This window comes from Mesorhizobium sp. W050, assembly GCF_054719535.1.
In genome coordinates, this window is record NZ_JBTTIH010000001.1 from 3,708,705 (window position 1) to 3,819,601 (window position 110,897).

111 protein-coding genes, 1 tRNA gene and 3 pseudogenes (2 of these 115 cut by a window edge) are annotated in these 110,897 nt (G+C 63.0%); 34 read left to right on the plus strand and 81 right to left on the minus strand.

Going from position 1 to position 110,897, the window contains the following annotated elements:
• Positions 1 to 684, plus strand: partial view of a DegT/DnrJ/EryC1/StrS family aminotransferase gene (locus tag ACYG9Y_RS18125; RefSeq protein ID WP_023738517.1) — the 3' portion only. 459 nt of this gene lie to the left of the window's left edge; 684 of the gene's 1,143 nt are visible here — the last part of the coding sequence; its start codon lies beyond the left edge, outside the window; the stop codon is at positions 682 to 684.
• A 1-nt stretch (position 685) separates the two neighbouring features.
• On the opposite strand, the gene cysQ is transcribed toward ACYG9Y_RS18125, so the two are convergent.
• From cysQ to cysD, 3 genes are read right to left on the minus strand one after another with little or no spacing between them, the layout of a single operon-like run.
• Positions 686 to 1,474, minus strand: coding sequence for a 3'(2'),5'-bisphosphate nucleotidase CysQ (cysQ, locus tag ACYG9Y_RS18130; RefSeq protein WP_031258997.1), 789 nt, complete (start codon positions 1,472 to 1,474; stop codon positions 686 to 688).
• 10 nt (positions 1,475 to 1,484) lie between these two features.
• Positions 1,485 to 3,422: a sulfate adenylyltransferase subunit CysN gene (gene cysN, locus ACYG9Y_RS18135; RefSeq protein ID WP_023684584.1), complete on the minus strand. Its 1,938-nt coding sequence runs from the start codon at positions 3,420 to 3,422 to the stop codon at positions 1,485 to 1,487.
• Positions 3,423 to 3,424: 2 nt separating this feature from the next.
• Positions 3,425 to 4,330, minus strand: coding sequence for a sulfate adenylyltransferase subunit CysD (gene cysD, locus ACYG9Y_RS18140; RefSeq protein ID WP_023670717.1), 906 nt, complete (start codon positions 4,328 to 4,330; stop codon positions 3,425 to 3,427).
• A 414-nt stretch (positions 4,331 to 4,744) separates the two neighbouring features.
• Between cysD and ACYG9Y_RS18145 the strand changes: the two genes are divergently transcribed.
• Entirely contained in the window at positions 4,745 to 6,037 is a 1,293-nt protein-coding gene (locus ACYG9Y_RS18145) for an O-antigen ligase family protein (protein ID WP_031198404.1), read from the plus strand.
• Entirely contained in the window at positions 6,034 to 6,969 is a 936-nt protein-coding gene (locus tag ACYG9Y_RS18150; protein WP_023670715.1) for an NAD-dependent epimerase/dehydratase family protein, read from the plus strand. The genes ACYG9Y_RS18145 and ACYG9Y_RS18150 overlap by 4 nt, the downstream gene beginning before the upstream one ends.
• Here the strand turns inward: ACYG9Y_RS18150 and ACYG9Y_RS18155 are convergent.
• The 15 genes and pseudogenes from ACYG9Y_RS18155 to ACYG9Y_RS18225 form a co-directional block, all read right to left on the minus strand.
• On the minus strand, positions 6,957 to 7,496 hold the full coding sequence (locus tag ACYG9Y_RS18155) for a sugar transferase (protein ID WP_023684586.1): 540 nt from the start codon (positions 7,494 to 7,496) through the stop codon (positions 6,957 to 6,959). The genes ACYG9Y_RS18150 and ACYG9Y_RS18155 overlap by 13 nt on opposite strands.
• Before the next feature lie 17 nt (positions 7,497 to 7,513).
• The gene (locus ACYG9Y_RS18160) at positions 7,514 to 8,446 is read right to left on the minus strand and encodes a glycosyltransferase family 2 protein (RefSeq protein WP_023670713.1); all 933 of its coding nucleotides are present in this window, start codon (positions 8,444 to 8,446) and stop codon (positions 7,514 to 7,516) included.
• Between the two features lie 138 nt (positions 8,447 to 8,584).
• Positions 8,585 to 10,573 carry a nucleoside-diphosphate sugar epimerase/dehydratase gene (locus ACYG9Y_RS18165; RefSeq protein WP_031253480.1) on the minus strand — a complete coding sequence of 663 codons (1,989 nt, stop codon included), beginning with the start codon at positions 10,571 to 10,573 and terminating at the stop codon, positions 8,585 to 8,587.
• 230 nt (positions 10,574 to 10,803) lie between these two features.
• Entirely contained in the window at positions 10,804 to 11,205 is a 402-nt protein-coding gene (locus tag ACYG9Y_RS18170) for a sulfatase/phosphatase domain-containing protein (protein WP_031253479.1), read from the minus strand.
• A pseudogene (locus tag ACYG9Y_RS18175) lies at positions 11,202 to 11,951 on the minus strand (sulfatase-like hydrolase/transferase); the annotation flags it as partial. The pseudogene ACYG9Y_RS18175 and the gene ACYG9Y_RS18170, both read right to left, overlap by 4 nt.
• 219 nt (positions 11,952 to 12,170) lie before the next feature.
• Positions 12,171 to 12,839 (minus strand): sulfotransferase domain-containing protein, encoded by a 669-nt coding sequence (locus tag ACYG9Y_RS18180; protein WP_156929809.1) that lies wholly within the window; start codon positions 12,837 to 12,839, stop codon positions 12,171 to 12,173.
• A gap of 87 nt (positions 12,840 to 12,926) precedes the next feature.
• Complete coding sequence (locus tag ACYG9Y_RS18185) at positions 12,927 to 13,598, minus strand: sulfotransferase family protein (protein ID WP_156929808.1); 672 nt, start codon at positions 13,596 to 13,598, stop codon at positions 12,927 to 12,929.
• A gap of 76 nt (positions 13,599 to 13,674) precedes the next feature.
• A complete protein-coding gene (locus tag ACYG9Y_RS18190; RefSeq protein WP_023738510.1) occupies positions 13,675 to 15,144 on the minus strand; it encodes a rhamnosyltransferase WsaF family glycosyltransferase in 1,470 nt (489 codons plus the stop codon).
• Positions 15,144 to 15,869 carry an ABC transporter ATP-binding protein gene (locus tag ACYG9Y_RS18195; protein WP_023687183.1) on the minus strand — a complete coding sequence of 242 codons (726 nt, stop codon included), beginning with the start codon at positions 15,867 to 15,869 and terminating at the stop codon, positions 15,144 to 15,146. The genes ACYG9Y_RS18190 and ACYG9Y_RS18195 overlap by 1 nt, the downstream gene beginning before the upstream one ends.
• 36 nt (positions 15,870 to 15,905) lie before the next feature.
• On the minus strand, positions 15,906 to 16,655 hold the full coding sequence (locus ACYG9Y_RS18200; RefSeq protein ID WP_023749361.1) for an ABC transporter permease: 750 nt from the start codon (positions 16,653 to 16,655) through the stop codon (positions 15,906 to 15,908).
• 109 nt (positions 16,656 to 16,764) lie between these two features.
• Complete coding sequence (gene rfbD / locus ACYG9Y_RS18205) at positions 16,765 to 17,694, minus strand: dTDP-4-dehydrorhamnose reductase (RefSeq protein WP_023738508.1); 930 nt, start codon at positions 17,692 to 17,694, stop codon at positions 16,765 to 16,767.
• The gene (rfbB, locus tag ACYG9Y_RS18210; protein ID WP_023738507.1) at positions 17,691 to 18,785 is read right to left on the minus strand and encodes a dTDP-glucose 4,6-dehydratase; all 1,095 of its coding nucleotides are present in this window, start codon (positions 18,783 to 18,785) and stop codon (positions 17,691 to 17,693) included. Before rfbB ends, rfbD begins: the two co-directional genes overlap by 4 nt.
• 25 nt (positions 18,786 to 18,810) lie before the next feature.
• Positions 18,811 to 19,365 (minus strand): dTDP-4-dehydrorhamnose 3,5-epimerase, encoded by a 555-nt coding sequence (rfbC, locus tag ACYG9Y_RS18215; RefSeq protein ID WP_023687179.1) that lies wholly within the window; start codon positions 19,363 to 19,365, stop codon positions 18,811 to 18,813.
• Between the two features lies 1 nt (position 19,366).
• Positions 19,367 to 20,248 carry a glucose-1-phosphate thymidylyltransferase RfbA gene (gene rfbA / locus ACYG9Y_RS18220; protein WP_023738506.1) on the minus strand — a complete coding sequence of 294 codons (882 nt, stop codon included), beginning with the start codon at positions 20,246 to 20,248 and terminating at the stop codon, positions 19,367 to 19,369.
• A 271-nt stretch (positions 20,249 to 20,519) separates the two neighbouring features.
• Positions 20,520 to 21,113, minus strand: coding sequence for a biotin transporter BioY (locus tag ACYG9Y_RS18225; RefSeq protein ID WP_023738505.1), 594 nt, complete (start codon positions 21,111 to 21,113; stop codon positions 20,520 to 20,522).
• 117 nt (positions 21,114 to 21,230) lie between these two features.
• Here ACYG9Y_RS18225 and ACYG9Y_RS18230 point away from each other — a divergent pair, with 117 nt between their 5' ends.
• Positions 21,231 to 22,139 carry an MBL fold metallo-hydrolase gene (locus tag ACYG9Y_RS18230; protein ID WP_023738504.1) on the plus strand — a complete coding sequence of 303 codons (909 nt, stop codon included), beginning with the start codon at positions 21,231 to 21,233 and terminating at the stop codon, positions 22,137 to 22,139.
• Positions 22,140 to 22,143: 4 nt separating this feature from the next.
• On the opposite strand, the gene ACYG9Y_RS18235 is transcribed toward ACYG9Y_RS18230, so the two are convergent.
• Positions 22,144 to 22,926 carry a DUF1499 domain-containing protein gene (locus tag ACYG9Y_RS18235; protein WP_023684603.1) on the minus strand — a complete coding sequence of 261 codons (783 nt, stop codon included), beginning with the start codon at positions 22,924 to 22,926 and terminating at the stop codon, positions 22,144 to 22,146.
• A 122-nt stretch (positions 22,927 to 23,048) separates the two neighbouring features.
• Entirely contained in the window at positions 23,049 to 24,677 is a 1,629-nt protein-coding gene (locus ACYG9Y_RS18240; RefSeq protein ID WP_023738503.1) for a fatty-acid--CoA ligase, read from the minus strand.
• 327 nt (positions 24,678 to 25,004) lie between these two features.
• On the opposite strand from ACYG9Y_RS18240, the gene ACYG9Y_RS18245 reads away from it, so the two are divergent.
• A complete protein-coding gene (locus tag ACYG9Y_RS18245) occupies positions 25,005 to 25,364 on the plus strand; it encodes a hypothetical protein (protein WP_023684605.1) in 360 nt (119 codons plus the stop codon).
• Between the two features lie 161 nt (positions 25,365 to 25,525).
• Positions 25,526 to 25,915 carry a DUF427 domain-containing protein gene (locus ACYG9Y_RS18250; RefSeq protein WP_023738502.1) on the plus strand — a complete coding sequence of 130 codons (390 nt, stop codon included), beginning with the start codon at positions 25,526 to 25,528 and terminating at the stop codon, positions 25,913 to 25,915.
• 165 nt (positions 25,916 to 26,080) lie between these two features.
• Here the strand turns inward: ACYG9Y_RS18250 and ACYG9Y_RS18255 are convergent, their stop codons facing one another.
• The 3 genes from ACYG9Y_RS18255 to ppdK form a co-directional block, all read right to left on the minus strand.
• A complete protein-coding gene (locus ACYG9Y_RS18255; protein ID WP_050593115.1) occupies positions 26,081 to 26,851 on the minus strand; it encodes a polysaccharide deacetylase family protein in 771 nt (256 codons plus the stop codon).
• 89 nt (positions 26,852 to 26,940) lie between these two features.
• Positions 26,941 to 28,041 (minus strand): glycosyltransferase family 9 protein, encoded by a 1,101-nt coding sequence (locus ACYG9Y_RS18260; RefSeq protein WP_023687174.1) that lies wholly within the window; start codon positions 28,039 to 28,041, stop codon positions 26,941 to 26,943.
• Positions 28,042 to 28,213: 172 nt separating this feature from the next.
• Entirely contained in the window at positions 28,214 to 30,919 is a 2,706-nt protein-coding gene (gene ppdK, locus ACYG9Y_RS18265; RefSeq protein WP_023670693.1) for a pyruvate, phosphate dikinase, read from the minus strand.
• A 215-nt stretch (positions 30,920 to 31,134) separates the two neighbouring features.
• Between ppdK and ACYG9Y_RS18270 the strand changes: the two genes are divergently transcribed.
• On the plus strand, positions 31,135 to 31,479 hold the full coding sequence (locus tag ACYG9Y_RS18270; RefSeq protein WP_023670692.1) for a VOC family protein: 345 nt from the start codon (positions 31,135 to 31,137) through the stop codon (positions 31,477 to 31,479).
• Positions 31,480 to 31,589: 110 nt separating this feature from the next.
• Positions 31,590 to 31,664 (plus strand) — tRNA-Gln (locus ACYG9Y_RS18275).
• 117 nt (positions 31,665 to 31,781) lie between these two features.
• On the opposite strand, the gene ACYG9Y_RS18280 is transcribed toward ACYG9Y_RS18275, so the two are convergent.
• From ACYG9Y_RS18280 to ACYG9Y_RS18295, 4 genes are all read right to left on the minus strand, one after another.
• Positions 31,782 to 32,090, minus strand: coding sequence for a hypothetical protein (locus ACYG9Y_RS18280; protein WP_023670691.1), 309 nt, complete (start codon positions 32,088 to 32,090; stop codon positions 31,782 to 31,784).
• Positions 32,091 to 33,320: 1,230 nt separating this feature from the next.
• Positions 33,321 to 36,779 (minus strand): chromosome segregation protein SMC, encoded by a 3,459-nt coding sequence (gene smc, locus ACYG9Y_RS18285; protein WP_352460033.1) that lies wholly within the window; start codon positions 36,777 to 36,779, stop codon positions 33,321 to 33,323.
• 69 nt (positions 36,780 to 36,848) lie between these two features.
• A complete protein-coding gene (locus ACYG9Y_RS18290) occupies positions 36,849 to 37,577 on the minus strand; it encodes a DsbA family protein (protein WP_023738499.1) in 729 nt (242 codons plus the stop codon).
• Positions 37,578 to 37,744: 167 nt separating this feature from the next.
• Positions 37,745 to 38,251: a DUF721 domain-containing protein gene (locus ACYG9Y_RS18295; RefSeq protein ID WP_023687168.1), complete on the minus strand. Its 507-nt coding sequence runs from the start codon at positions 38,249 to 38,251 to the stop codon at positions 37,745 to 37,747.
• A 50-nt stretch (positions 38,252 to 38,301) separates the two neighbouring features.
• Here ACYG9Y_RS18295 and mutY point away from each other — a divergent pair, with 50 nt between their 5' ends.
• Entirely contained in the window at positions 38,302 to 39,423 is a 1,122-nt protein-coding gene (gene mutY / locus ACYG9Y_RS18300; RefSeq protein ID WP_023738498.1) for an A/G-specific adenine glycosylase, read from the plus strand.
• A 22-nt stretch (positions 39,424 to 39,445) separates the two neighbouring features.
• Positions 39,446 to 40,057, plus strand: coding sequence for an HAD family hydrolase (locus tag ACYG9Y_RS18305; protein WP_023738497.1), 612 nt, complete (start codon positions 39,446 to 39,448; stop codon positions 40,055 to 40,057).
• A gap of 220 nt (positions 40,058 to 40,277) precedes the next feature.
• Here the strand turns inward: ACYG9Y_RS18305 and ACYG9Y_RS18310 are convergent, their stop codons facing one another.
• Positions 40,278 to 41,411: a site-specific DNA-methyltransferase gene (locus ACYG9Y_RS18310; protein ID WP_023738496.1), complete on the minus strand. Its 1,134-nt coding sequence runs from the start codon at positions 41,409 to 41,411 to the stop codon at positions 40,278 to 40,280.
• A gap of 188 nt (positions 41,412 to 41,599) precedes the next feature.
• Here ACYG9Y_RS18310 and ACYG9Y_RS18315 point away from each other — a divergent pair, with 188 nt between their 5' ends.
• Positions 41,600 to 42,286, plus strand: a complete 687-nt coding sequence (locus ACYG9Y_RS18315) for an HAD family hydrolase (RefSeq protein WP_023738495.1) — start codon at positions 41,600 to 41,602, stop codon at positions 42,284 to 42,286.
• A gap of 5 nt (positions 42,287 to 42,291) precedes the next feature.
• Here ACYG9Y_RS18315 and ACYG9Y_RS18320 read toward each other — a convergent pair whose 3' ends face one another.
• The 7 genes from ACYG9Y_RS18320 to ACYG9Y_RS18350 form a co-directional block, all read right to left on the minus strand.
• The gene (locus tag ACYG9Y_RS18320; protein ID WP_198018623.1) at positions 42,292 to 42,723 is read right to left on the minus strand and encodes a DUF1801 domain-containing protein; all 432 of its coding nucleotides are present in this window, start codon (positions 42,721 to 42,723) and stop codon (positions 42,292 to 42,294) included.
• A 13-nt stretch (positions 42,724 to 42,736) separates the two neighbouring features.
• Positions 42,737 to 43,195: a DUF1801 domain-containing protein gene (locus ACYG9Y_RS18325; RefSeq protein WP_023738494.1), complete on the minus strand. Its 459-nt coding sequence runs from the start codon at positions 43,193 to 43,195 to the stop codon at positions 42,737 to 42,739.
• Between the two features lie 2 nt (positions 43,196 to 43,197).
• A complete protein-coding gene (locus ACYG9Y_RS18330) occupies positions 43,198 to 43,419 on the minus strand; it encodes a hypothetical protein (protein WP_023668396.1) in 222 nt (73 codons plus the stop codon).
• Between the two features lie 26 nt (positions 43,420 to 43,445).
• Positions 43,446 to 43,838: a VOC family protein gene (locus ACYG9Y_RS18335; RefSeq protein ID WP_023738493.1), complete on the minus strand. Its 393-nt coding sequence runs from the start codon at positions 43,836 to 43,838 to the stop codon at positions 43,446 to 43,448.
• A gap of 58 nt (positions 43,839 to 43,896) precedes the next feature.
• The gene (locus ACYG9Y_RS18340) at positions 43,897 to 44,322 is read right to left on the minus strand and encodes an SRPBCC family protein (RefSeq protein ID WP_023701998.1); all 426 of its coding nucleotides are present in this window, start codon (positions 44,320 to 44,322) and stop codon (positions 43,897 to 43,899) included.
• The gene (locus ACYG9Y_RS18345; RefSeq protein ID WP_023738492.1) at positions 44,319 to 44,642 is read right to left on the minus strand and encodes an ArsR/SmtB family transcription factor; all 324 of its coding nucleotides are present in this window, start codon (positions 44,640 to 44,642) and stop codon (positions 44,319 to 44,321) included. The genes ACYG9Y_RS18340 and ACYG9Y_RS18345 overlap by 4 nt, the downstream gene beginning before the upstream one ends.
• A gap of 229 nt (positions 44,643 to 44,871) precedes the next feature.
• A complete protein-coding gene (locus tag ACYG9Y_RS18350) occupies positions 44,872 to 45,603 on the minus strand; it encodes a hypothetical protein (protein ID WP_023687159.1) in 732 nt (243 codons plus the stop codon).
• Between the two features lie 128 nt (positions 45,604 to 45,731).
• On the opposite strand from ACYG9Y_RS18350, the gene thrC reads away from it, so the two are divergent.
• Genes thrC through ACYG9Y_RS18370 form a run of 4 tightly spaced genes read left to right on the plus strand, consistent with a single transcriptional unit; the run spans position 45,732 to position 51,939 of the window.
• Complete coding sequence (gene thrC, locus ACYG9Y_RS18355; protein ID WP_023738491.1) at positions 45,732 to 47,129, plus strand: threonine synthase; 1,398 nt, start codon at positions 45,732 to 45,734, stop codon at positions 47,127 to 47,129.
• A 14-nt stretch (positions 47,130 to 47,143) separates the two neighbouring features.
• Entirely contained in the window at positions 47,144 to 48,436 is a 1,293-nt protein-coding gene (locus tag ACYG9Y_RS18360; protein WP_023668402.1) for a M16 family metallopeptidase, read from the plus strand.
• Between the two features lie 14 nt (positions 48,437 to 48,450).
• Positions 48,451 to 49,047 (plus strand): GNAT family N-acetyltransferase, encoded by a 597-nt coding sequence (locus tag ACYG9Y_RS18365; RefSeq protein ID WP_023668403.1) that lies wholly within the window; start codon positions 48,451 to 48,453, stop codon positions 49,045 to 49,047.
• A 3-nt stretch (positions 49,048 to 49,050) separates the two neighbouring features.
• Positions 49,051 to 51,939 carry an EAL domain-containing protein gene (locus ACYG9Y_RS18370; protein ID WP_023706671.1) on the plus strand — a complete coding sequence of 963 codons (2,889 nt, stop codon included), beginning with the start codon at positions 49,051 to 49,053 and terminating at the stop codon, positions 51,937 to 51,939.
• 186 nt (positions 51,940 to 52,125) lie between these two features.
• On the opposite strand, the gene ACYG9Y_RS18375 is transcribed toward ACYG9Y_RS18370, so the two are convergent.
• Entirely contained in the window at positions 52,126 to 52,734 is a 609-nt protein-coding gene (locus ACYG9Y_RS18375) for a YqgE/AlgH family protein (RefSeq protein WP_023668405.1), read from the minus strand.
• A gap of 215 nt (positions 52,735 to 52,949) precedes the next feature.
• Between ACYG9Y_RS18375 and ACYG9Y_RS18380 the strand changes: the two genes are divergently transcribed.
• From ACYG9Y_RS18380 to ACYG9Y_RS18390, 3 genes are all read left to right on the plus strand, one after another.
• Entirely contained in the window at positions 52,950 to 53,756 is an 807-nt protein-coding gene (locus tag ACYG9Y_RS18380; RefSeq protein WP_023706670.1) for a protein-disulfide reductase DsbD domain-containing protein, read from the plus strand.
• A gap of 109 nt (positions 53,757 to 53,865) precedes the next feature.
• The gene (locus ACYG9Y_RS18385; protein ID WP_023738490.1) at positions 53,866 to 54,348 is read left to right on the plus strand and encodes a peroxiredoxin; all 483 of its coding nucleotides are present in this window, start codon (positions 53,866 to 53,868) and stop codon (positions 54,346 to 54,348) included.
• 77 nt (positions 54,349 to 54,425) lie between these two features.
• Positions 54,426 to 54,905: a DUF2938 domain-containing protein gene (locus ACYG9Y_RS18390; RefSeq protein WP_023731307.1), complete on the plus strand. Its 480-nt coding sequence runs from the start codon at positions 54,426 to 54,428 to the stop codon at positions 54,903 to 54,905.
• Positions 54,906 to 54,968: 63 nt separating this feature from the next.
• Here ACYG9Y_RS18390 and ACYG9Y_RS18395 read toward each other — a convergent pair whose 3' ends face one another.
• The 13 genes from ACYG9Y_RS18395 to coxB all read right to left on the minus strand — a co-directional run bounded on the left by ACYG9Y_RS18395 (position 54,969) and on the right by coxB (position 64,902).
• Positions 54,969 to 55,553 (minus strand): histidine phosphatase family protein, encoded by a 585-nt coding sequence (locus tag ACYG9Y_RS18395; RefSeq protein ID WP_023738489.1) that lies wholly within the window; start codon positions 55,551 to 55,553, stop codon positions 54,969 to 54,971.
• 30 nt (positions 55,554 to 55,583) lie between these two features.
• Positions 55,584 to 56,120, minus strand: coding sequence for a ribonuclease HI (gene rnhA, locus ACYG9Y_RS18400; RefSeq protein WP_023685427.1), 537 nt, complete (start codon positions 56,118 to 56,120; stop codon positions 55,584 to 55,586).
• Positions 56,117 to 57,079 carry a homoserine kinase gene (locus ACYG9Y_RS18405; RefSeq protein WP_023738488.1) on the minus strand — a complete coding sequence of 321 codons (963 nt, stop codon included), beginning with the start codon at positions 57,077 to 57,079 and terminating at the stop codon, positions 56,117 to 56,119. Before ACYG9Y_RS18405 ends, rnhA begins: the two co-directional genes overlap by 4 nt.
• Positions 57,080 to 57,086: 7 nt before the next feature.
• The gene (gene ispH, locus ACYG9Y_RS18410; RefSeq protein ID WP_023692071.1) at positions 57,087 to 58,097 is read right to left on the minus strand and encodes a 4-hydroxy-3-methylbut-2-enyl diphosphate reductase; all 1,011 of its coding nucleotides are present in this window, start codon (positions 58,095 to 58,097) and stop codon (positions 57,087 to 57,089) included.
• A 161-nt stretch (positions 58,098 to 58,258) separates the two neighbouring features.
• On the minus strand, positions 58,259 to 59,014 hold the full coding sequence (locus tag ACYG9Y_RS18415) for an SURF1 family protein (RefSeq protein WP_023692072.1): 756 nt from the start codon (positions 59,012 to 59,014) through the stop codon (positions 58,259 to 58,261).
• Entirely contained in the window at positions 59,011 to 59,397 is a 387-nt protein-coding gene (locus tag ACYG9Y_RS18420; protein ID WP_023685423.1) for a DUF983 domain-containing protein, read from the minus strand. The genes ACYG9Y_RS18415 and ACYG9Y_RS18420 overlap by 4 nt, the downstream gene beginning before the upstream one ends.
• Before the next feature lie 13 nt (positions 59,398 to 59,410).
• A complete protein-coding gene (locus tag ACYG9Y_RS18425) occupies positions 59,411 to 59,551 on the minus strand; it encodes a L,D-transpeptidase family protein (RefSeq protein ID WP_023668415.1) in 141 nt (46 codons plus the stop codon).
• 77 nt (positions 59,552 to 59,628) lie between these two features.
• Entirely contained in the window at positions 59,629 to 60,510 is an 882-nt protein-coding gene (locus ACYG9Y_RS18430) for a cytochrome c oxidase subunit 3 (protein ID WP_023668416.1), read from the minus strand.
• 1 nt (position 60,511) lies between these two features.
• Positions 60,512 to 61,138 (minus strand): cytochrome c oxidase assembly protein, encoded by a 627-nt coding sequence (locus ACYG9Y_RS18435; protein WP_023692073.1) that lies wholly within the window; start codon positions 61,136 to 61,138, stop codon positions 60,512 to 60,514.
• 8 nt (positions 61,139 to 61,146) lie between these two features.
• On the minus strand, positions 61,147 to 61,296 hold the full coding sequence (locus tag ACYG9Y_RS18440; protein WP_023698516.1) for a hypothetical protein: 150 nt from the start codon (positions 61,294 to 61,296) through the stop codon (positions 61,147 to 61,149).
• Positions 61,297 to 61,298: 2 nt separating this feature from the next.
• On the minus strand, positions 61,299 to 62,243 hold the full coding sequence (locus ACYG9Y_RS18445; RefSeq protein ID WP_023738487.1) for a heme o synthase: 945 nt from the start codon (positions 62,241 to 62,243) through the stop codon (positions 61,299 to 61,301).
• 71 nt (positions 62,244 to 62,314) lie between these two features.
• Positions 62,315 to 63,967 carry a cytochrome c oxidase subunit I gene (gene ctaD, locus ACYG9Y_RS18450; protein WP_023668420.1) on the minus strand — a complete coding sequence of 551 codons (1,653 nt, stop codon included), beginning with the start codon at positions 63,965 to 63,967 and terminating at the stop codon, positions 62,315 to 62,317.
• Positions 63,968 to 64,005: 38 nt separating this feature from the next.
• Positions 64,006 to 64,902, minus strand: a complete 897-nt coding sequence (coxB, locus tag ACYG9Y_RS18455) for a cytochrome c oxidase subunit II (RefSeq protein ID WP_050593114.1) — start codon at positions 64,900 to 64,902, stop codon at positions 64,006 to 64,008.
• Positions 64,903 to 65,265: 363 nt separating this feature from the next.
• Between coxB and ACYG9Y_RS18460 the strand changes: the two genes are divergently transcribed.
• From ACYG9Y_RS18460 to ACYG9Y_RS18480, 5 genes are all read left to right on the plus strand, one after another.
• Positions 65,266 to 65,850 (plus strand): invasion associated locus B family protein, encoded by a 585-nt coding sequence (locus ACYG9Y_RS18460; RefSeq protein WP_023668422.1) that lies wholly within the window; start codon positions 65,266 to 65,268, stop codon positions 65,848 to 65,850.
• 69 nt (positions 65,851 to 65,919) lie between these two features.
• Positions 65,920 to 66,117 (plus strand): hypothetical protein, encoded by a 198-nt coding sequence (locus tag ACYG9Y_RS18465; protein ID WP_155923284.1) that lies wholly within the window; start codon positions 65,920 to 65,922, stop codon positions 66,115 to 66,117.
• The gene (tldD, locus tag ACYG9Y_RS18470; protein ID WP_245260395.1) at positions 66,114 to 67,817 is read left to right on the plus strand and encodes a metalloprotease TldD; all 1,704 of its coding nucleotides are present in this window, start codon (positions 66,114 to 66,116) and stop codon (positions 67,815 to 67,817) included. The genes ACYG9Y_RS18465 and tldD overlap by 4 nt, the downstream gene beginning before the upstream one ends.
• Before the next feature lie 79 nt (positions 67,818 to 67,896).
• The gene (locus ACYG9Y_RS18475) at positions 67,897 to 68,172 is read left to right on the plus strand and encodes an AbrB/MazE/SpoVT family DNA-binding domain-containing protein (protein WP_084014289.1); all 276 of its coding nucleotides are present in this window, start codon (positions 67,897 to 67,899) and stop codon (positions 68,170 to 68,172) included.
• A complete protein-coding gene (locus ACYG9Y_RS18480; RefSeq protein ID WP_023687145.1) occupies positions 68,159 to 68,548 on the plus strand; it encodes a type II toxin-antitoxin system VapC family toxin in 390 nt (129 codons plus the stop codon). Before ACYG9Y_RS18475 ends, ACYG9Y_RS18480 begins: the two co-directional genes overlap by 14 nt.
• A gap of 66 nt (positions 68,549 to 68,614) precedes the next feature.
• On the opposite strand, the gene ACYG9Y_RS18485 is transcribed toward ACYG9Y_RS18480, so the two are convergent.
• Positions 68,615 to 69,850 (minus strand): class I SAM-dependent RNA methyltransferase, encoded by a 1,236-nt coding sequence (locus ACYG9Y_RS18485; RefSeq protein WP_023738484.1) that lies wholly within the window; start codon positions 69,848 to 69,850, stop codon positions 68,615 to 68,617.
• Positions 69,847 to 70,641: a TlyA family RNA methyltransferase gene (locus ACYG9Y_RS18490; RefSeq protein WP_023668427.1), complete on the minus strand. Its 795-nt coding sequence runs from the start codon at positions 70,639 to 70,641 to the stop codon at positions 69,847 to 69,849. Before ACYG9Y_RS18490 ends, ACYG9Y_RS18485 begins: the two co-directional genes overlap by 4 nt.
• A 146-nt stretch (positions 70,642 to 70,787) precedes the next feature.
• On the opposite strand from ACYG9Y_RS18490, the gene ACYG9Y_RS18495 reads away from it, so the two are divergent.
• Entirely contained in the window at positions 70,788 to 71,189 is a 402-nt protein-coding gene (locus tag ACYG9Y_RS18495; protein ID WP_023692079.1) for a GFA family protein, read from the plus strand.
• Here the strand turns inward: ACYG9Y_RS18495 and ACYG9Y_RS18500 are convergent.
• The 8 genes from ACYG9Y_RS18500 to ACYG9Y_RS18535 all read right to left on the minus strand — a co-directional run bounded on the left by ACYG9Y_RS18500 (position 71,186) and on the right by ACYG9Y_RS18535 (position 77,806).
• On the minus strand, positions 71,186 to 71,470 hold the full coding sequence (locus ACYG9Y_RS18500; protein WP_023668429.1) for a hypothetical protein: 285 nt from the start codon (positions 71,468 to 71,470) through the stop codon (positions 71,186 to 71,188). The two genes, ACYG9Y_RS18495 and ACYG9Y_RS18500, sit on opposite strands and share 4 nt — an antisense overlap.
• A gap of 145 nt (positions 71,471 to 71,615) precedes the next feature.
• Complete coding sequence (gene dxs, locus ACYG9Y_RS18505) at positions 71,616 to 73,529, minus strand: 1-deoxy-D-xylulose-5-phosphate synthase (protein WP_023668430.1); 1,914 nt, start codon at positions 73,527 to 73,529, stop codon at positions 71,616 to 71,618.
• 101 nt (positions 73,530 to 73,630) lie between these two features.
• Positions 73,631 to 74,551, minus strand: coding sequence for a pirin family protein (locus ACYG9Y_RS18510; RefSeq protein WP_023738483.1), 921 nt, complete (start codon positions 74,549 to 74,551; stop codon positions 73,631 to 73,633).
• Between the two features lie 10 nt (positions 74,552 to 74,561).
• A complete protein-coding gene (locus ACYG9Y_RS18515) occupies positions 74,562 to 74,828 on the minus strand; it encodes a DUF2277 domain-containing protein (protein ID WP_460223138.1) in 267 nt (88 codons plus the stop codon).
• A gap of 38 nt (positions 74,829 to 74,866) precedes the next feature.
• Positions 74,867 to 75,118, minus strand: coding sequence for an exodeoxyribonuclease VII small subunit (locus ACYG9Y_RS18520; protein ID WP_023668433.1), 252 nt, complete (start codon positions 75,116 to 75,118; stop codon positions 74,867 to 74,869).
• A gap of 3 nt (positions 75,119 to 75,121) precedes the next feature.
• Complete coding sequence (locus ACYG9Y_RS18525) at positions 75,122 to 76,048, minus strand: histone deacetylase family protein (RefSeq protein WP_023685412.1); 927 nt, start codon at positions 76,046 to 76,048, stop codon at positions 75,122 to 75,124.
• A gap of 71 nt (positions 76,049 to 76,119) precedes the next feature.
• Positions 76,120 to 77,103, minus strand: coding sequence for a hypothetical protein (locus ACYG9Y_RS18530; RefSeq protein ID WP_023698510.1), 984 nt, complete (start codon positions 77,101 to 77,103; stop codon positions 76,120 to 76,122).
• A 94-nt stretch (positions 77,104 to 77,197) separates the two neighbouring features.
• A complete protein-coding gene (locus ACYG9Y_RS18535) occupies positions 77,198 to 77,806 on the minus strand; it encodes a TetR/AcrR family transcriptional regulator (RefSeq protein WP_023732099.1) in 609 nt (202 codons plus the stop codon).
• A gap of 118 nt (positions 77,807 to 77,924) precedes the next feature.
• On the opposite strand from ACYG9Y_RS18535, the gene ACYG9Y_RS18540 reads away from it, so the two are divergent.
• Positions 77,925 to 79,148, plus strand: coding sequence for an MFS transporter (locus tag ACYG9Y_RS18540; RefSeq protein WP_023732100.1), 1,224 nt, complete (start codon positions 77,925 to 77,927; stop codon positions 79,146 to 79,148).
• A gap of 321 nt (positions 79,149 to 79,469) precedes the next feature.
• On the opposite strand, the gene ribB is transcribed toward ACYG9Y_RS18540, so the two are convergent.
• Positions 79,470 to 80,570, minus strand: coding sequence for a 3,4-dihydroxy-2-butanone-4-phosphate synthase (gene ribB, locus ACYG9Y_RS18545; protein WP_023738482.1), 1,101 nt, complete (start codon positions 80,568 to 80,570; stop codon positions 79,470 to 79,472).
• A 74-nt stretch (positions 80,571 to 80,644) separates the two neighbouring features.
• Positions 80,645 to 81,760, minus strand: a complete 1,116-nt coding sequence (aroC, locus tag ACYG9Y_RS18550) for a chorismate synthase (RefSeq protein WP_023749360.1) — start codon at positions 81,758 to 81,760, stop codon at positions 80,645 to 80,647.
• Positions 81,761 to 81,943: 183 nt separating this feature from the next.
• Between aroC and ACYG9Y_RS18555 the strand changes: the two genes are divergently transcribed.
• Positions 81,944 to 82,198, plus strand: a complete 255-nt coding sequence (locus ACYG9Y_RS18555; protein WP_023685405.1) for a DUF1344 domain-containing protein — start codon at positions 81,944 to 81,946, stop codon at positions 82,196 to 82,198.
• Between the two features lie 84 nt (positions 82,199 to 82,282).
• Here the strand turns inward: ACYG9Y_RS18555 and ACYG9Y_RS18560 are convergent, their stop codons facing one another.
• From ACYG9Y_RS18560 to mddA, 3 genes are all read right to left on the minus strand, one after another.
• Entirely contained in the window at positions 82,283 to 82,870 is a 588-nt protein-coding gene (locus tag ACYG9Y_RS18560) for a histidine phosphatase family protein (protein WP_023732104.1), read from the minus strand.
• A gap of 46 nt (positions 82,871 to 82,916) precedes the next feature.
• The gene (gene fabI, locus ACYG9Y_RS18565) at positions 82,917 to 83,738 is read right to left on the minus strand and encodes an enoyl-ACP reductase FabI (protein ID WP_023727494.1); all 822 of its coding nucleotides are present in this window, start codon (positions 83,736 to 83,738) and stop codon (positions 82,917 to 82,919) included.
• A 224-nt stretch (positions 83,739 to 83,962) separates the two neighbouring features.
• A complete protein-coding gene (gene mddA / locus ACYG9Y_RS18570) occupies positions 83,963 to 84,697 on the minus strand; it encodes a methanethiol S-methyltransferase (protein WP_023698505.1) in 735 nt (244 codons plus the stop codon).
• A gap of 187 nt (positions 84,698 to 84,884) precedes the next feature.
• Between mddA and ACYG9Y_RS18575 the strand changes: the two genes are divergently transcribed.
• Positions 84,885 to 85,520, plus strand: coding sequence for a TetR/AcrR family transcriptional regulator (locus ACYG9Y_RS18575; protein WP_023738481.1), 636 nt, complete (start codon positions 84,885 to 84,887; stop codon positions 85,518 to 85,520).
• 19 nt (positions 85,521 to 85,539) lie between these two features.
• On the opposite strand, the gene ACYG9Y_RS18580 is transcribed toward ACYG9Y_RS18575, so the two are convergent.
• Both ACYG9Y_RS18580 and ACYG9Y_RS18585 read right to left on the minus strand, forming a co-directional pair.
• Positions 85,540 to 86,469, minus strand: a complete 930-nt coding sequence (locus tag ACYG9Y_RS18580; protein ID WP_023749359.1) for a DnaJ C-terminal domain-containing protein — start codon at positions 86,467 to 86,469, stop codon at positions 85,540 to 85,542.
• Positions 86,470 to 86,591: 122 nt separating this feature from the next.
• Positions 86,592 to 87,053 carry an RT0821/Lpp0805 family surface protein gene (locus tag ACYG9Y_RS18585; protein WP_023702032.1) on the minus strand — a complete coding sequence of 154 codons (462 nt, stop codon included), beginning with the start codon at positions 87,051 to 87,053 and terminating at the stop codon, positions 86,592 to 86,594.
• 28 nt (positions 87,054 to 87,081) lie between these two features.
• Between ACYG9Y_RS18585 and pdxH the strand changes: the two genes are divergently transcribed.
• Positions 87,082 to 87,711 carry a pyridoxamine 5'-phosphate oxidase gene (gene pdxH, locus ACYG9Y_RS18590; protein WP_081725434.1) on the plus strand — a complete coding sequence of 210 codons (630 nt, stop codon included), beginning with the start codon at positions 87,082 to 87,084 and terminating at the stop codon, positions 87,709 to 87,711.
• Positions 87,712 to 87,719: 8 nt separating this feature from the next.
• On the opposite strand, the gene ACYG9Y_RS18595 is transcribed toward pdxH, so the two are convergent.
• Positions 87,720 to 88,472, minus strand: coding sequence for a crotonase/enoyl-CoA hydratase family protein (locus ACYG9Y_RS18595; RefSeq protein ID WP_023738480.1), 753 nt, complete (start codon positions 88,470 to 88,472; stop codon positions 87,720 to 87,722).
• A gap of 31 nt (positions 88,473 to 88,503) precedes the next feature.
• A complete protein-coding gene (locus tag ACYG9Y_RS18600) occupies positions 88,504 to 90,273 on the minus strand; it encodes an acyl-CoA dehydrogenase family protein (protein WP_023738479.1) in 1,770 nt (589 codons plus the stop codon).
• A 448-nt stretch (positions 90,274 to 90,721) separates the two neighbouring features.
• Here ACYG9Y_RS18600 and ACYG9Y_RS18605 point away from each other — a divergent pair, with 448 nt between their 5' ends.
• Complete coding sequence (locus ACYG9Y_RS18605; RefSeq protein WP_023723281.1) at positions 90,722 to 91,834, plus strand: glycoside hydrolase family 25 protein; 1,113 nt, start codon at positions 90,722 to 90,724, stop codon at positions 91,832 to 91,834.
• 3 nt (positions 91,835 to 91,837) lie between these two features.
• Here ACYG9Y_RS18605 and purD read toward each other — a convergent pair whose 3' ends face one another.
• Together purD and ACYG9Y_RS18615 are read right to left on the minus strand one after the other, a co-directional pair.
• Complete coding sequence (purD, locus tag ACYG9Y_RS18610) at positions 91,838 to 93,124, minus strand: phosphoribosylamine--glycine ligase (RefSeq protein WP_023738478.1); 1,287 nt, start codon at positions 93,122 to 93,124, stop codon at positions 91,838 to 91,840.
• A 145-nt stretch (positions 93,125 to 93,269) separates the two neighbouring features.
• Positions 93,270 to 94,083: pseudogene (locus ACYG9Y_RS18615) on the minus strand (phytanoyl-CoA dioxygenase family protein).
• Between the two features lie 41 nt (positions 94,084 to 94,124).
• On the opposite strand from ACYG9Y_RS18615, the pseudogene ACYG9Y_RS18620 reads away from it, so the two are divergent.
• A pseudogene (locus ACYG9Y_RS18620) lies at positions 94,125 to 95,037 on the plus strand (LysR family transcriptional regulator).
• A gap of 51 nt (positions 95,038 to 95,088) precedes the next feature.
• On the plus strand, positions 95,089 to 96,072 hold the full coding sequence (gene ubiA, locus ACYG9Y_RS18625) for a 4-hydroxybenzoate octaprenyltransferase (protein ID WP_023738477.1): 984 nt from the start codon (positions 95,089 to 95,091) through the stop codon (positions 96,070 to 96,072).
• A 262-nt stretch (positions 96,073 to 96,334) separates the two neighbouring features.
• Here the strand turns inward: ubiA and ACYG9Y_RS18630 are convergent, their stop codons facing one another.
• The 3 genes from ACYG9Y_RS18630 to ACYG9Y_RS18640 form a co-directional block, all read right to left on the minus strand.
• Entirely contained in the window at positions 96,335 to 96,901 is a 567-nt protein-coding gene (locus ACYG9Y_RS18630) for a DUF6101 family protein (RefSeq protein ID WP_023668457.1), read from the minus strand.
• A 184-nt stretch (positions 96,902 to 97,085) separates the two neighbouring features.
• Complete coding sequence (locus ACYG9Y_RS18635) at positions 97,086 to 98,516, minus strand: FAD-binding oxidoreductase (RefSeq protein WP_023738476.1); 1,431 nt, start codon at positions 98,514 to 98,516, stop codon at positions 97,086 to 97,088.
• Between the two features lie 18 nt (positions 98,517 to 98,534).
• Entirely contained in the window at positions 98,535 to 99,500 is a 966-nt protein-coding gene (locus ACYG9Y_RS18640) for an L-threonylcarbamoyladenylate synthase (RefSeq protein WP_023738475.1), read from the minus strand.
• 369 nt (positions 99,501 to 99,869) lie between these two features.
• Between ACYG9Y_RS18640 and ACYG9Y_RS18645 the strand changes: the two genes are divergently transcribed.
• Positions 99,870 to 100,319 carry a hypothetical protein gene (locus tag ACYG9Y_RS18645; RefSeq protein WP_023738474.1) on the plus strand — a complete coding sequence of 150 codons (450 nt, stop codon included), beginning with the start codon at positions 99,870 to 99,872 and terminating at the stop codon, positions 100,317 to 100,319.
• A gap of 152 nt (positions 100,320 to 100,471) precedes the next feature.
• Positions 100,472 to 100,855 carry a hypothetical protein gene (locus tag ACYG9Y_RS18650; RefSeq protein ID WP_245259948.1) on the plus strand — a complete coding sequence of 128 codons (384 nt, stop codon included), beginning with the start codon at positions 100,472 to 100,474 and terminating at the stop codon, positions 100,853 to 100,855.
• 76 nt (positions 100,856 to 100,931) lie between these two features.
• On the opposite strand, the gene ACYG9Y_RS18655 is transcribed toward ACYG9Y_RS18650, so the two are convergent.
• From ACYG9Y_RS18655 to ACYG9Y_RS18665, 3 genes are all read right to left on the minus strand, one after another.
• Positions 100,932 to 103,520, minus strand: coding sequence for a glycine--tRNA ligase subunit beta (locus tag ACYG9Y_RS18655; protein ID WP_023738471.1), 2,589 nt, complete (start codon positions 103,518 to 103,520; stop codon positions 100,932 to 100,934).
• A gap of 54 nt (positions 103,521 to 103,574) precedes the next feature.
• Complete coding sequence (locus tag ACYG9Y_RS18660; protein WP_156929806.1) at positions 103,575 to 103,850, minus strand: hypothetical protein; 276 nt, start codon at positions 103,848 to 103,850, stop codon at positions 103,575 to 103,577.
• Between the two features lie 64 nt (positions 103,851 to 103,914).
• Positions 103,915 to 104,859 (minus strand): glycine--tRNA ligase subunit alpha, encoded by a 945-nt coding sequence (locus tag ACYG9Y_RS18665; RefSeq protein ID WP_023738470.1) that lies wholly within the window; start codon positions 104,857 to 104,859, stop codon positions 103,915 to 103,917.
• A gap of 176 nt (positions 104,860 to 105,035) precedes the next feature.
• Between ACYG9Y_RS18665 and ACYG9Y_RS18670 the strand changes: the two genes are divergently transcribed.
• On the plus strand, positions 105,036 to 105,497 hold the full coding sequence (locus ACYG9Y_RS18670; protein WP_023687114.1) for a GNAT family N-acetyltransferase: 462 nt from the start codon (positions 105,036 to 105,038) through the stop codon (positions 105,495 to 105,497).
• Between the two features lie 207 nt (positions 105,498 to 105,704).
• Here ACYG9Y_RS18670 and ACYG9Y_RS18675 read toward each other — a convergent pair whose 3' ends face one another.
• The 5 genes from ACYG9Y_RS18675 to ACYG9Y_RS18695 form a co-directional block, all read right to left on the minus strand.
• Positions 105,705 to 107,480, minus strand: coding sequence for a tetratricopeptide repeat protein (locus ACYG9Y_RS18675; RefSeq protein WP_023738469.1), 1,776 nt, complete (start codon positions 107,478 to 107,480; stop codon positions 105,705 to 105,707).
• A 191-nt stretch (positions 107,481 to 107,671) separates the two neighbouring features.
• Positions 107,672 to 108,088 (minus strand): DUF1284 domain-containing protein, encoded by a 417-nt coding sequence (locus tag ACYG9Y_RS18680; protein WP_023738468.1) that lies wholly within the window; start codon positions 108,086 to 108,088, stop codon positions 107,672 to 107,674.
• A gap of 109 nt (positions 108,089 to 108,197) precedes the next feature.
• The gene (locus ACYG9Y_RS18685) at positions 108,198 to 108,788 is read right to left on the minus strand and encodes a biotin transporter BioY (protein WP_023738467.1); all 591 of its coding nucleotides are present in this window, start codon (positions 108,786 to 108,788) and stop codon (positions 108,198 to 108,200) included.
• 379 nt (positions 108,789 to 109,167) lie between these two features.
• On the minus strand, positions 109,168 to 109,836 hold the full coding sequence (locus ACYG9Y_RS18690; RefSeq protein ID WP_023687112.1) for a GntR family transcriptional regulator: 669 nt from the start codon (positions 109,834 to 109,836) through the stop codon (positions 109,168 to 109,170).
• An 84-nt stretch (positions 109,837 to 109,920) separates the two neighbouring features.
• On the minus strand, positions 109,921 to 110,897 hold the 3' portion of the coding sequence (locus ACYG9Y_RS18695) for a polyprenyl synthetase family protein (RefSeq protein ID WP_023668471.1). The gene runs 40 nt beyond the window's last position; 977 of the gene's 1,017 nt are visible here — the last part of the coding sequence; the start codon falls outside the window, past its right edge; its stop codon occupies positions 109,921 to 109,923.

Below are 110,897 nucleotides of genomic sequence, written 5' to 3' on the forward strand. Positions count from 1 at the left end.
CGCGAAGGGCTGCTGGTGATCGAGGATGCGGCGCAGTCGATCGGCGGTTCGGCCGACGGCACAATGTGCGGCGCCTTCGGCCATGTCGGCTCGACCAGCTTTTATCCGGCCAAGCCGCTGGGCTGCTACGGCGATGGCGGCGCGATGTTCACCAATGACGACGCGCTGGCCGACCAGCTGCGCTCGTTTGCGTTCCACGGTAAGGGCGAGACGCAGTATGACAATGTCCGCGTCGGCATCAATTCACGCCTCGACACGATCCAGGCGGCGATCCTGATTGAGAAATTCGCCATCCTCGAAGACGAGATGGTCGCCCGCCAGGTGGTGGCCAAGCGCTACGCCGAAGGTCTCGGCGACATCGTCAAGGCGTCACGCAATCTGGGCGGTGGCCGCTCGGCCTGGGCGCAATACGCCATCGAGACGCCGAAGCGCGACGGGTTGAGGGCGCATCTCGGCGAAAAGGGCATCCCTTCGGTGATCTATTATGTGAAGCCGCTGCACGAGCAGGTCGCCTATCGCGACTATCCGCGCACGCCGACCGGGCTTGCGGTTTCGGAGGAACTGCCGAAGCGCATCCTGTGCCTGCCGATGCATCCCTATCTCAGCGAAGCCGACCAGGACCGCATCATCGAGACGATCCGCAACTACATTGGCTCGAACTCGGCGCATGTAGCGGCGGCGTAAGTTACGCCGCGTCCGCCGCCTTCCCGCTCGCAATAAAATGCGGGTTGGCGAAATCCTCGTCGTCGCTCTGTTTGCGCTTGCCATAGGTGAGCGGCTCGCCGTCCAGCGTGCGCGTCATGCCGCCGGCGGCGCGCAGTACGGCGTCGCCGGCCGCCGTGTCCCATTCCATGGTGCGGCCGAAGCGCGGATAGATGTCGGCTTCGGCTGCGGCGAGCAGGCAGAATTTCAGCGATGAGCCGACCGAGACGATCTCGGCGGCGCCGAGATCCTTGATGAAGGCTTCGGTCTCCGGGGTGTTGTGCGAGCGGCTGGCAACGACCGCCAGCGGCGTGACCGCCCTCCTAACCAAAATCCGCCGGCGGCCGACGATACGGAAGTCGCCATCGACCTCGATTGCTTCGGCCCAGCCCGGCCGTCCAGAGAAGAACCGCCCGCTGCACGGTGCGAAGACGACGCCGATCTCCGGCACGCCGTGCCGGACAAGCGCGATGTTGACGGTGAAATCGGTCCGGCGGTTGACGAATTCCTTCGTTCCATCGAGCGGATCGATCAGGAAGAAGGCGCCATCCAGATCGGGCGGCACAATGCCTTCGGCGACCTCTTCCTCGGCCACGCAGGGAATATCGGGATAGGCCGCACGCAGGCCGGCGAGGATGATCGTCTCGCTCTCGCGGTCGGCTTCCGTGACCGGCGAGGAGTCCGACTTGCTGTCGACCGCGCAGCCGGCCTTGAAGACCCGCATCACCTCGCGTCCGGCTTCGAGCGCCAGGCGCTCGAACACGTCGAGCATCACTTCGTCGTCAGATGCCGCCGCCGCTGTCATATTGGTCTTCGGCAATGTCGCGCTCATTCAGCCAGTGTTCCAGAGCCTCTACCATCTCCTCGGCTGTCTTGCCGAGTGTCTTGAGATGGATTTCGGGATTTTCGGGAGCTTCATACGGGGAATCGACGCCGGTGAAGTTCTTGATCTCGCCATTCAGCGCCCGTGCGTAAAGGCCTTTCGGGTCGCGTCGGGCGCATTCCTCGAACGGCGTATCGACGAACACTTCGACGAACTCGCCGTCGGCCATCAACTCCCTGGCCATGCGCCGCTCGGCGCTGAAGGGGGAAATGAAGGAGACGATGACGATCAGCCCGGCATCGGCCATCAGCTTTGCCACTTCGGCGACACGGCGGATGTTTTCGACCCGATCGGCGTCGGTGAAGCCGAGATCGCGGTTGAGGCCGTGGCGGACATTGTCGCCGTCGAGAATGTAGGTGTGGCGCCCGGAAGCGAACAGCTTCTTCTCAAGCAGATTGGCGATGGTCGACTTGCCCGAGCCGGAAAGACCGGTGAACCAGAATACGGCGGGGCGCTGGCTCTTGAGGTCGGAGCGGCCGCGCTTGCCGACATCGAGCGACTGCCAATGGATGTTTTCGGCGCGGCGCAAGGTATGCAGGATCATGCCGGCGCCGACCGTGGCATTGGTGATGCGGTCGATCAGGATGAAGGCGCCGGTATCGCGGTTGTCGGCGAAGGTGTCGAAGGCGATCGGCGCCCGGGTCGAGATGTTGCAGATGCCGACTTCGTTCATCTCGAGCGACTTCGCCGCCTCGCGAGCGAAGTCGTTGACGTTGACGCGGTATTTCAGGTCGGTGACGGTGGCGCTGGTCTGGTCGGTCTCGGTGCGCAGTATATAGGAGCGTCCCGGCAGCAGCGCTGCCTCGTCGAACCAGACGATGTTGGCGGCGAACTGGTCGGCGACCTGCGGCCGTGCCGCCGGCGACACCAGCATGTTGCCTCTGGAGACCTCGACCTCGTCATCGAGCACAAGGGTGATGGCCTGGCCGGCCACCGCCTGGGCAAGATCGCCGCCTTGCGCGACGATGCGCTTGACCCGCGAGGCCTTGCCGGATTTGGCGACCACCACCTCGTCGCCCTGCGCGACGGAGCCGGACGCGATGGTGCCGGCAAAGCCGCGGAAGTCGAGATTGGGCCGGTTGACATACTGCACCGGAAACCGGAACGGCAGTTCGACCGCGGCCTCGTCGACCGATATGGTTTCGAGATGCTCGATCAGCGACGGGCCGGAATACCACGCCGTCTTTCCGGAGCGGCTGGTGACATTGTCGCCATAGCGGGCCGACATCGGGATCGGCACGATCGTCTGGAAGCCGAGCTCGTGCGAGAACTGCCGGTAATCCTCGACGATACGGTCGAACACCGCCTGGTCGAAATCGACGAGGTCGATCTTGTTGACGGCAAGCACGATATGGCGGATGCCGAGCAGCGAAGCGATGATCGAGTGGCGCCGGGTCTGGCGCAGCACAGCCTGGCGCGCATCGATCAGCACGATGGCGAGATCGGCAGTCGATGCGCCGGTCGCCATGTTGCGGGTGTACTGTTCATGGCCGGGCGTGTCGGCGACGATGAACTTGCGCTTGGGCGTGGCGAAGAAGCGGTAGGCGACGTCGATGGTGATGCCTTGCTCGCGCTCGGCCTCGAGGCCGTCGACCAGAAGCGCGAAGTCGATGTCGTCGCCAGTGGTGCCGTGCTTGCGGGAATCGCGCTCGAGTGCGGCGAGCTGGTCCTCGAAGATCTGCTTTGTGTCGGACAGAAGACGGCCGATCAGCGTCGACTTGCCGTCGTCGACCGAGCCGCAGGTGAGGAAGCGCAGCAGCGACTTCTTCTCCTGCGCCGCCATGTATTCGCGCACGCCGTCGGTGGGAGCGAGGCTCTTGGCCAGGATATGGCGCATGCTCAGAAATATCCCTCGCGCTTCTTCTTTTCCATCGAGCCGGCTTCATCGCGGTCGATGAGGCGGCCCTGGCGCTCGGAGGTGCGCGCCGTCAGCATCTCGCCGACGATGGCTTCGAGCGTGTCCGCGTCGGATTCGATGGCGCCGGTCAGCGGATAACAGCCGAGCGTGCGGAAACGCACCAGACGGTTCTCCATCGTCTCACCGGGGCGCAATTGCATGCGATCGTCATCCTTCATGATCAGCATGCCGTCGCGTTCGACCACCGGCCGCTCCTTGGCGAAATAGAGCGGCACGATCGGGATGTTTTCCTGCAGAATGTACTGCCAGATATCGAGCTCGGTCCAGTTCGACAGCGGAAACACGCGGATCGATTCGCCCGGCGCGATGCGGGTGTTGAAGATCTTCCACATCTCCGGCCGCTGGTTCTTCGGGTCCCAGACATGCTGGGCGTTGCGGAAGGAAAAGATGCGCTCCTTGGCGCGCGACTTCTCCTCGTCGCGCCGAGCCCCGCCGAAGGCAGCGTCAAAGCCGTATTTGTCGAGCGCCTGGCGCAACGCCACCGTCTTCATGACATGGGTGTGGGTGTTCGAGCCATGGTCAAAGGGGTTGATACCGTCGCGCACGCCGTCTTCATTGACGTGGACCAGCAGGTCGAAGCCGAGCTTCTGCGCCATCTGGTCGCGAAAGGCGATCATCTCGCGGAACTTCCAGGTGGTGTCGACATGCAGGAAGGGGAAAGGCGGCTTGGCCGGATAGAAGGCCTTCATCGCCAGATGCATCAGCACGGAGGAATCCTTGCCGACGGAATAGAGCATCACCGGCTTGGAGAAGGAGGCGGCAACCTCACGGAAGATGTGGATGGACTCGGCCTCGAGCCGCTGCAGGTGCGTAAGCGCGATGTTCATGGACTGTGAGCGTTCTCTCGTGCAATCCAGACCTTGCATCAGATGGATCGGGCGTCCTTTTCAGCCGCCCGGTTCAAGCTTCACTGCTGGACACTATCGGTTCGTGCCGGCGTTCTAGCAGATCGCCACCTGATATAACAACGCTGGAAAGGCCGGCGGCCACACCGATCGGCAACGAATTTTCCATGAAAAGCCTAGAATCCGGAAATTCCTGCCCGACGGAGCGATAGCATTCAAAGGCCGGGAAAAATCTTGCCTGGACCGAAAGAAACGCCGGCCGGACCTCGTCGCACTTTCGAAAACCGCACCCAGCCGCTATACCGGCTCCTGAACCTGCGCCGGGCGGCATGCCGCAAATGCCGCCGCCAAACATTGTCCGTCGCCACGCGACCCAGCGCATTGTGAACCAGAGCATTGACCCCGATCTCCGCCATCAAGCAGCACGTTTCGCCGTCACGGATCAACGTCACCTTCTCCATTTTGTGCTTCTTTTTCCCGCCGGTACTGGGATCGGCGGTCAGCTTTTTGTTCAATGGCGGCGGCCTGTGGTCGGTGCTTCTGCTTGCGCTGAAAAGACGGCGTTTCAACATCGACCGGCCGATGACCGCGATGACGGTGGCCATCTATGCCTATTGCGCAGCCAGCGTGCTCGCCTCCATCGTCAACAATTCGATCGCCAGGGATGCGCCGCATCTGGCAGGGCTGATCACCTTCCTGTTTTTCCCTGTCTCATACGCGACCTGGAGCATTACCGAGAAAACCACGCTGACGCGCATCGTCGTGCTGGCGAGCGCCGCCGCCTGTTTTGGCGCCCTGCTGCTGGCGGTCGTGCAATATCACGGGCTGGGCATACGGGCCGAAGGCGGCGCCGGCAATCCGATCGTGTTCGCGACCGTCGCCTGCCTCAGCATGATGATGTGCCTGGCAGGCGCCTTATCGGGTGTCGAAAAGAACAGGGCGTTGCTGGCCTGCGCGACATTGGCCGGCGCGGTCGACATTGTCTATTCGGGGTCGCGGATCATCTGGCTGGCGATGCTGGTGGCCGGCATCGCGGTCCTGCTGATCAACCGTCGCAAGCTCAACAACAGAAACGCCATTCGGCTTTTGCTGATTGCGGGCGCGATCGGCATCGTCATCGCGGTCATTGGTCTCCCCATCATTTCCGAGCGCGCGGCCTTCCTGTTCAGCGACTGGGATGCGCTCGCCACGAAGGGCGACCACACGACCGCGCTCGGCTTGCGCGCAGCACTTTGGCAGATTGGGCTGAGCGCCTTCCACGACATGCCGATTTTCGGTCACGGCATTGCTGCAAGCCGTGAGCTGATAAAGGATGGATTCCACAATCAGTTCCACATGCCGTCCACGGGCTTCAGCCATTTTCACAATGGCTTCCTGACTGCATTGGTGGAGGCCGGGCTGCTTGGAGCCGTAACGCTCGCGGCTGTGTTCTTCGTTGCCGCGAGAAACGCGGCCATCGTGCTGCGCACCAGCACGGACGCGATCGAGCGGTTCGGCGCCACGATGATTGTCGTCACTGCGATCACCTACCTCATCGGCGGCCTGACCGGCATTCTGGTCGGCCACGACATCCTCGATGCCACACTGATGGTGTTCCTGGTGTCCGGGACATATCTTGCATCGGGCCGGCAACAAATGCTGCCGGAACAACAGGCACCGGCCCCGGCGCCCCAGGCAAGCCGGCCGTGAAAGTGCTGGTCACAGGCGCGACGGGTTTCATCGGCAGGCAGGTCGTCAACCAGCTGCGCGAAGCCGGGTTCGGGGTGCGCATGGCATCGCGCCACCCGGAACGGCTCGATCCCGTGAGCGATGCGGTTTTGTTGCCGGACTTCGACGCACCGGCTCAGGCATACCAGGCGCTGATGCGAGATATCACCCATGTCGTCCACTGTGCGGCGCTCAACAATGACCGCAAGGCGAGCGAAGCCGACTTCATGGCAGCCAACGCGACACTGACCGCGCAGCTGGCGCGCGCGGCCGCCTCGCGGACAAGCGGGCGCTTCATCTATCTGTCGTCGATCCGGGCAGTAGCCGGTCCCGGTTTCAGCGGAACGATCAGCGAGGCGACGCTCCCTGCCCCGCAATGCGCCTACGGGCGCTCGAAACGCGAAGGCGAGATCAAGACACTGGAAGCCTATGCGTCCAGGCCCTCCGATGCCACGGCGCTGCGCCTGCCGCCGGTCTATGGCGAAGGCATGAAGGGAAACCTGCGTGGAATGATGCGGGCTGCCGCCATTGCCTTACCATTGCCCTTAGGCGCTTTCACCGCAGTTCGTTCGCTGATATCGCGCGACGCGGTGGCTGGCGCCGTGGCGCATCTTTTGACTCGTCCCACGCCACCGCGCCCGACCTATGTCCTGGGCGATGCTTCCCCCGTTGCGATGTTCGAAATCTTGACTGCATTCAGGCACGGATACGACGTTCCGACCCGGCTCGTTCCTGTGCCGGCCTGGCCATTCAGGCTGTTCGCCACACTGCTTGGCAGAAAAGCAGCGTACGACGCTTCCATGGCGACACAGATTTGCGACCCGTCACTGCTGATCTCGGAAGGCTGGATGCCGGAAACCGACACGCTCGGCCGGATTGAGGAACTTGCACGACAGGCCCGTCAGGTCCGGTAGATTGTGCCAAGCAGGATTTTGACGTCGAGTCCGATCGAGGCTCCCCTGAGATATTCGGCATCGGTTTCGGCGCAGAGTTTCGGATCCGACATGTCGATGCCTCTCATCTGCGCAAGCCCGGTAATGCCTGGAAGTGCGGCAAGCACACCCAATTGCCTGCGGCGGTCGACCAACTCGGTTTGCGTGGGCAGGCATGGACGCGGCCCGACCAGGCTCATCTCGCCCTTCAGCACGTTCCAGAGCTGCGGCAGCTCGTCGATCTTGAATTTTCGCAGCACCTTACCGGCGGCGGTGACGGAGTTTGCCGGCGCCTGATGCGAGGGCAGAGATGGCGTTCCCACAACCATCGTGCGCAGCTTGTGGCAGCGAAACAGCACCCCGTGCTGGCCGACGCGAGTTTGGGAGAGGAGTGCCGGTCCGGGCGACGACAGCCTGATTGCCAGTATGGCAAGCAGGGTGACGGGCGAGGTCAGCGGCAACAGAACCGCCGCCGCGACGAGATCGAAAGCTCGCTTGGGTCCCCTCATGGCCATCTCAGCATGCTCTAGATCCGCCGCCAGATGAAGGCCAGATAGAGCCCAAGCGTCCCAGCCAGCGTCTGCCGGTAGACGCCGCTTTTCCTGAGAAGGCGCAGGCGTCGCAGGATACCGCCCTTTCGTGCCCTGATGAACAGGCCGAGACAGGCGGCGGCATCCCTCGAGAGGATGTCGCGATTGACCGCCAGGCCGCTCAGATTGTGATCGGTCCAGACGGCGAACTCGCCCCTGAACAGGCGCCCCAGCCGCGACAGCCTCGCCTTCCACGACACGTTGGCGCCGACCAAGTTTGCCTCATGCTGGCGGTAGCGCACCAGCGGTCGCGGGTCATAGCGGACAATGCCGCCGGCAGCCGTGACGATCAGATAGGTCCACCAGTCATGGCTGACGAACTCGGTCCTTGCCGATGCCTTTGCCAGCAACTTTCGCGCGGCGCGGTTGATCATCATCGTGTTGCCGCCGGCAATGCTTTGCACAAGCGCATTGCGAAATGCGGGTGGATGCTGGAACAGCGGCGAATACCCTTGCGCTGCTCCGGTTTCGGACATGGTCGCGGTTCTGGAGCAAAACAGCAGCGGCGTTCCGGCGTCGTGCCCTTGCATCCAGGCAATGGCGCTCTCCAGCCTGTCCGGCTCCCAGATGTCGTCCTGGTCGCAGAAGGCGTAGTAGTCGGCCTCGATGCGCGGATCGATGATCATCGCGCGGAAATTGGCGGCAAAGCCTTGGCGAGGACCATTCGACAGGGTCAACCGGCCCTTGGACCAGCGGCTCTGCCAGGCGCCGATAATGGCCGAAGTGCCGTCTGTCGAACCGTCGTCGGAAACCCAGAGGTCGACAACAGGATGCGATTGCGCAGCCAGCGACGCGAGCTGCTCGTCAAGGAAAGCCGCGCCATCTTTCGTGCCCAGCAGCACGGCCACGCGCTGATCTTGTCTGCTCACTGGTTCAAAATCATCTGCAAACGCCTGGGAACGGCCATCGGATCGGTTTCAATAGCCAATCCCGGTCGATCAGGACAGGCTCTTTGTTTTGACGCAATCCCGGACGGAAAACCGCTCCACACTTTTCCTGGAATTGCTCTAACCAGCTTGCCCGACTGTTTTCGCAACGGTTTCCCGGCGTGCGTCACTTGGAGGCTCTTCCGCCTGATAGAGGCCGGCCATGACGGCGAGCGCCGAGGCCTTGTCCTGATCGCGCATGGCCGCCTGCAGCAATGTCAGCGCCGCCTGGACCTTGGGCCATCCCACGACATCGGTCCTGAGGCCGAAGATCTTGGGGATATCCAGCGCGACGATCTCCTCATTGCCGCCATGCAGCACCTCGTGAAGCTTCTCGCCCGGCCTGATCCCGGTGAAACGGATCGGAATGTCGGTGTAGGGGCTTTTGCCGGCCATGCGGATCATGGTTTCAGCGACTTCGAGGATCGGCACCGGCTTGCCCATGTCGAGCATGTAGATGGCGTAGTCGTCCTTGCCCTGGCGCCGCTCGGCGTCGGCCGCCGACATGATGACGAGGTCGACGGCTTCGGCCACCGTCATGAAGTAGCGGGTCATGCGGCGATCGGTGATGGTGACCGGACCGCCGGCCTCGATCTGCGCCTGGAAGATGGTGGCGACCGAGCCATTGGAGCCGAAGACATTGCCGAACCGCACGGCGATGAACTTGGTGCCGGAGCGACGGCCGCTGGGCCCGGTGGCGTGCGTTTCGTGCAGCGAAGAGACGATCTGCTCGGCGGCGCGTTTCGTCATACCGAGCACCGAGGTCGGATCGACCGCCTTATCGCTGGAAATCAGCAGGAACTGCGGCACCCCGCATTTAGCGGCAACCTCGGCGCAGACGAGGGTGCCCAAAATGTTGGTCTGGATCGCCGATTCCCAATTTTCTTCGAGCAGCGGCACATGTTTGAGCGCGGCGGCATGGAAGATGATGTCGGGCTTGAAATCGCTGACGACGCGGGTGATCTGGCGCCGGTCTGTGACATCGACGATGCGGCTCTTGAGCCGGACATGGTCCTTTTCGTCAACCTGCTGGTCGAGCTGGAAAATACCGAACTCCGAGATATCGGCGACCAGAACCGCCTGCGCGCCAAGTTCCAGCGACCGCTTGACCAGGATGCGACCGATTGAGCCGGCGCCGCCGGTGACCAGGACGCGCTTGCCACCGATAAAGCCGCCGATCCGCTCCATATCGGAAGCAACTGTGGAGCGGCGCAGGATGGTTTCCATCTCGACAGCGTCGAGTACCAGCTTTCCGCCTTGGCCGAGCTCCGAAACGCCGGAGAATTGGACGACGGCGATACCGCTGTGACGGGCGACACGGACCAGTTCCGAATATTCCTCGATCTCGCGTTCGGTGCCATTGCCGAAAATCAGCATGTCGAGGCTTTTGGTGCCTCTTGCATATTCTTCGAGGACCTCGACCAGGCGGGGCCGCACGGCCACCACCGGAACGCCCTGTATCTGCGTGCCCAACGGCGCGCCGTTCTCGATGGCCATGATGCCGGCGATGGAATATTCGGCCGGCTCGGCCGTGCGTGTGAAGCGGATGATGACGTCTGCTTCGCCAAGCCTGCCGACGAACAGCGCTTGTTTGATCGCCGCATTGTTTGCGTTGCGGCTCAGGATTCGCCAGCTCGCCCCGTCGCGCAGGAACCGGTAATAGAGCCGAGGCGCCGATATGATGGTGAAGGAGACGAGGAAAAAGACGATGAACTGGCGCTCGTTGAGGCCGGTCACCGGCTGAAACGATCGAACCGCCAGCGAGACGACATAGAGCGTGACGGTCAGGATGGCGCAGCTCTTCAGGATGTTGAAGAAGTCCGGCGTGGAGGCGAAACGCCACACGGTGTTGTAGAGGCCGCAATAGCGAAACAGCATATGGCTGAGAAAAACAATACTTGCCCAGCACGCCAGGCCGGCCGTGGAGAGCGCGTCGAATGAAAGTCTCGACTGAGAAAGCCCCAGACTCAGCGCCACCGCGACCAGGACCATGACCAGATCCTGGATCATTATAATGGCGCGCCGCATCTTCGGCCGAAGTCCGGACACGACCTCTACATAGGATGTCATTGGGTAGTACTGAACTCCAGGCGCAAGGACTTGGACACTAACGTAGTGCGAGAGCGACGGAAACCCGTCACCGATCACCTGTTTAGAGTGCCAATCCCCAGCCCCGCCGCTTTGTATCGCATAGCGTGGAGTTGTAGTCATCGCCAGATATTTTTTTGGAAATTCCCTTGGCTGACCTTCAATCCAGACGATCGGGCGGGAGGCGCGCACCGAGATCCATGCGCATTTGCTCAAAGCGGGCGCCGCCGGCCAGATTGTTCCACCTCATAGGGGTCGGCGCTCAAATCATAGAGTTCTTCCGACAAGTCGGAGTAGCGCGTGTAGCGCCAGCGGCTTGACCGCACAGAATGATTGCCGCGCAACCATGTCATGATCGCACAATGGTCTTCCATTTTGCCACCCCGCGCCAAAGGCATGAGTGAACGGACGTCTATGTCCGCCGGTGGCTCGAACCCGCAAAGATCAAGAAGCGTAGGAAACAAGTTGACCAGACTGACTGGCTGGTCGACGCGAGCCGATGTCGCCATACCTCGTGGCGGCACCAGAATGAAGGGCAATCGCGTTGCTTCCTCCCACAGCACGAATTTCCGCCAGTGCAGCTTGTCGCCCAGGTGGAACCCGTTGTGCGTCAAGCACACGTCCAATCTGAGTGTCGCAGTAGGAGATGGCCCCGAGATAGGCCTTGGACGGCGTTGCGCCATTGCCCGTGGTTCAGGACGGTCTCGTGGTCAGGCGGCGACAGAGCCCAAGCCTTTGCGATGGCGGGAACGTCGTCAAGGTCGTCATTCTTGACAAAGGGCAGGCTGACCTTGTCGAGAGGATAAAGATCAAGGAATGGTTGCGGTACGTACCAGGGCAAATGCGGCTTGTAGAAACCCGTCGCGCAAAGGAATGGCTGCTCGTGCGGTTTTTGCAGGAAGGCGCAAACCGCGTCCGCAGTCTTGAAATCGGGCATCTCCGGCTCGCGAGCGGATTCGATGGCGCCCCAATCGAAGTGATGATTTATCGACGCTACGTTCGGGAAATCATCAAAATCAAACATGCGGTTGAGCGGCCGATGCAACGGCATCGGCTCGGCGGCGGTCGTATGGAATTCGTCCCACAAGGCTGGGCGGTTCTCGATGTCGCTCCATCTTGCCGACGGCGTCCTGTTGCGCCCTGCATCGGCGTAGTCGAAACTGCCATGGAACACTTTCCCCGCACCCATGCAGAAATACCCGGCCTCGCGCAGGCGCTCGAGCAGTGTGACCCTGCGCAGCGGCGCCTCCCAGAATGGCTCGTTCTGATAGACACCCGTTGTCGTCGGCAGGCATCCGGTAAACACGGACATCCGGCTGGCATTGCAATAGGGCGCCGTGCAGTAGGCGCGCAGAAACGTCGTTCCACGCGACGCGTGTCAGGCGTCTTGACGTCCGGATGGCGGCCCAACGGCGCAATCCAGGAATTGAGGTCGTCAGCCACGATGAAGAGGATGTTGGGTCGCTCCATCAGCCTTCTACCGCCAAGCCCGAATCAATAGTCGGCCAGTCGGAAACCGACAGCCCCGAAAGTCGGGAGAATTCGACGATGTCATCGTAAAAAATCTCGCGCAAATAGGTTACGCCTCCGGTCGAAGCTCGTTCTCACATCGTCTCCCAAGATGATCTGTTCGCGGAGCAAGGGGGAGAAACGGTTGGATGGAAAGGAACCCAGCAACGGCATCCAGCGTAGGTTGGTGATCCCTCAACAAATCCAGTGAACGCAGGAGCAGAACGTTCTCCCTCGGGAACAAGGCAAATAGCCGGCGTAGTTGGCGTGCGTAAAAGCCCCGTTCGACACAGCTATACACACGCCATGCCGGATCGGTCTGATCCAACCCCTTTAGTCGCCAGCGGCCTTGCCGGATCGCCAGGTGAAAAGGCAGATGCTCCGACCGGTTACCGGTCTCCATACGCCATTGCGACCACGCTCGCTCGATCGGATCGCGAAAAATGAAGACAAGCTTCATTGCGGGATTGTATCGCTTTATCCGTTCCAGCGATGGCGGCCAGAAGAGATAGATCGGGGTCACGTCAAATCCGATGCCTCTCCCAGCATCGTCGGAAAAAAAGCTTCCCAATTTGCGATAGTCCGGCTCCGTCCAGTTCTGCGTCTCGTCGTCAAAGAAATGCATCTCCTTAACGGACGGCGTCGCCAGCTGTGGGTGTTGCCTGAGATAGCCGAACAGGCTGGTCGTGCCGGACTTCTGCACCCCACCAACGATGAAACCCAACACAGGCTGGTCCAATGCATGCGCCCCCATGCCAAGGTTACGTCCTTGTCACCACTGTCTCTCGCCCCCCGACGAAAGTGCCCGGCAAGCCATCAAGGAAGCCTAGACAGCGGCGTTTGCCAAGTCCAGTTGCTGATAATCCCGCCCGGAAGCGAACTGCTTGATGAAATCACGCTGTCTTTCGCTGGGGGGGTCAAGTCCAATAAAATCTGCGATCTCGCACAACAGTAACTCCGGGTTCAACAGCGAACGCTCATAGCTTACAAGGAGCGTCGGCCACTGCAATCGCTGCAGCAATTCCCAATATCTGCTGTACCTGATCAGCGCCAGGTCATAGGCTTGCTCGATCGAGGACTGCATCTGCTTGACTTCGGACTGGGCGACCGCAGCCATGTCGCGGTTGACGAACACGATGAACGGGTTCCTCACGACCTCCGCTATCGCCCCGAGGTAAAGATCGGCAGACGGATCTTTCCAACCCCATAGATCATTGGCATCATTTCTCGCCTCGATGATCTCTTCCAGCTTCTTCAAGCCATTATCTGCCGAACCATCGATCAGGCGGCCATCGATGTCCCGACCCTGGGCCGCATAAACGAGCTCCATATCCTCATGGATGATGGAAGCGGGTGACGATCCCATGGGCACACCCAGGATTATGGCCGCACCGGCGACGAGGCTTGTGCCGCCCCGGCCACATCCGACCACTATCAGGGTTCGTGGCCCCCGCGGCAACGCGAGTCTGACCGCCTTGTGTGATGTAGCCATCGCCACCGTCTTACGCTCCTAGTGTCCCAATGTTCGCAGTCGCCCCGATCGCGGCGCCGGCAATCGAAAAAATTCATGACGGTTATTGTTTGCCGGTTGCTGCTTTTTCCGCGCGAACCTGCAGGCGACGCTTGAAGAAATTCAGATGTTTGGCAGTGAGCGACTGGTCCCAATCCCGCGGATACTTCATTGCCTTGGCAAATCTGTACCTCTGCTCCAGGTCGCCGCTCCTCGACTTTGCCAGCTCCAAAGCTGAAACGATTTCATTCAATTCCGAAGCAGCCGGGATGATATTTCCGCTGAGGCCCTTCAAATAATCATCAGTTTTTGTCTTGAAGGTATTTGTCACAACGACACAGCCGGATCCGGCCAGATCCATCGGGATCATGCTCGGATGCGGAGAAGCCATCAGCGTGAGACAGATATCAAAACCCGAGACCTCCTCGATGTATTTGCTGAGGTCCATCCTTGGCAACGAAACCGATCGAACCCCGGGCTGCAACTCGACAACACCTTCTCCCAAGCCCATGCCCACGCAATCCCATTCCTCGGGGTCGAAAATGCCCCGCCTGAAGGCCGTCGTAAGAGCTAACGCTGTAAGTTCGAACATATTCCGATCCACCACCGGCCGAGAATAGAAGACGATCGTCCTCTTTTTCTTTGCAAGATTGCGTTGGATGAACATGTCCTTGGGCAGGAGATTGGACGAGCAGGCGTTGTTGAAAAACGTATGCGACATGCCGCGAGACCTTATGCCGCCGACATCATTCGAAATGAAGAACTTCATAAGGCTTTCGCTTGAAAATATCGCGTCGTAGTCCATCGCGTATGTACGATCTGCAACGGCATATAGACTATTTGCTGGATAAAATACAGCCTCATAGTCCTGTATCAGGTATATAAACTTCTTGCTCTCTGTGCGCGCTGTAATCTTCTCTGCAAAATAGGCTGAATACCAAACGGTCGCCACGGCATAGTCGAAGCGCGATATAGCAAGCGGTTTCCGCCTCTCGCCGATATACTCGACTTCGAGTTCGTCGAAGACACCCTCCATACCGGGGTATTTCAAAACCTTTTCTCTGAAGTCGGCGATATTGAAATAGAAATTATCAAATAGGACGAGGCGAACATTGATACCCGTCTTGCGCAAGAACAGCGCCATCTGGAAGACGCCGAAGAACCCGGCCGAGATCGATTTGAAGTCGAAAGCAGGAACCAGGACATTGATCGTCTGCGGCCGGCGCTCATCTATCTCGACGTCCGGCATGTCGTAGATTCGATTCAGCCGCAGGTTCAAGAACTCGTGATCATAGACATGGTTTGGCGGAGCGACCGCCGGGACGAGCGGCAGCTGCGACAGGTAGGACAGTTGCAGGTCGGAGAGGAAGCCAAGGCGGTGCGCCGCCGACATGCACCAATAGGCAAGCCTGCCCCTATAGCTTTGCAGGGGAACGTCGGGGTCGAAGACCTTATGGTAGGATTGTTTCAAATCCTGGTGCCCGAAGATTCGGGCGCCGGCGCCGGCGAGCGTTGCAGTCAGCTGACGACGCATTAGCCAAAGGTCTCCTCTCTCACGACGCGACCTTTCTCGAGAAACACCGCGGAACTGCACATCGACCGGATCAGGGCATCGGAATGCGATGCCAGCACGACGATGGCGGCATTGTTGAGCCAATGCTCCATTCTCTCTCTGGCCTTCTTTTGAAATGACGCGTCGCCCGTGCCCAGCCCTTCGTCAAGAAGCACGATATCGGTCGGATATGCGGTGACAACCGAAAACGACAGCCGTGTCTGCATGCCGGACGAGTAGGTGCGTACCGGCAAATTTATGAAATCGCCCAGTTCCGAGAACTCGATAATCGATTCGGTCTGGCGCTCGATTTCACGGGGGGCGATACCGGTCATGAGGCTCTGAAGCCGGATGAACTCTCGGCCCGTGAGTTCGGGAGATAAACCCATGGAGGGCGTTATCAGAACGGCCGAGTCCCCGTTGATGACAGCTGTCCCGCTGGTGGGTTTGAGAATGCCTGCCAAGACGCGCAACAGTGTCGTCTTGCCAGCACCGTTGTGCCCGCTCAGCCCCAGCCGGGTGCCGGGTTTAAGATCGAGCGACACGCCATCGAGAGCCGCGACTTCGAAACGGCCGGAGTCACCGGCCAGCAAACGCCCGCCCGTGGTGAAACGGAGCGCGGCTTGCTTGAGAGAACGATTTGCCGGAGCGGACCAGACCGGAATTCGGACGGTGACGTCGCTCAGATGAATGGATGGCGGTGACATGGGGCTTCCAATACAATTGTGTGACGGCGTCAGAATTCAAAGCCAGTACGGAATTCGGTGCTCCGTCCTTCGATAGAGAAGATAGGCGGCGATGCTCCCCACGCCGGCAATAATGGCGGACACGAGCACGCTCATGTAGTCGGTGCCGTCGCTCATCAGTGGAGTTCGCGCTGCATCGATGATGTAGGCGACAGGATTGTAGACCAGGAACGGAGAGCTGGTAGGGAGAACCTTTGCCGTCCAGATAATCGGCGAAAGCATGAACAGAAGCTGCATAACGGCAGCGGTGATCAGCGGAACGTCTCTGTATCGCACAGAAACAATCGCTACGATGGTCGATATCCAGGCGGCATGGGCAGCCAACAGCGCGGTTCCGACGATGAACATTGGTATGTTCAAGCCGGAGTTCGGATAGGCAATAATTAGAGTTATGAGTATAATTAGCACATTGTGCATCAATATTATTATGTTCTTAGAGACACAACGAAATATGCATGAGGCCGGCGAGATCTTCGTATTTAGAAGAAGATCGTGAGATCCAATTAAAGTTTCCGAACCTTCAATTATTGCTCCAGATAGGAATTGCCACAAGACTACACTCGTAGCCAAGTGATGTATGAACTCCCTGATAGGCTGCTTAAACAAGACAGCATATAGAAGCCCAACTGAAAGGGCAAATATTGCCGTGTTCAGCGTAATCCAGAAAGGCCCGAAAGTCGAATTTCGGTAACGAAGCCGTATGTCAAACTGCGCGAGCCGAAGCCAAACCATTGATACACCCGACATTATGATACTTCCTTCAGTGTAACTTGCTCAGGCTTGGTAATTTCCGCGACAGGCATGAAGGCGCCGCGATATGGCGACTCGGCCGACATAAAGATAGCGACAAGCTGTTTCATCGCTTAACAGACACAATCGCTACGTCTTTCCATGCTGCCGGCTGGGCTTGCAAGATGCGGCGCACCACAAGCCCCGTCGATTGCTGCCACCCCTGTGCCTCCGATCCGAATGCGGCTGTGAATTTTTGCGTCGAAAGACGCGAATTAGCCGGGCGACGCGCTTTGGTCGGGTAGTCGCGCGCCGTAATATCCCGTACCGCAGCATACGGCCCGCCATGTGACAGGCTTGCCTCCAGAATGTGGCGTGCAAAGCCGCTCCAGTTGACGTCTCCGGCTCCGGCGAGATGGTAGATCCCATAGCCGTCGAAGCTGTCGTCGCCGCGCAACACCGCCGCCGCATGCAGGATCGCGTCGGCAATATCAAGTGCGGATGTCGGATTTCCCCATTGGTCGGCGACCACGGCGATCTCGCCGCGGTCGCCGGCCAGCCGCAGCATGGTTTTCACGAAATTCTTGCCGAACGGGCTGTAGACCCAGGCGGTGCGCAGGATCAGATGGCGCGGATTGACGGCGGCCACGGCCAGCTCGCCGGCAAGCTTGGAGGCGCCGTAGACGCCGAGCGGTGCGGTGGCGTCGGTCTCGACATAGGCGCCGTCCTTGGTGCCATCGAAGACGTAGTCGGTCGACAGATGGATTACGGGCACGCCGAGCTTCGCGGCCGCCTCGGCGACCTTGCCGGCGCCGACGGCGTTCACAGCGAAGGCAAGATCGGGCTCGTCCTCGGCCTGGTCGACGGCGGTGTAGGCGGCAGCCGACACCACGATATCCGGCCGCGCTGCCGCGAGTGCGTCGAAGACCGTATCGGGCCGCGCCAGATCGAGCACTGGGCGGCCGAGGGTGACGACCTCGATGCCATCGCGCCTCTGCCCGGCCTCCAGCAGGCTGCTGGCGACCTGACCGTCGCGTCCGGTGACAACTAGTCTCACGCCGCGCCCTTCCTGCCTTCGACATGGCCCCGGGGCTGGACTTGCCCCAGCCGTTCGCCGGCATAGCGCTGCTCGCGGATCGGCCCCCACCACCATTTGTTGTCGAGGAACCAGTCGACGGTTCTTGCAAGGCCGCTGTCGAAACTCTCCGCCGGCGCCCAGCCGAGATCCCGGCTGATCTTGGAGGCGTCGATGGCATAGCGGCGGTCATGGCCGGGCCGATCGGTGACGAAGCTGATAAGATCGCGGTAGCTCCGGCCCCCGCTGCGCGGACGCCTGATATCGAGCAGGCCGCAGATCGTCTCGACGACGCCAAGGTTGGTACGCTCGGAATTGCCGCCGACATTGTAACTTTCGCCGGGCTGGCCCTTTGTGGCGACCAGTTCCAGAGCGCGCGCATGATCCTCGACGAACAGCCAGTCGCGCACGTTGGCGCCGACGCCGTAGACCGGCAGCGACTTTTCATCGAGCGCGTTGAGGATCACCAGAGGGATCAGCTTTTCGGGAAAGTGATACGGGCCGTAATTGTTCGAGCAGTTGGAGAGCACCACCGGCAGGCCGTACGTCTCGTGCCAGGCCCGCACCAGATGGTCCGACGCCGCCTTGGTGGCAGAATAGGGCGAGGACGGCGCGTAAGGCGTTTCCTCGACGAACATGCCGCCATCGAAAGGCAGATCGCCGAACACCTCATCGGTCGACACATGGTGGAAGCGGAAGCGGGCTTTCCTGTCGTCGCCAAGGCCACGCCAATATTCGAGCGCCGAATTCAGCACCCGGTAGGTGCCGACGATGTTGGTCTCGATGAAGGCGCCCGGTCCGTCGATCGAGCGGTCGACATGGCTTTCGGCGGCGAGGTTCATGACGACGTCGATCTCGTCGCGGTGGAGGATGTCGAGAACCGCCCGCTCGTCACAGATGTCGGCCTGCGCAAATTTGTAGTTGTGCGCATTCTCGATGGTGCGCAGCGAGGCGAGATTGCCGGCATAGGTAAGCTTGTCGAGATTGGTCACATGGTAGGCCGGATTGGCGCACAAATGCCGGCACACCGCCGAGCCGATGAAGCCGGCACCGCCTGTCACCAGAAAATTCATGGCGCTCTCCTCACATCGTCGCGCGTCATGCGAACACCTCGGCCTCAGCAAGCGCCGACGCCTTGAGGTCCTTGGCCGAGAGCTCGAAGGCGCCGGCCGGCGACGGCCAATCGATGCCGATATCAGGATCGTCGAAACGGATCGATCGATCATGCGCCGGCGAATAGGTGTCGGTGACCTTATACAGAACCTCGGTGTCCGGCACGAGCGTGACGAAACCGTGCGCGAAACCCTTCGGCACCAGGATCTGGTTGCCTCTCTCGGCCGATATTTCGAGCGCGACCCATTTGCCGAAGGTTTTCGAGCTGCGGCGGATGTCGACCGCCACGTCGAGAATCTTGCCTCGGATCACACGCAGCAACTTGTCCTGCGCGCGTGGAGGCAATTGATAGTGAAGCCCCCGCACGACACCTGCGGCAGCCGAATAGGAATGATTGTCCTGGACGAAACGCAGATCGATGCCGGCCTCGGCAAAGGCCTCGGCATTCCAGGTTTCGATGAAATAACCGCGCGCATCGCCGTGCCGCTTCGGCACGATTTCCAGCACGCCGTCCAAACCGAGTTGCCTGACTTCCAGCACTCTATGTCTCCGTCAGCCCGGCGACACGCCGGCGCAGATAGGCGGCGTATTCGTTCTTGCCCAGGCGCGTGGCGCGCTCAAGCACCTTGTCGGCGGTCAGCCAGCCCTGCTCGAAGGCGATTTCTTCAGGACAGGCGACCTTGATCCCCTGGCGGTGCTCGATCGTGCGCACGAAGGAAGAGGCTTCATGCAGGCTGTCATGCGTGCCGGTGTCGAGCCAGGCATAGCCGCGGCCGAGCTGATGCACGTGCAATTTCCCGCGCTCGAGATAGACGTTGTTGACCGCCGTGATCTCGAGTTCGCCACGCGCCGAGGGCTTGATCGTCGACGCGATGTCGACGACCTCATTGTCGTAGAAATAGAGGCCGGTGACCGCCCAGTTGGACTTCGGCTCCCGCGGCTTCTCCTCGATCGTCAAAGCCGTGCCGCTGAGCTTGTCGAACGACACCACGCCGTAGCGCTGCGGGTCCTCGACATGGTAGGCGAACACCGACGCGCCGCTTTGGCGCTGCGCAGCAGTGCGGCAGAGCTGCGACAGGCCCTCGCCGAAATAGATGTTGTCGCCGAGAATCATCGACACATTATCCTTGCCGATGAAGTCGCGGCCGATGATGAAGGCCTCGGCAAGCCCGTTGGGCTGCGCCTGCTCGGCATAGGAGAATTCGACCCCGAATTCCGAACCGTCGCCCAGCAACTCCCGAAACACCGGCAAGTCGCGAGGTGTCGAAATGATCAAAATCTGGCGGATACCGGCGAGCATCAAGACGCTCAGCGGATAAAAAATCATCGGCTTGTCGTATATCGGCAGAATCTGCTTAGAGATCGCTAATGTAAGGGGATACAGACGCGTCCCGCTGCCTCCTGCAAGGATTATTCCCTTCAACAAGCTCTCCTTGAATTACCGGCCCCCGCCTCGAAATCAAGTTGCCCGTGCTTAGGTTTCGCGCAATGGCTTGTCAATTCAATCTCGGCCGTGGATCGGCGCCAGAATTGCTCTGCATCTGCCGCCTCGCGGCAATTGACCGACCAGCACAGGCTGACGCTGCAATAGATGCGGCGATTTGGCAAACCGGCGTCCCGCCATCCTTTTGGATGCACAACAATAAAAAAGCCGGCGGGCCTTTGGCCCGCCGGCTCATTGTGTCGTCCGGTTTTCAGGGCTGCTTGGGCAGCAGCGACCATATCGCCGGCACCAGGCTGGCGGCGAGCGCAACCTTGATCAAATCCCCGAGGACGAACGGCAAAACGCCGAACTGCCACGCCTTTTCCACGCCGATGAGGGTGGCCAGCCAGGCAAAGCCCATGGCCATCATGACGATTTCGGCGACCAGCATGGCGTTGAACAGCTTGATCGGGTGGCGGTCCCAGCCGCGGTCGGCGGCCCAGCCGACAATGGCTGCCATGACGATGAAGCCGGCGAGATAACCGCCGGTGCCGCCGATCATGTAGGCGATGCCGATGCCCTTTTCAGGCGTGCTCTGGAAGACCGGGAAGCCCATGGCGCCTTCGGCCATGTAGAGAAGCAGGGTAGCGACGCCAAGCCGCAGGCCAAATGCGGTGGCGATCAGCAGGACGGCCAGCGTCTGCATCGAGATGTCGACCGGCCCGAGCACGACTTTCGTCTTGGCCGACAGGGTCAAAAGCAGCGTTCCGGCGATCGCCAGCAAAAGCTGGGTTGCCAGGCGCTGCGCGCCCTCCTGGGGCAAAGCGAGAGAAACAAGCGGGCGCATCGTCGTTGCAAGTGCCATGGTCTTCCCCAATCCGGATTGCCGCAGATCGCGGCCTTGCGTTTTTCTATATTGGCTTCCGTGTTATGCGGCAATCAGTTTTGCCGTCTTCCTGAACAGAGATTCAACGACACCGCCATGGCGCTCAAATTCGACACCAGCTTCGATCCGGCCTATGGCGAGGGCGTCACCGTTGCGCCGGACGTCTTGCGCGTCACCGCCAAAAACCCCAGCCCGTTCACCTTTCACGGCACCAACAGCTACATCGTCGGGCGCGATACGCTGGCGGTGATCGATCCGGGCCCCGATGACGAGGCGCATTTCCAGACGTTGCTGAAGGTGATCGCAAACCGGCCGGTCAGCCATATCTTCGTCAGCCACACGCATCGCGACCATTCTCCGCTGGCCGCCCGGCTGAAAGCGCACACCGGCGCTATTGTACTGGCCGAAGGCCCGCACCGCCCGGCAAGGCCGCTGCGGATCGGCGAGATCAACCCGCTCGACGCCAGCGCCGACACGGTTTTCGTCCCGGAGATCGCGTTGCCCGACAATGCGCTGGTCGAGGGCGATGACTGGACGATCCGGACGGTGCTGACGCCGGGCCACACCGCCAATCACGCGGCATTTGCGCTCGAAGGCACCGGCATCCTGTTTTCAGCCGACCATGTGATGGCGTGGGCGACATCGATCGTGGCGCCGCCGGACGGAGCGATGGCCGACTACATGGCCTCGCTCGACAGGCTGATCGCGCGCGGCGATCGCCTGCTGCTGCCCGGCCATGGCGGCCCGGTGACCGCGCCGCGCAGCTTCATGCGCGGGCTCAAGACCCATCGCAAGATGCGCGAACGGGCGATCCTCGAGCGGATCCGCGACGGCGACCGGACGATCCCGGACATGGTCAAGGCGATCTACCGGGATACCGACCCACGCCTGCATGGCGCTGCCGGTCTGTCGGTGCTTGCCCATCTCGAAGACCTGGTGGCGCGCGGCCTGATTGCCACCCAGGGTGACCCGGCCATCGACGGCGTCTTTGTGCCGGTGGGGTAGAGAACTACTCGGCCGGAGCCGCACCCACCTGGCCCGCAACCTCCTGGTCGAGTTCGGCGAGGAACCCGACGATGCGCGCCGCATTGTCGCCGAGGTCATAGCGGCCGTAGCGGGAGGCCGAGCGCATGTCGACGACGATGGTGTCGCCATCATTGCTGACCCGGATGGCGACGTCGGCGGGCAGGCCGACGACGAAGCTCCGGGCCACGGCCGATATCGTCACCTCGTCTTGACCGTCGGTCACTGGGTATGGCGCGGTAAGTTGCCAATCGCGGCGGTCGAGCACGGTTTCAACGGCGTCGACGACGGTTTCGAAAGGCAGATTGTAGCTATGCCCGGTGACCAGCGGATAGGCGTCGGCCTGCAGGCGCGCTTCGCCCGGCGTTGGCAGCGCGAGCACGTTCATGTCCTTGGTGCGGTCGCTGGTGTCGAGCACTGGCGGATTGTCGAGGTCCGTCGTGATGTCCCTCAGGGGCGGCGTGGTCGCCGCCAAATAGGTGGCAAAGCCGTAGGGCGTCAGCACCAGCAGCGCCAGCAGGGCGCCGACCGAGAGGTCGCGGCCGCCACGGTCACCGAAATGCCACAGCCGGGACAAAGCGAGGCCGGCAAACAGCAAAGCGAATGCGGCAAGCAAGGCGACGATCGCCAGCACCCACAGGAAGGCCGGCGTTTCGACCAGTTCGAAATGATGGCCGGCCAGCACGGTGAGCAGCAGGACCAGGGCAAAAGCGCCCGTGCGCCGCGACCAGCCGGCCGCCTTCGATGTCTGCCGCTCGTCAATTTCCATTGTCTTCAGCACCGCCCCAACCCGCACAGACGCTTAGAGCAAAGGATGCTCAAATTGAACATCCCCTGCCCTAACGTTTTTGCCGCCGGTAGCTTGAAGGTCAAGGAAACGCACGGTCCCGGTCAATCCGTCGGCAGGCGGTAGTCGCTGAACTGCTTGCGCAAGGTGATCTTCTGGATCTTGCCGGTGGCGGTGTGCGGGATTTCGCTGATGAAAGCGACGTCGTCGGGCATCCACCATTTCGCCACCTTGCCGTCCATGAACGCCAGTATGTCCGCCTTGCTCGGCTCCTTGCCGGGTTTGGCGACCACGACCAGCAAGGGCCGTTCGCCCCATTTCGAATGATGGACGCCGATCGCCGCGGCCTCGGCGACATCGGGATGGCCGACGGCGAGGTTCTCCAGGTCGATGGTCGATATCCACTCGCCGCCCGACTTGATGACGTCCTTGGCGCGATCGGTGATCTGCATGTAGCCGCCGGAATCGATATGGGCGACATCGCCAGTGTCGAACCAGCCGTCCTTGTCGAACTGCTCGGCTCCGACGCCGCCATAATAGGCGCTGGCGACGGCTGGACCGCGCACCTTCAGCCGGCCGAAGGTCTTGCCGTCCCAAGGCAGTTCCTTGTCGTCGTCATCCGTCACCTTCATCTCGACGCCGAAGGGCGGGTAGCCCTGCTTGCCCTGGATATCGAGCCGGTCCTCGCCCTCGAGCGCTTGATACTGCGGCTTCATGGTGCACAGCGTGCCGAGCGGCGACATTTCGGTCATGCCCCAGGCATGGATGACTTCGACACCGTAATTGTCCTGGAATTTCCTGATGATGGCGCGCGGGCAGGACGAGCCGCCGATGACGACTTTGCTGAGATAGGGAAGCTTCTTGCCGGTCTCTTCCAGATGCTGCAGCAGCATCATCCAGACGGTCGGCACGGCGGCGCTGAAGGTCACCTTCTCGGTGTCGAGCAGCTCGTAGATCGAGGCGCCGTCCATCTTGCAACCGGGCATGACCAGCTTGGCGCCGATCATCGGCGCGCTCTGGCCAAGGCCCCAGGCATTGGCATGAAACATCGGCACGACGGGGAGGATCGTGTCCCGCGCGGAGAGGCCCATGGCGTCGGGCATGGCGGCGATCATGGCATGCAGCACATTCGAGCGGTGGCTGTAGAGCACGCCTTTGGGATCGCCCGTCGTGCCGGAGGTGTAGCACATGCCGGCTGCGGTGTTTTCGCCGAAAACCTTCCAGGCGAAGTCGCCATCGGCCTCGTTCAACCAGTCCTCATAGGCAACCACATTCGGCAGCGTCGTTTCAGGCAGATGCGCCTTGTCGGTCAGGACGATCACCTTTTTCAGCGATTTGACCGCGCCGGCGATCTTTTCCAGCAGCGGCATGAAGGTCAGGTCGACGAAGATCCCTCTATCCTGCGCATTGTTCATGATCCAGACGATCTGCTCGGGGAACAAACGCGGGTTAAGCGTATGGTAGACGGCGCCGATGCCCATGATGCCGTACCAGGCCTCTATGTGGCGCGCCGTGTTCCAGGCCAGGGTCGCGATGCGGTCGCCGAGCACAAAGCCATCGCGCTCCAACCGTTGAGCGACCTTGAGGGCGCGGCGATGAACTTCAGCATAGGTGGTGCGAACGACAGGACCTTCGATCGAGCGCGAGACGATCTCGCGCGTCCCGTGCTGCCGCTCGGCATTGTCGATCAGCTTGTGGCAGAGCAGCGGCCATTCCTGCATCAGTCCGAGCATCTGGTTCCTCCCATTGCTTCCTCGTTTTTCCCGTCTTTTGTTCCATTGTGGGACGAACGGAAGGATTGTCCAGTCGTGACGTCTCCAACCGTTAACGGCTGAAGTAAGCAGTGATCGAAAGGCGGAGAAAACCGCCACAATCCGGCCATCGTCGACGTTAAGGTTCGTTAACGGGGTAGGGGTGCGGATTGGCGACTGAAAGAGGTTCGCATGGACACGCAGCTCGACGACAAGCAGATCGACGGCAAGCAGATCGACGACAGGCAGATCGACGACAGGCAGATCGACGACAGGCAGCTGGATGACAGCGGGGCCCAAGACGTGCAGTTGGACGATATTCAACTCGACGACAAAGAGCTTGAAGACACGCTTGCCGCAAGTCTGGCCGATCTCGTGCCGGAGGCCAAAAAGGTCACCGAAGACGAATTTGTCGAGGTGGTCGGCGGCGCCCTGGAAGCGGTCGGCGGCACGCTGCTGTTCAAAATGTGCGTCCAGAACGAAGGCGAAGGCCAGCATGTCGCCGCCGCATCGATCGGCGACGGCGGCAATCGCCAGTTCCTGCTGCTCACCTTGCCGACCGGCGGCGGCCCGCTAAAGGTCGAGACGACGTCAAGAAGCACCAACCCGGTAGCCGGTATTGCCGCGGCCTATGCCGGCCTCATGGACGTGTTCAAGACCGCAGCCTGAGCATTCCACGCGGGATCGTTTTTAGTGATCGGAAGGCCAGCTCTGGCCTACTGGCGAAGGCTTGCGCAACGAGTTCTCCAGACACATTTTAGGGACATGGGAAGCAACCCCGCACGCTCCCAATCGAACTGTGCTCCCAATCGAACAAGGAGAACCCCCGCATGGACCAGATCGCCAACCCCGCCCCCGGCTTTCAGAGCAATCCCGGCAAGGTCATCACCGTCGAACCCTATCGCGGTACCGTGGTCGTGCGTGCCGGCGATACGGTGATCGCCTCATCGACGCGAGCGAAGCTTCTGTCCGAACCGCCCTACCCCCAGGCATTCTACATCCCCTTCGAAGACATCGACTTCACCCAGCTCGGCAAAACCACCCTGTCGACCCACTGCCCCTACAAGGGCGACGCCAGCTACTGGAGCGTGCTGCCGGCCGGCGAGACCGGCAAGGACGCAATGTGGGGCTATGAGCAGCCCTTCGACGAAATGGCTGAGATACGCTACCACGGCGCCTTCTATCCCAACAGGGTGACGATCGAAGCAGCACCGGCCTGAGCAAGCGACTCAAGCCGCCGTTGCTCGCTTCGTCATCCCAGGGTCTTCGCGACGGAGCTTCGCTCCTGTTTCATCCTGGGATGACGAAGCTCAGAGGCCTCGGTTAATCTCAAACGTCGGCGACGTCAGTCCAAAGGCGATGAAACTGCCTGCCGCCGCCTGATCCTAATCAGTCGTCCCGTCGTTGCCGACACCGTCGGCGTCATCCAGCCGCACGAACATCAGCCCCTTGGCCTTCAGCGCGAGCAGACCTTGCACGACGCCCTCGCCGGCAGCGTGGGTCGGCTGGTTGATGTGGGCGATGATGACATCGCCATCCTTGGCGGCGGCGATGCGCCGGGCAGTTTCTTTTGCGCCGAGCAACGAGCCGCCATCGCCGTTGATCGAAAAGCCGGCGACCTTGAAGCCGAGCCTGCGGATCATGGCGATAGCCGACGGGCTGTATTCGGCGGTCGCGCCGCGAAACCATTTCGGCGCCGGCTCGCCGGTGCCAGCGAGAGCGGCAGCGCCCGATTCGACTTCGGCCTGCACCGCTTCCGGGCTGCCGGCGCTGCGGATGCCGTAGATCTTGCGCGGCGTGTCAACGGCCGGGATGTGATGGCCGCCATGGTTTTCCAGTTCGAACAGGTCCGGATGCGCGCGCATGATCTCGACGGCGGCGGCGTTGCGCTTCAGCCAGATACCGGTGACGAAGATCGTCGCCGGAATCCGGTTCTCCACCAGCGCCGACAGGATCCTCGTATCGGTCTGGCCGCCGCAGGCGTCGAGCGTAAGCGCGACGCGGCCGACACTGCTACCGTCCTCAGCCTTCAGATGCAGCGCCGGCTCGACAAGCGGCGCGGCCTGGGCCGAGGACACGGCCACGATAGATAGCGCCAAGGCGCAAAACAGCTTTTGCAAGGGATGCCTGTCTTGTCTGAGAATCGGCGCTGTCATAGCCGCATCCCAGGACCCGCAACAAGGCGGAAATCGGGATAGTGGCCGTGAGAAAGCTGATATCCCGACAATGTGACCGCCGCGCACCGTCAGACGGCGTGTTCCAGTTCCACATGCGTGCGTGACAGGACTTCGCGCACGGCCGCGACGACCGGTTCGACCTCGAGGCGCCAGACGCAGCAGGCCTTGCTGGGATCGAGCGGATTGCACAGGCTGCCCGCCACGCAATTGCACGGCATGGATGGCTGCAAGGCGAGGCTGGGCACGCCGACCGGTCCCCAGACGGCCGGGCTGGTCAGGCCGAAAAGGCCGACAACCGGCGTTCCGGCCGCTGCTGCCATGTGCATGGGGCCGCTCTCATTGCCGACAAACAGCCGCGCCTGCTGCAACACCGCCAGCAGCGTTTCCAGCGACAGCGCGCCGACGAGGTTGATGATCGACGCGGCACTGGCGAGGATCTGCTCGGCCGGCTTGCGCTCGTCAGGGCCGCCGACGAGTACGAAATCCAGTCCGGTTTCGCGCGAAATCGTGTCGATCACGGCGGCAAAGCGTTCATGCTGCCAGCGCCGGCCGTGAAAACTTGCGCCGGCATGCACCGCGATAAAGCCGTTTGGCCGCAAATGGTGTTTGTCCAGCAATGCCTGGGCCCTCGCCGTCTCCATCGGCAATGGCCGAATCGACGGCACCCGCACGCGCAGGCCGACGCCGAGCGGCTCGAGCGGCGAAAGGTAGCGGTAGAGATAGTGACGTTCGCCAAAACCGAACGGCTCGGCAAAGACATTGGCGGGCTGGCGCTCATGCCAGCGCAGCGGCCTTTCCGGAGGATTGTAGCCGATGCGGGTGCTGGCGTTGAGGAACCTGACGATGAGCCGCGATGTCTTTGAATCGGTGAGGTCGATGGTCAGGTCGAAACGGAATTGGCGCAGCTTGCTGATCATAGAATAGAGCTCGCGCCCACGCTCCAGCGGGGTGCCGCGCATGGCGGCGCGGCGGAAGCTGACGACCTCGGCGGCGATGCCGTGCGCGGTGACGAAACTGGCGAGGCGCGCCTCGCAGAGAAAGACGATCCTGACACCGGGATATTCGAGCTGCAGGTTCTTGGCGAGCGTGGAGGACAGAACAATATCGCCGATGAACTTGGTCTGGATAATCAGGATCGAGCGGAAGGGTCTGGGCGAAATCTGTAACATCTTTTCTCGGCACCGGCGGGTTGGGGGGCCGTGAAATTGGGAAGAAACGATGTCGGGATTGCGTGTTGGGGCGCGCACATCAGCGTGAATTTGCTTACAAAATCGTAAGCTTAGCGCCAAACGGCCACCCAGGGGTGGCCGTTTCATCGATACCGAAAGGACTGTGTCGAAATCAGGATGCCGCGGCGCTCTTTTTGGGGCGCGGCACTGCTGTTTTGGCAATCTGCACCGCGGCTTGGGCTGCGGCCAATCTTGCGATCGGCACGCGGTAGGGAGAGCACGAGACATAGTCGAGGCCGACCTCTTCGCAGAAGCGGATCGAGGCCGGATCGCCGCCATGTTCACCGCATATGCCGAGCTTGATGTCGGGCCGTGTCGCCCTGCCCTTTTGCGCAGCCATGCGCACCAGTTCGCCGACGCCCTCGATGTCGAGCGAGACGAACGGGTCCTGCTCGATGATGCCCTTCTGCCGATAGGTCTCAAGGAACGAGGCAGCATCGTCGCGCGAGATGCCGAAGGTGGTCTGGGTGAGATCGTTGGTGCCGAAGGAGAAGAACTCGGCCGTAGCGGCGATGACGTGGGCGCGGATCGCCGCGCGCGGAAGCTCGATCATCGTGCCGGTGAGATAGTCGATCTTGACGCCGGTCTCGTCCATGACAGCCTTGGCGACCGCATCGATGCGCGCCTTGACGTAGTCGAGCTCCTTCACCAGGCCGACCAGCGGCACCATGATCTCGGGAACGACCAGCGCGCCGGCTTTCTTGCCGGCCTCGACGGCTGCCTCGAAAATGGCGCGCGCCTGCATCTCGGCAATCTCGGGATAGGAGACGGCGAGGCGGCAGCCGCGATGGCCGAGCATCGGGTTGAACTCGTGCAAGGCTTCGGTGCGCTGCCTGAGCTTGTCGAGCGAGACGTTCATGGCGGCGGCGACCTCCGCCACCTCCGCTTCCGTCTTGGGCAGGAATTCGTGCAGCGGCGGATCGAGCAGCCGGATCGTCACCGGCAGGCCGGCCATGATCTCGAACAGTTCGAGGAAATCCGAGCGCTGCATCGGCAACAGCTTGGCGAGCGCGGTGCGGCGGTCCTTCTCGGTATCGGCCAGGATCATCTCGCGCATGGCGACGATACGCTCGCCGTCGAAGAACATGTGCTCGGTGCGGCAGAGGCCGATGCCTTCGGCGCCGAAGGAGCGCGCCATGCGCGCATCGAGCGGCGTCTCGGCATTGGTGCGCACCTTCATGCGGCGCACCGCATCGGCCCATTCCATGATGGCGGCGAAATCGCCCGACAGTTCCGGCTGCAGCATCGACACGGCGCCCTTCAGCACCTGGCCGTTGCTACCATCGATGGTGATGATGTCGCCCTTGCGGAAGGTCTGGCCCATCGACATCAGCGTGCCGGCCTTGTAGTCGACACGCAGCGAGCCGGCGCCCGAAACGCAAGGCTTGCCCATGCCGCGCGCGACCACGGCGGCGTGGCTGGTCATGCCGCCGCGCGTGGTCAGGATGCCTTCTGAAGCATGCATGCCGTGAATGTCTTCGGGGCTGGTTTCGATGCGCACCAGGATTGCCTTGCGACCTTGCGTCTTCAGATCCTCGGCATCGGCGGACGAGAAGACGATCTCGCCGGTCGCGGCGCCCGGAGAAGCCGGCAGGCCGACGCCGATGACATCGCGCGCGGCCTTGGGGTCGATGGTAGGATGCAACAGCTGATCGAGCGAGGCGGGATCGATGCGGGCGACCGCCTCCTCCGTCGTGATCAGCTTGTCGCGCGCCATTTCGACGGCAATCTTCAGCGCCGCCTTGGCGGTGCGCTTGCCGGAACGCGTCTGCAGCATCCACAATTTGCCGCGCTCGATGGTGAATTCGAGATCCTGCATGTCGCGGTAGTGCTGTTCCAGGCGGTCGGAGATGTCGACGAAGGACCGGAACGCGTCCGGCATCAGTTTCTGCAGCGACGGCTTGTCGGAGCCGGCGGCGATGCGCGCCGCCTCGGTGATGTTTTGCGGCGTGCGGATGCCGGCTACGACATCCTCGCCCTGCGCGTTCACCAGGAATTCGCCATAGAGCATCTTTTCGCCGGTCGAGGGGTTGCGCGTGAAGGCGACGCCGGTGGCCGACGTCTCGCCCATGTTGCCGAATACCATGGCCTGGACATTGACCGCCGTGCCCCAGCTTTCCGGGATGTCGTGTAGGCGCCGGTAGGTGATGGCGCGGTTGTTCATCCAGCTGGAAAATACCGCGCCGATCGCCCCCCACAGCTGCTCGTGCGGGTCCTGCGGAAACGGCTTGTCGAGTTCCTCCTCGACCTTGGCCTTGTAAAGGGCGATGACGCTCTGCCATTCCTGCGCTGTCAGTTCGGTGTCGAGCTCGTGGCCGAGGCTCGCCTTCTGGTCCTCCAGGATTTCCTCGAACACTTCGTGGTCGAGACCCATGACGACATCGGAATACATCTGAATGAAGCGGCGGTAGCTGTCATAGGCAAAGCGGGCATCGCCGGAATCGGCTGCCAACGCCTCGACCGTCTCGTCATTGAGGCCGAGATTGAGCACGGTGTCCATCATGCCCGGCATCGAGGCCCTGGCCCCGGAGCGGACCGAGACCAGAAGCAGCTTCGACGGATCGCCGAAACGGCGCCCCGTCAGCTGCCCGATATGGTCCAGCGCCTTGACGACATCGGCCTGCAACGCGGCCGGATAGCTGTTGCCGTTGGCGTAATAGGCGTTGCAGACTTCGGTGGTGAGGGTGAAGCCCGGCGGCACGGGCAGGCCAAGACTGCACATCTCGGCCAGATTGGCGCCTTTGCCGCCGAGAAGGTTGCGGTCGCCCGCACGTCCCTCCGCGGCGCCATCGCCGAAGGTGTAGACCCATTTGGTCATGCTCGCCCTCCAAGTCCTCGGAAGATAGAACACCGGGGCCAAGACCCGGTTCCCCCGCGTTCCGACCCGAGCGTTATTATGCTGCAGTGCGAAAGGCAAGGTGTGGCAGCGAAGCCCGGCGACTACAATCGATTAAGCAAAAGCTGCGTCGAAAAGACTTGCCGGATCGCTGCCCAGGATATAGAACATATAGGGAACAAGTTGGGAGCAGCGTGATGAAACTCAACGGAAAACTCGACTATCTCGAACTGCCCGCGACCGGCGCGACGCTGGACAGCGTCAAGGCTTTCTACAGCGCCGCCTTCTCGTGGTCGTTCACCGATTACGGGCCGACCTATTCGGCCTTCGGCGAAGGGCTCGATGGCGGCTTCCAGGCCGATGCAGCGGAGGCGCCGGCGAAACCATTGCCGGTGCTCTATTCGCAGGATCTGGAAGCAACGCTCGACGTTGTCGAAAGCGCCGGCGGCACGATCGTCAAGCCGATATTCTCGTTCCCGGGCGGCAGGCGGTTCCATTTCACCGATCCCGCTGGCAACGAGTTGGCGGTCTGGGGCGAATAGCGCGTCCCCGCGCCAAGCGGTGGATCAGTTTTGCACAGTGGCCAACTCGGCATTGAGCTTTCGTGCCGCTCGTCCTATAAGGCCGCGCGCAACGGGCAAAGCTCGCTTGCTGGGGCGTCGCCAAGTGGTAAGGCATCGGTTTTTGGTACCGACATTCCCAGGTTCGAATCCTGGCGCCCCAGCCAAATCACATGCCTTTGGAATCAATGATTTACCGACCTTATCGATGGCTGCCGTCAGGAGCTATCTGACTCCCACGCGACCCCGACTCCGTTGACAGAGCCGGGGCCGTGCGGAGAGGATCAGTAATCGTTGTCGTCCTGGATGACGACGGGATGATGCCGATGATGTCGATAATAGCGATGATGGCTGCGCTCGATCGAGCCGGTCACGATGACCGTATCCCGGCGATGATGTCTGCGGCCGTGGTCGTAGAAGGCAACCGTGCCGTGTCTGCGGTGATGAAGGCGTTGACCCTGGTCATTGATGACCTTTACGCTCCTGTGATGATGTCGATGGTGGGTCGTGATGACCACGTCAGCTTCGGCTGCCGGAGCTATCGTCGGCATGGCAATGAACAGCGCCAAGGCGCTCACGATCATTGTTTTCATTGTAATATCTCCACCTGCTAATTATCCCTTCGCGGGGATAACCGCGTCCCATCCCTTTGGTTCCGAGTAGCGTCGTCGGTCCACGGGCGCGATCAGTGACGGCTGCTCCCGTGCAACACGGCGTATCGAAAGAAGAAGTTGCGACAGCAGCTCCTGTTGGCAACTTCTGGTAAAGGCGCTCTTTCAAGCCGACCACCAGGGTTACGCCACTCGACAAAGGAGCGCTGCACAGGACCCTTCTATGTCGTCGCGTTCGATCTCCTGATCTGTGACGGGAAACACCCGTCTTGCGAGGAAGACCGTCGGCACAATTTGTGAGATTTACGAGACCAATCAGGCCATTTCAGATCCCATAGGTCGGGCCGTCTCAGATCCCGTAAGAAAGTGCAAGGTAAACCACCGGCGCCAAGATCAGCAGAACCGCGATTCCGATAACCACTGCGATTGCCAGGCGCTCTGTTCGCCTGACAAGCTCAGCGACCTTGTCGTCGTCAGCCGATGGTATGAGGTCAAGAACGGAAGAAACTTCCGCAGGACTGTCGTTGTCGTTTGCGGGTCGGGTTGCGCCGTCACGCACTGATCTCTGGACAAAGGTCACTGTCAGCCTCTCTATTGAACGAACACCGCTTGGCGGTGTCACGACGATCGGGTGCCCGCTAACCTCTCAGGAATGGCGGGCACCCGATTGACCACCGATGAAGGGACTCATGCTCGGCAGCCGGGTTCCAATGTATCGGGAGGGCATAGGTTGCCCGCCTTCGGGCCTATGGCTCCGACGTCAGGACTTCAGTCATACCCTGTTCGGACCTTGGTCTGGCAATCGACGAAGCGATGGCCGCCATTTTGTTTCGACGCAGAAAATGCGGGAACATTAGTAGGCTCTTACGAGTTCACTCCCAGCAACTAGTTCGGGAGAGATACGGTGAACAACATAATCTGGCTCATCGGAGCAGTCGTTATCGTGATTGCGATACTGAGCTTCCTGGGCTTCCGATAAAGGTGGCAGCTGAATTGCTGTCGGAGCCTATTGCCATCTGCGCCTTGTAGGCATCGCTTTCGCGTTGGCCGGCGCTTTGCATGTGGGCTTTGGCGTTCGCTCTCAGGTGGCGCTTAAATTCCTTCTCTTCGAACCTTACAGAATGCGCGTCGCAAGCAGGTCGCAAGGGCGACGGTCCTGTTGCAACAGTCGGATCGAGGCCATCGCCGACGAAATCAACAAAGCATGCTGCGTCAGCTCGCCTCGCGCATCGCCTCGGCGGCCTGCAGATCGACCGAGACCAGTTGGCTGACGCCCTGCTCGGCCATGGTCACGCCGAACAGGCGGTTCATGCGCGCCATCGTGATCGGGTTGTGGGTGATGATGACGAAGCGCGTCTCGGTGGTCGCGGCCATTTCGTCCATAAGGTTGCAGAAGCGCTCGACATTGTGATCGTCGAGCGGCGCGTCGACTTCGTCGAGCACGCAGATCGGCGCCGGATTGGTCAGGAACACGGCAAATATCAGCGACATCGCCGTCAGTGCCTGCTCGCCGCCGGACAGCAGCGTCATGGTCTGCGGCTTCTTGCCGGGCGGACGTGCCAGGATTTCGAGCCCGGCTTCGAGCGGGTCGTCGGATTCGATCAGCTGCAGTTCGGCCGTGCCGCCACCGAACAGATGCGAGAACAGCCGCTGGAAATGGCCGTTGACCACCTCGAAAGCGGCAAGCAGCCGTTCGCGGCCTTCGCGGTTCAGGCTCTGGATCGCTTGCCTGAGCTTGCGGATCGCCTCGATGATGTCCTCGCGCTCGGAGACGATGGTCTCCAGCCGGTCCGACAATTCCTTCTGCTCTTCCTCGGCGCGCAGATTGACGGCGCCGAGCCGCTCGCGCTCAACCTTCAGCCGGTCGAGCTGGCGCTCGATCTCGGCCATTTCCGGCATCGGGCTGTCGGCTTCCAGGCCAGTATGGCGAATGACCAGATGCGGCGGCGTGTTCAGCGTTTCCTGGATGCGCGCCTCGACCTCGAGCCGGCGCTCATCGGCGGCGGTCAATCGCTCTTCGGCGCGGACGCGGGTTTCGCGGGAATCGGCCAGCGACTGGATGGCCGCGGTGGCGGCCTTGTCCAGCTCGGCCTGCTTGTTCTCGGCCTCCTGCAAACGGTCGGCGGCCGCCTTGCGCAAGGTCTCGGCCTCGGTCAGCTGCGACAGCAGCGCGCGCCGCCTGGCGTCGATCTCGTCGGGGGCGTCGGCCAGCGTTTCGCGCTCGGCCTCGGCCTCGGCCCTGCGCTCGCCCAGCGAGGCAATCTGCGTCGAGGCGTTTTCGGCCCGCTGCAACCAGTTGCTGCGCTCGGCGCCGATGGCGTCGAGCCGGCGCGTGCGCGCCTCGGCTTCGCGGCGCAGGCCTTCATGGACGGCGCGCGCGTCGGCCAAGGTTGCGCGGTCCCTGCCGACATTGGCGGCGGATTGTTCAAGCTGCAATTGCAGGTCGCCGAGATCGGGGGCGTCCTGCAGCAGCATTTCGGCCTCGGCGAAGGCGGCGGCCGTTTCTTCATGGCTGTCGACGATTCGTGCGCGCGCCTCGTCCAGGGCGGCGCGGCGGCTTGCCAGCTCGCCACCGGCCTTTTCGGCCTCGGCCAGCGCGCTGCGGGCGGCGTCCAGGCCGTGCTGGGCATCGCGCCCGGCCTGGCGGGCATTGCGTTCGGCCTCACTCGCCTGGCGGAGTGCCTGTTCGGCCTGGGCAAGGGCGGCTTCGGCCTCGCGCACGATCTGCGTCGCCTGTACCGCCTCGGCATCGAGCTCGGCCAGCCGGTTCTTCTGCGCCAGCCTTTGCGCGGCCGCGGTCGGTGCATCGGCGCTGGCGGTCAGCCCGTCCCAGCGCCACAGCGCGCCGTCGCGGCTGACCAGCCGCTGGCCGGGAGCGAGCAGAGCCTGCAGCCGGCGGCCGTCAGAGGTGTCGACAATGCCGATCTGCGCCAACCGTCGGGCAAGCTGCGAAGGCGCGCGCACCACGCTGGCGAGGCTCTTGAGGCCTTCCGGCAAGGCCGCATCGCCTGATTGAACCTGGCTTTCGCCCCAGTGCACCGGCGCGCTGCGGTCGAGCGGCACGTCGAGATCCTCGCCAAGCGCAGCACCAAGGGCCGTCTCATAGCCGCGTTCGACGCTGAGTTGCTCCAGCACCGACGGGAAAAGATCGCCGCTGGCGGCATTGAGGATCTTGGCCAGCGTGCGGGCTTCGGTCTCGATGCCGGCGAGTTCGGCCCTGGCATCCTGCAGCGGCGGACGGGCGGCACTCTCGGTGGCGCGCGCCTCGGCGACCGCCTGTTCGGCAGCAATGGCGCCGGCCTCGGCCTCCTCCAACCGGGCGAGCGCGTCCTCGACCAGAGCGCGCTTCTCGGCGGGATCGGGCAAGCCCGCAACCTTCGACACAATCTCGGACAATTCGCGGTCGACATCGGCCAGCTGGCGGGCAAAGCGATCGCGGCGTTCGGCGTTTTCGCGCAGCGTTCGTTCGATCTGATTGCGCGCGGCGGCGGCCTCGGCGCGTTCGGCGGTCAGCGCAGCGAGCTTGGCTTCGCTCTGCGACAGCGTTGCGCCGGCCTGCTCGAAAGCGGCCCGCGTCGTGGCCTCGCGCTCGGCGGCGCCGGCATTTTCGGAGTTGAGCGTGGCTTCTTCCTCGCGCAGGCGCTCAAGAATATCCGCATTGTCGCGGACCATGCGCTCCTCGCGGGCGATGTCGCCGTCGAGCTGCTGCAGCCGGCGCTCCAGTTCGGCCTGGCGGGCGCGGATGCGGCCAGCCTCCTCCTCGATCTGAGCCTTGGCGATCGACAGGCGCTGGAAGGCGGCAGCCGCGGCGGCCTCGGCATCGCGCAGATCGGGCAGCCGGTGGGCGCCGATGCCTTGCTCACGGGCGGCAGCCATCTGGGCGGCGGCGCGGTCGCCGACCAGAGCTGTGGCAACCGCCAATGCCGAACGCGCATCGCCCTCCTGGGTTTTGGCCAAAGTCCAGCGCAGATGCAAGAGCGTGGCTTCCGCCTTGCGGATATCGGCCGACAGGTTCTTGAAGCGCGATGCCTGGCGCGCCTGGCGCTTAAGGCTTTCGATCTGGCTCTCCAGTTCGCCGACGACATCGTCCAGCCGTTCCAGATTTTGTTCGGCCGCCTTCAGCCGAAGCTCGGCCTCGTGACGGCGCGTGTGCAGGCCGGAAATGCCGGCGGCCTCTTCGAGCAGCGCGCGGCGCGCCTGCGGCTTGGCCTGGATCAGTTCGCCGATGCGGCCCTGTCCGACCATGGAAGGCGAGCGCGCGCCGGTCGACTGGTCGGCGAACAGAAGCTGCACGTCCTTGGCGCGGGCTTCCTTGCCGTTGATGCGGTAGAGCGAGCCGGCTTCGCGCTCGATGCGGCGCGACACTTGCAATTCATCGGCGTCGTTGAAGGCGGCGGGCGCGGTCCGGTCGCTATTGTCGAGGAACAGCGTGACTTCGGCGGTGTTGCGGGCCGGGCGCGTTCCCGAGCCGGAAAAGATCACGTCGTCCATGCCGGACGCGCGCATGTTCTTGTATGAGCTTTCGCCCATCACCCAGCGCATCGCCTCGACAAGGTTCGACTTGCCGCAGCCATTCGGCCCGACAATGCCGGTCAGGCCACGTTCGATGACGAACTCGCCGGGTTCGACGAAGGACTTGAAGCCGAGGAGGCGAAGGCGCGAAAACTTCATTCGCGCCTGCCTGGAAGGCACAAAGGTGCGCTGACGCCGAAGCGCAGTCGCTCCGGCGCCGCCTGGACGTCAGAGCAGAGGGTCGATGATGGCCGATATTTCCTCAATCGACATCGCACCTTTGTAGGTTTTCCCGTTGATGAAGAAGGTCGGCGTCGAGTCGACCTTGAATTCATCGGCGCCGCGCTTCTGGACCGATCTCACATCGTCCAGAAGTTTCTGGTCCGTCAAGCAGGCCTCGAAGGACTCCTGTGTAAAACCGGCGAGCTTGGAGATCTGCAGCAGCGCATCCTTGGTATTGTTGACGCCGACCCAGTTGGCCTGCTGCTTGAACAGCACGTCGACCATCGGGAAATAATTGTCCTTCGAACAGCGCGCCAGCATGAAACCGGCCTCGGCGCTCGGATCGAATGGGAATTCGCGCAGGATGTAACGCGCCTTGCCGGTGTCGATGTATTTGGTCTTCAACTCAGGGAAGGTGGTCGCGGCGAAATGCGCACAATGCGGGCAGGTCATCGAGGCATATTCGACGATGGTGACCTTGGCGTCATCCTTGCCGAGCTGCTTGTCGGGCAAAGCGCCGGGCTTCAGCAGTTCGGCCATCTCGACATTGCCGGAAGACTCCGGGACCTTGACGGCGGCCGGAGTGGCAGGCGTCGAAGCAGGCGCGGGAGCCGCAGGCTTCACATCCGCTGCTTTGGCATCCTCGCCTGAATCGCTGCATGCGGCGAGCATAGCCACTGCCGGAATGACGGCCAGCGAAGACAGGAGGTTTCTGCGGGACAAGCTACGGTTCATGCGAATCACCTGACTGTGGTTTGATTTTGCAACGCAAAGGCTAGAAAAGGCGAGAGTTGGCGGGAATTAAGGCATCGCCGTCCCCATTCCAATCGCCAAACTCTACATGCAGGATCACGAATGCGCGAGATAGATGACGCGTTCATGACCGACTGATTGCCGGTTGATTACCTTGGCCGCTTCCTTTGGCCAAGAATTGTGGCGCCAAGACGCTCCAGCGAGGCGCGCAAGCCTTCATCCTCGATCTTGCCGACGGTATCCGACAATTTGGCCTTTTCGACAGAAGTCAGTGCTCTCGGCGTCGGTTTCGGCCGGGCTTTGTCCCTCAGCACCGGCTTTTGCACGATCCGGATCCTGCCGATCGCGTTGAAGCCGAGAAAGGCATTGACGCGGTTGATGATCTCGCCGGTCTCGTGCTGTAGGTGCAGCGCGGCCATGCCCTCGCAGGCGATGACCAGCACCGCCGGCTCGAACGGATCGTCCTCATGCATGCGGCGCGGCCACTGGATTTTTTCGGGGCGCGAATGGCCGGCGAGCCTGGGGCCGGCGATCTCTTCCCATGACTGCACCAGCCCGATCGAAATGCCGGCCCGCTTGCGCAGCACGGGGTCGAGGATCGCGGTCGCGAGATCGCTCACCGGAACGGGATTGCCGTAAGGCGTTCTCCCTGCCATGTACGTTCTCCAGCCACGCTCCTCACCAGCCTAGAGCCAGCCCGCGATCAATGGCACTGCACGAACAGACCCGCAAGGCCGCATCCGGACCAACTCTATCGGGAGAGATCGCCGCGCGTCTGCTTGCCTGGTACGACGCGCACCATCGCGAACTGCCGTGGCGGATCACGCCGCACGCCGCGGCCGGCGGTGCACCGCCGGACCCCTATCGCATCTGGCTTTCGGAAGTGATGCTGCAGCAGACCACGGTCGAAGCGGTAAAATCCTATTTTCGCGCCTTTGTCGAGAAATGGCCTGATGTGAAGGCGCTGGCGGCTGCGCCGGCCGAGGATGTGATGAAGGCCTGGGCCGGGCTCGGCTATTATTCACGAGCGCGCAACCTCAAGGCCTGCGCCGATCTGGTTGCGAGCCAGGGCGGCCGTTTTCCCGACAACGAAACGGGATTGAGGGAATTGCCGGGGATCGGCGCCTATACGGCGGCGGCGATCGCGGCGATCGCCTTCGACCGTCCGGCGGCGGTCGTCGACGGCAATGTCGAACGTGTCATCTCGCGGCTCTATTCGATCGCAACGCCGCTCAGCGAGGCAAAGCCTGAAATCCGCGCGCTCGTCGAAAGACTGGTTCCGCAGACAAGGCCGGGCGACTTCGCCCAGGCGATGATGGACCTCGGCGCTACGATCTGCACGCCAAGACGGCCGCGCTGCATGCTGTGCCCGGTGCGCGAGGATTGCAGCGCCATCCTGTCCGGCGACCCCGAGCGCTTCCCGGTCCGCCTGCCCAAGGTCGACAAACCACTCAGGCGGGGTGCCGCCTTCGTCGCCGAGCGCGGCGACGGCGCCATCCTGTTGCGCAAGCGGCCTGACAAGGGCCTGCTCGGCGGCATGACCGAGGTGCCGACCACAGATTGGACAGCCCGGATAGACGGCGCGACGACTGCCCAAGCAGCGCCCTTCCCTGCGGACTGGCGGCGCGCCGGAGAGATCGCGCATGTCTTCACCCATTTCGCGCTCGAGCTCGAAGTTTTTCACGCTCAAGTGAAAAGTGATGCGCCGGAAGGGCATTTCTGGTCGCTGGCCCATGACATTTCCGGAGAAGCGCTGCCGACCGTCATGAAAAAGGTCATCGAAGCAGCGATACCGGGCGCAACCAAAAAACACCGCCCGATTGACTAGCATTCGCTTTGAAAGGCCAGAAATGACTGAAATCCGCCATATCGTGTTCGACATCGGCCGCGTCTTGCTCCACTACGATCCGAACATTCCGTTCAGCCGCCTCATTCCCGATGCCGAAGAGCGCAAGTGGTTCTTCGACAATGTCTGCACGCATGACTGGAACATCGAGCAGGATCGTGGCCGGACGTGGGAAGAGGCGGAAGCGCTGCTGATCGCGGATTACCCGGATCATGCTGAAAACATTCGCAATTTCCGACGCTATTGGAACGACATGGTGCCGCATGCATATGAGGACAGCGTCGCCATCATGCTCGGCCTGATCGAGAGCGGCCACGACGTGACCATGCTGACGAACTTCGCCGCCGACACGCTTGCCGAGGCAAGACTGCGCTTCGATTTCCTTAGCCGCCCGCGCGGCGTGACCGTGTCGGCCGATATCCGTGAGATCAAGCCCGACCGCGCCATCTACGACCATCACGTTGCCGCGTTCGAGCTCGAACCGTCAGCCACGCTGTTCATCGACGACAGCCCCAGGAATGTCGATGGCGCCAGGGCCGCCGGCTGGAATGCTGTGCTGTTCACAGATGCAAAAACGCTCAAGGCGGACCTTGAGCGGTATGGCATCGCGACCTGAGCTACGCAGAGGGGTCGAAGGTAGCGCTTTATGGCGCCCCCCTCTGCCCTGCCGGGCATCTCCCCCACGAGGGGGGAGATTGGCAGCTCGCCCACGGCTCTTTCTTACAACGTTGAAAGTTGGCGAAAACAATGAAACGCGCAATCTCCCCCCTCGTGGGGGAGATGCCCGGCAGGGCAGAGGGGGGCCGTCGTAGAGCGCCGAATTTAAACCTTGAATCTCAAGCCCCTGCCCGTTCCATGCCGAGCCTGGCGATGCGGCGCAGTTCGTCGATCGGGGTCAGGCCGCCCGAGCGCTCATAGTGCCAGAAGGTCCAGCCGTTGCAGGCGTCCAGGCCCTGCACTTCGGCGCCGATCTTGTGGATCGAGCCGGCGCTGTCGCCGATCGCCACCGTGCCGTCGGCGCGTACCTTGGCCGACCAGCGCTTCTTGGCGTCATAGAGCGTGGCGCCGGGCTGCATCAGACCGGTATCGATCAGGCTGACGAAGGCGACGCGCGGCTCGGCGCGCTTGCCGGTGAGCACGGTGAGATCGGCGCTTTCCAGCGGCCGCACGGCATCGATGCGCTCGTTGGCGGCGTCGATATAGACCTGTTCGCGCTCGATGCCGACGAAGTGACGGCCGAGCCGCTTGGCCACGGCGCCGGTGGTGCCGGAGCCGAAGAATGGGTCGAGCACGATGTCGCCCGGCTTGGTCGAAGCCATCATGATGCGGGCGAGCAGCGCTTCCGGCTTCTGCGTCGGATGCAGCTTGTCGCCATTGTCGTTCTTCAGCCGCTCGCCGCCAGTGCAGATCGGGAACAGCCAGTCGGAGCGCATCTGGATGTCGTCGTTCGACGCCTTCATGGCTTCGTAATTGAAGGTATAGCCCTTGCCCTTCTGGTCGCGCGAGGCCCAGATCATGGTCTCATGCGCGTTCTGGAAGCGGCGGCCGCGGAAGTTCGGCATTGGGTTGGTCTTGCGCCAGACGACATCGTTGAGGATCCAGAAGCCGAGATCCTGCATTTTGGCGCCGACGCGGAAGATGTTGTGGTAGGAGCCGATGACCCAGATGGTGCCATTGGGCTTCAGCACGCGGCGTGCCGCCAGGAGCCAGGCGCGGGTGAAGGCGTCATAGGCCTCGAAACTCTCGAACTGGTCCCAGTCATCGTCGACGGCGTCAACCTTGGACTGGTCGGGCCGGTGCAAATCGCCGTCGAGTTGCAGATTGTAAGGCGGATCGGCGAAAATGACGTCGATGGATTTTTCCGGCAGCCGGTCGAGCGCGGCGACACAATCGCCCTTGAGGATCGTGTCCAGCCACTCGGATTGCGGGGGGGCGTGGGAGAGGTCGGCGACAAGACGCACGGCAGACATTTTTACACCCAAGGCACGCGTTACTGTTTACTCCACGTTATGGTTACCGATCAGCGTAAATATTCGGTGAAGGACGCAACGGTCCAGGCAGCCCTGACGTCGTCAATTTGCGCAGCCCGGCCCGTTGGTGTATGTCGCGCCGCTTGAGCCTTGCCGGGCCTCCATCACCCTCCCTCGTTCGGATTGCCATGCCCCAGCCAGATCTTGTCATCTTCGATTGCGACGGCGTGCTCGTCGATTCCGAAATCATCGCAGCCCGCGTCGAGGCCGAATTGCTGACCTTGGCCGGATATGAAATCTCGGCCGAGGAATACGCCGAAACCTATGCCGGACTGACCTTCAAGGACATAATGATGCGGGTCGAGGCGAAGTCCGCGATCCCGTTCCAGGCCTCGATGATCGACCGGGCCGAAGAGCTGGTTGACCGCAAACTGCGCAGCGACGTGCGCGCCATCGACGGCGTGCGCGAGGCTGTGGCCGCAGTGACAGCGCCGCGCTGCGTCTGCTCGAACTCACGCTTGGAGCGGATCGAGTTCATGCTGGAGAAAGTGGGCCTGCTGCCGTTCTTCGCCGGCCGGATTTTTTCGGCGCTGGAAATACCAAGCAAGAAAACCAAGCCCGCGCCGGATGTGTTCCTGATCGCGGCGGAGCAACTCAACGCCAATCCGGCAAACACCTTCGTCATCGAGGATTCGGTGCACGGCGTCACCGGCGCCAGGGCCGCCGGCATGCGCGTGATCGGCTTCACCGGCGCCGCGCACAGCTATCCCGGCCATGCCGATGTGCTGACCGAAGCCGGCGCCGAAACCGTCATCCGCCGCTGGGCCGAACTGAAAAGTGTGATTGCCGCTCTGTCGGACTGGTCGGACGCCTGAACCGATCAGTCCTTGGCTTTGGCCGACTTGGCCGGTTTCTTCTTTGCCCTGTTGTAGGCAATCGCGGCACGGACGAGCGCTTTCAGCGCATCCGCATCGATCTCGTCGCCCTCCGACACATCCATGGCACGCCACACCTTGCCGTTGAGCCCGTTGTTGAACAGCCTGTCGGGATCCGGCAGGCTGGCGCCATGGGAAAAGGTCAGCTTCACCTTGTCCTTGTGAGCGTTGCCGACGGCGATCATGCCGTCGCGCGACCATACCGGGCTGCCCATCCACTTCCACTCCTCGATGATTTCCGGATCGGCGTCGAGGATGGTCTTGCGCAGGCTGGCCAACGTCTTGCCCCGCCAATCGTCCAGCTCCCGGATTCGGGCATCTATCCGCTCGGAGGCAGAGGCGCCTCCCTCGTCTTTGCTCGACATACTGGTCTTCATGGTCTGCCTCCGTTCACATCTTCTCGCCGGGCAATCGGCTGGCCTGCTTCACCCAGGAGGCGAAGCGGGCTTCGTCGATCTCTTCGCCTTCATGGATGTCGAGATAGCGCACTTCCTTTTGCCTGGAACCGCCGGGAGGCACAGGATCGAGCGACGTGCCGCGAAAGAAGGCGACTTTGACGTATCTGGTGAAGCAATGCAGGCTGAGGAACCAACCCTCGCCCTCGATGCCATAGAACGGTGAGTTCCACTTCATCGCCTTGTAGACGCCGGGGACGGCGCTGACGATAAGTGCGTCGATCCGGCGCCCGACATCGCTTTTCCAGCCCGGCATGGCCGCGATATAGGCCTGCACCGGAGCGTCCCCATAGGCCTTCGGGATCTGCGGGTTGCCGCCCGAAAGCAGGACCGGCTTTTCCGGCTTGTCTGGGGCCGGTTTTGCGACCTTCGATTTTCCCAGCGCCTTGGCCATTCCTACCCTTGCGCGCCCTGCTCGCCACGCGATCTCGCGACGTAAGGCAGCACGAACATGTAGAGGCCACTGAACAGCAGCAGGAAGAGCGGCAGCAGCGGCGAATAGACCACCCAGGCCGGAGGTTGGCCGAACGCCATGGTGATGAAATTGGCTGCCACGGTCAGCGTGAAGATGATCGACAGCCAACGATGGGTTTGACGTATCCATTTGCTCAAGTTCATTGCAACCCTCCTCTTGAAACCAGCGCCTACCAACGCGCCAGTTGGGTGATCTGGATGAGATTGCCGCAGCTGTCGTTGAGCTGGGCGATGGTCGAGCCGGTCACTTCTGTCGGCGCCGTGGCGAACGCACCGCCGCGTCCCTTGATGCGCTCGTAATCACCCTTGACGTCGTCGGTGAACAGCATGAGCGCGGGCTGCCCCTGCTTGAAGATGGCCTGCTGGTAAGCCTTGGCGGCCGGATTGTCGTTGAGCGCGAGTTGCAGTTCGGTTCCCTCGGGCTCATCGGGTGAGGTGACGGTCAGCCAACGAAAAGGCCCATTGCTGAAGTCGGCCTTCACAGCAAAGCCCAGCACGTCGGTGTAGAAGCGCAGTGCGTTATCCTGGTTGTCCACATAGACGCTGGTCAGCTTGATCTTCATCGATTTCCTCCTTTTTGCATTCGGTTGCCCCCGCGGCCAGGGCGTGGTCCGGCAGGCTTCAATCCGGCTTCGCCAGAAGCTGTTCCAGCTTGGTGAGGAATTGCTGCCACCCGGCCCTGGCTCCGCCATAGGCCTGCTTCTGGCTCGGATGGAAACCCGACTGCTCGACGCGCAGATGGGTCCCCTTGCTGGTGGGCGTGAGCGTGAACGTCACCACGCTCTTCAGATTGTAGGCGGCATCCTCATGCGCAAAATCCCAGCTGTAGGACAGCGTCCTGCCTTGCTCGACGGCGAGGACCTCGCAATCGAGCACGCCGCCCCAGTCGCCGCGAAGATTGAAGCTGTGACCGACGACAGGCTTGAAATCGTTCTTCATGAGCCATTCCTCCATCAGATGCGGCTGCGTCAACGCGCGCCAGATCTTCTCCGCCGGCCAGGATATTTCACGTTCGACGACGACGGTGCGCAGTTCGGGATTGCTCACTGGTCCATCCTTTTCAGCAGGTTTTCGAGGTCATCGAAGCGGCCCTCCCAGAATCCTGTCATTTGAACTGTCCAGTCGGTCAGCGGACCAAGTGCCGCGGGCTGGGCGCTGTAGTGGGTCTGGCGTCCGGCGTGGCGGTCACGCACCAGCCCGGCCAGCTTCAGGACGCCGAGATGCTTCGACACCGCCGGTTGCGAAACCCCGGACTCCGCCGTCAGCGCCCCCACAGTCTGCTCACCCTGGCGGCAAAGGCGCTCGAAGATGGCCCGCCGGGTCGGGTCGGCAAGCGTTCTGAACAAAGTATCGTGGGCGTCCGGCATCAGGATCAATAACCTGCGAGCTATTGATTGACGTATAACCGCCGGGCTATGGATGAGTCAAGTGCGCTGGCGGAATGGATCGAGATTAAAGCGCAGACGCGACCTGCCGCAGGCGCACGCCTGCAGGATTACGATCGGATCGTTTGGATCTTTCAAAGATACGATCGGATCGTTTGGATCTTTCAAAGAGTTGACCGGCACCGTCGCAGCAGCGACGGCGCCCAGGCGCTTAGTTCGTCGCCGGAGCGCGCTTCTTTTTCTTGCCGGACTTCTTGTCCACCGCCGCCGGCGCGGTGTCGTCATAGCCGGCATAGACAGTGTAATCCCGGGCGGAGGGTTCGGGCACGACGACGTTGGGATCGGTGAACACGAACTGGGTGGCGGTCGAGGGATCGCTGACCTGGATCTGATAGGGGTGGATCTGCGAATAAAGTACGTCGGGGCCGTGCATGACGGCAATGCGGATCGGCATGGTGATGGTGCCGGGGGCGAACAGCGGTCCCGGCACGATCTTGCCGGCAACGCCAACCTTCATCGTCAACTGGCCGTTGGCACGGCTGCAATCGCGGCTCACATCGCTGATCGAGGCCTGGTAGATGATCTTGGCCGGATCCTTGTTCGGATCGACGATGGAGCCGTCAGGCGCCGTCTGCGCGGCGGCAGCAGCCTCGGCATCCTGTGTTGCATCAGCCTTTTTCTTTTTCGGCTGCGGCGCGCCCTTGGCGTAGGTATTGAAGTATGCGGTGCCGTCACGCACCGTCACTTTCGGGCAGTAGGCCTGCAACTGGCTGGCGAGAACCTTGGGATCCTGAGGCGGTATTGGCGCATTCGGGTCGGTCTTCTTGCCGAAACCGAGATTGAGGATGCCATTGTCGCTCGATTGGCAACCGGCGGCGGCAAGCATAAAGCCGGTTAGCGCCAGACCCGCGACAAAGCGACGGTTGAATTTATGAAACGCCATGAAACTGCACTTCCCTCTCGCAAAGTTGGTGACGTATAGCAACGCCACGGCAAAAATGCGACTGAGGCGGCTCGGAAAATTAACCAATTGCCGTGGATGAAACCGGCGGCAGCAATGGACCTTTGACGATGCGCTATGTGAGTACCCGCGGGGATGTGCCCGTGCTTGGATTTGCCGATGCGGTGCTGGCGGGGCTGGCCCGCGACGGCGGGCTTTATGTGCCGCAGACATGGCCGCAGTTTTCGGCAGCCGAGATCCGCGCCATGCGCGGCCTGCCCTATGCGGACCTCGCCATCCGCGTGCTGACGCCCTTCCTCGGCGGCGAGATCGCCGCACCCGTCTTCGAGCGCCTGGTGCGAGAAGCCTATGCCACCTTCCGCCACCGGGCCGTCTGCCCGCTGGTGCAGACCGGCGCCAACACGTTCATCCTCGAGCTCTTCCACGGTCCGACGCTGGCCTTCAAGGACGTTGCCATGCAGCTGCTTGCCCGGCTGATGGACCATGTACTGACTGAGCGTGGCCAGCGCGCCACCATCGTCGGCGCGACCTCGGGTGACACTGGCGGCGCCGCCATCGATGCCTTCGCCGGCCGCGACCGAACTGACATTTTCGTGATGTTCCCGCATGGCCGCGTCTCGCCGGTACAGCAGCGGCAGATGACGACATCGACGGCCGCCAACGTCCAGGCGCTGGCGATCGAAGGCAATTTCGACGATTGCCAGGGCCTGCTGAAGGATATGTTCAACGATCATCGTTTTCGTGATCGCGTGTCGCTGTCGGGCGTCAATTCGATCAACTGGGCCCGCATCATGGCCCAGATCGTCTATTATTTTTCCTCGGCGCTTTCGCTCGGCGCGCCGGACAGGCCGGTCTCCTTTACCGTGCCGACCGGCAATTTCGGCGATATTTTCGCCGGTTACGCCGCCAAGAAGATGGGCCTGCCGGTCGAGCGGCTGATCGTCGCCACCAACGACAACGACATATTGGCGCGCACTTTCGCGACCGGTGAATACCGCACCAAGGGTGTGTTTGCGACGACGTCGCCATCGATGGACATCCAGGTATCGTCGAACTTCGAGCGACTGCTGTTCGAGGCCTGCGACCGTAACGCAGAGACGGTGCGGCGTTACATGGCCGGCCTCAAGCAATCCGGCGCCTTCACCATCGAAACCGCAGAAATCGACCGGATGCGGTCCGAATTCGACGCCGGACGCGCTGATATGGACGAGGTTGCCGCCACCATCCGTTCAACGCTCGAATCCAGCAATTATCTGCTCGATCCGCACACGGCCGCGGCCGTGCATGTCGCCGCCGGCAAGGCTGACGGTGCAGTGCCGATGGTGGTGCTGGGCACGGCGCACCCGGCCAAGTTCCCGGCCGCGGTCGAAGCCGCCTGCGGCGTGTCGCCGGCCCTGCCCGCATGGCTGGGGTCCTTGATGTCAGCCGACGAAAAGTACACGGTACTTCCATCCGACCTGAAAATGGTGGAAGATTACGTGAGCCGCCACTCAAGGGCAGCGCGTTAGGGAGTACTTGCCATATGGGTGTTGAGGTAAGCCGTCTGTCGAACGGCCTGACAGTCGCCACCGAAACCCTTCCAAGCCTCGAATCCGTTGCCCTTGGCGCCTGGGTCAAGTCCGGCGCCCGCAATGAGCGTGACGACGAGCACGGAATGGCCCATCTGCTCGAGCATATGGCCTTCAAGGGTACGAAAAGGCGGACGGCCTTCGAGATCGCCTCGGAAATCGAGGATGTCGGCGGCGAGATCAATGCCGCAACATCAGTCGAGACGACGTCCTATTACGCCAGGGTGCTGTCCGACGATGTGCCGCTGGCGGTGGATATCCTTGCCGATATCCTGCAGGAGTCCGAATTCGACCCAGAGGAACTGGAGCGCGAGCAGCATGTGATCCTGCAGGAGATCGGCGCCGCGCACGACACGCCCGACGACATCGTCTTCGACCGTTTCACCGAGACCGCCTTCCGCCACCAGACGATCGGCCGCTCGATCCTCGGCACGCCGGAAACCGTCAAATCCTTCACCTCCAAACAGCTGCATGATTTCATAGAGCGCCAGTATGGCGCCGAGAAGATGGTGATCGTGGCGGCAGGCGACATCAAGCACGACAATTTCGTGCGCGAGGTCGAAAAGCAGCTTGGCGGTTTCCGCAGCAAGTCCGACAGCACGATGCCGCAATATGCGCAGTATGTCGGCGGCGATTTCCGCGAGGATCGCGACCTGATGGACGCGCAGATCGTGCTCGGCTTCGAAGGCCGAGCCTATCATGTGCGCGATTTCTACGCTTCGCAGGTGCTGTCGATGATCCTCGGCGGCGGCATGTCGTCCCGGCTGTTCCAGGAGGTCCGCGAAAAGCGTGGCCTGTGCTATTCGGTCTATGCCTTCCACTGGGGTTTTTCCGATACCGGCATCTTCGGCGTTCATGCCGCGACCGGGCAGAGCGACATTGCCGAACTGGTGCCGGTCATTATCGACGAGCTGCAGAAGGCCGGCGAGAATATCCTTCAGGAAGAGCTCGACCGCGCCCGCGCGCAATATCGCGCCGGCCTGATCATGTCGGCTGAAAGCCCGGCCAGCCGCGCCTCGCAGATCGCCAGGCAGCTGCTTCTGTTCGGTCGGCCGATCGCCAAGGAGGAATTGATGGAACGGCTGTCGGCGCTGACCGTCGAGCGGCTGACCGACCTTTCGTCCCGGCTGTTTTCGACCAAGCCGACGCTGACCGCGGTTGGACCGGTGGGTACGCTCGCGCCCTATGAGGCGATTCTCGATTCGCTTGCGGGCACGCACACCACGGCCCGCAAGCTCGCCGTCTAAGCCTTCAAGCGCCGGTGTTCGCGCTCCCTTTCTTTCGCCGTGACCTGCCGGCACTGAAAGGCGACCGGGTCATGCTGCGCGTGCCCTACACCAACGACTATCGCGAATGGTCAGCGGTGCGCGGCGAAAGCCGTGCCTTCCTCGAACCGTGGGAGCCGCGCTGGACGCCCGATGAACTCGACCGCACCGCCTGGCGGCTGCGCATCGGCCGCTACCGCGAAGACTATGCGCAGGGGACAGCCATCGCCTTCTTCATCTTCGAGAAGGCGAGCGGCAAGCTTGCCGGCGGCATTACGCTCGGCAATATCCGCCACGGCGTCTCGCAAAGCGGCCATGTCGGGTACTGGATCGGGGAGCGGTTTGGCGGCCGCGGCCTGATGACCGACGCGGTCAAGGTGGTCTGCCGCTTCGCCTTCGATACGCTGAGGTTGCACCGGATCGAAGCTGCCTGTATTCCCGACAATGTCCGGTCGATCCGCGTGCTTGAAAAAGCCGGATTCCGGCGCGAAGGACTTCTGCGATCCTACCTCAGGATCAACGGCATCTGGCAGGACCACTACCTCTACGCCCGGATCGCGGACGATCCGCCGGGCGCTGGAACGAAGGACTGATTTTTGACGAATTTCCTGCGAAACGGGTCGCTGTTGGCCTTTGTTCTGGCGGTTGTCGTCACGCTTTGCGCGGCGCTCCCGGCCTTCGCCGTCGAACCGATCAAGATTGCCCGCGACGATGTCGCGCTCGACCTGTCGCGCGCCGTCCAGATCTACGTCAATCAGGGCGAAAACTTCCAGGTGTCGACCGCGCCCGGTCCCGACGGCATCGTCCGGCGCATCGAGGTCGAGGCCAATGACGCGCGCTCGAGCGGCGACTGGGCGGTGTTCGCGCTCGCCAACACCACCGACCAGCAGCTCGACCGGCTGATCGTGGCGCCGCATTTCCGGCTGGTGAATTCCGGCATCTTCTGGCCCGATCTCGGCGCCACCCGCATCGCCGCGATCACCCCCAGCGAGGGCTTCGCGCTCGACCGCCAGTCAAGCTCCGACGCCGACGTGTTCCGGGTGACGCTGAACCCGGGAACGGTGATCACCTTCATCGCCGAACTCGCCTCGCCGAAGCTGCCGCAGGTCTATCTATGGGAGCCGGAAGCCTACAAGGACTCGGTCAATTCCTATACGCTGTTCCGCGGCATCGTCATCGGCATCGCCGGGCTGCTGGCGCTCTTCCTGACCATCCTTTTCGTCGTCAAGGGAACCTCGATGTTTCCGGCGACAGCCGCACTTGCGTGGGCGGTACTTGCCTATATCTGCGTCGATTTCGGCTTTCTAAACAAGATCATAGAGATATCGCCCGGGAACGAGCAGATGTGGCGGGCGGGAACGGAGGTGGCGCTTGCGGCGACCTTCGTGGTGTTCCTGTTCGCCTATCTCAACCTCAACCGGTGGCACGGCCATTTCAGCTATGGCGCGCTGGTCTGGATCCTCGGCCTGGTGCTGATTGCCGGTGTGGCCATCATCGATCCGGCAGTCGCCGCCGGTATTGCCCGGCTGTCCTTTGCCGCCACCGCGCTGACCGGGCTCGGCCTCATCATCCTGCTCGGTCTTCGTGGTTACGACCGTGCGATCATGCTGGTGCCCAGTTGGGTGATGGTGCTGCTATGGCTGTGCGGGTCGTGGATGGCGATCACTGGCATGCTCGACAACGACATCGCCCAGCCGGCATTGGGCGGCGGGCTGATCCTGATCATCCTTTTGATCGGCTTCACCGTCATGCAGCATGCCTTTGCCGGCGGCGCGCTGCATCAGGGCCTGTTCTCCGATCTCGAGCGCCAGGCGCTGGCCGTCGCCGGCTCCGGCGACACGGTGTGGGACTGGGACGTGCTGCGCGACCGCGTCGTCACCAAGCCCGACGTCAGCATCCAGCTTGGCCTGGCGCCCAACAGCCTGGGGGGTGCGGCCCGCAACTGGCTGCCGGTGCTGCATGCCGACGACCGCGACACGTTCCGCACCACGCTCGACGTGGTGCTCGAACATCGGCGCGGCCGGGTCTCGCAGAATTTCCGCCTGCGCGGCGCCGACGGGCACTACCACTGGTTCTTGCTTCGGGCGCGGCCGGTGATCGGCTCGGACGGCGAAGTGATTCGCTGCGTCGGCACCATGGTCGACGTCACCGAGCAGAAAAAGTCCGAGGAAAGGCTGCTGCACGATGCCGTTCACGACAATCTGACCGGCCTGCCCAACCGCGAACTTCTGATGAACCGGCTGGAAGCCATCATCTCGATCGCGCGCACCGAAGAGAAGGTGCGCCCGACCGTCTTCGTCATCGACATCGACCGTTTCAAGCAGGTCAATGACGGGCTTGGCATCTCGGCCGGCGACACCATCCTGCTCACCATTGCGCGCCGCTTGCACCGGCTGTTGAAACCGAAGGATTCGCTGTCGCGCTTTGCCGGTGACCAGTTCGCCCTGATGCTGCTCTCCGAACAGGAACCCTCCCGCATCGCGGCGGTGGCAGACGCCATCAAGCACGCCATCAACAACCCGATCACCTTCGCCAAGCGCGAGATCGTGCTGACTGCCTCGATCGGCCTGATCACCTGGACCTCGGCGCAGACTTCGGCAGAAGACATGGTCAAGGACGCCGAGCTTGCCATGCACCAGGCCAAGCGCTTCGGCGGCGACAGGATCGAGCCGTTCCGGCCGGCCTTCCGCACCGTCGGCACCGACCGGCTGCAATTCGAATCCGATCTGCGCCGCGCCATCGAGCGGCGCGAGTTCACCCTTGCCTACCAGCCGATCGTGCGGCTGGAGGACGGCAGCATTGCCGGCTTCGAGGCGCTGCTGAGGTGGGACCATCCGCGCCGCGGCATGATCCCGCCCGGCGATTTCATCCCGGTCGCCGAAAGCTGTGGTCTGATCGTGCAGCTTGGCCTGTTTGCCATGCAGCAGGCGGCCGAGGACCTCGCCGGTTGGCAAAAGCAGATCGGCGACACGCCGCTGTCGGTGTCGGTCAATCTGTCCAGTCGCCAGCTGATCCGCCGCGACCTGGTCAGCGATGTCCGCTCGGTCATCGCGCGCGCCAATCTGAAGCCGCGCTGCTTCCGGCTCGAACTTACCGAATCGCTGGTCATGGACAATCCAGAGCAGACCTCGCATGTGCTGACCAAGCTGAAGCAGCTCGGCATCGGCCTGTCGCTGGACGATTTCGGCACCGGCTATTCCTCGCTCGCCTATCTGACCCGCTTCCCCTTCGACACCATCAAGATCGACAAGAGTTTTGTGGACGACGCGACGCCGAAGCGCGCGGTGCTGCTCAAATCCATGGTCAACATGGCGCATGAGCTCGGCCTGTCGGTGGTGGCCGAGGGCATTTCCGACGAAAGCGATGCGCTGGAACTGCGCCAGATGGGCTGCGAATATGTGCAAAGCTTCATGTTCGGCGCGCCGATGCCAGGCGACCAGGTGCTGAAGGCGTTGAAAGAGCAGTACCCGATGACGCAGGCGTGACGGGTGAGGCATGCGTCGTGCAGGCGCGTGGTTACATTGGAATGAACCCCTGAAGCGACCGCGCCTTCGTCATCCTAGGGCGAAGCAAGGAGCGCAGAGACGCGGCGCAGACCCTAGGATGGCGAAAGTGGCGGGCGGCTTCGGCTAGTCGCGAAGGTTCGGCGGAACGTCGGCGAAGGCGAGGCCTCAGGCGTGCCCCGCGGCCAGGCTCAAATGCGCCAGATCAATCCCGATCGATGCCAGGATGCGGTCGTACTTCCGCTCGATGTCGGCGTCGAACAGCAGCTCCGGCGTGGCCGGACAGGTCAGCCAGCCATTCTCGGCGATCTCGGTTTCCAGCTGGCCGGCGCCCCAGCCGGAATAGCCGAGCGCCATCAACGCGCGCCGCGGGCCGCGGCCGGACGAGATGGCGCGCAATATGTCGACCGTCGCGGTCAGGCAGATATCGTCGGAGACGGTGAGCGAGGATTCCACCCGGTAGTCGCCCGAGTGCAGGACGAAGCCGCGGCTGCGGTCCACCGGGCCGCCATTGCGCACGACGAAGTCGCGGGCCTGCGCCGGCAGCCTGATCGCCTCCTGCTCGTTCATGATGCCGAGCTGCACCAGAAGATCGGGAAACAGCATCTGTTGCGTCTGGTTGATGATCAGGCCCATGGCGCCTTCATCGCTGTGCGCACAGATGTAGATGACCGAGCGCGTGAAGCGATCGTCCTTCATGCCGGGCATGGCAATCAGAAACTGGTCGTCAAGAAAGCCGCGTCCACCGGCCGTCTTTTTGTGGCGCAACAAGTCCATGGACGGGAGCGTAACGCGTTTCCGGGACGCCGAAAAGATGCGCCGCGTGCGATTCGGCCAAAGCCCAACGGTTGGAACAACGGAATCTTGACTGCGAACTTCACTCGGCCGATTGCTTGAAGCCAACTGTTCCTTGCCCGAAGGTCACGCAAATATGATACGCAGAGCGCCATGAAAACATTGCGCGGCCATGAACTGACGATCAAATCAACGCCATGCAAAGCTTGAAAATCCTGCTGCTCGGTATTGCTATCGGATGCGGAGCAGTCCTGCCCGCCGCCGCCTCCTCGTCGGAATGGTACAACAGCGAAGGCGGCAAGGTGCGGCTGGTGACAACAGGCAAGGCCGACGAGGCCGGTCGCATACAGGGCGTGCTCGACATCGCGCTCAAGCCCGGCTGGAAAACTTATTGGCGCGATCCGGGCGACGCCGGCGTGCCGCCGCAGATCGACGTTTCGGCCAGCACCAACATCACCGATGCGGCGTTTTCCTTCCCGCCGCCGCAGCGCCATGACGACGGCTACGGCAAATGGGCCGGCTACAACCATCCGGTCTCGCTGCCGGTGACATTCACTTTGTCGTCGCCTGGGGATGCGGCCGTCATCGATGCCGACATCTTTCTTGGCATCTGCGAGACGATCTGTATTCCGGTGCAGACGCGGCTGAGCGTCGATCCCGCCGCCGATCCCGACAATGCCGAGGATGCGGCGCTGGTGAAGGCTGCACTCGCCACCTTGCCCGCGCCTGCCAAGCCCGATTTCGGGATCAAGGTGCTGCCGGGCGACCATGAGACGCTGATGGTCGAGGCGACTTTTCCCGGAGATCCGGAGGCGGCGGATTTATTCGTCGCCGGGGGACGCGATTATATGTTCGGGGCGCCTGCACGCAGCGAAAAGGACGGCCGGCTGGTATTTACCATTCCGATCCTCGACCGGCCGTCGACGACACCGACCGATGGCGGGTTGTATTACACCCTGACAAGTGCCGAAGGCGCGGTCGAGGGCGTTCTGCCGTTTCCCTGATACCGAACCCGATCCAGGCTTTCCCTTGATCCAGGCCCTGTCGGCGGTTGCGGGAGATGCCTGATTTCGCTATCGCAAGAAACCTTCCCTGCTTCACACGAGGACCATCATGACGATTGCCGTTGGCGACAAACTGCCCGATGCGACCTTCAAGGAAATGACCGCCGACGGCGCCAAGGTGATCACCTCGGCCGAGATTTTTGCGGGCAAGAAAGTGGTGCTGTTCGGCGTTCCCGGCGCGTTCACGCCGACCTGCAGCAACAACCACCTGCCGGGCTATCTCGAAAACCACGACGCCATCCTTGCGCGCGGCGTCGACACCGTCGCCGTCGTGTCTGTCAACGACGTTCACGTCATGGGCGCCTGGGCGAATTTCACCGGCGGTCAGGGTAAGATTCTCTATCTCGCCGACGGCAATGGCGACTTCGCCAGGTCGATCGGCCTCGACTCCGATTATTCCAGCGGCGGCATGGGATTGCGCTCGAAGCGCTTCTCGATGATCGTCGACAATGGCAAGGTCACCGCGCTCAATGTCGAGACCAAGCCAGGAGTCGACACATCGGGCGCCGCTCACATTCTGAGCCAGCTCTAAACCGCGTCGGCTCATGAGCGCCATGGCCTGACCACCACGCGCTTCCGGCCGGATTGCCTGTTTGGAGGACATCGACGATGTTTGACATCATCTGGCGCAGCGTTGCGATCGGCATCGGCGCCACGGTGCTGATGGATCTTTGGGCGCTGTTCCTGCATCTGGCGCTCAGCCAGCCGCGGCCGAACTGGGGGCCGCCCGGCCGCTGGGTCTGGCACCTTAGGGAAGGCAAGGTTTTCCACGACGATATCGCCCAAGCCGCATCCTATGCGCATGAGCAGGCGCTGGGCTGGGCTTTCCACTATGTCACCGGCATCGTCTACGGCTTCATCCTGGTGGCGCTGGTGGGCACGGCATGGCTGGACGCGCCGACCTTCCTGCCAGCCTTCATCCTCGGCATGGTCACCATCGGCGCCGGCTGGTTCCTGCTGGCGCCCGGCATGGGCGCCGGCTGGGCCGCCTCAAAGCGCCCCAACGCGATGCAGATCCGCGCCTTCAACGTGATCTCGCACACGGTGTTCGCGCTCGGCCTCTACGGCACGGCCCTGCTGATCCGCTGAGGACAGGTTCTATTCGCGCGGCTTCATCGCGGCAACGGTATCGATGATCTCCTGACATCCGCTTTAGCGCGGCGCCAGACTAGCTATCGGCCGCCATCCGTGGACGACGCGGCGCGTCCCGACATCATAGGCGAAGTAATTGCCGCCACCGGCCGGCTGGTCCGCCGCGCGGCTGATTGCGCGGCCGCTGAGCGCGAGCAGCAGCAATGTTCCGACGCCGCCATGGCCGACGAAGGCAATGTCGCCGCCATCGGCAGCACCCAGCACCGTTTCGACCTCGCTGACAATGCGTTGCTGGGCATCGATGGCCCGCTCCCAGCCGCGGATGCTTTTGTGCGGGTTGGCGAAGAACTGGTCGGCGACCGCCTCGAACTCCGGCGGCGGCAGGAAGCCGGTTGCCGACCGATCGTTCTCATGCATGCGCTCCTTCACCTCGACCGCGAGGCCGAGGTGTTTGCCAAGGATCTCGGCGGTTTCGATCGCCTTGCGCTCGGCCGACGAGACGACACGGCGGATCGATCCGACCCATGGCTGATCGAGCATGGCTGATGCTCGCGCTCGTCCGATCTCGGACAGCCCCCAGTGCGGCACGGGAACGTTGGCATCGATCTGAACCTGGGGATGGGTGATGTAGTATACGATCGGCATGAGTGAGATCCCCTTGCCGATAGCTTGAGCTCAATAGCTTTGGGTCGAGCGCCGTGCCCGTGGCGCCGGCTGCTTCTCGGATGCCGCCGGCTTCAGCGCCACTTTCGGCGCCGCAGGTTTGGCTGAGCCCCTCTTGAACGGCGCCATACCTTCCCTTGCGAGTTCGTCGGCGCGTTCGTTCTCGGTGTGGCCGGCATGGCCCTTGACCCAGTTCCAGGTCACCTTGTGGCGCCGATTGGCCTCATCCAGCGCCTGCCACAGTTCACCGTTCTTGACCGGCTTCTTGTCGGCGGTCTTCCAGCCGTTTTTCTTCCAGCCGTGGATCCATTTGGAGATACCGTCCATGACATATTTGCTGTCGGTGTGAAGCTCGACGGCGCACGGCTCCTTCAGCGCATTCAGCGCCGAGATGGCGGCCAGCAGCTCCATACGGTTATTGGTCGTCTCGGCCTCGCCGCCCGACAATTCCTTGGTCTTGCCGTTGAAGCGCAGGATGGCGCCCCAGCCGCCGGGACCGGGATTGCCCGAGCAGGCACCGTCGGTGAAGATTTCGACCTGCTTGGTCATGTCAGTCCGTATTCCGAAGGCGACTTGATCGCGCGGTGGAAGCGCATGCGGCGGATATATTCGGTCGGATCGCGCTTCATGACCAGCCCGCCGTCGGGAACGGTCAGCCAGTCATAGAGCCGGGTCAGCATAAAGCGCAGCGCCGAGCCGCGCGAAAGCATCGGCAGCGCTGCTTTCTCGCCCTCGCTCAAAGGCCGCACGCTCTGATAGCCGGCCAGCAGCGCCGTGCCTTTGGTCAGGTTGAAGGAGAAATCCTTCTCGAAACACCAGGCATTGAGGCAGGTGGCGACGTCATAGGCGTAGAGGTCGTTGCAGGCGAAATAGAAGTCGATGAGGCCGGACAGTTTCTCGCCGAGGAAGAAGACATTGTCGGGAAACAGATCGGCATGGATGATGCCTGCCGGCAGGCCTTGCGGCCAATGGCGTCCGAAGTCGGCGAAATCCGCATCGACCTCGGCCGCCAGTCCCGGCTCGACCTCGTCGGCTCGGTCGCGCGAGGCATTCCAGAGTTTGCGCCAGCCCTCGATGGCCAGTGCGTTGTTACGCGTCATCGCAAAATCCTGCCCGGCCAAATGCAGTGCGGCGAGGGACTTGCCGACCTCCGCGCAATGCGCCGCTGTCGGCCGCCGCAGCGACAGGCCTTCGAGGAAGGTGATGATGACCGCGGGACGGCCGGCCAGCGTGCCGATGACGGTGCCGTCATGCGCGGTCACCGGCAGCGGACAGGAAATGCCTTTACGGGCGAGATGGCCCATCAGGCCGAGGAAGAACGGCAGGTCGGCCTTGTCGACGCGCTTCTCGTAGAGCGTCAGTATGTAAGAGCCGCTTGAGGTGTGCAGCAGGAAATTCGAATTCTCCGTGCCTTCGGCGATACCCTTGTAGGACAAGAGTTCGCCGACTGGATATGCCCTCAGGAACGCGCCGAGTTCGCCCTCATTGACGTCGGTGTAGACCGCCATGGGCTGTTCACGCGGCTCCGTTGACGAAGGCCATGTCGGCCCGCGTCAGTTCGACATCGCGCAGAACCCGCATGACTGGAAAATCCTCCGTTTCGGTGGCCGTGATCGCCAGGTCGATGTTCACCTCGAAGCGCTGGCGGAAGGCGTCGATGATCTCGTCGACGATGATCTCCGGCGCCGACGCGCCGGCAGACAGGCCGAGCGTCGAGATATTTGTGATGTCATTCCACGGAATTTCGGCGGCGCGCTGTACGAGAAGCGACATGGTGGCGCCGGCGCGCTCCGCCACTTCGACAAGACGGCGCGAATTGGAGGAATTGGGCGCACCGACGATCAGATAGAGATCGGCGCCGGCGGCGGTTTCCTTGACCGCTTCCTGGCGGTTGGTGGTGGCGTAGCAGATCGATTCGGCGGCCGGTGCATGCAGTTGCGGGAAGCGCTCCTGCAGCACCCGCAATATGCCGGCAGTGTCTTCGACCGACAACGTTGTCTGGCTTACGAAGCCGAGCGCTTCCGGGTCGGCGGGGGCAAAGGTCCCAGCGTCGGCTTCGGTCTCGATCAGCGTGACGGCGCCTTCAGCCAGTTGGCCCATGGTGCCGATCACTTCGGGATGGCCGGCATGGCCGATCAGAAGCACATGGCGGCCGAGCCGCTGATGGCGCATCGCCTGCTTGTGCACCTTGGACACCAGCGGGCAGGTGGCGTCGAGATAGAAGAGCTCGCGTGCCTTGGCGTCGGCCGGCACCGATTTCGGCACGCCGTGGGCTGAGAAGACAACCGGCGACTTGCGGTGCTCGGCCGGGATTTCCGAGAGTTCCTCGATGAAAACCGCGCCAAGGCTTTGCAGGCCCTCGACGACATAGCGGTTGTGCACGATCTCGTGGCGGACATAGACCGGCGCGCCGTATTTCTTCAACGCCAGCACGACGATCTGGATCGCGCGGTCGACACCGGCGCAAAAGCCGCGCGGCTGGCAGAGCCGGATCGTCAGCGGTGGTTTTGTGGCGGTCTGCAGCATGATTCCAGATCGGTTGATCGTATCGTTTGGCGAAATGAGGTGTGCACCCCTGCCCTGTCAAGGGCAGTTGGATCAGGTTGAATGGTCAACCTGATCTAACTCTTTGTTGGAGCATGATCTTGTCCGAAACCGGTTCCCACTTTTCGGGATCATGCTCTGGATCATTCAGTCTTTGCCGGACGGCGCAGCCTGATGATCAGAACCGCGGCAAGAGCCGCCGCCAGGCCATACCAGGTGAAGGCATATTGCAGATGAGAATTCGGCAGGTCGATGATGGTGACGCCGCCGACCGGCAGCCCGCCCGGGTTCGGCGTCTTGTCGGCGTCGATGAAGATCGGCACCAGCACGGCACCGGCCGGCAGGCCGGCACTCGCCGCCATGACGTCACGATCCTTCCAATAGAAGATGTTCTTGGCCACGTCATTGTCGGGCAGCATCATCGACGGCTTGGCCGGCAGCGGGTTGCGCGCCAGGCCGGTGACCGTGACCTTGCCGGTCACCTGCCCTTGCGGGCGCTTGGCGGCATCCTTGACATCATAGGGAACGAAGCCGCGGTTGATCAGGACATAGCGGCCATCGTCGAGGGCCAGCGGGGTATAGACGTTGAAGCCGGCGTCGCCGTCCCATGTGGCGTAGAAATGCCGCTCGCCGGAGTGCAGGAACGTCCCGCTGACGGTGACCGGCGTGTAGTCGACATCACCGGTGGCGGCGAATTCCTTCTCGACGTCCGCCAGCGGCTGCGGCGCTGAATGGGTGCGCTGGTCGATGGTCTGCAGAAGGGCTTCCTTCCAGTACAGGCGCTGCACCTGCCATGTGCCAAGCCCGAGCAGGATGACGAACACCACCAGGCCGAGGCCGAGCAGCAATGCCGTCTTCGGCCGCGACCGGCCGGCGGGCTTGGTCAGCGCCTCGCTCATTGCCCCTGGTCCAGGCGGCCTTCGGCCGCCTTGTTGGCGTATTGAAGCGTCAGCAGCACCCCCTTGATCAACCTCAGCGCCGTCAGGCACAGTCCCACGGCCAGCGGTATCCAGATGATGAAATGCAGCCAGAGCGGCGGGCTCAGCGTGACCTCCACCCACAGCGCCAGCCCCACGACGATGAAGCCGATGATCAGGATGACGAACACCGCCGGGCCGTCGCCGGCATCGGCGTAGGAATAGTCGAGGCCGCAATTGTTGCAGCGCTTGCCGACGGTGAGGAAGCCGGAAAACAGCCGTCCTTCGCCGCAGCGCGGGCAGCGTCCGTGCAGGCCGGCCGAGATCGGCTCAATGGGTGGCCAGATCGCCCTATCTTCACTCATGGATAGTCATGCTTTACGGCTCGATTTCGATCAGCGTTCCATCCGGCACCATAGTCCAGATTTCGTCCATGTCGCAGTCGGTAACCCCAATGCAGCCATCGGTCCAGTCGACCAATTGAAGCAGCCAGCCCGACCAGCCGAATCCGTTGGCCATTGATGGGGCGCCGAAAAGAAGAAAGGCGACCGCGTTGCCGCGACCGCCCTTCTGATTTGTCGGTTCGGTGAAAGCCGTCAGTGGCCTTCGATCACCGCGCCGACCGATCCCCAGACGTAGATCGATGCGAACAGGAACAGCCAGACCACGTCGACGAAGTGCCAGTACCAGGCAGCCGCCTCGAAGCCGAAATGCTGCTTGGGCGTGAAGTCGCCTTTCCAGGCGCGGATCAGGCAGACCAGCAGGAAGATGGTGCCGATGATGACGTGGAAGCCATGGAAGCCGGTCGCCATGAAGAAGGTGGCGCCGTAGATGGAATCCTTGAAGCCGAACGGAGCGTGCATGTACTCGTAGGCCTGCACCATGGTGAACAGCATGCCGAGGCCGACGGTCAGCACCAGGCCGTTGATCAGGCCCTTGCGGTCGCCATGGATAAGCGAATGGTGCGCCCATGTCACCGTGGTGCCCGACAGAAGCAGGATGATGGTGTTGTAGAGCGGCAGATGGAACGGATCGAGGACTTCGAGACCCTTCGGCGGCCAGACGCCGCCAGTGAAAGCGGTGCGGGCGTAATTCTGCACTTCGCTCGGAAACAGGCTGGCATCGAAATAGGCCCAGAACCAGGCAACGAAGAACATCACTTCCGAAGCGATGAACATGATCATGCCGTAGCGCAGATGCAGCGACACGACGCGCGTGTGGTGGCCCTCATGCGCTTCCTTGATGGTGTCCGACCACCAGGCAAACATCGTGTAGAGGACGATGACGAGGCCGATGAAGAACAGCCATGGATTGGCGATGTTGTGGCCGAAAATCGGGAAATCGCCGTTCTTGAGATACTGCATCAGGGCGACGCCGCCGACTGCAGTCACCAGTGCGCCGATCGACCCCAGGAAGGGCCACGGGCTCGGGTTGACGAGATGGTAGTCGTGTTGTGGTTTTGCGTGCGCGTCTGCCATATCAACCCCCGAGATTTGCTTCGGTATCTGAAACTTTGCTGCTGCTGTCCGGCGTCGATGACGCCACCGGCTTGTTCTTTTGGACCGGGAACATCGTGTAGGACAGGGTGATGGTCTTCAAGTCCTTCAGTTCCGGCACGTTGACGATATCGGGATCCACATAGAACACGACCGGCATGTCCAGCGTCTCGCCGGGCTTCAGCGTCGTGTCGGTGAAGCAGAAACACTCGACCTTGTTGAAGTAGGGGCCCGCCAGTTCCGGCTGCACGTTGAAGGTGGCGCGGCCGGTAACGGCGCGGTCGAACTTGTTGGTGGCGCTGTAATGCGCCTGCGTGGTCTCGCCGATCTTGATGGTGACCGAGCGGGCGACCGGCTGGAACTGCCAGGGAATGCCGTTGGTGTTGGCGTCGAAGCGCACGGTGATGTCGCGGTCGAGGATGCGGCCGGCATATTGCTTTTCGGCGCGCTGCGTCGTGCCGCCATAGCCGGTGGCCTGGCAGAACATCTTGTAGAGCGGCACCGCGGCGTAGGCCATCCCGATCATGCCGCCGAAAAAGGCGACGCAGACGGCGGCGACGACGCGGTTGGTGTTCTTCTTCCTGGGATCGGTCACGGTCTGGCGGGTCATCATCGGCCTCATCCGGTATGGCCGAATTTCACGATGGTCGCGACGTAGAAGATGACGACCAGAATCGCCAGCGCGACGCCGATCGCCGCCGAACGGTTGCGCCGCGCCTTCTTCTGGCTTTCGGTCAGCGTGACCAGTTCAAGCTTCTTGTCGATCATGGTCATGCTCCACCGATGGCCAAAGCGCGACCGACGACACAGTCGGCAAGATAGATGGCGAAGATGGCGAAGAGGTAGAGCAGCGAATAGGCGAACAGAGCCTTGGCCGGCTTCATGACGCGGTCGCTATCGGTCATGCACAGCACTTTCCAGGCATACCAGACGAAGCCGGCGCCGAGAGCCACTGATGCGACGCCATAGAAGGCGGTAGTGAAACCGAGCACCCAGGGCAGCACACCGATCGGCGCCAGGATCAGGGCGTAGGCAAAGATCTGGCGGCGGGTCGAGGCCTGGCCGGCAACGTTCGGCATCATCGGGATGCCGGCCTTGGCGTAGTCGTCGGACTTGAACAGCGCCAGCGCCCAGAAGTGCGGCGGCGTCCACAGGAAGATGATCAGGAACAGGACGAGGCTTTCCAGGCTCACCGTTCCGGTCACCGCGGCCCAGCCGATGACCGGCGGGATGGCGCCGGCGGCGCCGCCGATGACGATGTTCTGCGGCGTCGAGCGCTTCAGCCACATCGTGTAGACGACGGCGTAGAAGAAGATGGTGAAGGCAAGCAGCGCCGCCGACAGCCAGTTGACCAGCACGCCCAGCGTCATCACCGACAGCACCGAAAGCACAAGGCCGAAGCTCAGGGCTTCGCCGGGCAGGATACGGCCGGACGGTACCGGGCGGCCGGCGGTCCGGCTCATCACCGCGTCGATGTCGGCGTCGTACCACATGTTGAGCGCACCAGAGGCGCCGGAGCCGATGGCAATGGCCAGGATGGCGATCACCGCCAGCAGCGGGTTGATGGTCACGGGCGCAGCGACCATGCCGACAAAGGCCGTGAACACCACCAGCGACATGACGCGCGGCTTCAGCAGGGCGAAGAAATCGCCCGACGTGGCTTCCGACATGCGAAAGCCCGCTTCGTCAATCATTGGGTCGTCGACAAGGGCCATGCGTACATAAGTCCAATCATTCCGTTGGCCGAAAACCGCCGGCGGGCCGGCGGCTTCGTATTCGGGCTGCCTTACTTGATTTTCGGCAGCTGTTCCCACTGGTGGAAGGGCGGCGGCGAAGGCAGCTGCCATTCGAGCGTCGTTGCACCCTCGCCCCACGGATTGGCGCCGGCGACGCGCTTCTTCTGGAAGGCCTCGAACACGCCATAGAGGAAGATCACCACGCCGACGGCCGATATATAGGAGCCGTAGGACGACACCATGTTCCAGCCGGCGAACGCGTCGGGATAATCGATGGTGCGGCGCGGCATGCCGGCGAGGCCGAGGAAATGCTGCGGGAAGAAGATCAAATTGACGCCGACGAACGTGACCCAGAAGTGGGTGTTGGCGATCACCGGCGAGTACATGTAGCCGGTCATCTTGGGGAACCAGTAGTACCAGCCGGCGAAGATGGCGAAGACCGCACCCAGCGACAGCACATAGTGGAAGTGGGCAATGACGAAATAGGTGTCATGCAGCGAGCGGTCGAGGCCGGCATTGGCGAGCTGGACGCCGGTGACGCCGCCGACCGTGAACAGGAAGATGAAGCCCAGCGCCCACAGCATCGGCGTCTTGAACGAGATCGAGCCGCCCCACATCGTCGCGATCCAGGAGAAGATCTTCACGCCTGTCGGCACGGCGATGACCATGGTGGCAAAGACGAAGTAGCGCTGCGTGTCGAGCGACAGGCCGGTCGTGTACATGTGGTGCGCCCAGACGATGAAGCCGACGGCGCCGATCGCGACCATGGCGTAGGCCATGCCGAGATAGCCGAACACCGGCTTCTTCGAGAAGGTCGAGACGATGTGGCTGATGATGCCGAAGCCCGGCAGGATCAGGATGTACACTTCGGGGTGACCGAAGAACCAGAACAGATGCTGGAACAGGATCGGATCGCCGCCGCCATCCGGGGCGAAGAAGGTGGTGCCGAAATTGCGGTCGGTAAGCAGCATGGTGATGCCACCGGCCAGAACCGGAAGCGACAAGAGCAGCAGGAAGGCGGTGATCAGAACCGACCAGGCAAATAGCGGCATCTTGTGCAGCGTCATGCCCGGCGCGCGCATGTTGAAAATGGTGGTGATGAAGTTGATGGCGCCGAGGATCGAGGACGCGCCGGCAATGTGGATCGACAGGATCGCCAGATCCATGGCTGGCCCGGGCTGGCCGGAGGTCGACAGCGGCGGATAGAGCGTCCAGCCGCCGCCAACGCCATAGGCGCCGGGCGCGCTCGGCATGAAAGCCGAAGCGATGAGCAGCAGGAAGGCCGGCGGCAGCAGCCAGAACGAGATGTTGTTCATGCGCGGGAAGGCCATGTCAGGCGCGCCGATCATGATCGGCACCATCCAGTTGGCGAAGCCGCCGATCAGCGCCGGCATGACCATGAAGAAGATCATGATCAGCGCGTGCGCGGTGCCGAAGGCGTTGTACATGCTCTTGCCGCCGTCGATGGCGGCATCGCCGTTCATGCCGTAGACCATCTGCGCCAGACCGGTGAATATCTGGATGCCCGGCTCCTGCAGCTCCATGCGGATGACGACCGAAAGCGCGCCGCCGACGATGCCCGCGAAGATCGCAAAGATCAGGTAGAGCGTGCCGATGTCCTTGTGGTTGGTGGAGTACACCCACCGGACCCAGCCATGATAGGGCTTGTGGTCGTGGTCGTCGTGAGCTGCAGCTTCTGCCATGGTCGGCTCCGTTCCCTAATTCTTGCTAACCCGCGGCATCAATTGCCGGCGGCCGCTACCTTGTTGGTACCGTCGACCTCGGCCATCAGCGCCTTGTTGGCGCCGGGGAGGTCGGTCTTGGCTGCTGCCAGCCAGGTCTTGTACTGCGCATCGGATACGACGCGGACGGCGATCGGCATGAAGGCATGGTCCTTGCCGCAGAGCTGCGAGCACTGGCCGTAATAGATGCCTTCCTTTTCCGCCTTGAACCACGTCTCATTGGTGCGGCCGGGAACCGCGTCCATCTTGATGCCGAAGGCCGGAACGGCAAAGGAATGGATCACGTCGGCTGCGGTAACCAGGACGCGCGTCATGGTGTTGACCGGCACGACCAGCTCGTTGTCGACCGCCAGCAGGCGCGGATAGACCTTGCGGTCTTCCTTGCCGATCGCGGCGCGGTCGGCGTCCTGCAGGATGGCCGAGTTGAAGGAGAGCGTGTTCTCGGTCTGGTACTCATAGTCCCAGTTCCACTGATTGCCCGTTACCTTGACGGTCAGCTTGGCCTCTTCCGGCGGCGTGTACTGCGCCGTCAGCAGCTGGAACGAGGGAATGGCGATGAACAGCAGGACGACGACCGGCCCGACTGTCCAGATGATCTCGATCAGCGTGTTGTGGCTGGTCTTGGACGGAACCGGGTTTTTGCTGGCGCGGAACCTGAAGATGCACCAGGCGAGAAGCGCCAGAACCAAAGCAGTGATCGGGACGACGAACCACATCGTGTAGTTCCCGAACCACTCGATCTGCCGCATCATGTCTGTCGCCGGCGGCTGAAAAGTCATCTCCCACGGCTGCGGCTGGGCCGCATCGGCGGAGGCACCGGCGAAAAATGCGGCGGCGGCGCCTGCCGTTGCCATCAATTTGGCGCTTGCTGGGAATTTTCTCATCGCCCTCTTCATCTCCCGGTTCCTCGCGATCGCGACGCAAGAATATCGAACAATGCCGGGATGGGAATCCCGGACAGTCCCAAGGGTGGTTCAAACCATACTCTATTTCCCTCCGCAAGAAAGGAGCGGGCGAAACCGTGCGGCATTTTTGCGCGCAAGTGCTGCCGCGCTGTTTCGACGGCCTCGTGGCCCGCGCGGGTCGTCGACAGACAGGCTATGCGGGCTTGTGTCCGGAATGCGCCCGACGGTCGCAATTCGGGCGAATTTGCTAGGGAAAAGCGCATTATTGCGCCTGCCGGGGCTGACCGGCGGTCGCCCTATCCTTTACTTGGCCTTGGCGCGGCTTAAAGTGCCGTGATTCGCAATGGAGCCGTCATGACCTCTTGGCTTTCGAGAAACGCCTGGCATTCGAAGAGCGCCTGGCATTCGAAAAGCGCTTGGCTTTCGAGAAGCGGGGCGAAGGTCGTTTTTCTCGCCGCCCTGATCGGTATCGGCTCGTCCGCAACCGGCGTCGCCAATGCAGCGCAGCCCAGCGGCACGGTCAAGTCAACGCATGGCGCGTGGTCGATCATCTGCGACACGCCGGCCGGCGCCACCTCGGAACAATGCGTGATGATGCAGAACGTCGTTGCCGAGGATCGCCCGGAAATGGGACTGTCCGTCGTCGTCCTGCGCACCGCCGACAACAAGGCCGAGATCCTGCGCGTGCTGGCCCCGCTCGGCGTTCTGCTGCCCAATGGCCTGGGCCTCAATGTCGACGGCAAGGATATTGGCCGCGCCTATTTCGTGCGCTGCTTCCAAGACGGCTGCTATGCCGAGGTCATTCTCGAAAAGCCGCTGCTCGATACGCTGAAGACCGGGACGTCGGCCACCTTCATCGTCTTCCAGACGCCGGAAGAAGGCATCGGCATCCCCGTCGACCTCAAGGGCTTCGCCGACGGTTTTGCCGCCCTGCCCTGAGCTTGATGCTTGCGAAACCGTCTTTCCTCACAATTCCCACGGGTTTGATCTTTGGCTGTGGGGGTCATCATGCGTGCTTGTTCTTTGCTTTTGTCGACCGGTCTAATCCTGACCGGCGCCGTTTCCGTCGCCTTTGCCGAGGATTCCGAAATCATCACGGCGCCCGATCCGGCCGTCATTTTCGAGCTTGCGAAAGGCTATGGCTCGGCCAAGATGGACAAGGACGACGGGGCGATCCGATGGTCTCGGGCCGGCTTCAGGGCATGAAATATGTCATCTACTTCTATGGCTGCGAAAACCATGAGAAGTGCAAGTCGATCCAGTTCTCCTCGGGCTATACCGACCCCTTCACGGCCGACCAGGCCAATGAATGGAACAAGAAATATCGCTGGGTGAAGGCCTTTTCGGGTGACGGGTCGAACTTCAAGATGGACGTCATGTTCAGGGGCGGGGCTACCCGCTCCTACCGGCTGCGGATCGTCATTGCGGATTGTGCAGGCGCGTCTTCGCGCCTACATCGTGGCAACACCATTCCTCCTGTGAGCGGACCTGCCATGAACAGCCTGACCGGCCAATTCGACATTTCAGATGATCGCATCAAGCGGATCGTCGCCGACACACTGAACGGCGCCGATGACGGCGAACTGTTCCTCGAATACAGCGAGAGCGAAGCGCTGATGTTCGACAATGGCAGGCTGAAGACCGCCAATTTCAACACCGACCAGGGTTTTGGCCTGCGCGCCGTGGCCGGCGAGGCCAGCGGCTACGCCCATTCCAGCGATCTTTCGGAGGCGTCGCTGCTGCGCGCCGCCGACGCGGTCTCGACCGTCAAGGGCGGCTATTCCGGCACGCTTGCCGCGGCACCCGCGCGCACCAACCGCCATCTCTATGGCGAGGAGAACCCGATCCCCTCGCCTTCCTTCGAGGTCAAGGCCAAGCTGTTGCAGGAGATCGACGCATGGCTGCGTGCCGAGGACCCGCGCGTGCGCCAGGTGACGGCCTCGCTCGCGGCGTCCTGGCAGCATGTCGAGATCGTGCGCGCCGACGGCCAGATCGTGCGCGACATCCGCCCGCTGGTCCGCATCAACGTTTCCGTCGTCGTCGGCGACGGCGACCGCCAGGAAAGCGGCTCCTATGGCATGGGCGGGCGCAAGGCGTTCGGCGAGTTCCTGGTCGAGGACGCCTGGAAGCATGCTGCCAGGGAGGCGCTCAGGCAGGCGCTGGTCAATCTCGAAGCCATTCCCGCGCCGGCCGGAACGTTCGACATCGTTTTGTCCAGTGGCTGGCCGGGCGTCATGCTGCACGAGGCCGTCGGCCACGGGCTGGAGGGCGACTTCAACCGCAAGAAGACCTCCGCCTTTGCCGGCCTGCTCGGCCAGCAGGTCGCCGCCAAGGGCGTTACCGTGGTCGATGACGGCACCATGCCGGAGCGGCGCGGCTCGCTGACCGTCGACGATGAAGGCACGCCTTCGGCCCGCAATGTGCTGATCGAGGACGGCAAGCTTGTCGGCTACATGCAGGACCGCCAGAACGCCCGGCTGATGGGCATGAAAGCCACCGGAAACGGCCGGCGCGAAGGCTATGCGCACCAGCCGATGCCGCGCATGACCAACACTTATATGACCGCAGGCGACATGGAGCCGGACGAGATCATCGCCTCGGTCAAGAACGGCATCTATGCCGTATCCTTCGGCGGCGGCCAGGTCGACATCACCTCGGGCAAGTTCGTGTTCGGCTGCACCGAGGCCTACATGATCGAAAATGGCAAGGTGACGCAGCCGATCAAGGGCGCCATGCTGATCGGCAACGGACCGGACGCCATGCACCGCGTTTCGATGATCGGCAACGACATGAAACTCGACACCGGCATCGGCATGTGCGGCAAGGCCGGACAAGGCGTGCCGGTCGGCGTCGGCCAGCCGCATCTCAGGATGAACCAGATGACCGTCGGCGGCACCAGGGTTTGAGCGAGGAGACGTCGGCGGGCTTGAATAGTTCCCCTCACAGGGATATCTTACCTTTGTCTTACACAAGGGTAATACCGTAATGGGTGCAATAGAAAAGCTTATAACGACCGTCTCGACCAAGGGACAAGTCATCCTGCCCAGCGCTATCCGCAAACGGAGGGACTGGGGCGCGGGCACGCGCCTGCAGGTCGAAGACACACCGGACGGTGTACTTTTGAGACCGGCGCCTGCCTTTGCCCCGACACGACCAGCAGATGTCTTTGGTGTCCTGCCGCACAGTGGCAGACCGAAGACCTTGGAGGAGATGGACGCAGCCGTCCTTGCTGAAGCACGGCGGCGCCATGCTCGCGATTGATACCAACGTTGTCGTCAGGTATCTGACGAACGACGATCCCGAGCAGTCCCCGCGAGCCCGGCGGCTGATCGACGGTCAGCCCGTTTTCGTCGCCGTCACGGTGATCCTGGAGGCTGAGTGGGTGCTGCGCAGCGGCTATGGTTATGATCAGGCCTCGATCGTCAATGCACTGCGGGTGTTCGGCGGGCTTCCCACTGTCGAGATAGAGGATGCTGCGATGGTCTCTTCCGCGGTCGATCTAGCCGAGACGGGAATGGATTTCGCCGATGCGCTCCATCTGGGCAAGTCCTCGCACTGCTCAGCATTTGTGTCCTTCGACCGTAAGTTCATCAAGGCCGCACAAGCGGCCGGGTACGAAAGCGTTCGCGAAGGCTAGTTTGCCAGCCGGCTACGTCTTGCGGGGGGCGGCAAACTCAAGCACGGCCTTGTGAAAATCGGCGGATTAACGTCGCCGTTTCGGCTTCTCCAGCAGCGCCACGGCCTCGACATGCGGCGACCACAGGAACTGGTCGATGGGCGTGACGCTCTTCAAGGTGTAGCCGCCGTCAATCAGGATGCGCAGGTCTCGTGCCAGCGTCACCGGATTGCAGGAGACGGCGGCGACGAACGGCACATCCGAGCGGGCGATCTGCTTCGACTGGTCCTCGGCGCCGGCGCGCGGCGGGTCGAAGACGACGCCATCGAAAGCATTCAGCTCCTTGAACGTCAGCGGCCGCCGGAACAGGTCGCGGCGTTCGCCGGTTACCCGCTTCAGGCCGGTGGCGAAGCGCGATCCGCGGTCGAGCGCCGAAAGGGCTGCCGCGTCGCCTTCGACCGCGTGGACTTCGGATTTGGCCGCCAGCCGAAGCGCAAAGCTGCCGCAGCCGGCGAAAAGATCCGCGACTTTCCTGGCACGCTTCAGATGTCCGCCAACGAGATCGGCCATCGTCTGTTCGGCGGCTTGCGTTGCCTGCAGGAAGGCGCCAGGCGGTATGGCGACAGCGACGGTGCCGAACATGACCACCGGCTTTTTCGGCTCGATGACAATCTCGTCGTCGATCGAAAGCCGGGCAAAGCCATTGGCCATGATGAAGTTGGAGGCGACCCGGCGCTGGTTCTCGCCCAGCTTGCCCGACTCATAGACAGCGACGTCAAGCCCCGAGCCCGTCACAGTGACCGCCATCCGGAACGATTTGGTGGTGGCGCAAACCAGGTCGGCGACCGACCTCAAGCGATCGAGCGCGGCAACGATCTCCGGCAGCGAGATCGGACATTCCTCGATGGGGATGATTTCCGGCGACAGATGGCGATGGAAGCCAAGCAGCATGCCTGTGTCGGCGCGCCTGGCGGCAAGCACGACGCGGCGGCGTGTGTGTGGCGCACACGGCACCAGGGCGCCGATGTCGCCGGCAATGCCTTTCAAGGCATGCACGACCTTGTCGCGTTTCCATTGCTGGTAAGCGTCGGCTTGCAGATGCTGGACGGCGCAGCCGCCACATTCGGTGAAATGCCGGCAGGCCGGATCGATACGCAGCGGCGACGTCTCCAATACCGCCATCAGCATGGCGCGATCCCTCTCGCGCGCGGCGGTGACGGTCTCGCCGGGCAGGGTGAAGGGAATGAACAGCTCGCCGGTTTCCGTCTCGGCGACGCCGTCGCCCTGCGAACCCAGTCTCTTGATGGTGAAGCCCGTGCTCATCGGTCCTTGGTCCCGGCATCCTTGGTCCCGGCATCCTTGATCCCGGCAAGCAGGAATTCGCGGTTGCCGTCCCCGCCTTCGATCGGCGACATGTGCAAGCCCAATGTACGCCAGCCAGGGACGCCTTCGAGCCATTCCTGCAGCAAGCCGGCCACACGGGCGGCGTCATAAGGGTCTTTCAAAAGACCGCCCTTGCCGATCGCCTCGCGGCCGGCCTCGAATTGCGGCTTGACCAGAAACACCGCACGAGCGCCGTCCCGTGCCAATGCCAACGCCGGTGGCATCGCCAGTTTCAACGAGATGAAGCTTACATCGGAGACGATGAAATCGGGGATACGGCCGCCGAGATCGGCAGCCGCGAGCTCGCGAGCGTTGAGGCCCTCGATCACGGTGACGCGCGGGTCGGACGAGACACCGGGATGCATCTGGCCGTGGCCGACATCGATGGCAGTGACATGGGCCGCGCCGCGTTCGAGCAGCACCTGGGTGAAGCCGCCTGTCGAGGCGCCGATATCGAGGGCTTCACTGCCCGCGGGATCGAGACTGAAATGGTCGAGCCCGGCGATCAGCTTCAGCGCCGCGCGTGAGACATAACCCTGCGCCGGGTCGTCGATGACGATGAGACAGTGCGGCAGAACCGTCCGGCCGGGCTTGCGGGCGACCACGCCGTCGACCGTCACGGTGCCGCGCTCGACCGCGTCGCGGGCGCGCGAGCGGCTCGCAAACAGGCCGCGCTGGACGAGCAATTCGTCGAGCCGCTGGCGTGTGCTGGCTGGCAGAGGGGAGTTCATCGGCCTTCATGGCGAAAGCCGGCCGCGAAGGCAAGGACATTGGCATGGGAGGACGTCGAGACCCGGGCCGCAAGCCAGTCCGCCCGGTTGAATAGCGCAGCCAGTCCGGCAAGATGTAGAGGCTCAGGCAATGCGGAGGAAGACGAATGCTGACGGGAACCTGCCATTGCGGCGCCGCCCACTGGACCCTGGAAGGCGATCCCGGCCCGATCACGGCCTGCAATTGCACGCTTTGCCGCCGCTATGGCACACTCTGGGCCTATGACTTTGTCGACGAGCGTATCCGGCTTGTGGGGCCTGTGCAGTCCTACACCCGCGCTGGCAAGGAGACGCCGTCGCTGGAAATACTGTTTTGCCCGACATGTGCCTGTGTGCTTGCCTGGCGCGGTTTGCGCCGCAGCGACAGCGGCCGCACGCGGATCGCCGTCAATGTCAGGCTGGCACCGCCGGAGGCGGTCGCCGACCTGCCGATCGACCATTTCGACGGGCTGGACACTTATGACGACCTGCCGCGCGATGGGCGCTGCGTGCGCGATATGTGGTTTTAGAAGATCGTGCGTGAGACCTGCCGTTCAACGGCCGGCATCAGGCCGTCGCTTCCGTCATCTGAAGCCTGCTTGCGCGGGCGCTCGACAGCAACGACTGGTGCGTCCGGCACGACGACAAGCTGCGGAACCTGCTTGTAGGAAAAAGCGCCCCTGATATCGCCCATCTTGCGGGCGACGATGCCTGCCACCGCCTGTTCGAGCTTGCGGTCATAGCGCGTCTCGGCCATGGCCGGCGCGGCGATGACGGCCAAAAGGGCCGCGCCGCACAGAAGCGTTCGCATTGTTTTTAACTCCCTGCCTGGAGGCAGTTCTAGCAGGGCGGCGTTGAAAAACGGCCAAAAGAGACGGTAAGCGAAACGCCAAAGAGAAGCGTTAACAAAGTGTCAGGCTTGCACAGGCAACTGCTTCAGCTGCGTGAGGTTTGATTCAGGCGCGCTGCGCGCGCGCGGAATGGCCGAGCGCGACGAACACGGTGCGCACGATGCCGGCCGCGTCGAGCCCGGCATCGGCATACATTTTTTCCGGCTTGGCGTGGTCGGCGAACTCGTCCGGCAGCACCAGCGGCCGAACTTTCAGACCGCTTTCCAGCAAGCCTTCATGGGCGAGGAACTGCAGCACGTGGCTGGCGAAACCGCCGACAGCCCCCTCTTCCACCGTCACCAGCACTTCGTGCGAGCGGGCGAGACGGCGGATCAAATCCTCGTCCAGCGGCTTGGCGAAACGGGCGTCCGCAACCGTCGTCGAAAGCCCTGCCGCGCCGAGTTCCTCGGCCGCCAGCAGACAGTCCTGCAGTCTTGTGCCAAAGGACAGAAGCGCCACCTTGGTGCCTTCCCTGACGATGCGGCCCTTGCCAATTTCGAGCACCGAGCCGCGCTCCGGCATGTCGACGCCGACGCCATTGCCGCGCGGATAGCGGAAGGCGATCGGGCCTTCGTCATAATAGGCGGCGGTGCGCACCATGTGGCGAAGCTCCGCCTCGTCGGCGGCCGCCATCACCACGAAGCCCGGCAGCGTCGCCAGGAAGGTGGTGTCGAAGGCGCCGCAATGAGTGGCGCCGTCGGCGCCGACGAAACCGGCGCGGTCGATCGGGAAACGCACCGGCAGTTTCTGGATCGCCACATCATGGACGACCTGATCGTAGGCGCGCTGCAGGAAGGTCGAATAGATGGCGGCGAAGGGCTTGTAGCCCTCGCTGGCGAGGCCGGCGGCGAAGGTCACGGCATGTTGCTCGGCAATGCCGACATCGAAGGTCCGGGTCGGAAACGCTTCGCCGAACAAATCGAGGCCGGTGCCGTTCGGCATGGCGGCGGTGACGGCGACGATGCGGTCGTCCAGGCGGGCCTCCTGGACCAGGCTCTCGGCGAACACCTTGGTGTAGGCCGGCGCATTGGCCGGGGCCTTGGTCTGCGCGCCGGTGATGACGTCGAACTTGTTGACGCCGTGATATTTGTCGGCCGCGGCCTCGGCCGGCGCGTAGCCCTTGCCCTTCTGGGTCACGACATGGATCAGCACCGGGCCGTCGGCATGGTCGCGGACGTTCTTCAGCACCGGGATCAGATGCTCGAGATTGTGGCCGTCGATCGGGCCGATATGGTAGAAGCCAAGCTCCTCGAACAGCGTGCCGCCGGTGACGTAGCCGCGCGCATGCTCGACCGCCCGCTTGATGGCGCGGTCGGCGCGCTTGCCGAGATAGGAGGTCAGCTTCTTGCCGAAATCGCGCAGGCCAAGATAGGTCTTGCCAGAGGCAAGCCGCGCCAGATAGGCGCTCATGGCGCCGGTCGGCGGCGCGATAGACATGTCGTTGTCGTTGAGGATGACGATCAGCCGGGCATCAAGCGCGCCGGCATTGTTCATGGCTTCATAGGCCATGCCGGCGGACATGGCGCCGTCGCCGATGACGGCAATGACATTGTTGTGGCCGCCCGAGAGGTCGCGCGCCATGGCCATGCCGAGGCCGGCGGAAATGGAGGTCGAAGAGTGCGCGGCGCCGAACGGGTCGTATTCGCTCTCGGCGCGACGGGTGAAGCCGGACAGGCCGCCTTCTTGCCTGAGCGTTCGGATGCGGTCGCGGCGGCCGGTCAGGATCTTGTGTGGATAGGCCTGGTGGCCGACATCCCAGATCACGCGGTCTTCCGGCGTGTTGAAGACATAGTGCAGCGCCACCGTCAGTTCGACGACACCGAGGCCGGCGCCGAGATGCCCGCCCGTATGCGAGACGGCATCGATCAGCTCGGCGCGCAGCTCCGAGGCCAGCTGCGGCAGCTCGCTTTCGTCAAGCTTCTTCAGGTCGGCTGGAATGCGGACCTTGTCGAGAAGCGGCGTATGCAGCGTTGCGTTCACTGTTAAAGGGCCTGCTCAGCTATAATGCGCGTCGATCATGGCGAAATATGCCTGCGTCGCCGGAATGTAAATGCGTGTCAGTGACGCGGGTGATGCTGACGTTAATTGTCCGGTAACGGAATGAACTCTTCCTCATCTCCAGGAACGATATCGAAGCGGCCCGTCTTCCATTCCTGCTTGGCCTGTTCGATGCGTTCCTTCGACGACGAGACGAAGTTCCACCAGATGTGGCGCGGAGAGCCGAGCGAAGCGCCCCCGAAGAGCATGAAATGGGCGCCGCGCTCGGACGACACGACGATCTCGTCACCAGGCCGGAACACCAGCAGCCGTTCGGCCGGAAAACGGTCGCCCGAAACCGAGACATCGCCGTCCAGCGTGTAGATGGCGCGTTCCTCGGCGTCGGCGGGAATTTTGACGCTGGCGCCGGGCGCCAGCCTCAGATTGGCGTAGAGCGTCTCGGTGTCGGCTCTTACCGGCGAGCGCAGTCCCTGGAAATCGCCGATCACCACGCGGCCGGAAACACCTTCGGCGTCGATCTCGGGCAGAAGGAGCGCGGCCGTGTTCTCGAACACCGGCGCCACTTCCTCCTTGCCGTCGGGCAAAGCCAGCCATGTCTGCAGGCCGGAGACCGACATCGGCGCGCCGCGCAGTTCTTCGGGCGTGCGCTCGGAATGGACAATGCCGCGGCCGGCGGTCATCAAATTCACGTCGCCGGGCTGGATGACCATCTCGGTGCCGAGCGAATCGCGGTGCCTGATATTGCCGTCGAACAGATAGGTGACGGTGGAAAGCCCGATATGCGGGTGCGGGCGCACATCCATCGCCTGGCCGGCGCGCAAGATCGCCGGCCCCATGCGGTCGAAGAAGATGAAGGGACCGACCAGCCGCCGCTTTGCCGTCGGCAGAGCGCGACGAACCTGGAAGCCGCCAATGTCCTTGGCGTTTGGAATGACCATGAGCTCGATCTGGTCGCTGGCGAAGGCATCGCCAGGCTCAGGGTCCTTGCCGGGGAAGAAACTCATCTGGATGTCCTCAGGCGAAGCGGAGCGCCGATTTGGCTTTTGCCTTGGCCGCCACCTCTTCACGATTGCGCGGATGATGCGTGGTTTCCAGCGAATGCAGCAATTCATGCGCCAATTCGGCGATCGCCTCGACGGCACGGTCGAAGGCTGCCTGGTTGCGCTGCGAGGGGCGCGTCGTTCCGCTCAGTTTGCGCACGAATTGAAGGGCGGCGTCGCGGATCTCGTCATGGGTCGCCGGCGGCTCGAAATTGAACAGGGTCTTGATGTTTCTGCACATGCTTGAACTCCTATCTGCTTTATGCCCGCCCCATTCCACTACTCCGCGTCGAGCGGCTCCGTTCCCACCGGTTTGCCATCACGCGACAGCCTGATCTTCTCGACCTTGTCTTCGGCGGCCTTCAGCAGCCGGTCGCAATGGGCCTTCAGCGCCTCGCCGCGCTCATAGATCTTGATCGACTGGTCGAGCGGCACGTCGCCGCGTTCGAGATCATCGACAATCTTTTCCAGCGCGTCGAGTGCCTGCTCGAAGCTCATCGCCTTGACGTCTTCGTTTGCTTCGCCAGCCATACTTTATCCCTTCATCAGCCGCCCGACATGGGCAGCGACCGAAAATGCCAATCCCTGCAGATCGTAGCCGCCCTCGAGCAGGCTGACGAGCCGGTTGCCGCTGTGGCGCCCGGCGCGTTCCAGCAACTGGCCGGTCGCCCAGTCGAAATCGTCCTCGCTGAGGTTGATCTCGGCCAACGGATCGCGATGGTGAGCGTCGAAGCCTGCGGAAATGATGATCAGATCGGGCGCGAAATTGTCGAGTGCCGGCAGGACGCGCGACAGCAAGGCATCGCGAAACATGTCCGAGCCGGTCTGCGGCGCCAGCGGCGCGTTGACGATGTTGCCGGCGCCGGTTTCGTTTTTAGCCCCGGTGCCGGGATAGAGCGGCATCTGGTGCGTCGAACAATAGAGCACCGAGGGATCGTCCCAGAAAATGTCCTGCGTGCCATTGCCGTGATGCACGTCCCAGTCGACGATGGCGACACGCTCGGCGCCGTGTTTCTTCTGCGCGTAGCGGGCCGCGATCGCCGCGGTGTTGAACAGGCAAAAGCCCATGGCCGTGGTCTTTTCGGCATGATGGCCGGGCGGACGCGCGGCGACGAAGGCGTTGGCGACGCTGCCCTCGAAAACATCGTCGACGGCAGCGTTGGCCGCACCGATGGCAGTGACCACCGCCTGCCAGCTTTTCGGGCTGGCGCTGGTGTCGGCGTCGATCGAGGCAATGCCGCTTTCAGGGATCGCGGCGCGGACGCGGGCGACGAAATCCTCGGGGTGGGCGTAGAGGATTGTGGCCTCGTCGCCTTGCGGCGCCGTTACCCGATCGAGTGCGGTGAAGGCCTCGTCGTCGAGCACGCGCTCGATAGCGCGCAAGCGGTCCGGCCGCTCCGGATGACCGGGGGGCGTCAGATGTTCGAGGAAGATCGGATGGGTGTAGAGCCTGGTGACCATGACCCGATATAGGCGCGCCCGGCCGCTTTGACCATGGTTTGACGCCTCACCGCCCCGACGTTCAACAGGGATTACACCCCGGGCGCGGGCTGCGTCCAGCGCGAGCCGCCGAAGGAAGCCACCGCCTTGTCCCTGAGTTCCCTGAACTTGGACGACGCCTCGGCCAGCCGCTGGTCCCATTCGGCGTTCGGCACCTGGCCTTCGATAGTCCTAAAATAGACCTGCATCAGGCAGGCGATGGCGAAGGGTTCGATGAAGGCCGCCTTGAAGGCCCAGGCAAGGAGGATGGCGAGCACGAAGGCCCAGCCGCCGAGCTGCCCCGGTATGAACCACATGATGGCGGCGGCCGGCGCCAGCATCAAAAGGAAGATGACGAAGGACACGGCCCACATGATGACAGCCAGCCAGACCGCGTTCTTGACCATGGTCTTGCCGTTCTGGGCATAGAGCACGACGCCTTGCCGGGCGGTTTCGAAGGGCGACGACGAGTTGATGCGGATGTTGTAGCCGAGGATGATCTCGTCAACATAGGTCAGCGACAGGCGGATCACCGTATTGATGAAAGCGACCGGACCGCCGAGGCCCGGAATGGGCAGGAAGGCGGCGATGCCGCCGATCAGGCCGGTGATGGCGCGGATGGCGCCCTTGACCAGCTGGTCGACCACGAAAAGGATGTTGGCCTCGGCGAAACGCTCCTTCACCACGTCCTTGGCGTAGGCGATCTGGTCCTGCCCACTGGGAACGTCCCGGCCATCGATCAGATGCACCATGACGGCGATATGGCCGGCCTTGACGACGTAGAGGATGTATTCGCGGATCCAGTAGAGCGCGATCGAAACGATGCCGATGCCGACGATGCCGCCCCACAGTGCAAAGGAAAGCGGCCCGTCGGGATCGGTGGAGATATGGCCGACGCCATAGCCGACCGAGGCGCCGCTGCCGGTCGCCACGATATAGGCGAGCGTGATGCCGAAATAGACGATCATGCGAAAGACGATGAATGGCCATGTCCTGATCATGATGGACACCGACCTGCCGATTTCGAAATCCCACATGCGCCCGAATCTCCCCTCAGAGATGGACGGCGAGGATGAACCCGGGCCGGGAATTGTCAATCTCGGCAAATGCCGGGTCTCGGCCGACCAGATTTCAGGCCGGCTGCGAACCCTGTTTTTTGAGAAGGCCTTCAAGCAGTTGCTGGAAGGCTGCCACCACGGTCTTCGACGTCGCTTCGGGGTCGTTCGAATTGGCGATGCGCTGCGCCGCCTGGCTGCTGGCGCCGTTGATCAGCCGGGCGGCGGTTTCGGGGTCGACGCCGGGGACGACCACCCCCTCCTGCTGCAGAGCCGTCAGATGATCGGTCATCGAGCCGACGCAGGCATTGGCGTTCGGCCATTGCGCCGGATCGCCGAGCACAGCCGGACCGTCGCGAAACATGATGCGCTGGATTTCCGGCTCCAGCGCCATCTCGATATAGGTCGTGCATTCGTCGACGAAACGCTGCCAGCGGCTTGGCGCCCGCGACGCAATCTCATGGATGCGGACGGCCATCTCGCCATCGATTTCGGCGATGACGGCCTGCAGCAGGCCCTTCTTGTCGCCGAAATGATGATAGAGCGCACCGCGCGTCAGCCCGGCCGAGGCGGTGAAATCATCCATCGAGGCCTCGGCATAGCCGATCGTGCCGAAAGCGTGGCGGGCCGCCGTGATCAGCTTGGCGCGCGTTTCGGCAATCATCTCCTTGCGGGGTCTGTGCATGGTTCTGGCCTTATTCATATACGCTTCGTATGCCAATTGACATACGCGGCGTATGGATTACATACATTCATACGCATCGTATGTAATTGTCGAATTGGCCTTTGTCGAGGAGCCAGCCATGCAAAACCCATACTCGGAAATCTTTCGTGCCCCTGGAGCCAAGGGGTTTGCCGCCGCGGGCTTCCTCGCGCGGCTGCCGATCGCCATGGCGCCGATCGGCATCGTGGCCATGCTCTCGCAGACACGTGGCGAATACTGGCTGGCGGGAGCTGTCTCGGCGACTTTCGCGCTGAGCAACGCTTTCGTGGCGCCGCAGATATCACGGCTGGTCGATCGCCTTGGCCAGACGCGGATCGTGGTTCCGACCACCATCCTCACCGTGCTCGCCTTCGCGGTGCTGATTGCCGCAGCCAATCGGGACTGGCCGGTGTGGACGCTGTTCGTGTCGGCGCTGGCGGCCGCCGCCATGCCCAGCATGCCGGCCATGGTGCGCGCGCGCTGGACAGAGATTTTCCGCGGCCGGCCGCAGATGAACACCGCATTCGCCTTCGAGTCGGCTGCGGACGAACTGGTCTATATCGCCGGCGCGTCGCTGTCGGTAGGCTTGAGCGCCGCGCTCTTCCCCGAAGCCGGCGTCCTGGTGAGCACGGTGTTCCTCGCCCTTGGCTCGACCGCCTTCATCCTGCAACGCTCGACCGAACCGCAAGTGCGGCCGGTGGACCATGTCTCCAGCGGCTCGGCAATCCGCTTGCGGCCGGTGCAGATCATCACCTTCGCCCTGATCTTCGTCGGCGCCACCTTCGCGACGACGGAAGTGAGCACGGTGGCGATCACCAAGGAACTCGGCCAGCCCGGCGCCGCCAGCCTCGTCATCGGCGTCTATGCCCTGGGATCGTTCGCGCTTGGCCTCGTCGTCGGTGCGCTCAACCTGAAAGCGCCGCTGCAGCGCCAGTTGGCCCTCGCGGTCGCCCTCGTTGCGCTCGGCACGCTGCTGCCGCTCACCGCCGACACGGTGCCGCTGCTGGCGCTGACCGTTTTCATCAGCGGCGTGGCGATCTCGCCAACCTTCATCACCGCCTTCGGCCTGATCGAACGCCACGTGCCGGAAGCGATGCTGACCGAAGGCATCACCTGGGTGATGACAGGCATCGGCATCGGCATGGCGCTCGGTTCGTTTGCCGCCGGTGCGGTGGTGGATGAATTCGGCGCCCGCAACGGGTTCTGGGTCTCGGTGGCGGCCGGCGTCATCGCATTGGTCACGGTGTTGCTGGGCCAGCGCAGCCTGGCCACCCACACATGCGAGCTGGACGGATGCGACGCGGCCGCCGTTCCCGCGGAGTAAGGACGCGGCCTGACGTTCGCTTTGGAGACCACCGCAAACGTTCGGAATTAGGTGAGGCCTCTGGCGTCGTCATCGGGCGAAGCGGGAGCGAAGCGGACGCGCAGACCCGAGGAGCCATTCCGTTACCGTAGGGTGCAGCGGAGCAGAATTCTGCACCGTTGCAACGCGTCGAAGTCGCGGCATGGATCCTATGGTCTGCGCCGCGTCGCTTCGCTCCTTGCTTCGCCATAGGATGACGAACGCGTGGAGCCTTCAGCAAATCGCAGAAGCAGGCGACCTGCCCGCGCAATTTTTTCGGCAGCGTCGCTCTTGCGCGACGAACTAGATAATCTCGGTCTTGGCGATATGTATGCCAAAGCCTTCAAGCCCGACATAGTGGCGCTCGCGCGAGGCGATCAGGTTGATCGAGGAAATGCCGAGGTCCTTCAGGATCTGGGCGCCGAGGCCGATTTCTCGCCACTCGTTCTCACGGCGGCGGGCCTCTTCGTGGTCCTCACGGTCGGCACTCATCGGCCGGTTGCGCTCCTGATGGGCGACGCCGACCGAACCCTCTCGGAGGTAAACGATGACGCCGCGCTTGCGTTCGCCCATCGCCTTCATAATGGCGTCGAGCCGGTGGCTGGTGCCGAACACGTCGGTCACCACATCCTCGGAATGCAGCCGCACCGGGACGTCCTCGCCGTCACGGATGTCGCCGAAAACGACCGCGACATGGTGCATGGAATCCCAAGGCAGCGTGTAGGTGAAGACCTGCGCCTTGCCGCCGAGTGTGTCGATTTCGGAGCAGGCGACGCGTTCGACCAGCGTTTCCTTGCGCTGCCGGTAGGCGATGAGGTCGGCGACCGAGACCTGCTTGAGGCCGTGTTCCTCGGCAAAGTTCGCCACCTGCGGGCCGCGCTTGACGGTGCCGTCGTCATTGACCAACTCCGAGATCACGCCAACCGGCGGCAGGCCGGCAAGTTTGCACAAGTCAACCGCGGCTTCGGTATGGCCCGAGCGCATCAGCACGCCGCCTTCCCTAGCGATCAGCGGGAAGATGTGGCCGGGCCGGACGAAATCCGAACCGCCGACATTGCCGTTGGCCAGGTTGCGCACGGTCAGCGTGCGGTCCTCGGCCGAAATGCCGGTGGTGGTGCCATGCTTGAAATCGACGCTGACGGTAAAGGCCGTGGTGTGGGCGGAATCATTGTCGGCGACCATCGGCTGCAGATTGAGCCGCTTGGCCTCCTCGCGCGGCATCGGCGTGCAGACGATGCCGGAGGTGTGACGGATGATGAAGGCCATTTTCTCCGGGCTGCAATGCACGGCGGCAACGATCAGGTCGCCCTCGTTCTCACGCCCGTCATCGTCCATGACGACGACGATCTCGCCGCGCTCGAAGGCGCGGATGGCTTCGACGATTTTCTTCTGATCGTATGGCATTGGCTCGCTTCGCTCGCAGGGAATAGGGGTTGGGCAGTAGGAGTTAGGGAAGGAAGGATGGGCTGGCCTATTGCCTAATCCCTACTGCCTAATCCCCGGCCTGTCTGTCCCCGGTGCCGCAGATAATGGTCGGCGATGACGCAGGCAACCATGGCTTCGCCGATCGGCACGGCGCGGATGCCGACGCAGGGGTCGTGGCGGCCCTTGGTCATGACGTCGACGTCGTTGCCGTCCTTGTCGATGGATTTTCGCGGCGTCAGGATCGACGAGGTCGGCTTGACGGCGAAGCGGGCGACGATCGCCTGGCCGGTCGAGATGCCGCCCAGAATGCCGCCGGCATTGTTGGACAGGAAGACCGGCTTGCCGTCATTGCCGATGCGCATCTCGTCGGCATTCTGTTCGCCGGTGATGCGGGCGGCTTCGAAACCGTTGCCGATCTCGACGCCCTTGACGGCGTTGATCGACATCAGGCCGGACGCGATGTCCTGGTCGAGCTTGGCGTAGATCGGCGCGCCAAGTCCGGCGGGCACGCCGTCGGCGACGATCTCGATCACCGCGCCGACCGAGGAGCCGGATTTGCGGATGCCGTCGAGGTATTGCATGAAGACGGGAACGGACGCCGGATCGGGGGTGAAGAACGGGTTTTCGGCGTCACCGATAAAATTCCAGTTCCAGTTGGCGCGGTCGATGGATTTCTCGCCCATCGAGACCAGCGCGCCGCGCACCACCATGCCGGGCACCACCTTGCGCGCCAAGGCGCCGGCCGCCACGCGAGCGGCGGTCTCACGGGCCGAAGAACGGCCGCCGCCGCGATGGTCGCGCAGGCCGTATTTGACGTCATAGGTGTAGTCCGCATGGCCGGGGCGGTACTGGCGGGCGATCTCGCCATAGTCCTTGGAGCGCTGGTCGATATTCTCGATCAGCATCGAGACGGGCGTGCCGGTGGTGATCATCGACTCGCCGTCCTCGTCGAGGATGAAGCCGGACAGCACCTTCACCTCGTCCGGTTCGCGGCGCTGCGTCACAAAACGTGACTGGCCGGGGCGGCGCTTGTCGAGTTCGGCCTGGATTTCGGCCCGTGTGAAGCGGATGCCGGGCGGGCAGCCATCGACGACACAGCCGAGCGACGGGCCATGGCTTTCGCCCCAGGTGGTGACGCGGAAGAGATGGCCGAACGTGTTGTGAGACATGAATTTTAGCCCTGCCCGGCAGCGGACCGGATCAAAGGTGCGTTCTATTGGCGTTTTCCACAGCGGTCAAACTGTGATCCGGCGGTTTTAGTTTTGACACATTCGGTTGGTTTCTGCTCTCTTCCATCCGCCCGTTGAAAGCTCGCCGCCATCCGTGCAGGCGCAATGACAAAGAGGACGACGATGCGTACCCTGATTGGCGCTGCTGCCGCCATGTTGCTGATTTCCACCGCCGCCTATGCCGGCCAGACCGAAGGCCTGATCAAGAAGGTCGACAAGGACGCGCTGACGCTGACGCTGGAGGACGGCAAGTCCTTCAAGCTCAACGCCGAGACCGATCTCGATTCGCTGAAACCGGGCATGGATATCGTCATTGCCTATGACGTGACGAATGGCGAGAACGTCGTCACCGACATGGAACTGCCCGACACCGAGTAACACCGACATCGCACAGGCCCTTGCCGCTCGGCGGAGCCCTGCCCGGATAAACAGGACGGTCGTCCTGTTTTTATCTGCTCGAACCTAAAGCCAATCCAGACGCCCGTCCTGCAGCCTGAGCACCCGGTCCTGCCGCACTTCCAGGTTTGCCGCTTCGTGTTCGGAAACACCCTTGACCATCCGAAACAGGGTCCGCACGACGCCACCATGCGTGACGCAGACCGTCTGGCGGTCGAGCGCGTCGAACCACGGCTTCACCCGTTCGAGCAGCATCTGGTAGCTTTCGGCGCCCTCGCCCGGCGGCTGGAAATTCCATTTGTTGCGCCGTCGCGCCTTCGCCGAGCCCGGCATTCGCGCATCGAGTTCGGCATAGGTAAAGCCCTGCCAGTCGCCAAAGTGCACCTCGACCAGACGCGGGTCGGTGCGGTAGGCATCGGGATCGAGTTGCATCGCCAAGCGTAGCCGCTGCATCGTCTCGCGCGTCCGCTTCATCGGGCTGGCGACAAAGTCGAAATCCTCAGGATTCTGGATCAGTTCGGCCAGCCGCCGTCCATTGCGGGTCGCCTGCTCGCGGCCGAGCGCGTTGAGATCGGTGTCGGCCTGGCCCTGCAGCCGCGACTCGGCATTCCACTGCGTCTGGCCATGGCGCACGATGTAGACGAGCGGAACCATCGGGTCTTCCGGAAATCAGGACAGGCAGGCGGAAACCGCGGCAGAACTATTCCTTGACGGTCGAAATATCCGGCGCGTCGACCGCCTTCATGCCGACGACGTGATAGCCGGAATCGACATGGTGCACCTCGCCGGTGACGCCACGCGACAGGTCCGACAGGAAATACACGGCGGAATCGCCGACTTCTTCCTGGGTGACGGTCTGCTTCAGCGGCGAATTGTATTCGTTCCACTTGAGGATGTAGCGGAAGTCGCCGATGCCCGAAGCAGCCAAGGTCTTGATCGGCCCGGCCGAGATGGCGTTGACGCGGATCTTCTTGCCGCCGAGGTCGACGGCGAGATAGCGCACGCTGGCTTCGAGCGCGGCCTTGGCGACACCCATGACGTTGTAATGCGGCATGACCTTTTCGGCGCCGTAATAGGTCAGCGTCAGCAGCGAGCCGCCATCGGTCATCAACGCTTCGGCGCGCTTGGCGATGGTGGTGAAGGAATAGACCGAAATGTCCATGGTGCGCAGGAAATTGTCGCGCGTCGTCTCGACATAGCGTCCGGTCAGCTCGTCCTTGTCGGAAAAAGCGATGGCATGGACGAGGAAATCGAGCTTGCCGCCCCAATGCTTGGCGACATTGGCAAACACCTCGTCGAGGCTCGCCGGATCGGTGACATCGCAATGACCGGCGACAAAGGCGCCCAATTCCGCAGCCAGCGGCTCGACGCGCTTCTTGAACGCCTCGCCCTGATAGGTCAGCGCGATCTCGGCGCCATGGTCGACGCAGGCCTTGGCGATGCCGTAGGCAATCGATCTGTTGTTGGCGACGCCCAGTATAAGGCCGCGCTTGCCGGCCATAAGGCCCTGTCCACCCGCCATGTCAGCGCTCTCCGAAAGATTTTCTGCTTTGGAGTGCCTATCGCACAGGCAGAAAGGCGCATCAAGCGCAGACGGGGCGCGCGTTCAATTCAGACACTCGGCGTGACAACGAATGGGGGATAATAACGTTGTTGTGAGATTTGAACGCCTCACTGCGGCCAGCGCGCCTTGATGGCCCAGGCCCGGCCGACCAGCCGAATCGGCTGGTCGGCAACGCATCGGCCCTATCCAGCCATTTTGCGCCAGGGAATGAGCATTCCCACCTGCTTGCGGTAGAGGCGGTACTGGTCACCGAACATCGCGACGAGATCGCGTTCCTCGAGGAAGATGCCGAGCAGGATGTAGCCGGTGCTGCCCGCCGCGAACAGAAGATGGCCCCATGTCATGGACGGCGTCGCCCAGAAGGCCAGGAGAAAGCCGACATAGAGCGGGTGCCGGACCCATTTGTAGAACAGCGGCGTCCTGAACACGGGCGGCGCCGGTTCGCTCTTGCGCAAAGCGGCGAGAACCTGGCGCAGGCCGAACAGTTCGAAATGGTTGATCAGAAAGGTGCTGGTCAACAATACCGCCCAGCCGAGCCAGAACACGCCATGGATGACGGCGACCCAGACCGGGTTCTCGACCGTCCAGACGAGACCGGGAATCGGCCGCCATTGCCAGTAGAGGAGCAGCAGGATGAGGCTGGCCAGAAGCACATAGGTGCTGCGTTCGGCCGCGTGCGGGACAATCCGTGTCCACCAGCGCTTGAAAACCGGCCGCGCCATGATGCTGTGCTGGGCGGCGAAAAGACCGAGCAGCAGTGCATTGACGATGACGGCTTCGGCCGGACTTCCAGCGACTCCGGAATCGATCGATTTCGGCACGACCATGTTGCCGACGAAACCGACCGCATAGAGAAACGAACCGAGAAAAATCAGGTATGCGGCAACGCCGTAGATAAGGGTGATTACGCCCGCCATGACTGCCCCTCCATGCAAGCATCAGGATTCGGTCGGTCGACCGAATTCAGTGTCAAAAACCATAAATTCTCTGACGAGTCAACTTGATCGGTCGCTCGACCGAGATAGAGTGGAGGGACGTCCAGCCCCGGACAGGAGAAGCTATGATCCGCCCAGATTGCACCGCTAACAGCGGCAGCCACGCCGCATGACGGACGCTGCCGAAGCCGTTACCCCGCCGCAGAACAAGCAAAAGCGCGACACGCGCGCCGAACTGATTTCGGCCGCCGAGTTATGCCTCCATCAAGGCGGTTATGCCGATCTGTCGACGCGCCGCGTTGCCGAGATCGCCGGGGTTCCGCTCAGCCAGATCCATTACCATTTCGGCTCCAAGGAACGGCTGTTCCTGGCCCTGCTGGACCATCTGAACGAGGGCCTGCTGAAGCGCCAGGCGGAGACCTTTGCGGCACCGATGCCGCTGTGGCAACGCTGGGAGCGCGCTTGCGATTTCCTCGACGATGATCTGGCGTCCGGCTATGTCCGGATCCTGCACGAGATGATCGCGGCAAGCCTGTCGAGCCCCGAAATCGCCAAGGCGGTGCGCCGCGACCTGCGCGGCTGGTTCGAACTGCTGGACGGACTGGCGGAAGAGGCGGAGCAGCGGTTCGGCGGCCTCGGGCCATTCTCCGCCGCCGAAGTAACCAGTCTGGTCAGCGCCGCCTTCCTCGGCAGCGAGACGATGATCCTGCTGGAGATCGAGGGCCCGCATGTCCCGGTGCGGCAGGCGCTGCGCCGCTTCGGCGAAACCATCCGGCGGATGGAGGAAGCGGCGCCCGGCAGCTAGCCAGCCAAGTCGAGCCGCATCAGCCTTTGCGGCTGCGCATCAGCGCTTCGAGTTCGCTGTCGCCGCCTTCCGGCAGCATGATGCGAACATGGGCGTAGAGATCGCCATGGCCGCCGGCCTTTTCCGGCAAGCCCCTGCCCTTCAGGCGCAGCACCTTATCGGAACTCGACCAGGCCGGAATGTTGACCGCCAGCCTGCCGGTCGGCGTGTCGACCGGCACCTTGGCGCCCAGCACCGCGTCGGCCAACGCTACCTCCAGATCGGCATGCAGGTCACGGCCTTCGATGCGGTAGCGCGGGTGCCTGCGGATACGGATCTTGACCAGCGCATCGCCCGGCTGTCCCGGCCCCTGCTCGCCCTGGCCCTTCAGCCGGATGGTCTGGCCATCCTCGACATAGACCGGCAGCTTGACCGCGATCTTGCGGCCGTCGGGGAACATCGCCGTCACCTTTTCGGCGGTCGCTATCTCCTCGATGGTGACGTCGAGCGTGACGTTGAGATCGGCGGCTGTCGCCTGCTGGCGGCGGTCGCCGGCGCCAGCGCCGCGCGCACCGGAAAAAGCGTCGCCAAAGATCTGGCTGAAGATGTCGCTGTTGCCGTCGAAAGGATCGCCGCCCGGGCGGCCCGAACGGAATTCGAAGCGCGAGCCGCCGGCGCCCTGCTGGCGGCGGAAGCCACCGAACGGATCGCCGCCACCGGCCGCGCCCTCGAAGCCCTGGAATTTCGGCTTGCCGTCGGCGTCGATCTCGCCGCGGTCGAAGGCCGCACGGTTCTTCTCGTCGCCGACGACCTCATAGGCCTGATTGGCGGCGGCAAAACGGTCCTTGGCCTTGGGATCATTCGGATTCTGGTCCGGATGATACTTTTTGGCGAGCTTGCGGTAGGCCGATTTTATGTCATTGGCCGATGCGTTCTTGGCAACGCCCAGCACCTCATAGGGGTCGCGCATGCGTCCTGCCCTGGAAAATGAGTTAAATCCGTTGGCCCTTATATGCGCTCCCATAGGAAGAAATTCCAGTGGCGCGCAGGCTTATCGAGGCTGAAATTGCGGCGCCCGCAAACCCTGGAAAATCAGAGCGGTTTGAAGTCCTGCATGTGCCAGCCGCCGGCCGCGGCGATGCACAATTGGCCCTTGAACAAAGTGACGCCGTCGAAGCTTTCGCGCGAGGCGGTAAAGCTGCGGCAGTCTTGGCCGTTGTCCTGCACTTCGGCGAGTTCGGTGATGGAGCCGCGCGAGCCGGTGTCGGCATTCGCCCACGGCACGGCCTGGCCGCGAAGCTCCTCGATGTCGGCCGAAGACACCGCATTGCCGATCGTGGTCTGGTCGGAAGCGCTGTCGGCGTCCGTCGATGTCACCCTGGCCGGCGCGCTTGAGGTGACGATGGAACGATCGACCTCGGCCTTTTCCAGGCTGAAGCCGCCGGCGCCGCAGGCGGCAAGCGGCAGTGCGATAATCACGATCACGGCTTTCGAACTGGCCGAAGCGATAACGCTCCATTGCCCGCTGTCAAAAGCTTGCGCGATACGCGACAATCGGCAACCTCCTGAAGCTCGAGACAATTTGAGAAAAACTATGAGTGACACTGAGTTAACAAGTAGTGACTTTACCGAAGCCGCCGAGCCGTTCCGGCTCTTTGCTGAGTGGCTGGAGGACGCCAAGAAAAGCGAAATCAACGACGCCAACGGCGTAGCACTTGCAACCGTCGATGCCGACGGCATGCCGGATGTGCGGATGGTGCTGCTCAAGGGTTTCGATGAAAGCGGCTTTGTCTTCTACACGAATTTCGAGAGCGCCAAGGGCCGCGAGATTCTTGGCAGCATGAAGGCGGCGATGTGCTTCCACTGGAAATCGCTGCGCCGCCAGGTGCGCATACGCGGTCCGGTGGAGATCGTCAGCGACGCTGAAGCCGACGCCTATTACGCGACGCGGCCGCGCGGCAGCCGGATCGGCGCATGGGCTTCGAAACAGTCGCGGCCGCTGGAAAGCCGCTTTGCCCTGGAGAAGGCGGTGGCCGAATACACGGCGCGCTACCCTATCGGCGAAATCCCGCGGCCAAAGCACTGGTCGGGCTTCCGCATCGTGCCGCAGGCGATCGAGTTCTGGCACGACCGGCCATTCCGGCTGCACGATCGGCTGGTCTTTTCGCGCAACGCCGAAGGCGGCTGGGACAAGACACGGCTTTATCCCTGAGGATAAGTTCAGGCCTTCTTGCGCGTCATGAAGGCCGTCAACGCGGCGCGCGCTTCGTCGGACTTCAGCCGCTCGGAGAAACGCTCGCTCTCCACCTTGATGCGGGCGACAAGCTCGTCGCGCGGGGCGCGCATCAGGTCACGAGCGATCTTCAGCGCCTGCGGCGGCTTGGCGGCGATCGCGCCGGCCGCGGCGAGTGCCGCGGCTTCTAGCCCGTCCTCCTCGACCACCTCATAGATCAGGCCGGCGGCCTTGGCGCGTTCGGCGGAAAAACCTTCGCCGAGTCCAAGCAGCGCAAAGGCGCCCTGCCTGCCGAGGATGAGCGGCGCCAGCAGGCTGGAGCCCGCCTCCGGCACCAGGCCGAGGTCGACGAAGGGTGTGCGGAACACCGTGCGCGGCGTGGCGAAAGTCAGGTCGCAATGCAAATTGAGCGTGGTGCCGATGCCGACCGCAATGCCGTCGACGCCGGAGACCATCGGCTTCTCCGTTTTGGCCAGCGCCATCAGGAAGTCCCAGACCTCGTTGCCGCCCTCACCGCCGGTGGCGATGACCAGGAAATCGGCGAGATCGTTGCCGGAAGAGAAGGCGCCAGGCACACCGAGGAAGACATGGACGCGAACCGCCGGGTCGGCATCGCCATCGGCCAGCGCCTTGGACATTGTCGCGTACATGGCGCGCGTCAGTGCGTTCTTCTTGTCGGGACGGTTCATGCGGATGATCTGGATGGCGCCCTGGCGCTCGACGAGAATATGGTCTGTCACGGTCATTCTTCCCTGGTGAGCGCTCTGGTATTCAGGCCGTTATCAGCGCCTTGCCGGCGGTAGCGAGGCTCTCGGCGCCATCGATGACGCGTTCCTTCAAGGCGCTGACTTCGCCGAGCAGGTTTTCGGCGAAAAAGCGGCAAAGGGCGATGCGGCTCTGCTGGGCAAGTCCGCCACGCGCCAGATAAGCGCCGCCGGCAGCAAGCGAGATCAGCCTGAGATAGGGGGTCGCACCGGCTTGCGCTTCGTCCAGACGGCCGTCGGCCAGCAGCTTCTGCAGGAAGCGCGTCGCCTCGGTGAGATCGTCGAACGCCTGGTCAAGCGCTTCGGCGGTGCGGCCGAAGCCCTGCAGGTTCGAGGTCCGCACCTCGTCGGCGATGGCCTTCAGTTCGGCGATATAGCCATGCACATGCTCGCCGCCGCCAAGCGGCAATTTGCGGGCTACAAGGTCGATCGCCTGGATGCCGTTGGTGCCTTCATAGATCGGCGCAATGCGGGAGTCGCGATAGAGCGCGGCCGCGCCCGTCTCCTCGATGAAGCCCATACCGCCGTGGACCTGGACGCCGAGCGATGCGACATCGACGCCGATATCGGTGGAAAAGGCCTTGGCCAGCGGCGTCAGCAGATTGGCGCGATCGCGCCAATGCGCGGCCTCCTCGCCTGTCGACACACGCGCAAAGTCGATGGCATAGGCGCAGGAATACGAGATGGCGCGGGCGATCTGGGTCAAAGCCTTCATGGTCAAGAGATTGCGCTGCACGTCGGGGTGATGGACGATCGGCGCCATCCCGGCGCCTGAAAAGTCCGATGCCTTGCCCTGGCGGCGCTCATTGGCATAGGCGATCGCCTTCTGCGTCGCGGCTTCGGCCACTGCCACGCCCTGCATGCCGACGCAAAGCCTCGCGTTGTTCATCATGGTGAACATGCAGGCGAGCCCCTTGTTCTCCTCGCCGATCAGCCAACCGACGGCGCCGGGCGCAGCACCCTGGAACCCGTCGCCATAGATCATGGTGCAAGTCGGCGAGGCATGGATGCCGAGCTTGTGCTCGAGGCCGGAACAGAAGACGTCGTTGCGGGCACCGAGCGAGCCGTCATCATTGACCAGGAATTTCGGCACCAAAAACAGCGAGATGCCGCGCGTGCCGGCCGGTGCGTCGGGCAGCCGCGCCAGCACCAGATGGATGATGTTGTCGGTGAAATCATGCTCGCCATAGGTGATGAAGATCTTCTGGCCGAAGATGCGGTAGGTGCCGTCGCCGGCAGGCTCGGCGCGACTGCGCAAGGCGGCGAGATCGGAACCGGCCTGCGGCTCGGTCAGGTTCATCGTCCCCATCCACTCGCCGGAGACGAGCTTTGCCAGATACTTTGCCTTCAGCGCTTCGGAGGCATGCTTGTCCAGCGCCTCGACGGCGCCCATGGTCAGCGTCGGGCCGATGCCGAAGGCCATGGCGGCAGAGTTCCACATTTCGAGCGCGGCAACGCCGAGCATGGTCGGCAGGCCCTGGCCACCGAATTCTTCCGGTCCCGACAGCGCGTTCCAGCCGCCGTCGATCCAGCTGCGGTAAAGCGCCTTCCAGCCGGGCGGCGTGGTCACGGTCGCATCCTTCAGCACCGCGCCATGCTCGTCGCCGATCTTGTAGAGCGGCGCCACTTCCTCGCTGGCGAAGCGGCCGGCCTCGGACAGGATGGCGTCGACAAGGTCTTCGCCGAGGTCCCCGAACGCGCCGCGGTCGAGCGCCGGCTTGAGCCCGGCGACATGCTTGAGCGTGAACGAAATGTCGTCGACCGGGGCCTTGTACATGCCGCTTTCTCCTCCGCTGCTCCGACCGCTCGATCCTAGGACCCGGGCCGATGCAAAACCATCCGCCTCTGGGCGGCCTCCGACCTTCTTTTTACGTAAACGTCAAACTTTGTCACGCGGATTTTCATCGAACTTCGTCGTCCACAGGTGGAGCGGGAGCGTAGCGGACGCCGAGTACCATGTCGCGACCTCGCGCTAGGGGCGCAACGGTGCAGAATTCCGCGCCGTGGCAACGCTTCGAAGTCGCGGAATGCATACTATGGTCCGCGCCGCGTCGCTTCGCTCCTTGCTTCGCCATAGAATGACGAAATCGCGAGAGCGACAGGACTCCTGCCCGAAAGCACTTCCTTAACCATACCGGTCCACCATCGGTGTTTGGTCAGCGGGGATCCCCTGTTTGAAAACGCCGGCGCATCTTCTTCGCCGCTCAGCGATCGCTCTCGCGGCGATGATGGCGCTGACGTCAGCGGCTACAGCCTCGGACTTTTCCGAGCCTTGGCGGGATGGCGACCGCGCGCTGGTGGTCGACGCCTATGAATACAATTCCATCGACTGGGCGCAGCTTGCCACCGACAAGCGCATTGTCGGCTTCATCAACAAGGCCTCCGACGGGCTGCCGCCGCCCTATTTCTGCTACGGCGACGAGCCTACGGTCAAACTCTGCAAGACATTGTGGAAACGCTTTGCGGTGACGCGCGAGCTGTTTCAGACGCGCAAGGTGGTGGCCAAGGCGCTCGGCCTGAAATGGGGCGCGTATCATCTTGCCCGCCCCGGCAATCCGCTCGAGCAGGCCAACAGTTTCATCGATTTCGCCGAGCCAGCCCCTGACGATCTGCTCGCCCTCGATCTCGAAGGCAACGACCCCTCGCAATGGATGTCGCTCGAGGATGCCGAGGAATTCGTGCGCCAGGTGCACCGGCGGCTCGGCCGTTTCCCGATCCTCTACACCAACGGCAAGACCGCCCAGTACATCGCCGACAACCGCTACCAATACCGTCTGCTGTCGCGGCTGCCGCTCTGGTATGCGCGCTACAAGCCCGACATCGACGTGCATTTTCCGATGGGCAACTGGCAGGGCTATGCGCTGTGGCAGTTCTCGGCGCAGGCCAATTGCGGGCGCCTGCGCTGCCCCTACCGCGTCGCCGGCACGCCCAACGACATCGACGTTAACGTCGCGCCGATGGACGCGGCGGCACTGCGCCAGCAATGGCCCTTCGGCGGCCTGATCGACGTGCCGCCCGACTACCTCGCCTCGATACCGGTGCCGGTGTCGCGCGCGGCCGGGCTCGCCGGCAAAGTCACCATCACATACGCCGATGTGGCGACGCCACCGACGGTCGAGGAAATGGTGGCGGTGCTCGGCGCGCGCTGGCAGACATTCCGCGCCGCCTTCCGCATGCCGGTGGTCAAGACGGTGCCGCGCCGCGCGCGCTTCGGCATTGCCGAGTATGTCGCCTGGAAGCGGACCACGTATCGTTCGGAGGCTCTGCTCGAGGCCGCCTTCTCGCAGGCCGCCGACCCGGTCAGCACCGCTTCGACGGAACTGGTTCGCGAGCGCTGAGGCTTATGTGGCGGCGCTGGCCTTTTCCCGCGCCACCGCCTGCCAGCCTATGTCGCGGCGGAAGAAGCCTTGCGGCCAGTCGATACGGTCGAGCGCGGCGTAAGCGCGGCTTTGCGCTTCGCCCACCGTCTTGCCTGATGCCGTGACGTTGAGCACGCGGCCGCCATTGGCGACCAGCGCGCCGCCATTGATGGCAGTGCCGGCATGGAAAATCTCAACGCCTTCGCCGGCGGCTTCGTCGAGACCCCGAATGACCGAGCCTTTTTCCGGCGTCCCGGGATAGCCCTGTGCCGCCATCACCACGGTCAGCGCGGCATCGTCGCGCCAGCGGATCGAACTGTGCGCCAACTGGCCGTCGACGGCGGCGTTGAGCAGCACCAGCAGATCGTCCTTCAGCCGCATCATCAGCACCTGACACTCGGGATCGCCGAAGCGGGTGTTGTATTCGATCAGCTTCGGCCCCTTGTCGGTGATCATCAGCCCGGCAAACAGAATACCGGCGAACGGCGCGCCAAGCTCGGCCATGCCGCGCATGGTCGGCTCGACGATCTCGCGCATGGTGCGCTCTACCATTTCGGGGCTCATCACCGGCGCCGGCGAATAGGCGCCCATGCCGCCGGTGTTGGGGCCGGTATCGCCATCGCCGACGCGCTTGTGGTCCTGCGCGGTGCCGAAGGGAAGTGCGGTCGTGCCGTCGCACAGGCAGAAGAAACTCGCCTCCTCGCCGGTCATGAATTCCTCGACCACGACCTCAGCGCCGGCGTCACCGAATGCGCCGTCGAAACAAGCATCGAGGGCGGCGCGCGCCTCGTCCAGCGTCATGGCGATGGTGACGCCCTTGCCGGCAGCGAGCCCGTCGGCCTTGATGACGATCGGCGCTCCCACCTTTTCGACGTAAGCCTTGGCCGCAGCCAGTTCGGTGAAGCGGCCATAGGCGGCGGTCGGGATGCCGTATTTGGCGCAAAGGTCCTTGGTAAAACCTTTCGAGCCTTCGAGCCGCGCTGCCCGCTTCGACGGGCCGAAGACGCGGATGCCCTCGCCGCGCAGATCGTCGGCAATGCCGGCGACCAGCGGCCCTTCCGGCCCGACGACGACGAGGTCGATCGCATTGTCCTTGCAGAAGGTTGCGACAGCGGCATGGTCGCTAATGTTGAGCTTGACCAGTTCGGCCTCGCGGGCGACGCCCGGATTGCCGGGCGCGGCATAGAGCTTGGTCAAAAGCGGCGAGGCCGCGATCTTCCAGGCCAAGGCATGTTCGCGGCCGCCGGAGCCGATCAACAAAACGCGCATGCCGATGTCCCTTGTCATTTCACGACAGGGACTGCGCTATTGCGCTGCGCAGCGCGGGTCAAGACTTTTGGTCCGCTGCTTGCCGGTTGCGCACGGCAACGTCGCACGCATCGGCAAGCCGAAGCAGAAGCGCGGCTCTCGCGGCTCAGCTCTGGAAGACCACTGGAAACCAGTCCTCGCGCAGTTTCTGGCCGGGCTTCATGTCATGGCCGGCATAGGGCGGCGAGGTACGGCCGGGGCGCTCGACATAGCGCGCATCGTCGCCGACCCAGCGCAGCGACAGCGCCCGGCGCCGCGCCGCGGTCGGATTGCCGCGCGCACCATGCGCGGTGCGGAAGTCGAACAGGATGGCGTCCCCCGGTTCCATCTCCCATTCGAGCACCTTCAGCGACGGGTCCTTGTCTGGATCCGGCACGGGGAGGTAGTCGCCCTCGCCGGCATAGAAATTGCTGTCATCTAGCCAGCGCACCGGCAGGATCATCTTGTCCCATTTGTGCGAGCCGGCGATCAGCCGCAGCGTCGCTTCCTTGACCGGATCGATCGGAATCCAGAAGCTGACGGTCTGGGTGCCGCCAAGGCGTCGGCTTTTGCGTGCCCGGTTCCTTGACCAGCACATGGTCGTGGAAGAACTGGGCGCTGCGCGACTGCATCGCCGCTGCCGCGAGTTCCGCGGCCGGGGAATTGCGCACCACGTCGACGAATTCGGGAATGCGCTCCCAATTGCAGTAATCGTCGAAGAAGCTGCCCTTGCCGTTGGCGATGTCCGAAGCCATGGCGCTGCGGTTTTGCATGTTGCGCTCGATGCCGGCGGCGATGGTGCCGACCCAGTCCTTGAAGGCGCCGCGTATGCAGACCGCGCCGTCGCGCTGGTAGTCGGCAGTCGCTGCGGCATCAATATGTCTGGCGGCCATCTCATGTCTTCCCTGTTTCGATGACCGACTATCGCAGCCGCCGCACATCGCGTAAAATAATAACTTCTCATCTCCCTTATAGCTTTACTATGAACCTGACCCTCACCCAGTTGCGCTACCTCGTCACTGTTGCCCGTCACGGCAGCGTCACGGTGGCCGCCCGGATGCTGAACGTCTCGCAGCCCTCGATCTCGGTGGCGATCGACAATGTCGAAGCGACGCTCGGCCAGAAACTGTTCGTGCGCCAGCGCGGCAGCGGCATCGCGCTGACCTCGTTCGGCCGCAGCGCGGTGGCGAAGGCAAAGCAGGTGCTGGCCGAAGCGGACGAACTGGTTGGGCTCGGGACGCGCGACGCCGATGTCGGCGGCGAACTTGTGCTCGGCTGTTTCGAGGATCTGGCGCCTTATTTCGCGCCGGCGCTGATCCGCGCTTTTTCGCAACGCTGCCCGGCGGTCACCGTGGTGGTCCGCGACGAGACCTTCGAGACGCTCGGCCGGCGGCTCGGCGATGCGGCAATCGATCTCGGCCTGACCTACGATCTCGGCCTGCCCTCGCACTTCGCCCGCACCCTGCTGCATGAGCTGCGGCCACACGCGCTTCTGCCGCAAGGCCACGCGCTGGCCAGCCAGGCCAGCGTCAGCCTGGCGGAGCTGGCGACCCATGCCTTGATCACCACCGACCAGCCGCATAACTGGCAGCATATGGCTGGACCTGTTCCTCAGCCGCGGCCTGTCGCCGGTCTCGCAATCGACGGCGAGTTCGTTCGAACTGCAGCGCAGCATGGTCGCCAACGGCTTCGGCGTCGCAGTGAGCTACACCAGGCCTTATGGCGACAGGAGTTATGACGGGCTGCCGCTGGTCTGCAAGCCGCTGTCCGATCCGCTGCCGATGCAGCGCATCATCCTCACCCATGACACAAGGCAAAGGCTGTCGAAGGCGGCGCTGGCCTTCACGGAGGTGGCGAAGGAATGGTTTGCCAGCCACGATATTTTCACCGCCTGAGCGACAATGCGGCCGCTTGACGGCGCACGCCGCTGCTGCCACTCCAGCACGATGGAAACCATCCAGTCGAAAGCCGCACAGGGCCGCGTCGCCGACGCGCCGAGCGGCCATTGGGTCTACAAGATATTGCCGCGCTCGCTGTGGCCTTACGCGCAGCTTGCGCGCTGGGACCGGCCGATCGGCTGGCAATTGCTGCTGTGGCCCTGCTGGTGGTCGGCAGCGCTTGCGGCCAGCGCCTATCCCCGCCCGGCAGACCCGTTGCTCACATTGCTGCCGTCGCCGTGGTTCCTGTTCCTGTTCTTTGTCGGCGCCGTCGCCATGCGTGGCGCCGGCTGCACCTATAACGACATTGTCGACCAGGACATCGACAACAAGGTCGAGCGCACGCGCTCACGGCCATTGCCGGCCGGCAAGGTGACGCGCCGCCAGGCCTGGATATTCCTGGTCATCCAGGCGCTGCTGGGGCTGGTCGTGCTGTTGCAGTTCAACGACTTCGCCATTCCGCTCGGCATCGTCTCGCTGGTCATCGTTGCCGTCTATCCCTTCATGAAGCGCTTCACCAACTGGCCGCAATTGGTGCTCGGGCTCGCCTTCTCCTGGGGTGCACTGATGGGCTGGGCGGTCGAGTTCGGCGATCTCGATGGCCCGGGCATCATGCTCTATATCGGCTCGATCCTGTGGGTGATCGGCTACGACACCATCTATGCACATCAGGACAAGGAAGACGACGCAATCGTCGGCGTGCGCTCGACGGCGCGGCTGTTCGGCGACAACACCAAGACCTGGCTGGTCGGGCTTTATGGCGGCACGCTGGTCTGCTTCGCCATCGCCTTCGCCTCGGCGCAGGTGCCGGTGGTGGCGCTGGCCGGGCTGATCGCCGCCGGCGCCCATATGGCGCGGCAGATAGCGGTTCTGGATATCGACGATCCCGATCAATGCCTGCGGCTGTTCAAATCGAACAACCAGGTCGGCTGGCTGATCTTCATCGGCCTGATCGGCGGTGCGCTGTGGGTGGCGCTGAAGCCGCTGGTGTAGTCTCCCTTCTCCCGTCACTATACGGGGAGAAGGTGGCGGCAGCCGGATGAGGGGCAGCGCCAATCTTGGAGATGAAATGCACAGCGGCGATATTGCGAGAAATGCCTCGGTCAGCGCCGCCCCTCATCGCCCTGCCGGGCGTTCGTCACTCGAAAAGCCAAGCAATTGGCTTTTCGTCCGCTACGCGGACCGCTCCTCAACCCCCGTATAGTGCCGGGGAGAAGAAGGCTGTCATCGGCGGTTTCGCCAATCGCCGGCCAAGCTACTCCCGCGAAATAATCTCCTGGCCATCGATCACCAGCCTCAGCCCGAGATTGCCGGCCCTGCGGCGGGCGAGGAAGCGCGGGCGGCGCGTGGTCGAGACCCGGCCCTTGCGGCGATCCTTGGCCGGCAGCGCCTTGATGGCGGCGCCGAGCGATTCCTCCAGCGTGCGGGCAATGCCGTCGGATTCGATCAGCAGCATCTGCAGCCGGTAAGCATCGGCCCAGGCGCGCCAGTCGGCGGCGACGTCGTCGAGATCGTCGGCCACCAGCAGCGGCACCGACAGCATCGGGTCGTTGTGCAGGAGTTCGAGGGTTACCGTGACATTGCCTTGCGCATCCTCCATCGCGCGGGCGGCGACGCCGCGAAACGCGTTGGCGGGCAGCGCGATGATCGCCGGCACGCCGCTCATCTCGAGCGTGCGGCGGATGACGGCGCCGCGCTGGTCGATGGTGAAGGTAACGTCGCCATAGTCGTCGCGCGTGGCATAGCTCACCACTTGCGGCAGGCGGAATGGGTCGAGGCGCATGTTGCGCCCGGCCCAGACGGGCTTCAATACACTGTTCATCTGCTGCCTTCCTGTGTTTCTCCTGAGAGCCGCTTTCACGGATCCCACCGGGCCAGTTTTCCCGGCCTCGTTGTGTGAAACATTAGCGCGAGCTTCTGCCGCCCGGCTTAAGAAAGTCAGTTAAATTTTGCTGATCTCAGGCGATGGTTATCGGAATGAGACCAGCCACAAAATGTTGAAAGGATCAGATAACCTTACCGGGATTCATGATGCCGGCCGGGTCGAAGGCCGCCTTCACTCGGCGCATCAGCTCGATCGCCATGGGCGGCGCGGTGGCGATCAGCTCGTCGCGCTTCAACTGGCCGATGCCATGCTCGGCCGAGATCGAACCCTGGAAGGAGCGCACAACATCGTGCACGGCATGGTTCATGGCGTGGTAGAGGCCGAGAAACGCTTCATCGTCACCGCCCTCCGGCCGGGAGATGTTGTAGTGGAGATTGCCGTCGCCCATATGGCCGAAGCAGACCACGCGCGCACCAGCACTGACCGAAGCCACTGCACCGGCCGCCTTTTCGATAAACGCCGGGATGGATGCCACCGGCACCGAAATATCATGCTTGATCGACGCGCCTTCGGGCTTTTGCGAATCCGGCAGCACCTCGCGGAAATTCCAGAAGGCGTCGCCCTGCGCCAGGCTTGCCGCGATCACCGCGTCGCCGACGATGCCTTGCTGGAGGCCTTCCGACAGCACCTCCTCGATCAGCCCCCTGGCGTCCTCGGCCGAACGGCCGGATGATATCTGCATCAGCACATACCAGGGCCAGTCCTCGGCGAGCGGCCGGATGACGCCCTGCGCGTGGCGCAGCGTGAAATCATAAGGACGCTGGCCGATCAGCTCGAAGGCGGTGAGTGCCGCCCCGGCCCGGTCCATCGCCAGGCTGAACAGCGAAAGCGCTGCTTCCGGCGACGACAGGCCGGCAAAGGCGACTTCGCGCCCCTTGGGCTTGGGAAACAGTTTCAGCACCGCGGCGGTGATGATGCCGAGCGTGCCTTCGGCGCCGACGAACAGGTTCTTCAGATCGTAGCCGGTGTTGTCCTTCTTCAGTTTGCGCAGATCGTCGAACACCTCGCCGGTCGGCAGCACGACTTCGACACCAAGGCAGAGTTCGCGCGCATTGCCATAGGCAAGCACGCCGGTGCCGCCGGCATTGGACGAGAGATTGCCGCCGATCTGGCAGGACCCTTGCGCGGCAAGCGACAACGGAAACAGCCGGTCGGCGGCGTCGGCGGCTTCCTGCAGCGTCTGCAGGATGACGCCGGCTTCGACGGTCACCGTGTTCGAGAAGACGTCGATCTCGCGAATGCGGTTCAGCCGCGACAAAGAAAGCACGATCTCGCGGCCGGAGGCATCCGGCACCTGGGCGCCGACCAGCCCGGTGTTGCCGCTTTGCGGCACGACCGGCGTTCCCGTCTCGCTCGCCAGCCGCATGATCCGGCTCACCTCGTCGACGCTGCCGGGACGCAGCACCAAGGCCGTCCTACCGTGCCACAGCCCGCGCCGCTCGGTAAGATACGGCGCAATATCGGCTTGGTCGCGCAGTGCATATTTTTCGCCGACAATGGCAGTGAAGCGGTCGATGAGAGCGGGATCGAGGTCGAAGGGGGAGTCGTTCATCGGCGCAAACTATGGCGCTCAATCGAGCTTGTCACGGGGGGCAGCGGCACGAAACAGCCGGTCGTTGATCGCCTCGCCGAGCCCTTCGACCGGGATCGGCTCGACGGCGATCGTGGCCGCACCGCTGCGGTCGAGTTCCTGCAGATACGCGAACAGATTGCTTGCGGCTTCGCGCAAATCGCCTGACGCGGACAGGTTGCGCAAGGCGGCCGCCGCTTGCCAGCCTTCGGCGCGGTCGCCACCAAAGGCCAGCAAGGCCTCGCCTTCAGCCACACTCTGTGCATCGAGCCGCACCGATGCGCTCGGCGCATAATGCGACGCCAGCATGCCGGGCGCCTCGATGCCGGCTGTCGCGCCGCGCTGCAGCTTGATGCCGGTGACGGCCTCGATATCGGCGGCAGCGATGCCGCCTGGCCTCAGCAGCCGCACGCTGTTGCCTTCGACCTTGACGATGGTCGATTCCAGCCCGACCGGGGTGGCGCCGCCATCGACCACCAGCCGGATTTTGGCGCCGAGATCGGCCGCCACGGCTTGCGCCGTCGTGGCGCTTATCTTGCCCGAAGAGTTCGCGCTGGGCGCGGCCAGCGGCCGGCCGAGCCTGGCGATCAGCTCGCCGCCGAAGCCCCTCGGCATGCGCAGCGCGATCGTATCGAGCCCGGCGGTGACCAGCGGATGGATGCCGTTGCCGGGTCGGAGCGGCAGCACCAGCGTCAGCGGCCCCGGCCAGAACGCCTCGGCCAGCCGCTTCGACAGCGGGTCGAAGATCGCAATGCGCTCGGCCATCGCGAGATCGGCGACATGGGCGATCAGCGGGTTGAAGCGCGGCCGGCCCTTGGCTTCGAAGATGCGGGCGACGCCGACGCCATTGGTCGCGTCGCTGGCCAGTCCATAGACGGTCTCCGTCGGGATACCGACGACGTCGCCGCCCTCGAGCAGCGCCAACGCCTGCTCCATCGCTTCGCCGACGGATAGTATCTCAGCCACTCGCTTCACCTCACAGCGCCGGACCTAAAGCGCGTCGCGCTGAACCGGATTCATGCGACGCGCTTTAGGTCTTTGTTTTGATGCATGTCGTTCTCTCAAAACCGGGGCCACTTTTGAGCGACATGCATTAGAGCGGTTCAGCTGTTCGCTTAAACGCTCTAAGTATTTGTTTTTGCGCAATTCAGGACGGAAAACCGCTACTCACTTTTCCTGGAATTGCTCTAATACGGCAGTGGTTTTCGGGCAAGCCGGCGTTGGCGAATTATCAATGCCTAAAATGCTATGTTTCCCTGCAAGCCGGCATCAATCCACTGGGGTTAGGCTACTTGGGTTAGGGCTGGCAGCTTGTTGGGCAAGGGGACGGTTTCGATGTCGATGCGTGTGCTTGGAGCGCTTGGTTTCACCCTGGCGGCGATGACCGGTGGGGCGCACGCCTCGTCGATCGTCTTTCTCGGCGTCTCGACCTCGACGCCATCGGTCATCAAGGTTGGCGGATCCGAACCGGTCAGGATCGCCTCGTCGCCATCGATCGTCGCGCTCGGCGATGCCCAGCCCGATGTGACTTATGAAAAGGTCGCGGCGATCCCCGAAAAGCCTAGGCAGGACCCGATGATCATTCGCGGCGGCATCGTCGGCGGCGCCTTCGCCGCGCCGGCTCCGGCCAGGGCGAGCGCCGCGGCGCCGGCAACTGAGCCGGCAGAGACCGCACCAGCCGGAACTGCAACGGCATCGAACGGCAAGCCCGAGTCGCAACCGGCAGCGCCGCAGCCGGCAGCAACACCGCAGCAGCCGATCGAGGGCGTCGGCAAAGCCGAGTAGGCCATTCAGCCAAGACAGTCGGCCGATCCATGCCGCTTGACGCCGATCGACGCCCCGGCGCACGATCGGCTTGGCGGCGGCGGCCCCAATTTCGCCAATCGGGTTTGGCATGAGCGCGCCGGGTTCTAGGAGAGCGAGGGGTTATCATGAACATGACGAAATCTTTGACTGTTGCCGGCCTGTTGCTGGCGTCACCTATAGCTGTCGGCGGCGCGCAGGCCGGTGACGAGCTAGGGTCCTACGTCGCGCGCATTTCCGATCGCGACCACCATGCCAGCGACGGCTATGAGCTGAGCAGCGCAGCACAGATGGTGCGGCAGGACCGTGCCAACTGGCACAAGTTCCACCGGCGCGATGCCGACGACCAGGGCGATGACTGGTTCCGCAGCAACGATGATCGCGCGTATCTGGAACGCATGCTGAAGCGCGGTGGCGCGATGAGCTCCTCGACACGGAACGCCATCGTCAATGGCGAGCCGCTGATCCAGGTCGACGTCTATTCAGACAGCGTGCATGTCAGCATTTTGGAGGACTGACGGAGTCAGCCTCGGGAGGACTGAAAACAAGACGGGCGGCGTATGAACGCCGCCCGTCTTCGGGCTTGTCCGTCGCTTAGCCAGCTATTCTGGAGAAATCAGCCACCTGGTCGGTGGCCGTGCGGATGCGGGCGAGCAATGCCAGGCGGTTGGCGCGCACGGCCTGGTCCTCATCATTCACGAGAACACGTTCAAAGAATGAATCAACCGGTTCGCGCAGCACGCTAAGCGCCAGCATGGCGGCGGAAAAGTCTTCGTTTTGAATCGCTTCGCCGGCTTCTCTCTCCGCCTGATTCACCGCCGCAAACAGCGATTTCTCGGCCTCCTCGCGAAACAGCGCCGGCTCAACAGTCTCGGCGACGCGCGTTTTCTTCTTCTCCTCGGCGGCCAGAATGTTGGCCGCTCGCTTGGCGCCCGCGAGCAGGTTCTTGCCGTCCTCGGTGTCGAGGAAGGACCCCAGAGCTTCGACGCGACGCACGATCTGCAGGAGGTCGTCCGACTGCGATTGTCCGATCTCCCCTCTTGTCGGGGAGATGCCCGGCAGGGCAGAGGGGAGCGCGCCAGAATGAGAGGTCGGCGGGACAGCGCCCCCCTTTGTCGGCTTCGCCGCCAGCACAAGGGGGGAGATTGGCGCGCTTCCACCACCTGCCAGCACGGCGTCAATGAGATCATGCCGAGCACCCTGGTCGCGGAGATAGACTTTCAGGCGGTCGTGGAAGAAGGCGAGGAGGTCGGGGCCAAAGGCCCGTCCAGCCTTAGACGCGAGATAACTCGCCGTTTGATAGGCACTATCGAAGAGCGATGTCAGCGGCAGTGAGATCCCATTCTCGATCAGGATCCTCACCACGCCCAGTGCGGCCCTTCTCAGCGCGTAAGGGTCCTTAGACCCTGTTGGCTTTTCGTCGATGGCCCAGAAGCCGACCAGCGTGTCGAGCTTGTCGGCCAGCGCGACGGCAATCGACACCGGATCGGTCGGCACGCGGTCGGACGGACCTTGCGGCTTGTAGTGCTCCTCGATCGCCGCGGCCACGGACGGATGCTCGCCTTGCAGCAGCGCGTATTTGCGGCCCATGGCGCCTTGCAGTTCCGGAAACTCGCCCACTGCTTCTGTCGTGAGATCGGCCTTGGCCAGCACAGCGGCGCGAGCGGCGAGCGCGGTAATCTCCCCCCTTGAGAGGGAGATGTCGCCGAAGGCGACGGAGGGGGTCGTCTCGCGTGGAGCGCCAACTCCCTCTTTCTTCGAGAGACCGGACGGCGTCGCGGCAGCCGAAGCGACCCCCTCTGGCCTGCCGGCCATCTCCCCCTCAAGGGGGGAGATCGACTGCGCCACTGTTGGCGCCAGCTCTTCCGCCAGCCGCTTGATCCGCTCCACCCGCTCGCCTTGCGTGCCGAGCTTGGCGTGGAAAGTCACCCCGAGATGGTCGAGGCGGGCCATGCGTTGGTCGAGCGGCTTTTTCAGATCGAGCCCGAATTTCTTCGCCGACGCCTCGAGCTGCTCCAGATCCGGCAGATCGCCCTGGTCGGTCTTCCAGAAATACAGCGCGTCCGACAGGCGGGCACGCACCACCTTGCCGTTGCCGTGCGCGATCTCCTTGCCGCCGTCCTTGGCCTCGATGTTGGCGGTGAGGATGAAGCGGTTGGAGAGAGGCGATTGGCCAATCTCCCCCCTTGAGGGGGAGATGCCCGGCAGGGCAGAGGGGGGGGCTTCGCGCGGAGAGGTCGGCGGGACAGCGCCCCCCTCTGTCGGCTTCGCCGACATCTCCCCCTCTAGGGGGGAGATTGGGCGCGATGTCACAAAGCATTTCTGGTTGGCGCGGATGGTCAGCCGGACCACCTCGGGCGGAATGGCAAGAAAGGCCTGTTCGAATTCGCCCATCAGCACCACCGGCCATTCGACCAGGCCCGACACTTCTTCCAGCAGCCCTTCGTCCTCGACCAGATCGAGCCCGTTGGCGAAGGCGAGGTTGCGGGCGTCGGCAAGGATGATCTCCTTGCGCCGGTCGCCGTCGAGCACGACCTTGGCCGCTTCCAGCTTGGTCACGTAATCGTCGAAGCGGCGCACGGTGATTTCACCCGGCGCCATGAAACGATGGCCATAGGTGATATTGCCCGAGCGGATGCCATCGATCTCGAAATCGACCACCACCGGCTCCTCGGTCTCCGGGCCGAAGGTGCACAGAATCGTCTGCAGCGGCCGCACCCAGCGCAGCGAACCGGGCTTGGCCGAAGCCGGCCCCCAGCGCATCGATGTCGGCCAGGGGAAGCCGCGAATGATGGCCGGCACCAGTTCGGCGATGATTTCTTCCGCCGCCCTGCCCGGCTTCGAAATATGGGCGACGTAGAAATCGCCCTTCTTCGGATCGGAATGAACATGCGCCTCGGCAACCGAGGCAAGGCCTGCCTTGCGCAGAAAACCCTGCACCGCCTGTTCCGGCGCCGTCGTCGACGGCCCCTTGATCTCCTCGTGGATGTCCTTCGAGCGCGCGGTCAGGCCCCTCACATCGAGCGCCAGGCGCCGCGGCGTCCAGTATTCGCGCGCGGCGTCATAGGTCAGACCCGCCTCGACCAGACCGTCGGTCAGCATCTTCCTGAGATCGCCCGCCGCCTTGCGCTGCATGCGGGCGGGGATTTCCTCGGAGCGAAGTTCTAGCAAAAGATCAGGCATGGTTAGGCTCGCGCGACAATGGTCGGCGGGGCATAGCAACTCGGCTGGCCGCTGTCACCCTTTGCGCTTGCCGATCGTCGGCCCGGGCCGATTTTCTAAAATTTTCAAGGCGCTGTCGGGCCGCAACCAGCCCGCCCGTCCTTGGATCAAAGATTTCCATGAACCAAACGCAGCGCTGAAGCGACCAACGCTCAGGCAGGGACCTATTGGCTGAACGACCATGAAAACGGCATCGAGACTTCTCCAGATCATCGCGCTCAGCGCCTGTTTCGCCGCGCAGGTGCATGGCGCCTTCTCGATGCCGGGCGTACGGCAGGCTATGCGGACCATGGCGGGGTCGACTGGCCCGATATTGGCCCCAATCAACATTTCTCTCGAAATGATGAAGTGAGCCTCAGGCGGCGAGCCCGCCGGCCTGGGTCTGCAAAAATGCCTCGCCGCAAGCTTTCGCCAGATTGCGCACCCGCAGGATGTAGCTCTGCCGCTCGGTCACCGAAATCACGCCGCGCGCGTCGAGCAGGTTGAAGATGTGGCTGGCCTTGATGCACTGGTCATAGGCCGGGAAGACCATGCGGTGCATCGGCAGATCGTCGTTCGAAGCCGGGGCGCCGGCCGCGAGCAGCGCCTTGCATTCGGCTTCGGCGTCCTCGAAATGCCTGAGCAGCATGGCGGTGTTGGCATATTCGAAATTGTGCCTGGAATATTCCTGCTCGGCCTGCAGGAAGACATCGCCATAGGTGACTTTTTCGGCGCCTTCTCGGCCATTGAAGTTGAGGTCGTAGACATTGTCGACGCCCTGCACATACATGGCCAGCCGCTCCAGGCCGTAGGTCAGTTCTCCCGCCACCGGCGCGCATTCGATGCCGCAGACCTGCTGGAAATAGGTGAACTGCGACACTTCCATGCCGTCGCACCAGCACTCCCAGCCGAGCCCCCAGGCGCCCAGCGTCGGACTTGCCCAGTCGTCCTCGACGAAGCGGATGTCGTGCAGCAGCGGATCGACGCCGATCGCCTTGAGCGAGCCGAGATAAAGCTCCTGCAGGTTCGGCGGATTGGGCTTCAGGATCACCTGGTATTGGTAATAATGCTGCAGCCGGTTGGGGTTTTCGCCATAGCGGCCGTCTTTCGGCCGGCGCGAGGGCTGGACGTAGGCGGCGTTCCAGCCCTTGGGCCCGAGCGCGCGCAGCGTGGTGGCCGGATGGAAGGTGCCGGCGCCGACTTCCATGTCGTAAGGCTGCAGGATGACGCAGCCATAGGCGGCCCAGTAATTGTGCAGGGTCAGGATCAGCCCCTGGAACGAGCGGCTGGGATGCATATGGGCTGGACTGTCTGACGTCACGGCGGCCTCGGAAAGCGCTGAAATGATGCCATTCCCTAGTTGCCGGGCCGGTAGGCGTCAAGGCAGCGCCTATCGCCGCCTTGATGAGAGGTTGAACGCTTTGCTTCGGACTGGCCCATTGCCGGACGGTGCCGGTGGCCGTTTGCTCGCCCAGCTTCAACGACAAAGGTTCAGCCATGCAAGGCCAGTTCACCGTACGCCCCGTCACCCGAGAGGATTACGAGCAATGGCTGCCGCTGTGGGACGGCTACAATGCGTTTTACGGCCGCTCGGGCGAGACCGCCCTGCCCGGTGACATCACTGCAATGACATGGTCGCGCTTCTTCGATGCCTATGAGCCTATGCATGCGCTGGTCGCCGAGAGCGAAGGCAAGCTTCTCGGCCTTGTCCACTATCTCTACCACCGCACCACGACGGCGATTTCGCCGAACTGCTATCTGCAGGATCTCTTCACCAATGAGGCGTCGCGCGGCAAGGGCGTCGGCCGGGCACTGATCGAAGACGTCTATACCAGGGCGCAAACCGCAGGCTCCAGCCGCGTCTACTGGCTGACACACGAAACCAACCACACGGCGATGAAGCTCTACGACAAGATCGGCGATCTCTCGGGGTTCGTCGTCTACCGAAAGCTGTTCTAGAATGAGCGCCAACGCTGGGTCTGCGCCGCGTCGCTTCGCTCCTTGCTCCGCCATAGAATGACGATCGCGATAGGGCGTCTCTATCTCGTTGTTTCTGTCGCAATTCCGAACGGAAAACCGCGCACACTTTCCTGGAATTGCTCTAAGACGCCAAACCGAAAAAACGGGGCTCAGCGAGAGCCCCGTTTCATCAGAAGTATGGCCCGATCACCCTTTCGGCGCTGGCGGGGTGGCCGGCTTGACCTTCGGGGTTTCCTGCGCCGTGTTGGATTCGATCGGCGGCAGGCCCTTCATCAGCTTCTGCTGCAAAATGGCAAGCACATCGGGATCCGGCTTCAGGTCGCGCGCCTGGTTCCACTGGAATGTGGCTTCGAGCTTGCGGCCGACGCGCCAATAGGCATCGCCGAGATGGTCGTTGAGCACCGGATCTTCCGGCTTGAGCGACACGGCGCGCTCCATTTCGCGCACGGCGTCGTCGAACCGGCCCATGCGGAAATAGGCCCAGCCCAGCGAATCGACGATGTAGCCGTCGCTCGGCCTGAGGTCGACGGCCTTTTGGATCATCGCCAGGCCTTCCTTGAGGTTCATGTTCATGTCGACCCAGGAATAGCCGAGATAGTTCAGCACCTGCGGCTGGTCGGGGAACAGTTCCAGCGCCTTGAGGAAGTTCGGTTCGGCCTTGGGCCATTCCTTCAGCCGCTCATAGGCGATGCCGCGCTGATAGTAGATGTTCCAGTTGGCATTGGTCGGCGTCTTCAGCACCGCGACCGCCTTGTCGTAGAGAGTGGCGGCGGAGCGGAAATCCTCCTTCGAGGCATAGACCCCGCCCAGCGCCAGATAGGCGCGCATGTCATCGGGGTGAGCTTCGACGAATGCCTTCAGATGGGCGATCGCCTCGTCGTGACGGTTGAGATCGGCAAGGTTGAGGCCGAGCTGCAGGTCGGAAAGCTCCTTCAGCGGCGAAGAGGCTGGAATGCGGCTATAGAGAGCAATGGCGCCTTCACCGTCCTTCAACTGCTCCGCGACGGCGGCAAGCTGCACCAAAGCGGCGTCGCTGTCGGGCTTGAGCGCGAGCGCATATTGCAGATAGAGGCGCACGAACGGCTCGCCGCCGCCGCGATTGAGCGCGATGGCGAGGTCGAGCAGGATTTCAGCGGCGCCGTCGGAGGGATTGGCGACGAAGGGCTCGATCTTGTCGCCCTTGCTGATGCTGTCGCGAAGCGCCTGGATGTCCAGCTTGCCGGGCGCGAACGCCTCGGCCTTGTCGAGCACGTAGAGCGCCTTGTTCCTGTTGCCCTTGCGCGCCAGAAAAGACGCGTAGGCCTGGGCGTTGCGCATCCATGTCTCGGGCGCGGCACCGCCGGCCGTGACGTCGGTCAGGGTCGCGTCATAAAGCGCGTCGGCCTTGTCCGACAGGCCTGCGGCATCGGCGATCAGCGCGCGGTGGAAGGACTTGAACAGGCCGAACCAGTCCGGCCCCTGCAGTTTGTCGATCGAGACCATCGCCCCGGTGGGGTCGCCGGCGCCCTCTTGTGCCCAGCCGGACATGACGCCGGAAATCAGCCGGTCGAGATCGGATTCGAGCGACAGCTTGAGCCAGTACTGCGCCTTGGTGAAATCCTTCTTGTGGAAGGAATCGACCGCCAGAGCCAGACGCGAGAAGCGCTCGACGTCGGGAACTGCCTTGAGCTTGTCGGCATAGACGAGCGATTCCTCGAAGCGGCCTTGCGCGATCAGCGACAGCATCAGGCTTTGCTGCAGCGAGGTGTCGCCGGGATTGAAGGCGAGCGCCTGCTTGTAATAAGCGATGGCATTGTCGAGGTCGTTGTCGCCTTCGGCGATGCGGGCGGCGAGATAGGCGCCCGAGAAGGAGGTGATCTTGACCGGGTCGGTCGATTCCTTCGCGTAGGCAGGCAGCGGAGAAATCGCCATCCCTGCCACAATTGCCAGCCCTGCGAGCCAGCGCGCACGTCCTTGCCGCATCGTATCCCTTTCAGCCAAGCGCCATCCCGCGTCGGCGCGGAGAAGCCATAGACTCGATGTTTCCTGACAAAGCATGGCCTTTTTGGGGTCAGGCTTCAATCCGGGCCGAATTCACAATCGGGTCACCCGATTAACAAACCATGGCGACGCAGACACTGTCGGTTCCGACAATAGCAGATCGGGGTTGGGAGCTACAGCCTGACATCGCGATATCCGCCTGCCGCTATCGTGCTGCACAGGCCGGCCCACTCGCAACCCTGGCAGGCCTCACGCGTCACGCCGGCTGAAAAGGCCGCGCGCAAGGCGGCAAGCGTTGCCGCGTCGAGGCTGAGACGGACGCCCGCCTCGATGGGCCGGGCCAGCAGCTTGCCGACATCGCGTGCTGCCAGCTCGTCCCGGCCTGCGGCGCTTTCGCGCAAGCAGTGGGGCTCGGCCTCGCCGAGCAGCGGCCGACAGATGTCGTCGGGGCCGGAGACGATCAGAATATCCTCGCCCCGGCCCAGACGTTTCGCGATCACGTCAAAATTGGCGACGAAGGCTCCGCTGTAGCCTTTGCCGACATAGGTCAGCAGGCAAAGCAGATGGTGGGAGCGCAACCTGACGGTCATCGGTCAGGACGCGATGGCGGAGCCTGTTCCATCCCGATGGTATCGGGATGGGGCTCCATCTTTTTGTTTGAGCATGATCTCTTCCGAAAACCGGACTCATTTTTCGGGATCATGCTCCTGCCGGGTCCGCCTTGCCGGAAAACAGCTTGAGCGTCGCGGCGCCGAGCGCCGATTTCAACAGGCCGCCGACGAGGAACGGCAGGAAACCGAAGGCGATGGCCTGTTCGAGGCCGATCATGACGGCGAGCCAGGCCGTTCCGAGAACCAGGCAGGTGAGGTTGCCGAGGACCATGCCGGCGAAGGCGAGCAGCACGCGGTTGCCGTTCCAGCCGCGTTCGGCCAGCCAGCCGACAAGCGCGCCGACGAGCGGGAAGGCGAAGAGATAACCGCCCGTTGCCCCGACGAAATACGACGCGCCCGCTGCCCCTCCGGACAGGACAGGAAAGCCCATGGCGCCCTCGGCGAGCCAGGCGATGATGGTCATGGCGCCAAGCCGCCAGCCATAAAGTGCGCCGACCAGCGTCACGGCGAAGGTCTGCATGGTGACCGGCACCGGCACCATCGGCACCTCGATCTGGGACGACAGCGCCAGAAACAGCGTACCGAGGACGACGGCCGCGGCCTGCCAGCTATGCGAGCGGGTTTGCAGGCGCAACGGGCTGAAGGACGGCTTGGACGGCGAAAAGGCGATGTCGGTCATGGCTGCTTCCCTGGCTGGTTGAATTATAGATAATTTTTAAGTTCGATCTATTATCGAATCCAGATTTACGCGCGGATGGCAACCCCCTCGCTCTGAAACAGGCGGGGGTTGAGTGCAGAGATGAACGAAATCAGAAGGTCGGCGGGACAGCACCCCCCTCTGGCCTGCCGGCCATCTCCCCCGCAAGGAGGGAGATCGGCAGTTCGTTCGACGGCGCTTTTCCTGCAACGTTTGCGATTGGCGAAAGCATTCGCGACATCTGATCTCCCCCCTTGCGGGGGAGATGTCCGGCAGGACAGAGGGGGGTGTGAAGGATCGCGACGCTCGCGCTTGTCAAAGAGGCTGACGATTTGTCCGCAGCCGCTAGCTCCGCCGAGCCCTACCCGACGATGGCAAACGCTTCGCGCATCTTGCCCGACGCGGTCTTGACTGGTTTCTGGCCGATCCACTGCACGTGCCGGCCAAGCGTGGCGGCGGCCGATTCAGTATTGCCCTGCCGCAGCGCGCTGAGGATCGCGCGATGATCCTGGTCGGTGCGGATTTCCCATTCCGAGCGCCAGGCGGCGAACAGGAAGCGGGCGCTTGCGGCGTGCAAATCGTCGATGGTGGCGATGAGCCGCGGCATGCCGCAGGGCGCCAGGATCAGCCGGTGGAAGGTGCGGTTGGCCTCCTCCCAAGAGCGGACATCGCGGGATTTGTCGCCGGCCTTTGTGGCTTCTTCGGCAAGATTGAGAATGGAAGCTGTCAGATGCGGCGCGGCATGGCGCAGCGCCAGCACTTCGAGGGCTGCCCGCATTTCGGCGACTTCCCTTACCTCGCCGAGATCGAAAGCGGCGACGCGCACGCCCCGCCTGGGCTCACTGACCGCCAGCCCTTGCGCCTCCAGGCGCCGGAAGGCTTCGCGCACCGGGACATGGCTGGTCTGGAATTCCTCGGCGATGTGATCCTGCCGCAACCGGGCTCCCGGCTCGATCGCGCCCGATATGATGCGATCCGCCAGCACCTTGCTGATGCGCACGGCGATGGTGTCGTCTGCGGTCTTTGCCATGTTTTATAGATAATTTGCGCCGCAACCGATTGTCGAGCGGTGATTGCCCGATATTGCATGCAAACTTTTGGCGCCAGGCGCGGGTCAGTTCACCCGGCTGATGCAGAAGTCGATGACGTCGATCAGCGCCGATTTCTGCGGCGTCGCCTCCAGCGGCGCCAGCGCGTCGCGGGCGATCTCGCCGAAATGGCGGGCGCGGCCGATGGTGTCGGCAATGGCGCCATGGCGGGTCATCAGGCCGATCGCCTTTTCCAGGCCGGCATCGTCGGTGACATTGTCCTCGATGGCGCGCTTCCAGAAGGTGCGCTCGGCCTTGGTGCCGCGCCGGTAGGCGAGGATAACCGGCAGCGTCACCTTGCCCTCGCGGAAATCGTCACCGACATTCTTGCCCAGCTCCTGGCTGGAGCCGCCATAATCCAGCGCATCGTCGATGAGCTGGAAGGCAAGGCCGAGATTCATGCCGTAGGAGCGCAATGCGGCGCGATCGTTGCGCGTCGCCGATGCGATGACCGGACCGACCTCGGCGGCAGCCGAAAACAGCGCCGCGGTCTTGGCCTTGATGACGGCGAAATGCTCGTCCTCGGTGGTATCGAGGTTCTTGGCTGCGGCAAGTTGCATCACCTCGCCCTCGGCGATGATCGAGGCGGCGCTGGACAGGATGTCGAGCGCTTCCAGCGAACCGACATCGACCATCATGCGAAAAGCCTGGCCGAGCAGGAAATCGCCGACCAGCACGCTCGCCTGGTTGCCCCAGATCATGCGGGCAGTCTTTTTGCCGCGCCGCATGCCGCTCTCGTCGACGACGTCGTCATGGAGCAGCGTGGCGGTGTGCATGAACTCGACCGCGGTGGCGAGCTTGACGTGGCCCTCGCCGGAATAGCCGAACATCTGGGCCGCCGCGAGCGTCAGCATGGGACGCAGCCTTTTGCCGCCCGACGAGATCAGATGATTGGCGACCTCCGGGATCATCTCGACGTCGGAGCCGGCCTTGGACAGGATCAGTTTGTTGACGCGCCCCATATCGGCTGCTGTCAGGTCGATGAGATCCTTGATGGAGGCGG

What these genes read in the sequence shown, in the direction of transcription:
- ACYG9Y_RS18480 (WP_023687145.1), top strand. Translation starts at nt 68,159, where the DNA reads ATGCTCGCGATTGATACCAACGTTGTCGTCAGGTATCTGACGAACGAC.
- ACYG9Y_RS18420 (WP_023685423.1), bottom strand. Translation starts at nt 59,397, where the DNA reads ATGAGTGAAGATAGGGCGATCTGGCCACCCATTGAGCCGATCTCGGCC.
- ctaD (WP_023668420.1), bottom strand. Translation starts at nt 63,967, where the DNA reads ATGGCAGAAGCTGCAGCTCACGACGACCACGACCACAAGCCCTATCAT.
- ACYG9Y_RS18380 (WP_023706670.1), top strand. Translation starts at nt 52,950, where the DNA reads ATGCAAAGCTTGAAAATCCTGCTGCTCGGTATTGCTATCGGATGCGGA.
- ACYG9Y_RS18295 (WP_023687168.1), bottom strand. Translation starts at nt 38,251, where the DNA reads ATGGCAGGGAGAACGCCTTACGGCAATCCCGTTCCGGTGAGCGATCTC.
- ACYG9Y_RS18580 (WP_023749359.1), bottom strand. Translation starts at nt 86,469, where the DNA reads ATGCGCGACCCCTATGAGGTGCTGGGCGTTGCCAAGAACGCATCGGCC.
- ACYG9Y_RS18415 (WP_023692072.1), bottom strand. Translation starts at nt 59,014, where the DNA reads ATGAGCGAGGCGCTGACCAAGCCCGCCGGCCGGTCGCGGCCGAAGACG.
- ACYG9Y_RS18200 (WP_023749361.1), bottom strand. Translation starts at nt 16,655, where the DNA reads ATGTCGGGTGTATCAATGGTTTGGCTTCGGCTCGCGCAGTTTGACATA.
- ACYG9Y_RS18320 (WP_198018623.1), bottom strand. Translation starts at nt 42,723, where the DNA reads ATGAAGACCAGTATGTCGAGCAAAGACGAGGGAGGCGCCTCTGCCTCC.
- purD (WP_023738478.1), bottom strand. Translation starts at nt 93,124, where the DNA reads ATGCGCGTTTTGTTGATCGGCTCCGGCGGCCGCGAACATGCCTTGGCC.
- ACYG9Y_RS18195 (WP_023687183.1), bottom strand. Translation starts at nt 15,869, where the DNA reads ATGTCACCGCCATCCATTCATCTGAGCGACGTCACCGTCCGAATTCCG.
- ACYG9Y_RS18650 (WP_245259948.1), top strand. Translation starts at nt 100,472, where the DNA reads ATGACGAAATCTTTGACTGTTGCCGGCCTGTTGCTGGCGTCACCTATA.
- ACYG9Y_RS18405 (WP_023738488.1), bottom strand. Translation starts at nt 57,079, where the DNA reads ATGGCGGTCTACACCGACGTCAATGAGGGCGAACTCGGCGCGTTCCTG.
- ACYG9Y_RS18240 (WP_023738503.1), bottom strand. Translation starts at nt 24,677, where the DNA reads ATGCTCGGACTGATGCAGGAATGGCCGCTGCTCTGCCACAAGCTGATC.
- ACYG9Y_RS18440 (WP_023698516.1), bottom strand. Translation starts at nt 61,296, where the DNA reads ATGATCGACAAGAAGCTTGAACTGGTCACGCTGACCGAAAGCCAGAAG.
- ACYG9Y_RS18250 (WP_023738502.1), top strand. Translation starts at nt 25,526, where the DNA reads ATGGACCAGATCGCCAACCCCGCCCCCGGCTTTCAGAGCAATCCCGGC.
- ACYG9Y_RS18495 (WP_023692079.1), top strand. Translation starts at nt 70,788, where the DNA reads ATGCTGACGGGAACCTGCCATTGCGGCGCCGCCCACTGGACCCTGGAA.
- ACYG9Y_RS18680 (WP_023738468.1), bottom strand. Translation starts at nt 108,088, where the DNA reads ATGACCGTCAGGTTGCGCTCCCACCATCTGCTTTGCCTGCTGACCTAT.
- ACYG9Y_RS18460 (WP_023668422.1), top strand. Translation starts at nt 65,266, where the DNA reads ATGACCTCTTGGCTTTCGAGAAACGCCTGGCATTCGAAGAGCGCCTGG.
- ACYG9Y_RS18165 (WP_031253480.1), bottom strand. Translation starts at nt 10,573, where the DNA reads ATGACATCCTATGTAGAGGTCGTGTCCGGACTTCGGCCGAAGATGCGG.
- ACYG9Y_RS18600 (WP_023738479.1), bottom strand. Translation starts at nt 90,273, where the DNA reads ATGTACAAGGCCCCGGTCGACGACATTTCGTTCACGCTCAAGCATGTC.
- ACYG9Y_RS18425 (WP_023668415.1), bottom strand. Translation starts at nt 59,551, where the DNA reads ATGGCCAACGGATTCGGCTGGTCGGGCTGGCTGCTTCAATTGGTCGAC.
- ACYG9Y_RS18530 (WP_023698510.1), bottom strand. Translation starts at nt 77,103, where the DNA reads ATGTGGGATTTCGAAATCGGCAGGTCGGTGTCCATCATGATCAGGACA.
- ACYG9Y_RS18510 (WP_023738483.1), bottom strand. Translation starts at nt 74,551, where the DNA reads ATGAGTTTCTTCCCCGGCAAGGACCCTGAGCCTGGCGATGCCTTCGCC.
- ACYG9Y_RS18525 (WP_023685412.1), bottom strand. Translation starts at nt 76,048, where the DNA reads ATGGTCACCAGGCTCTACACCCATCCGATCTTCCTCGAACATCTGACG.
- ACYG9Y_RS18560 (WP_023732104.1), bottom strand. Translation starts at nt 82,870, where the DNA reads ATGGTTCCGCTCGTCTACATCGTGCGCCATGGCCAGACGCAGTGGAAT.
- cysQ (WP_031258997.1), bottom strand. Translation starts at nt 1,474, where the DNA reads ATGCTCGACGTGTTCGAGCGCCTGGCGCTCGAAGCCGGACGCGAGGTG.
- ACYG9Y_RS18445 (WP_023738487.1), bottom strand. Translation starts at nt 62,243, where the DNA reads ATGGCCCTTGTCGACGACCCAATGATTGACGAAGCGGGCTTTCGCATG.
- cysD (WP_023670717.1), bottom strand. Translation starts at nt 4,330, where the DNA reads ATGAACATCGCGCTTACGCACCTGCAGCGGCTCGAGGCCGAGTCCATC.
- fabI (WP_023727494.1), bottom strand. Translation starts at nt 83,738, where the DNA reads ATGGCGGGTGGACAGGGCCTTATGGCCGGCAAGCGCGGCCTTATACTG.
- ACYG9Y_RS18290 (WP_023738499.1), bottom strand. Translation starts at nt 37,577, where the DNA reads ATGAACCGTAGCTTGTCCCGCAGAAACCTCCTGTCTTCGCTGGCCGTC.
- ubiA (WP_023738477.1), top strand. Translation starts at nt 95,089, where the DNA reads ATGGAAACCATCCAGTCGAAAGCCGCACAGGGCCGCGTCGCCGACGCG.
- coxB (WP_050593114.1), bottom strand. Translation starts at nt 64,902, where the DNA reads ATGAAGAGGGCGATGAGAAAATTCCCAGCAAGCGCCAAATTGATGGCA.
- rnhA (WP_023685427.1), bottom strand. Translation starts at nt 56,120, where the DNA reads ATGACCAAGCAGGTCGAAATCTTCACCGACGGTGCCTGCTCGGGCAAT.
- ACYG9Y_RS18230 (WP_023738504.1), top strand. Translation starts at nt 21,231, where the DNA reads ATGGCGCTCAAATTCGACACCAGCTTCGATCCGGCCTATGGCGAGGGC.
- ACYG9Y_RS18360 (WP_023668402.1), top strand. Translation starts at nt 47,144, where the DNA reads ATGGGTGTTGAGGTAAGCCGTCTGTCGAACGGCCTGACAGTCGCCACC.
- ACYG9Y_RS18325 (WP_023738494.1), bottom strand. Translation starts at nt 43,195, where the DNA reads ATGGCCAAGGCGCTGGGAAAATCGAAGGTCGCAAAACCGGCCCCAGAC.
- ACYG9Y_RS18345 (WP_023738492.1), bottom strand. Translation starts at nt 44,642, where the DNA reads ATGCCGGACGCCCACGATACTTTGTTCAGAACGCTTGCCGACCCGACC.
- ispH (WP_023692071.1), bottom strand. Translation starts at nt 58,097, where the DNA reads ATGCTGCAGACCGCCACAAAACCACCGCTGACGATCCGGCTCTGCCAG.
- ACYG9Y_RS18645 (WP_023738474.1), top strand. Translation starts at nt 99,870, where the DNA reads ATGTCGATGCGTGTGCTTGGAGCGCTTGGTTTCACCCTGGCGGCGATG.
- ACYG9Y_RS18500 (WP_023668429.1), bottom strand. Translation starts at nt 71,470, where the DNA reads ATGCGAACGCTTCTGTGCGGCGCGGCCCTTTTGGCCGTCATCGCCGCG.
- ACYG9Y_RS18190 (WP_023738510.1), bottom strand. Translation starts at nt 15,144, where the DNA reads ATGCGTCGTCAGCTGACTGCAACGCTCGCCGGCGCCGGCGCCCGAATC.
- ACYG9Y_RS18350 (WP_023687159.1), bottom strand. Translation starts at nt 45,603, where the DNA reads ATGGCGTTTCATAAATTCAACCGTCGCTTTGTCGCGGGTCTGGCGCTA.
- ACYG9Y_RS18635 (WP_023738476.1), bottom strand. Translation starts at nt 98,516, where the DNA reads ATGAACGACTCCCCCTTCGACCTCGATCCCGCTCTCATCGACCGCTTC.
- ACYG9Y_RS18435 (WP_023692073.1), bottom strand. Translation starts at nt 61,138, where the DNA reads ATGACCCGCCAGACCGTGACCGATCCCAGGAAGAAGAACACCAACCGC.
- thrC (WP_023738491.1), top strand. Translation starts at nt 45,732, where the DNA reads ATGCGCTATGTGAGTACCCGCGGGGATGTGCCCGTGCTTGGATTTGCC.
- ACYG9Y_RS18630 (WP_023668457.1), bottom strand. Translation starts at nt 96,901, where the DNA reads ATGAACAGTGTATTGAAGCCCGTCTGGGCCGGGCGCAACATGCGCCTC.
- tldD (WP_245260395.1), top strand. Translation starts at nt 66,114, where the DNA reads ATGAAATATGTCATCTACTTCTATGGCTGCGAAAACCATGAGAAGTGC.
- ACYG9Y_RS18465 (WP_155923284.1), top strand. Translation starts at nt 65,920, where the DNA reads ATGCGTGCTTGTTCTTTGCTTTTGTCGACCGGTCTAATCCTGACCGGC.
- ACYG9Y_RS18690 (WP_023687112.1), bottom strand. Translation starts at nt 109,836, where the DNA reads ATGGCAAAGACCGCAGACGACACCATCGCCGTGCGCATCAGCAAGGTG.
- cysN (WP_023684584.1), bottom strand. Translation starts at nt 3,422, where the DNA reads ATGCGCCATATCCTGGCCAAGAGCCTCGCTCCCACCGACGGCGTGCGC.
- ribB (WP_023738482.1), bottom strand. Translation starts at nt 80,570, where the DNA reads ATGCCATACGATCAGAAGAAAATCGTCGAAGCCATCCGCGCCTTCGAG.
- ACYG9Y_RS18155 (WP_023684586.1), bottom strand. Translation starts at nt 7,496, where the DNA reads ATGAGGGGACCCAAGCGAGCTTTCGATCTCGTCGCGGCGGCGGTTCTG.
- ACYG9Y_RS18315 (WP_023738495.1), top strand. Translation starts at nt 41,600, where the DNA reads ATGCCCCAGCCAGATCTTGTCATCTTCGATTGCGACGGCGTGCTCGTC.
- mutY (WP_023738498.1), top strand. Translation starts at nt 38,302, where the DNA reads ATGGCACTGCACGAACAGACCCGCAAGGCCGCATCCGGACCAACTCTA.
- ACYG9Y_RS18485 (WP_023738484.1), bottom strand. Translation starts at nt 69,850, where the DNA reads ATGAGCACGGGCTTCACCATCAAGAGACTGGGTTCGCAGGGCGACGGC.
- ACYG9Y_RS18305 (WP_023738497.1), top strand. Translation starts at nt 39,446, where the DNA reads ATGACTGAAATCCGCCATATCGTGTTCGACATCGGCCGCGTCTTGCTC.
- ACYG9Y_RS18330 (WP_023668396.1), bottom strand. Translation starts at nt 43,419, where the DNA reads ATGAACTTGAGCAAATGGATACGTCAAACCCATCGTTGGCTGTCGATC.
- ACYG9Y_RS18310 (WP_023738496.1), bottom strand. Translation starts at nt 41,411, where the DNA reads ATGTCTGCCGTGCGTCTTGTCGCCGACCTCTCCCACGCCCCCCCGCAA.
- ppdK (WP_023670693.1), bottom strand. Translation starts at nt 30,919, where the DNA reads ATGACCAAATGGGTCTACACCTTCGGCGATGGCGCCGCGGAGGGACGT.
- ACYG9Y_RS18540 (WP_023732100.1), top strand. Translation starts at nt 77,925, where the DNA reads ATGCAAAACCCATACTCGGAAATCTTTCGTGCCCCTGGAGCCAAGGGG.
- ACYG9Y_RS18255 (WP_050593115.1), bottom strand. Translation starts at nt 26,851, where the DNA reads ATGACAGCGCCGATTCTCAGACAAGACAGGCATCCCTTGCAAAAGCTG.
- ACYG9Y_RS18375 (WP_023668405.1), bottom strand. Translation starts at nt 52,734, where the DNA reads ATGGACTTGTTGCGCCACAAAAAGACGGCCGGTGGACGCGGCTTTCTT.
- ACYG9Y_RS18555 (WP_023685405.1), top strand. Translation starts at nt 81,944, where the DNA reads ATGCGTACCCTGATTGGCGCTGCTGCCGCCATGTTGCTGATTTCCACC.
- ACYG9Y_RS18520 (WP_023668433.1), bottom strand. Translation starts at nt 75,118, where the DNA reads ATGGCTGGCGAAGCAAACGAAGACGTCAAGGCGATGAGCTTCGAGCAG.
- ACYG9Y_RS18225 (WP_023738505.1), bottom strand. Translation starts at nt 21,113, where the DNA reads ATGGCACTTGCAACGACGATGCGCCCGCTTGTTTCTCTCGCTTTGCCC.
- ACYG9Y_RS18605 (WP_023723281.1), top strand. Translation starts at nt 90,722, where the DNA reads ATGATGGCGCTGACGTCAGCGGCTACAGCCTCGGACTTTTCCGAGCCT.
- aroC (WP_023749360.1), bottom strand. Translation starts at nt 81,760, where the DNA reads ATGTCTCACAACACGTTCGGCCATCTCTTCCGCGTCACCACCTGGGGC.
- ACYG9Y_RS18575 (WP_023738481.1), top strand. Translation starts at nt 84,885, where the DNA reads ATGACGGACGCTGCCGAAGCCGTTACCCCGCCGCAGAACAAGCAAAAG.
- mddA (WP_023698505.1), bottom strand. Translation starts at nt 84,697, where the DNA reads ATGGCGGGCGTAATCACCCTTATCTACGGCGTTGCCGCATACCTGATT.
- ACYG9Y_RS18490 (WP_023668427.1), bottom strand. Translation starts at nt 70,641, where the DNA reads ATGAACTCCCCTCTGCCAGCCAGCACACGCCAGCGGCTCGACGAATTG.
- ACYG9Y_RS18515 (WP_460223138.1), bottom strand. Translation starts at nt 74,828, where the DNA reads ATGTGCAGAAACATCAAGACCCTGTTCAATTTCGAGCCGCCGGCGACC.
- ACYG9Y_RS18655 (WP_023738471.1), bottom strand. Translation starts at nt 103,520, where the DNA reads ATGCCTGATCTTTTGCTAGAACTTCGCTCCGAGGAAATCCCCGCCCGC.
- ACYG9Y_RS18390 (WP_023731307.1), top strand. Translation starts at nt 54,426, where the DNA reads ATGTTTGACATCATCTGGCGCAGCGTTGCGATCGGCATCGGCGCCACG.
- ACYG9Y_RS18235 (WP_023684603.1), bottom strand. Translation starts at nt 22,926, where the DNA reads ATGGAAATTGACGAGCGGCAGACATCGAAGGCGGCCGGCTGGTCGCGG.
- ACYG9Y_RS18385 (WP_023738490.1), top strand. Translation starts at nt 53,866, where the DNA reads ATGACGATTGCCGTTGGCGACAAACTGCCCGATGCGACCTTCAAGGAA.
- rfbB (WP_023738507.1), bottom strand. Translation starts at nt 18,785, where the DNA reads ATGAATTTTCTGGTGACAGGCGGTGCCGGCTTCATCGGCTCGGCGGTG.
- ACYG9Y_RS18675 (WP_023738469.1), bottom strand. Translation starts at nt 107,480, where the DNA reads ATGCGGCAAGGACGTGCGCGCTGGCTCGCAGGGCTGGCAATTGTGGCA.
- ACYG9Y_RS18270 (WP_023670692.1), top strand. Translation starts at nt 31,135, where the DNA reads ATGAAACTCAACGGAAAACTCGACTATCTCGAACTGCCCGCGACCGGC.
- ACYG9Y_RS18280 (WP_023670691.1), bottom strand. Translation starts at nt 32,090, where the DNA reads ATGAAAACAATGATCGTGAGCGCCTTGGCGCTGTTCATTGCCATGCCG.
- ACYG9Y_RS18395 (WP_023738489.1), bottom strand. Translation starts at nt 55,553, where the DNA reads ATGCCGATCGTATACTACATCACCCATCCCCAGGTTCAGATCGATGCC.
- ACYG9Y_RS18660 (WP_156929806.1), bottom strand. Translation starts at nt 103,850, where the DNA reads ATGGTCCGCATAGCCTGCCGTACGCCCGGCATCGAGAAGGCGCCATGC.
- ACYG9Y_RS18335 (WP_023738493.1), bottom strand. Translation starts at nt 43,838, where the DNA reads ATGAAGATCAAGCTGACCAGCGTCTATGTGGACAACCAGGATAACGCA.
- ACYG9Y_RS18260 (WP_023687174.1), bottom strand. Translation starts at nt 28,041, where the DNA reads ATGTTACAGATTTCGCCCAGACCCTTCCGCTCGATCCTGATTATCCAG.
- ACYG9Y_RS18475 (WP_084014289.1), top strand. Translation starts at nt 67,897, where the DNA reads ATGGGTGCAATAGAAAAGCTTATAACGACCGTCTCGACCAAGGGACAA.
- smc (WP_352460033.1), bottom strand. Translation starts at nt 36,779, where the DNA reads ATGAAGTTTTCGCGCCTTCGCCTCCTCGGCTTCAAGTCCTTCGTCGAA.
- ACYG9Y_RS18670 (WP_023687114.1), top strand. Translation starts at nt 105,036, where the DNA reads ATGCAAGGCCAGTTCACCGTACGCCCCGTCACCCGAGAGGATTACGAG.
- ACYG9Y_RS18535 (WP_023732099.1), bottom strand. Translation starts at nt 77,806, where the DNA reads ATGCACAGACCCCGCAAGGAGATGATTGCCGAAACGCGCGCCAAGCTG.
- ACYG9Y_RS18685 (WP_023738467.1), bottom strand. Translation starts at nt 108,788, where the DNA reads ATGACCGACATCGCCTTTTCGCCGTCCAAGCCGTCCTTCAGCCCGTTG.
- ACYG9Y_RS18430 (WP_023668416.1), bottom strand. Translation starts at nt 60,510, where the DNA reads ATGGCAGACGCGCACGCAAAACCACAACACGACTACCATCTCGTCAAC.